This is a genomic window from Glycocaulis sp., assembly GCF_051859565.1.
In the GTDB taxonomy this organism is placed as follows: Bacteria; Pseudomonadota; Alphaproteobacteria; order Caulobacterales; family Maricaulaceae; genus Glycocaulis.
The window spans coordinates 110,978-222,766 of record NZ_JBHYFK010000001.1; the positions used below are offsets into that span (position 1 = coordinate 110,978).

At 63.4% G+C, this 111,789-nt stretch carries 103 protein-coding genes, 1 tRNA gene and 1 pseudogene (2 of these 105 only partly in view); 51 read left to right on the top strand and 54 right to left on the bottom strand.

The window, feature by feature from the left end; translation table 11 throughout:
- Positions 1-2,571, bottom strand: partial view of a TonB-dependent receptor gene (locus tag ACTIGC_RS00565; protein ID WP_439632557.1) — the 5' portion only. It extends 228 nt beyond the left edge of the window; only the first 2,571 of its 2,799 coding nucleotides appear in the window; its start codon is at positions 2,569-2,571; its stop codon lies beyond the left edge, outside the window.
- Between the two features lie 246 nt (positions 2,572-2,817).
- Between ACTIGC_RS00565 and ACTIGC_RS00570 the strand changes: the two genes are divergently transcribed.
- Positions 2,818-2,891: transfer RNA gene (locus ACTIGC_RS00570), tRNA-Arg, on the top strand.
- A gap of 134 nt (positions 2,892-3,025) precedes the next feature.
- On the top strand, positions 3,026-3,445 hold the full coding sequence (locus tag ACTIGC_RS00575; RefSeq protein WP_439632558.1) for a response regulator: 420 nt from the start codon (positions 3,026-3,028) through the stop codon (positions 3,443-3,445).
- A gap of 5 nt (positions 3,446-3,450) precedes the next feature.
- Here ACTIGC_RS00575 and ACTIGC_RS00580 read toward each other — a convergent pair whose 3' ends face one another.
- A complete protein-coding gene (locus ACTIGC_RS00580) occupies positions 3,451-4,008 on the bottom strand; it encodes a GAF domain-containing protein (protein ID WP_439632559.1) in 558 nt (185 codons plus the stop codon).
- Between the two features lie 159 nt (positions 4,009-4,167).
- Between ACTIGC_RS00580 and ACTIGC_RS00585 the strand changes: the two genes are divergently transcribed.
- Complete coding sequence (locus tag ACTIGC_RS00585) at positions 4,168-4,965, top strand: SDR family oxidoreductase (protein WP_439632560.1); 798 nt, start codon at positions 4,168-4,170, stop codon at positions 4,963-4,965.
- 6 nt (positions 4,966-4,971) lie between these two features.
- Here the strand turns inward: ACTIGC_RS00585 and ACTIGC_RS00590 are convergent, their stop codons facing one another.
- Entirely contained in the window at positions 4,972-5,658 is a 687-nt protein-coding gene (locus tag ACTIGC_RS00590) for a response regulator transcription factor (RefSeq protein WP_127565075.1), read from the bottom strand.
- A gap of 115 nt (positions 5,659-5,773) precedes the next feature.
- Here ACTIGC_RS00590 and ACTIGC_RS00595 point away from each other — a divergent pair, with 115 nt between their 5' ends.
- On the top strand, positions 5,774-6,289 hold the full coding sequence (locus ACTIGC_RS00595; protein WP_439632561.1) for a L,D-transpeptidase family protein: 516 nt from the start codon (positions 5,774-5,776) through the stop codon (positions 6,287-6,289).
- On the opposite strand, the gene hslU is transcribed toward ACTIGC_RS00595, so the two are convergent.
- The 5 genes from hslU to ACTIGC_RS00620 form a co-directional block, all read right to left on the bottom strand.
- Positions 6,286-7,587 carry an ATP-dependent protease ATPase subunit HslU gene (hslU, locus tag ACTIGC_RS00600; RefSeq protein ID WP_439632562.1) on the bottom strand — a complete coding sequence of 434 codons (1,302 nt, stop codon included), beginning with the start codon at positions 7,585-7,587 and terminating at the stop codon, positions 6,286-6,288. The two genes, ACTIGC_RS00595 and hslU, sit on opposite strands and share 4 nt — an antisense overlap.
- An 88-nt stretch (positions 7,588-7,675) precedes the next feature.
- A complete protein-coding gene (gene queG / locus ACTIGC_RS00605; protein WP_439632924.1) occupies positions 7,676-8,794 on the bottom strand; it encodes a tRNA epoxyqueuosine(34) reductase QueG in 1,119 nt (372 codons plus the stop codon).
- Positions 8,794-9,357 (bottom strand): Smr/MutS family protein, encoded by a 564-nt coding sequence (locus tag ACTIGC_RS00610; RefSeq protein WP_439632563.1) that lies wholly within the window; start codon positions 9,355-9,357, stop codon positions 8,794-8,796. The genes queG and ACTIGC_RS00610 overlap by 1 nt, the downstream gene beginning before the upstream one ends.
- 6 nt (positions 9,358-9,363) lie before the next feature.
- Positions 9,364-10,488 (bottom strand): murein transglycosylase A, encoded by a 1,125-nt coding sequence (gene mltA, locus ACTIGC_RS00615; protein ID WP_439632564.1) that lies wholly within the window; start codon positions 10,486-10,488, stop codon positions 9,364-9,366.
- Between the two features lie 49 nt (positions 10,489-10,537).
- Positions 10,538-11,263: a Tim44/TimA family putative adaptor protein gene (locus ACTIGC_RS00620; RefSeq protein WP_439632565.1), complete on the bottom strand. Its 726-nt coding sequence runs from the start codon at positions 11,261-11,263 to the stop codon at positions 10,538-10,540.
- Positions 11,264-11,473: 210 nt separating this feature from the next.
- Here ACTIGC_RS00620 and secB point away from each other — a divergent pair, with 210 nt between their 5' ends.
- Entirely contained in the window at positions 11,474-11,974 is a 501-nt protein-coding gene (gene secB / locus ACTIGC_RS00625) for a protein-export chaperone SecB (RefSeq protein WP_439632566.1), read from the top strand.
- Positions 11,975-11,979: 5 nt separating this feature from the next.
- On the opposite strand, the gene dnaQ is transcribed toward secB, so the two are convergent.
- Genes dnaQ through ACTIGC_RS00650 form a run of 5 tightly spaced genes read right to left on the bottom strand, consistent with a single transcriptional unit; the run spans position 11,980 to position 15,536 of the window.
- Positions 11,980-12,666: a DNA polymerase III subunit epsilon gene (gene dnaQ / locus ACTIGC_RS00630; protein WP_439632567.1), complete on the bottom strand. Its 687-nt coding sequence runs from the start codon at positions 12,664-12,666 to the stop codon at positions 11,980-11,982.
- Positions 12,663-13,271 carry a dephospho-CoA kinase gene (gene coaE / locus ACTIGC_RS00635; RefSeq protein ID WP_439632568.1) on the bottom strand — a complete coding sequence of 203 codons (609 nt, stop codon included), beginning with the start codon at positions 13,269-13,271 and terminating at the stop codon, positions 12,663-12,665. The genes dnaQ and coaE overlap by 4 nt, the downstream gene beginning before the upstream one ends.
- The gene (gene aroE / locus ACTIGC_RS00640) at positions 13,268-14,089 is read right to left on the bottom strand and encodes a shikimate dehydrogenase (protein WP_439632569.1); all 822 of its coding nucleotides are present in this window, start codon (positions 14,087-14,089) and stop codon (positions 13,268-13,270) included. Before aroE ends, coaE begins: the two co-directional genes overlap by 4 nt.
- Before the next feature lie 5 nt (positions 14,090-14,094).
- On the bottom strand, positions 14,095-14,682 hold the full coding sequence (locus ACTIGC_RS00645) for a Maf family protein (protein WP_439632570.1): 588 nt from the start codon (positions 14,680-14,682) through the stop codon (positions 14,095-14,097).
- On the bottom strand, positions 14,679-15,536 hold the full coding sequence (locus ACTIGC_RS00650; RefSeq protein ID WP_439632571.1) for a pyruvate, water dikinase regulatory protein: 858 nt from the start codon (positions 15,534-15,536) through the stop codon (positions 14,679-14,681). Before ACTIGC_RS00650 ends, ACTIGC_RS00645 begins: the two co-directional genes overlap by 4 nt.
- A gap of 539 nt (positions 15,537-16,075) precedes the next feature.
- Between ACTIGC_RS00650 and hemE the strand changes: the two genes are divergently transcribed.
- From hemE to ACTIGC_RS00675, 5 genes are all read left to right on the top strand, one after another.
- Positions 16,076-17,101, top strand: coding sequence for a uroporphyrinogen decarboxylase (gene hemE / locus ACTIGC_RS00655; RefSeq protein ID WP_439632572.1), 1,026 nt, complete (start codon positions 16,076-16,078; stop codon positions 17,099-17,101).
- A 32-nt stretch (positions 17,102-17,133) separates the two neighbouring features.
- The gene (gene hemH / locus ACTIGC_RS00660; protein ID WP_439632573.1) at positions 17,134-18,198 is read left to right on the top strand and encodes a ferrochelatase; all 1,065 of its coding nucleotides are present in this window, start codon (positions 17,134-17,136) and stop codon (positions 18,196-18,198) included.
- Positions 18,198-18,644, top strand: a complete 447-nt coding sequence (gene hemJ, locus ACTIGC_RS00665) for a protoporphyrinogen oxidase HemJ (protein WP_439632574.1) — start codon at positions 18,198-18,200, stop codon at positions 18,642-18,644. The genes hemH and hemJ overlap by 1 nt, the downstream gene beginning before the upstream one ends.
- A 344-nt stretch (positions 18,645-18,988) precedes the next feature.
- The gene (rho, locus tag ACTIGC_RS00670; protein WP_127565091.1) at positions 18,989-20,245 is read left to right on the top strand and encodes a transcription termination factor Rho; all 1,257 of its coding nucleotides are present in this window, start codon (positions 18,989-18,991) and stop codon (positions 20,243-20,245) included.
- 155 nt (positions 20,246-20,400) lie between these two features.
- Positions 20,401-21,030, top strand: coding sequence for a glutathione S-transferase family protein (locus ACTIGC_RS00675; protein WP_439632575.1), 630 nt, complete (start codon positions 20,401-20,403; stop codon positions 21,028-21,030).
- A 114-nt stretch (positions 21,031-21,144) separates the two neighbouring features.
- Here ACTIGC_RS00675 and ACTIGC_RS00680 read toward each other — a convergent pair whose 3' ends face one another.
- Positions 21,145-21,825, bottom strand: a complete 681-nt coding sequence (locus ACTIGC_RS00680; protein WP_439632576.1) for a dienelactone hydrolase family protein — start codon at positions 21,823-21,825, stop codon at positions 21,145-21,147.
- A gap of 83 nt (positions 21,826-21,908) precedes the next feature.
- Between ACTIGC_RS00680 and ACTIGC_RS00685 the strand changes: the two genes are divergently transcribed.
- From ACTIGC_RS00685 to ACTIGC_RS00710, 6 genes are all read left to right on the top strand, one after another.
- Positions 21,909-22,148: a DUF6489 family protein gene (locus tag ACTIGC_RS00685; RefSeq protein WP_439632577.1), complete on the top strand. Its 240-nt coding sequence runs from the start codon at positions 21,909-21,911 to the stop codon at positions 22,146-22,148.
- Positions 22,149-22,158: 10 nt separating this feature from the next.
- Complete coding sequence (mnmE, locus tag ACTIGC_RS00690; protein ID WP_439632578.1) at positions 22,159-23,484, top strand: tRNA uridine-5-carboxymethylaminomethyl(34) synthesis GTPase MnmE; 1,326 nt, start codon at positions 22,159-22,161, stop codon at positions 23,482-23,484.
- Between the two features lie 76 nt (positions 23,485-23,560).
- Positions 23,561-25,459 (top strand): tRNA uridine-5-carboxymethylaminomethyl(34) synthesis enzyme MnmG, encoded by a 1,899-nt coding sequence (gene mnmG, locus ACTIGC_RS00695; protein WP_439632579.1) that lies wholly within the window; start codon positions 23,561-23,563, stop codon positions 25,457-25,459.
- Positions 25,459-26,112 (top strand): 16S rRNA (guanine(527)-N(7))-methyltransferase RsmG, encoded by a 654-nt coding sequence (rsmG, locus tag ACTIGC_RS00700; RefSeq protein ID WP_439632580.1) that lies wholly within the window; start codon positions 25,459-25,461, stop codon positions 26,110-26,112. The genes mnmG and rsmG overlap by 1 nt, the downstream gene beginning before the upstream one ends.
- On the top strand, positions 26,102-26,953 hold the full coding sequence (locus ACTIGC_RS00705; RefSeq protein WP_439632581.1) for a ParA family protein: 852 nt from the start codon (positions 26,102-26,104) through the stop codon (positions 26,951-26,953). Before rsmG ends, ACTIGC_RS00705 begins: the two co-directional genes overlap by 11 nt.
- The gene (locus tag ACTIGC_RS00710; RefSeq protein ID WP_439632582.1) at positions 26,950-27,855 is read left to right on the top strand and encodes a ParB/RepB/Spo0J family partition protein; all 906 of its coding nucleotides are present in this window, start codon (positions 26,950-26,952) and stop codon (positions 27,853-27,855) included. Before ACTIGC_RS00705 ends, ACTIGC_RS00710 begins: the two co-directional genes overlap by 4 nt.
- A 65-nt stretch (positions 27,856-27,920) precedes the next feature.
- Here ACTIGC_RS00710 and holA read toward each other — a convergent pair whose 3' ends face one another.
- Genes holA through ACTIGC_RS00725 form a run of 3 tightly spaced genes read right to left on the bottom strand, consistent with a single transcriptional unit; the run spans position 27,921 to position 30,012 of the window.
- The gene (gene holA / locus ACTIGC_RS00715) at positions 27,921-28,898 is read right to left on the bottom strand and encodes a DNA polymerase III subunit delta (protein WP_439632583.1); all 978 of its coding nucleotides are present in this window, start codon (positions 28,896-28,898) and stop codon (positions 27,921-27,923) included.
- 50 nt (positions 28,899-28,948) lie between these two features.
- Positions 28,949-29,491 (bottom strand): hypothetical protein, encoded by a 543-nt coding sequence (locus ACTIGC_RS00720; RefSeq protein ID WP_439632584.1) that lies wholly within the window; start codon positions 29,489-29,491, stop codon positions 28,949-28,951.
- A 35-nt stretch (positions 29,492-29,526) separates the two neighbouring features.
- Positions 29,527-30,012, bottom strand: coding sequence for a DUF3576 domain-containing protein (locus ACTIGC_RS00725; protein WP_439632585.1), 486 nt, complete (start codon positions 30,010-30,012; stop codon positions 29,527-29,529).
- Between the two features lie 316 nt (positions 30,013-30,328).
- Between ACTIGC_RS00725 and ACTIGC_RS00730 the strand changes: the two genes are divergently transcribed.
- Both ACTIGC_RS00730 and ACTIGC_RS00735 read left to right on the top strand, forming a co-directional pair.
- A complete protein-coding gene (locus tag ACTIGC_RS00730) occupies positions 30,329-31,567 on the top strand; it encodes a hypothetical protein (RefSeq protein WP_439632586.1) in 1,239 nt (412 codons plus the stop codon).
- 95 nt (positions 31,568-31,662) lie between these two features.
- Positions 31,663-32,229 (top strand): NtrZ family periplasmic regulatory protein, encoded by a 567-nt coding sequence (locus ACTIGC_RS00735; protein ID WP_439632587.1) that lies wholly within the window; start codon positions 31,663-31,665, stop codon positions 32,227-32,229.
- 2 nt (positions 32,230-32,231) lie between these two features.
- On the opposite strand, the gene ACTIGC_RS00740 is transcribed toward ACTIGC_RS00735, so the two are convergent.
- Entirely contained in the window at positions 32,232-32,987 is a 756-nt protein-coding gene (locus tag ACTIGC_RS00740) for an alpha/beta fold hydrolase (RefSeq protein WP_439632588.1), read from the bottom strand.
- Positions 32,988-33,100: 113 nt separating this feature from the next.
- Here ACTIGC_RS00740 and ACTIGC_RS00745 point away from each other — a divergent pair, with 113 nt between their 5' ends.
- The 9 genes from ACTIGC_RS00745 (at position 33,101) to ACTIGC_RS00785 (ending at position 43,754) form a co-directional block, all read left to right on the top strand.
- Positions 33,101-34,258: a glycosyltransferase family 4 protein gene (locus ACTIGC_RS00745; protein ID WP_439632589.1), complete on the top strand. Its 1,158-nt coding sequence runs from the start codon at positions 33,101-33,103 to the stop codon at positions 34,256-34,258.
- The gene (locus tag ACTIGC_RS00750) at positions 34,255-35,241 is read left to right on the top strand and encodes a glycosyltransferase family 9 protein (protein ID WP_439632590.1); all 987 of its coding nucleotides are present in this window, start codon (positions 34,255-34,257) and stop codon (positions 35,239-35,241) included. Before ACTIGC_RS00745 ends, ACTIGC_RS00750 begins: the two co-directional genes overlap by 4 nt.
- A 145-nt stretch (positions 35,242-35,386) precedes the next feature.
- A complete protein-coding gene (gene infC / locus ACTIGC_RS00755; protein ID WP_439632925.1) occupies positions 35,387-35,926 on the top strand; it encodes a translation initiation factor IF-3 in 540 nt (179 codons plus the stop codon).
- 143 nt (positions 35,927-36,069) lie between these two features.
- Positions 36,070-37,839 (top strand): hypothetical protein, encoded by a 1,770-nt coding sequence (locus ACTIGC_RS00760; RefSeq protein WP_439632591.1) that lies wholly within the window; start codon positions 36,070-36,072, stop codon positions 37,837-37,839.
- Between the two features lie 156 nt (positions 37,840-37,995).
- Positions 37,996-38,199 (top strand): 50S ribosomal protein L35, encoded by a 204-nt coding sequence (rpmI, locus tag ACTIGC_RS00765; RefSeq protein ID WP_127565111.1) that lies wholly within the window; start codon positions 37,996-37,998, stop codon positions 38,197-38,199.
- A 44-nt stretch (positions 38,200-38,243) separates the two neighbouring features.
- Entirely contained in the window at positions 38,244-38,603 is a 360-nt protein-coding gene (gene rplT, locus ACTIGC_RS00770) for a 50S ribosomal protein L20 (protein WP_127565112.1), read from the top strand.
- 159 nt (positions 38,604-38,762) lie between these two features.
- The gene (gene pheS, locus ACTIGC_RS00775) at positions 38,763-39,845 is read left to right on the top strand and encodes a phenylalanine--tRNA ligase subunit alpha (protein ID WP_439632592.1); all 1,083 of its coding nucleotides are present in this window, start codon (positions 38,763-38,765) and stop codon (positions 39,843-39,845) included.
- Positions 39,846-39,857: 12 nt separating this feature from the next.
- Positions 39,858-42,416, top strand: a complete 2,559-nt coding sequence (locus ACTIGC_RS00780; RefSeq protein ID WP_439632593.1) for a phenylalanine--tRNA ligase subunit beta — start codon at positions 39,858-39,860, stop codon at positions 42,414-42,416.
- The gene (locus ACTIGC_RS00785; RefSeq protein WP_439632594.1) at positions 42,417-43,754 is read left to right on the top strand and encodes an MFS transporter; all 1,338 of its coding nucleotides are present in this window, start codon (positions 42,417-42,419) and stop codon (positions 43,752-43,754) included.
- Here ACTIGC_RS00785 and ACTIGC_RS00790 read toward each other — a convergent pair.
- On the bottom strand, positions 43,751-44,398 hold the full coding sequence (locus ACTIGC_RS00790) for a DUF1134 domain-containing protein (protein WP_439632926.1): 648 nt from the start codon (positions 44,396-44,398) through the stop codon (positions 43,751-43,753). The two genes, ACTIGC_RS00785 and ACTIGC_RS00790, sit on opposite strands and share 4 nt — an antisense overlap.
- A 155-nt stretch (positions 44,399-44,553) precedes the next feature.
- The gene (locus ACTIGC_RS00795; protein ID WP_439632595.1) at positions 44,554-45,015 is read right to left on the bottom strand and encodes a BLUF domain-containing protein; all 462 of its coding nucleotides are present in this window, start codon (positions 45,013-45,015) and stop codon (positions 44,554-44,556) included.
- Positions 45,016-45,174: 159 nt separating this feature from the next.
- On the opposite strand from ACTIGC_RS00795, the gene lepA reads away from it, so the two are divergent.
- Positions 45,175-46,983, top strand: a complete 1,809-nt coding sequence (gene lepA / locus ACTIGC_RS00800; RefSeq protein WP_439632596.1) for a translation elongation factor 4 — start codon at positions 45,175-45,177, stop codon at positions 46,981-46,983.
- Here the strand turns inward: lepA and ACTIGC_RS00805 are convergent.
- The 7 genes from ACTIGC_RS00805 to ACTIGC_RS00835 all read right to left on the bottom strand — a co-directional run bounded on the left by ACTIGC_RS00805 (position 46,980) and on the right by ACTIGC_RS00835 (position 55,875).
- Complete coding sequence (locus tag ACTIGC_RS00805; protein ID WP_439632597.1) at positions 46,980-47,396, bottom strand: very short patch repair endonuclease; 417 nt, start codon at positions 47,394-47,396, stop codon at positions 46,980-46,982. The two genes, lepA and ACTIGC_RS00805, sit on opposite strands and share 4 nt — an antisense overlap.
- The gene (locus tag ACTIGC_RS00810; RefSeq protein ID WP_439632598.1) at positions 47,389-48,252 is read right to left on the bottom strand and encodes a NaeI family type II restriction endonuclease; all 864 of its coding nucleotides are present in this window, start codon (positions 48,250-48,252) and stop codon (positions 47,389-47,391) included. Before ACTIGC_RS00810 ends, ACTIGC_RS00805 begins: the two co-directional genes overlap by 8 nt.
- Before the next feature lie 55 nt (positions 48,253-48,307).
- On the bottom strand, positions 48,308-49,270 hold the full coding sequence (locus ACTIGC_RS00815) for a DNA cytosine methyltransferase (protein ID WP_439632599.1): 963 nt from the start codon (positions 49,268-49,270) through the stop codon (positions 48,308-48,310).
- Positions 49,271-49,443: 173 nt separating this feature from the next.
- Positions 49,444-50,118 carry a copper chaperone PCu(A)C gene (locus tag ACTIGC_RS00820; protein WP_439632600.1) on the bottom strand — a complete coding sequence of 225 codons (675 nt, stop codon included), beginning with the start codon at positions 50,116-50,118 and terminating at the stop codon, positions 49,444-49,446.
- Between the two features lie 187 nt (positions 50,119-50,305).
- A complete protein-coding gene (trpS, locus tag ACTIGC_RS00825) occupies positions 50,306-51,343 on the bottom strand; it encodes a tryptophan--tRNA ligase (protein ID WP_439632601.1) in 1,038 nt (345 codons plus the stop codon).
- Between the two features lie 103 nt (positions 51,344-51,446).
- On the bottom strand, positions 51,447-53,048 hold the full coding sequence (murJ, locus tag ACTIGC_RS00830; RefSeq protein ID WP_439632602.1) for a murein biosynthesis integral membrane protein MurJ: 1,602 nt from the start codon (positions 53,046-53,048) through the stop codon (positions 51,447-51,449).
- 4 nt (positions 53,049-53,052) lie between these two features.
- Complete coding sequence (locus tag ACTIGC_RS00835; RefSeq protein ID WP_439632603.1) at positions 53,053-55,875, bottom strand: [protein-PII] uridylyltransferase; 2,823 nt, start codon at positions 55,873-55,875, stop codon at positions 53,053-53,055.
- Positions 55,876-56,031: 156 nt separating this feature from the next.
- Here ACTIGC_RS00835 and ACTIGC_RS00840 point away from each other — a divergent pair, with 156 nt between their 5' ends.
- Positions 56,032-57,744 carry a heparinase II/III domain-containing protein gene (locus ACTIGC_RS00840; RefSeq protein WP_439632604.1) on the top strand — a complete coding sequence of 571 codons (1,713 nt, stop codon included), beginning with the start codon at positions 56,032-56,034 and terminating at the stop codon, positions 57,742-57,744.
- Here the strand turns inward: ACTIGC_RS00840 and ACTIGC_RS00845 are convergent.
- The 3 genes from ACTIGC_RS00845 to mutS are packed head-to-tail and all read right to left on the bottom strand — an operon-like array spanning position 57,741 to position 62,365.
- Positions 57,741-58,826, bottom strand: a complete 1,086-nt coding sequence (locus ACTIGC_RS00845) for a DUF2855 family protein (protein WP_439632605.1) — start codon at positions 58,824-58,826, stop codon at positions 57,741-57,743. The two genes, ACTIGC_RS00840 and ACTIGC_RS00845, sit on opposite strands and share 4 nt — an antisense overlap.
- A gap of 29 nt (positions 58,827-58,855) precedes the next feature.
- Entirely contained in the window at positions 58,856-59,611 is a 756-nt protein-coding gene (gene ppk2 / locus ACTIGC_RS00850) for a polyphosphate kinase 2 (protein WP_439632606.1), read from the bottom strand.
- A gap of 60 nt (positions 59,612-59,671) precedes the next feature.
- The gene (gene mutS / locus ACTIGC_RS00855; RefSeq protein WP_439632607.1) at positions 59,672-62,365 is read right to left on the bottom strand and encodes a DNA mismatch repair protein MutS; all 2,694 of its coding nucleotides are present in this window, start codon (positions 62,363-62,365) and stop codon (positions 59,672-59,674) included.
- Between the two features lie 148 nt (positions 62,366-62,513).
- Between mutS and ACTIGC_RS00860 the strand changes: the two genes are divergently transcribed.
- Positions 62,514-64,796 (top strand): NADP-dependent malic enzyme, encoded by a 2,283-nt coding sequence (locus tag ACTIGC_RS00860; protein ID WP_439632608.1) that lies wholly within the window; start codon positions 62,514-62,516, stop codon positions 64,794-64,796.
- Positions 64,797-64,805: 9 nt separating this feature from the next.
- Here the strand turns inward: ACTIGC_RS00860 and ACTIGC_RS00865 are convergent, their stop codons facing one another.
- The 4 genes from ACTIGC_RS00865 to ACTIGC_RS00880 form a co-directional block, all read right to left on the bottom strand.
- Complete coding sequence (locus tag ACTIGC_RS00865; RefSeq protein WP_439632609.1) at positions 64,806-66,236, bottom strand: AmpG family muropeptide MFS transporter; 1,431 nt, start codon at positions 66,234-66,236, stop codon at positions 64,806-64,808.
- A gap of 26 nt (positions 66,237-66,262) precedes the next feature.
- Positions 66,263-68,164: an ATP-binding protein gene (locus tag ACTIGC_RS00870; RefSeq protein ID WP_439632610.1), complete on the bottom strand. Its 1,902-nt coding sequence runs from the start codon at positions 68,162-68,164 to the stop codon at positions 66,263-66,265.
- Positions 68,165-68,188: 24 nt separating this feature from the next.
- Entirely contained in the window at positions 68,189-69,754 is a 1,566-nt protein-coding gene (locus ACTIGC_RS00875) for a YifB family Mg chelatase-like AAA ATPase (protein WP_439632611.1), read from the bottom strand.
- 164 nt (positions 69,755-69,918) lie between these two features.
- Positions 69,919-70,308: a YraN family protein gene (locus ACTIGC_RS00880; RefSeq protein ID WP_127565130.1), complete on the bottom strand. Its 390-nt coding sequence runs from the start codon at positions 70,306-70,308 to the stop codon at positions 69,919-69,921.
- A 123-nt stretch (positions 70,309-70,431) separates the two neighbouring features.
- On the opposite strand from ACTIGC_RS00880, the gene ACTIGC_RS00885 reads away from it, so the two are divergent.
- A complete protein-coding gene (locus ACTIGC_RS00885) occupies positions 70,432-71,802 on the top strand; it encodes a penicillin-binding protein activator (protein ID WP_439632612.1) in 1,371 nt (456 codons plus the stop codon).
- 19 nt (positions 71,803-71,821) lie between these two features.
- Here ACTIGC_RS00885 and hemW read toward each other — a convergent pair whose 3' ends face one another.
- Both hemW and rdgB read right to left on the bottom strand, forming a co-directional pair.
- Positions 71,822-72,967: a radical SAM family heme chaperone HemW gene (hemW, locus tag ACTIGC_RS00890; RefSeq protein WP_439632613.1), complete on the bottom strand. Its 1,146-nt coding sequence runs from the start codon at positions 72,965-72,967 to the stop codon at positions 71,822-71,824.
- Positions 72,964-73,587, bottom strand: coding sequence for an RdgB/HAM1 family non-canonical purine NTP pyrophosphatase (rdgB, locus tag ACTIGC_RS00895; RefSeq protein WP_439632614.1), 624 nt, complete (start codon positions 73,585-73,587; stop codon positions 72,964-72,966). Before rdgB ends, hemW begins: the two co-directional genes overlap by 4 nt.
- A gap of 413 nt (positions 73,588-74,000) precedes the next feature.
- Between rdgB and ACTIGC_RS00900 the strand changes: the two genes are divergently transcribed.
- Together ACTIGC_RS00900 and ACTIGC_RS00905 are read left to right on the top strand one after the other, a co-directional pair.
- Positions 74,001-74,552: a DUF2975 domain-containing protein gene (locus ACTIGC_RS00900; protein WP_439632615.1), complete on the top strand. Its 552-nt coding sequence runs from the start codon at positions 74,001-74,003 to the stop codon at positions 74,550-74,552.
- Positions 74,553-74,564: 12 nt separating this feature from the next.
- Positions 74,565-74,801 (top strand): helix-turn-helix domain-containing protein, encoded by a 237-nt coding sequence (locus ACTIGC_RS00905; protein ID WP_439632616.1) that lies wholly within the window; start codon positions 74,565-74,567, stop codon positions 74,799-74,801.
- Positions 74,802-75,026: 225 nt separating this feature from the next.
- Here ACTIGC_RS00905 and ACTIGC_RS00910 read toward each other — a convergent pair whose 3' ends face one another.
- A complete protein-coding gene (locus ACTIGC_RS00910) occupies positions 75,027-75,797 on the bottom strand; it encodes a LolA family protein (protein WP_439632617.1) in 771 nt (256 codons plus the stop codon).
- Between the two features lie 169 nt (positions 75,798-75,966).
- On the opposite strand from ACTIGC_RS00910, the gene ACTIGC_RS00915 reads away from it, so the two are divergent.
- The 6 genes from ACTIGC_RS00915 (at position 75,967) to ACTIGC_RS00940 (ending at position 80,410) form a co-directional block, all read left to right on the top strand.
- Entirely contained in the window at positions 75,967-76,545 is a 579-nt protein-coding gene (locus tag ACTIGC_RS00915; protein WP_439632618.1) for a DUF2244 domain-containing protein, read from the top strand.
- Between the two features lie 23 nt (positions 76,546-76,568).
- Positions 76,569-77,438, top strand: a complete 870-nt coding sequence (locus ACTIGC_RS00920; protein WP_439632619.1) for a methylated-DNA--[protein]-cysteine S-methyltransferase — start codon at positions 76,569-76,571, stop codon at positions 77,436-77,438.
- Between the two features lie 10 nt (positions 77,439-77,448).
- Complete coding sequence (locus ACTIGC_RS00925) at positions 77,449-78,075, top strand: hypothetical protein (protein ID WP_439632620.1); 627 nt, start codon at positions 77,449-77,451, stop codon at positions 78,073-78,075.
- 35 nt (positions 78,076-78,110) lie between these two features.
- Positions 78,111-78,575, top strand: coding sequence for a VOC family protein (locus ACTIGC_RS00930; RefSeq protein WP_439632621.1), 465 nt, complete (start codon positions 78,111-78,113; stop codon positions 78,573-78,575).
- A 43-nt stretch (positions 78,576-78,618) separates the two neighbouring features.
- Positions 78,619-80,007 (top strand): alpha/beta fold hydrolase, encoded by a 1,389-nt coding sequence (locus ACTIGC_RS00935; RefSeq protein WP_439632622.1) that lies wholly within the window; start codon positions 78,619-78,621, stop codon positions 80,005-80,007.
- An 85-nt stretch (positions 80,008-80,092) separates the two neighbouring features.
- Positions 80,093-80,410 carry a hypothetical protein gene (locus ACTIGC_RS00940; protein WP_439632623.1) on the top strand — a complete coding sequence of 106 codons (318 nt, stop codon included), beginning with the start codon at positions 80,093-80,095 and terminating at the stop codon, positions 80,408-80,410.
- Between the two features lie 26 nt (positions 80,411-80,436).
- Here ACTIGC_RS00940 and ACTIGC_RS00945 read toward each other — a convergent pair whose 3' ends face one another.
- Together ACTIGC_RS00945 and rph are read right to left on the bottom strand one after the other, a co-directional pair.
- Positions 80,437-81,627: a hydroxymethylglutaryl-CoA reductase gene (locus tag ACTIGC_RS00945; protein ID WP_439632624.1), complete on the bottom strand. Its 1,191-nt coding sequence runs from the start codon at positions 81,625-81,627 to the stop codon at positions 80,437-80,439.
- A 47-nt stretch (positions 81,628-81,674) separates the two neighbouring features.
- On the bottom strand, positions 81,675-82,397 hold the full coding sequence (gene rph / locus ACTIGC_RS00950) for a ribonuclease PH (RefSeq protein WP_439632625.1): 723 nt from the start codon (positions 82,395-82,397) through the stop codon (positions 81,675-81,677).
- Between the two features lie 134 nt (positions 82,398-82,531).
- On the opposite strand from rph, the gene hrcA reads away from it, so the two are divergent.
- Positions 82,532-83,602 carry a heat-inducible transcriptional repressor HrcA gene (gene hrcA / locus ACTIGC_RS00955; protein WP_439632626.1) on the top strand — a complete coding sequence of 357 codons (1,071 nt, stop codon included), beginning with the start codon at positions 82,532-82,534 and terminating at the stop codon, positions 83,600-83,602.
- 57 nt (positions 83,603-83,659) lie between these two features.
- The gene (gene grpE / locus ACTIGC_RS00960; protein ID WP_439632627.1) at positions 83,660-84,322 is read left to right on the top strand and encodes a nucleotide exchange factor GrpE; all 663 of its coding nucleotides are present in this window, start codon (positions 83,660-83,662) and stop codon (positions 84,320-84,322) included.
- Positions 84,323-84,390: 68 nt separating this feature from the next.
- Here the strand turns inward: grpE and ACTIGC_RS00965 are convergent, their stop codons facing one another.
- The 4 genes from ACTIGC_RS00965 to ACTIGC_RS00980 form a co-directional block, all read right to left on the bottom strand.
- Positions 84,391-84,756, bottom strand: coding sequence for a glycine zipper domain-containing protein (locus ACTIGC_RS00965; protein WP_439632628.1), 366 nt, complete (start codon positions 84,754-84,756; stop codon positions 84,391-84,393).
- A 178-nt stretch (positions 84,757-84,934) separates the two neighbouring features.
- Entirely contained in the window at positions 84,935-85,288 is a 354-nt protein-coding gene (locus ACTIGC_RS00970; RefSeq protein WP_439632629.1) for a YMGG-like glycine zipper-containing protein, read from the bottom strand.
- A gap of 126 nt (positions 85,289-85,414) precedes the next feature.
- Positions 85,415-86,032 (bottom strand): alpha-ketoglutarate-dependent dioxygenase AlkB, encoded by a 618-nt coding sequence (locus ACTIGC_RS00975; RefSeq protein WP_439632630.1) that lies wholly within the window; start codon positions 86,030-86,032, stop codon positions 85,415-85,417.
- A gap of 1 nt (position 86,033) precedes the next feature.
- The gene (locus ACTIGC_RS00980; protein WP_439632631.1) at positions 86,034-86,720 is read right to left on the bottom strand and encodes a carboxypeptidase-like regulatory domain-containing protein; all 687 of its coding nucleotides are present in this window, start codon (positions 86,718-86,720) and stop codon (positions 86,034-86,036) included.
- Between the two features lie 330 nt (positions 86,721-87,050).
- Here ACTIGC_RS00980 and dnaK point away from each other — a divergent pair, with 330 nt between their 5' ends.
- The 3 genes from dnaK to dapB all read left to right on the top strand — a co-directional run bounded on the left by dnaK (position 87,051) and on the right by dapB (position 91,140).
- Positions 87,051-88,967, top strand: coding sequence for a molecular chaperone DnaK (dnaK, locus tag ACTIGC_RS00985; RefSeq protein WP_439632632.1), 1,917 nt, complete (start codon positions 87,051-87,053; stop codon positions 88,965-88,967).
- An 88-nt stretch (positions 88,968-89,055) separates the two neighbouring features.
- Entirely contained in the window at positions 89,056-90,237 is a 1,182-nt protein-coding gene (gene dnaJ, locus ACTIGC_RS00990) for a molecular chaperone DnaJ (RefSeq protein WP_439632633.1), read from the top strand.
- A gap of 72 nt (positions 90,238-90,309) precedes the next feature.
- Positions 90,310-91,140, top strand: coding sequence for a 4-hydroxy-tetrahydrodipicolinate reductase (gene dapB / locus ACTIGC_RS00995; protein ID WP_439632634.1), 831 nt, complete (start codon positions 90,310-90,312; stop codon positions 91,138-91,140).
- Positions 91,141-91,142: 2 nt separating this feature from the next.
- Here dapB and polA read toward each other — a convergent pair whose 3' ends face one another.
- Positions 91,143-93,917, bottom strand: a complete 2,775-nt coding sequence (gene polA / locus ACTIGC_RS01000) for a DNA polymerase I (RefSeq protein ID WP_439632635.1) — start codon at positions 93,915-93,917, stop codon at positions 91,143-91,145.
- 147 nt (positions 93,918-94,064) lie between these two features.
- On the opposite strand from polA, the gene ACTIGC_RS01005 reads away from it, so the two are divergent.
- From ACTIGC_RS01005 to gyrB, 3 genes are all read left to right on the top strand, one after another.
- On the top strand, positions 94,065-95,915 hold the full coding sequence (locus tag ACTIGC_RS01005; RefSeq protein ID WP_439632636.1) for a hypothetical protein: 1,851 nt from the start codon (positions 94,065-94,067) through the stop codon (positions 95,913-95,915).
- 63 nt (positions 95,916-95,978) lie between these two features.
- Positions 95,979-96,605, top strand: a complete 627-nt coding sequence (locus ACTIGC_RS01010) for a LysE family translocator (RefSeq protein ID WP_439632637.1) — start codon at positions 95,979-95,981, stop codon at positions 96,603-96,605.
- A 9-nt stretch (positions 96,606-96,614) separates the two neighbouring features.
- Entirely contained in the window at positions 96,615-99,035 is a 2,421-nt protein-coding gene (gene gyrB, locus ACTIGC_RS01015; protein ID WP_439632638.1) for a DNA topoisomerase (ATP-hydrolyzing) subunit B, read from the top strand.
- Between the two features lie 126 nt (positions 99,036-99,161).
- On the opposite strand, the pseudogene ACTIGC_RS01020 reads toward gyrB, so the two are convergent.
- The 5 genes and pseudogenes from ACTIGC_RS01020 to ACTIGC_RS01040 form a co-directional block, all read right to left on the bottom strand.
- Positions 99,162-99,465, bottom strand: a pseudogene (locus ACTIGC_RS01020) (GIY-YIG nuclease family protein).
- 86 nt (positions 99,466-99,551) lie between these two features.
- On the bottom strand, positions 99,552-101,258 hold the full coding sequence (locus ACTIGC_RS01025) for a SulP family inorganic anion transporter (RefSeq protein WP_439632639.1): 1,707 nt from the start codon (positions 101,256-101,258) through the stop codon (positions 99,552-99,554).
- Positions 101,259-101,270: 12 nt separating this feature from the next.
- Positions 101,271-101,702 carry a TIGR01244 family sulfur transferase gene (locus ACTIGC_RS01030; RefSeq protein WP_439632640.1) on the bottom strand — a complete coding sequence of 144 codons (432 nt, stop codon included), beginning with the start codon at positions 101,700-101,702 and terminating at the stop codon, positions 101,271-101,273.
- Positions 101,703-101,861: 159 nt separating this feature from the next.
- Positions 101,862-102,734 carry an MBL fold metallo-hydrolase gene (locus ACTIGC_RS01035; RefSeq protein WP_439632641.1) on the bottom strand — a complete coding sequence of 291 codons (873 nt, stop codon included), beginning with the start codon at positions 102,732-102,734 and terminating at the stop codon, positions 101,862-101,864.
- The gene (locus ACTIGC_RS01040) at positions 102,731-103,075 is read right to left on the bottom strand and encodes a metalloregulator ArsR/SmtB family transcription factor (protein WP_439632642.1); all 345 of its coding nucleotides are present in this window, start codon (positions 103,073-103,075) and stop codon (positions 102,731-102,733) included. The genes ACTIGC_RS01035 and ACTIGC_RS01040 overlap by 4 nt, the downstream gene beginning before the upstream one ends.
- A gap of 141 nt (positions 103,076-103,216) precedes the next feature.
- Between ACTIGC_RS01040 and ACTIGC_RS01045 the strand changes: the two genes are divergently transcribed.
- The 3 genes from ACTIGC_RS01045 to ACTIGC_RS01055 all read left to right on the top strand — a co-directional run bounded on the left by ACTIGC_RS01045 (position 103,217) and on the right by ACTIGC_RS01055 (position 105,018).
- Positions 103,217-103,654: a YeeE/YedE family protein gene (locus ACTIGC_RS01045; RefSeq protein WP_439632643.1), complete on the top strand. Its 438-nt coding sequence runs from the start codon at positions 103,217-103,219 to the stop codon at positions 103,652-103,654.
- Positions 103,655-103,664: 10 nt separating this feature from the next.
- Positions 103,665-104,078 (top strand): DUF6691 family protein, encoded by a 414-nt coding sequence (locus ACTIGC_RS01050; protein WP_127565165.1) that lies wholly within the window; start codon positions 103,665-103,667, stop codon positions 104,076-104,078.
- Positions 104,079-104,157: 79 nt separating this feature from the next.
- Positions 104,158-105,018, top strand: coding sequence for a DUF1295 domain-containing protein (locus tag ACTIGC_RS01055; RefSeq protein ID WP_439632644.1), 861 nt, complete (start codon positions 104,158-104,160; stop codon positions 105,016-105,018).
- Between the two features lie 10 nt (positions 105,019-105,028).
- On the opposite strand, the gene ACTIGC_RS01060 is transcribed toward ACTIGC_RS01055, so the two are convergent.
- The 5 genes from ACTIGC_RS01060 to ACTIGC_RS01080 all read right to left on the bottom strand — a co-directional run bounded on the left by ACTIGC_RS01060 (position 105,029) and on the right by ACTIGC_RS01080 (position 110,973).
- Entirely contained in the window at positions 105,029-105,247 is a 219-nt protein-coding gene (locus ACTIGC_RS01060) for a hypothetical protein (protein WP_439632645.1), read from the bottom strand.
- 73 nt (positions 105,248-105,320) lie between these two features.
- On the bottom strand, positions 105,321-106,121 hold the full coding sequence (locus ACTIGC_RS01065) for a hypothetical protein (protein WP_439632646.1): 801 nt from the start codon (positions 106,119-106,121) through the stop codon (positions 105,321-105,323).
- A gap of 55 nt (positions 106,122-106,176) precedes the next feature.
- Positions 106,177-109,290, bottom strand: coding sequence for an efflux RND transporter permease subunit (locus tag ACTIGC_RS01070; protein ID WP_439632647.1), 3,114 nt, complete (start codon positions 109,288-109,290; stop codon positions 106,177-106,179).
- Positions 109,291-109,315: 25 nt separating this feature from the next.
- Positions 109,316-110,410: an efflux RND transporter periplasmic adaptor subunit gene (locus ACTIGC_RS01075; RefSeq protein ID WP_439632648.1), complete on the bottom strand. Its 1,095-nt coding sequence runs from the start codon at positions 110,408-110,410 to the stop codon at positions 109,316-109,318.
- On the bottom strand, positions 110,407-110,973 hold the full coding sequence (locus tag ACTIGC_RS01080; RefSeq protein ID WP_439632649.1) for a TetR/AcrR family transcriptional regulator: 567 nt from the start codon (positions 110,971-110,973) through the stop codon (positions 110,407-110,409). The genes ACTIGC_RS01075 and ACTIGC_RS01080 overlap by 4 nt, the downstream gene beginning before the upstream one ends.
- A 310-nt stretch (positions 110,974-111,283) precedes the next feature.
- On the opposite strand from ACTIGC_RS01080, the gene ACTIGC_RS01085 reads away from it, so the two are divergent.
- Positions 111,284-111,789, top strand: the 5' end (the start) of a protein-coding gene (locus tag ACTIGC_RS01085; protein WP_439632650.1) for a hypothetical protein. The gene runs 640 nt beyond the window's last position; only the first 506 of its 1,146 coding nucleotides appear in the window; it begins with the start codon at positions 111,284-111,286; the stop codon falls past the right edge of the window.

Here is a 111,789-nt window from a genome sequence, read left to right on the forward strand (position 1 = left end):
ATAATCTGAGCGGTCATTGTAGGAGAGGCGGGCACTGAACCGGTCGGCCTCGTAGAAGAGGGCAACGTTATAGGCATAGTCTGACTGGCCCTGCAGCGGCACCACGGAGCGGCCCGCAATGGTGCGGCCCAGCTCCATCTCGGAGTCCGTCCAGGTGTAATTCGCGAACACACCGAAATTGCTCATCATGCCGGGCAGGAAATCGAAAGTCTGCTGCCAGGTCAGCTCAACGCCGCGGATGAAACCGCCAGGCGCATTTTCCGGACGGGTGAAGTTTGCCGGATCGCCCTCGAACGTGCCTGATGAGCGCAAGGTGTACTCATAGTCCTCCAGGTCCTTGTAGAACGCGTTGAGCGCGATCAGGCCGAGCGGACGCAGATAGTATTCAAGGCCTGCATCGAAATTGTTGGCGATAGTCGGACGCAGGTCCGGATTGCCAAGGCTTACCGTGCGGGTGCCCGGACCGTCATTGGCGCTGATCCGCGGGACAATATCATCATAGTCCGGACGCGAGATCGCGCGGGTCAGGGCAAGGCGGCCCACCAGATTCTCGTTGAACTCGTGGCGCACAGTCAGGTTCGGGAACCAGTTGGTATAGGACTGGCTGGCCGATACTGGTGTTGCGGTCTGGGTGGTGGTGGAGAAGCGGTTGCCCGTGCCGTCAAACTCGGTGTGCTCCACGCGCAGACCCGCGATGACGGTGGTGTTGGCCATTTCCACACGGGTCATGCCATAGCCGGCATAGATGCTTTCCTCGCCCGTATAATCGCCTTGCAGGGAGGCCGGGCGCAGGAGACGCGCCGGATCATTGCGCAGGGCCGGACGCACGGAATTGAAATAGGCATCCACGAGGCGCGGATCAAACTTGACGCCAAGATTATAGTTGAAGTTCAGCGACGGCTCGGTGCCCAGGAGATCGGACATCGGCACACCCGGTCCGTAAAGACCGGCCTGCGCGGCGGCGGCGCGGTAGCGCTCGTCGTCGAACGAGACATCACGGTTGCGGTAGGCGCCACCGAAACGGTGCGTGGCGCTACGGCCAAAGAGCGAACCGGCAAACTGCGCATTGGCGCGGAAGGCCCATTCCTCCTGCCGCGTATCTGCCCCGCGCTCGTCAAGGCGCTGGAAGTTGTAGGCACCAAGATTGAGGTGCTCTGCGGTCTGGAAGATCGTGATCGCAGGCTGGTCGGGATTGGAATAGTCGTAGGAAACCGTCGGGCGCAGCGTGGAGCGGAACTGCAGCTGGTTACGCTGCGGATAGCTCTGTTCAGACAGCGCCCATGACAGGGTGTAGTCCAGCTCGACACCGCCAAAATCATGCTCGCCGCCAGCGGCCAGCGTGGTGATGGTGTTTTCAACCGTGCGGTGACGCAGCTCTTTCTCAAAGCGGGTGTTGGCCCAGGTCGCGGTGTTGTCGGTCGCAGTGACAATCGAACCGGCATCGTAGGTCAGCAGGAAGAGATTGCGGTATTCATCGTCGCGGAAGCGCGAATGCGAACCACGCACGAAAAAGCGCGTGGCGTCGTCCGGGCGATACTCCAGCGAGCCGGTGAACGCGGTGCGGGTGCGTTCGGTGTCGTAATCCTTGAACTGGTTCTCGGTCACGACCCAGGTGTCGACCCCGCCGACATTCTCCAGTTCCCACTCGCTCTCGATATTGTCGACCTGACGGTCGGTGCGCGAATAGCTGGCGGAGAGAAGCGCGCCGAACTGGCCGTTCGCGCCGAACACGTTGGAGATGACGAGCGAGGAGCGGTAATCATTCGTGCCGCCAAACTCGTTATAGCTCGCACCGCCAGACGCATTGATACGCAGGCGCGGCGTGTCAAACGGCGAACGGGTGACAAGGTTCACCGCACCGGCGATAGAGTCCGCATCCTGATCAGGGAGAAGAGTCTTGAATACCTCGATAGTGTTCACGACGTCAGACGGGATGGTGTCGAGATCAATCGCGCGGGTGGAACCGTCCGGCGAGGGCAGGTTGGTGCCGTCAACGCTGACGGCGGTAAACTCGCTCGGCGCGCCGCGCAGATTGATATAGCGGCCTTCGCCCTGGTCGCGCGCGATACCAAAGCCTGGCACGCGCTGCAGCGCTTCGGCGATATTGGCATCCGGGAAGCGGCCAATAGCGTCCGACGACACGATACTGGTCGTGCCGTCAGCAGTGCGTTGCTGGTTGAGCGCGCGGGCCGTGCCGTCGAGGATAGAGCCGGTAATGACAATACGGTCCACCCCGTCGGCATCAGCGGCCAGCGTGAGGGTGATGGTATTGGCTTCACTGGCCGATATGTTCACACCGCGCACGCCGGTCGGCAGACCAAGATAATCTACCTCAAGCCGGGCCTCACCGGCAGGAAGGGACGGGAAGGTAAACTCGCCCTGACGTCCGGTAGAGGTGGTCAGGCCCAGCTCCGGCACGCTGACGCGGGCGCCCGGAAGGCTGTTGCCGCGCTCGTCCACCACGCGGCCGGTCAGCTGGTGTTGTGCAAGCGCCTCGGCGCCAAAAGCGCTCACGCCAAGAGCGAGCACGAGGCCCGATACGCCCAGAAGGCGTTGATTGCGGATGGTCATCGGTGAAGTCCCCCTGAAAAACAACCAGAAACCGTCTTGCGCGCGCGCAAGCCGGGTCTTGCTCGTTAGACCCGGGATTGGTGACAGACAGATCACGCCGGGTTGAAGCATTGGTGATGTTTTGATGACGGGACCGTCACCAGTGCGCGTCGGTTTGATGACAGGTGCTGCTGGCGTCAGTGAGCTGTCCGCCACCGCCAGGCCAGCATGACAGCGCTGCGGGCTTTGGCTATTGTCCGCTCCAGTGTCCCCGTAGCTCAGCAGGATAGAGCATCAGATTCCTAATCTGGGGGCCACAGGTTCGAATCCTGTCGGGGACACCGTTGCAGCCTTGCTGCCCGGACAAGCAATAGAATGCCCTACCGATTTCGCGCTGCAGCACGCAATTAAAGATTGCCCGCGCGCGCCTTCCACCCCTAGGCTCCGATCATAGAGCTTGCAGGGCGGATCACGCATGGGCGACACCACGCAACCGGCACGGATACTTCTGATCGAGGACGACGACACCGAAGCAGAACTGTTTGCCGGCATGCTCGTGCGCAAATCACCTGAGTGCACGGTTTCCCGCGCCGCCAGCGGCCGTGCGGCACTTGCGCAGCTGGCCTCAAGCCCGCTGCCTGACTGCGTGGTTCTCGATTTGCGCCTGCCAGGCGAAGATGGAATCTGGATACTCGAACGCCTGCTGGAATCGCCCGAGTGGCGCGCCATACCGGTGATCGTGTTTTCAGGCGATGTTTCACGCCTTGGACCGGCTTCCAGCCAGTATCCCAATGTTGCCTCGAGTGTACGCAAGCCCCATAGCGTCGAAGAGTATGAAGCCGCCTTGCTGATCGTGTGTGCTATTGTCGGCGCTACAGTGTCAGCTGCGGCCTGACGGCTTCAGGCCCGCTTCTGGACGGACGCTTCGGCGGGCAAATGGGTGTCCTGGCTGGAAAGCCGGCGCCGCAATTCCCTGAGCTCCAGCCGTTCGCGATGCGCATCAATGGCGTGCATCACAGCATCCGCCATGTGTCCAAGCAGGCGGATATTGCTTTCGCTCAACGACCGCGGCCGGGTGTCCAGCACACAAAGCGTGCCGACGGCATACCCATTGCCTTCAATAAGGGGCGCGCCGGCGTAAAAGCGCACATGGGGAGCGCCAGACACCAGCGGATTTCGGGCAAAGCGCGGATCGCGCACCGTGTCCGGGACCACCAGGGGTTCATAACCCTTGATGGTGTGGCTGCAGAACGAGATCGAGCGGGCGGTCTCACGCACATTAACGCCGAACGCGGACTTGAACCATTGGCGGTCGGCATCAACCAGAGCCACCAGCGCAATCGGCATATCGAGCGCAAGCGCCGCCGTTCGCGTCAGGCAGTCAAACGCCGGATGCGGTGCGGTGTCGAGTATGGCGCAGGCGCGAAGCGCTGCGAGACGCTGGAGCTCAAGAGACAATGTATAAATCCACTGAATCGATTCAGTGAACAACACTATAGATAGAGTGTTGCACAACCGTAAAGGCCCGGCATTGGCAGGGCGCGTTCACGTCAGGCTTCAATGATTGCCAACCAGCGCGCACCGTCTAGTCTGGCCAGAGATCAGGGTTAGGAGAGTATGAACATGGATCTGCGCGGCAAAGTCGCCATTGTGACCGGCGGGGCAAGCGGCATAGGGCTCGCCGTCGCAGAGGCCTTGCATGCAAAGGGGGCAATGATCGCTATTGCTGACCTGAATGCCGGTGCGGCGGCGGAGGCGGGCAAGTCACTCGCCGGGTTCGGCGAGGCGGTCGATGTTGGCGATGAGGCCGCTCTGGTGCGCTTCATCAACAAGGTCGAGCGTACGCTGGGTCCGGTGGACATCTATGTGTCCAATGCAGGTCTTGGCGTCACGGACGGGCCGGGCTGGGGCGCAGGCGATGCGCCCAATGCCGCCTGGGATCTCTGCTGGCAGGTCAATGTGATGGGCAGCGTGTTTGCAGCCCGTCACCTCGCCCGCAAAATCGCCGCTCGGGGCGGCCATTTCGTCATCACAGCGTCAGCCGCGGGCCTGCTGGCCCAGATCGGCGATGCGCCCTATTCGGCCACCAAGGCTGCGGCCGTATCCTTTGCCGAATGCCTGGCCATCACCCATGGTGACGAAGGCATGAACGTCCATTGCCTGTGCCCGGAAGGGGTGAACACGCCGCTGGTGCAGGGCATTGAAGGCGGCGCGCAGGGGCTGGGCGGCTATCTGGAAGCTGACGAGGTCGCGCAAATTCTGCTCAAGGCTATGGAAGACAAGCGCTTCCTCGTCATGACCCACGCCAATACGCCCGGCTATGTCGCCACCAAAGGGCAGGACCGCGACCGCTGGGTTGGCGGCATGCGCAAGCTGCGCCGCATGCTGGTGGAAAAGCTCGGCCGTCCGATGTGATGTGGCTCAGGCCTGCAGGCGGTAACCGCCTGTATCGGTGACCAGCAGGCGCGTCTTGCCCGGATCCGGCTCGATCTTTTGGCGCAGGCGGTAAATATGCGTTTCCAGCGTGTGGGTGTTGGCCTCGCGGTGATAGCCCCACACCCGGTCCAGCAATTCCTCGCGGGCAACAGGCTGGCCGCCCGCCCGGTAGAGATATTTCAATATGCTGGTTTCCTTTTCCGTCAGGCGGATACGCTTGCCATCCTGATTGACCAGCTGCTTCATGCCCGGCGTGAAGACATAAGGCCCGATATTGAGCACAGCATCTTCAGAAGATTCATAGCGCCGGAGCTGGGTGCGTACCCGCTCCAGCAGGACCCGGAAGGCGATCGGCTTGGCCAGAAAGTCGCTGGCGCCAGATTGCAGCCCCTTCACATGGTCTTCATCGCCTGACTGAGCGGTCAGAAGGATGATCGGGACGCTCTCGCCTTCCTCACGCAAGGCCGCGCAGGCATCGCGCCCGTCCATGTCCGGCAGGCCGACATCGAAAATGACGATATCAGGATTGTCCTCCCGCACACGCTCCATGCCTTGGCTGGCATTGACCGCTGTAATGACGGCAAACCCGTCCTCCAGGGCAAACTGTTCGGCCAGCGCCTCACGCAGATCGGTATCGTCATCGATAATGAGAACGGTCTTTTCACCGGCCATGGCGGGCCAAGCCTCCCTGATAGGCGTTCCCCGTAAACATAGGGCGCGTTGCGCCTGACCGCCAACTGCCTCAAGCCGCTTGCGGGCGGCGGCGGCATGACGGCAGTCTGGCGATATGAAAATGACCGCTCACAGTAATGGGATCCTGCTGGCCGGCGGCCAGCGCTTTCGATGCGCTCTGGGCCGCTCCGGCATTGTTCCCGCAGATGCCAAGCGCGAGGGGGATGGGGCAAGCCCGGCCGGTATATGGCCTGTCCGCCGTGCCCTCTGGCGCGCAGACAGGCTGGAAAAACCGCTAACCGCCCTGCCCCTGCAGATGATCACGAGCGATGATGGCTGGTGCGATGCGCCCGGCGATCCGGCCTATAACCGGCCGGTCCGCATGCCCTGGCCGTCCAGCCACGAGGTGATGACGCGCGAAGACGGGCTTTATGATGTCGTTGTGGTGCTCGGCCATAATGACAATCCGCCCGTGCCGGGGCTGGGCTCGGCCATCTTCCTGCATTGCGCCAGCGAGGACTACAAGCCCACCGAAGGCTGTATCGCGATTGCCCGCGTTGAGCTGGTGGCGCTCCTCAAGGACATGAGCACGGCCAGCACGCTGGAGATCAGCCTGGCCGCCTCGCCCTAGAGAATAAATTTCGACAGATCGGCGTTGGAAGCCAGCGCCTTGACCCGCTCATGCACATAGGCGGCATCAATCACCAGCGTCTCGCCAGAGCGGTCTGAGGCGGTATAGCTGATCTCCTCCACCAGCCGCTCCAGTATCGTGTGCAGGCGGCGCGCGCCGATATTCTCAACGCTGGCATTCACCTCGGCTGCATAATCGGCAATCGCCTCGATCGCGCTGTCATCAAGGCTGAGATCAAACCCTTCGGTCGCCATCAGGGCCACATATTGCGTGACGAGGCTCGCCTCCGGCTCGGTCAAAATGGCGCGGAAATCCTCGCGGGTCAGCGCTTTGAGCTCGACACGGATCGGCAGGCGGCCCTGCAGCTCGGGCAGAAGATCGCTCGGCTTGGTGACGTGGAAGGCGCCTGAGGCAATGAAAAGCACATGGTCGGTCTTCACCGGGCCGTACTTGGTAGCCACGGTCGCCCCCTCGATGAGGGGCAAAAGATCGCGCTGCACGCCTTCGCGTGACACGTCGGCCCCGCGCGCCTCTGCGCGGGCGGCAATCTTGTCGACCTCGTCGAGAAAGACGATGCCGTCATTTTCTGCGAGCCGCACCGCCTCGGCCTGAATCTGGCTGTCATCAAGCAAGCGGTCGGCCTCTTCCTGCAGCAGAGGTTCATAAGCCTCGCGAACCGTCGTGCGGATCGTCTTGCGGCGGCGGCCCATGCCTTTGCCCAGCATGTCACCGAGATTGATCATGCCGACGCCGCCCATGCCCGGCAGGTCCAGCCCTTGCAGCGGGTTGGCATCGTCCAGGAGCTCTATCTCGATCTCCTTGTCATCCAGCTCGCCTGCATGCAGCTTGCGGCGGAAGCTATCGCGCGTCGTGGTGCTCGCCCCCGGCCCCACCAGCGCGTCCAGAACACGTTTTTCTGCCGCTTCCTGCGCGCGTGGACGCACCTCTTCGCGGCGGCGCTCGCGCACCAGCGAGATCGCAATCTCGACCAGATCACGCACGATGGAGTCCACATCCCGCCCGACATAGCCAACTTCGGTAAACTTGGTGGCTTCCACTTTCAGGAAGGGCGCGCCTGCCAGCTTGGCCAGGCGCCGGGAAATCTCGGTCTTGCCGACACCAGTAGGGCCGATCATCAGAATGTTCTTCGGCGTTATCTCGGCCCGCAGGGACTCATCAACGCGCTTCCTGCGCCAGCGATTGCGCAGCGCAATGGCCACCGCCTTCTTGGCGTCATGCTGACCGATAATGTGGCGGTCCAGTTCGGAGACAATTTCGCGCGGCGACAATTCGGTCATGCACAGCCCTTGAAAAGTGTTTTGAGATCAGACAACCGCGCTCATGTAGGCAGTGGCACGCACATGGGAAACCCTTGCATCAGAACCGCTAGCAGGGACCAGTGTTCCACTCTGCGGAAACATCGCTATCGGTCTCGCCGGCAAGCCGCACCTCACGCTCTGCCTGAAAGCGTGCCTGGTCCAGCCGGGACAGCGCCCAGACAGCCGCCCCGCGCACCAGAGCGTTTGCATCATCCAGCCGCTCCAGCACCGCCTCCAGCGCGTCCGGGCCGGTATCATTGCCCAGCGCAATCAGCACATTGCGCACAAACCGGTCCCGGCCGATGCGCTTGACCGGAGAGGCAGTAAAGAGCGCACGGAAACCCGCATCATCGAGGCGTGAAAGCGCGCCCAGCAAGGGCGCTTCCAGCTCGGCGCGAGCGTGAAAGGCGGTCTCTTCGGTGCGCGCGGCGAACTTGTTCCACGGACACACGGCGAGGCAGTCATCACAGCCATAGATGCGATTGCCCATGGCGGCCCGGAATTCGCGCGGTATGGGGCCTTTATGCTCGATGGTGAGGTAGGAGATGCAGCGGCGCGCATCGAGCCTGTAGGGGCCAGGAAACGCGTCTGTGGGGCAGATGTCGAGGCAGGCCCGGCACGATCCGCAATGATCGGTTTCGGGCGCGTCAGGAACCAGCTCCGCCTCGGTCAGCATCACGCCCAGAAACAGCCAGCTGCCCCAGTCCCGGCTGACCAGATTGGTATGCTTGCCCTGCCAGCCCAGCCCGGAGCGCGCCGCCAGCGGCTTTTCCATCAGGGGCGCGGTATCGACAAAAACCTTCACGCCCTCACCCGTCTCGCCATGGAAGGCGCGCGCCATCTGTTTCAGGCGTTTTTTGAGAAGATCGTGATAGTCCCGGTTGCGCGCATAGACCGAAATGACAGCGCGGTCCGTGTGCGCAAGATCATCCAGCGGATTGTGCTCCGGCCCGTAATTGAGCCCCACCACGACAGCCGAGCGGGCCTCTGCCCACATGGCCGTCGGGTGGACGCGCCGGTCCAGCGTCTCTTCCATCCAGCCCATACTGCCATGATGCCCCGCCTCGACGAAGGCGCGCAGCCGCTCGCCTGCCTCCCAGGGCGCATCGGCGCGGGTTATGCGCACGGCGTCAAACCCGGCTTCTCGCGCCAGCGCGCGCGCTCTGTCGGAAAGCTCAGCCTTCATCATGCCCGCAGCATGACATAAAAGGCGCCGGAGCCGCCATGACGGGCATGGGCGGGCGCATAGCCGCTGACCAGAACGGCAAAGTCCGGCTCGGCGAGCCATAAGGGCAGACTGCGGCGCAAGACCCCCGGCAGGGAGGGTGCATCCGGCGTCCAGGGCTCAAACCGGCGGGAATCCTCCGCCCGCCCGGCAGCCCCCTTGCCGGTGATGACGAGGATGGTTTGATGGCCTTTCATGGCCGCGCGGGACAGAAAAGCCAGCAACATCTGGCGGGCATGGTCGGCCGTCTCGCCATGCAGATCAATGCGCGCATCAATCTCCACGCGCCCGCGGCGCACCTTGCGCTCGGCGCCGCGCTCTACCGGCGCGCTTCTCGGTACAGTCCCGGCGTTGAGCGCGGCAGGCGCAGTGCCGCTCCGGCCTCTGAGCAGGGCAGCAAACACTTCCTCATTCACAGGCGGCTGAACGCGCATTCCGCCTGCGGGCAGCGGCCGGGCCGTGCGCGACACCTTGCGCCAGAGGGCACGTTCTTCCGGTGTCAGGGTGCGCTTCGGCCCGCTCATGGCCTGTCACGATACCCGGCGCAACCGGGCCGCCAGCGCGTGAGGGAGCAGCAAGTGCCAGCGCGCAAAACTGTTCTGGCGCCCGGCGGTCTGTCCGGCCTCGTCACCCCAGCCGAAGAAGAGATCGCCGCGCACCGGGCCAGTAATGGCCCCGCCCGCATCCTGGGCGATGACAAGCCCGTTCCAACGGCCCTGTCCTGATACTTCGCCATCGATGAATACCGGCACGCCCCAGGCATGGAAGGCCGGATCGACTGCCAGGCTCGCCATTGGCGTCAACGGCACGCCCTGCGACCCCATCGGGCCGGTATTGGGATCGGCAATCTCCTGCAGATCAAAGAACACATAGCGCGGGTTTTCATTGAAGAGCGGCGTCCACGCCGCCGGACCATTACGCACCAGCCAGCTTTCAATGTGGTGCTTGGACGCCTGTCCCGGCGGCAGCTCGCCCCGGTCCAGAAGCAGCCGGCCTATAGACACGTAAGGATGGCCATTATGGGCTGCGAAGGCAGCACGGCGCTGGCTGCCATCATCAAACACCAGACGGCCAGAACCCTGAATCTGCATGAAGAACACGTCGATCGGGCGGCCCCAGGCCAGCGGCACGCCGATATTCATCGCCTCGATCTCGGCGCGCGGGCGCGCCTCGTCCGCGCCGCTGAACCGATCCGCATCGAGGCCAGCGATGAGCTGGGACATATCCCCGCGCGGGGAAAGCCCCGGACGCGCGCGGATCGCCATGGAAAACTCGTTATCGGGATAATAGCGCGCCTGCACCATGGGCTCATAATAGCCGGTCAGCCGCCCCTCACCACCCAGAGCCACCGGCGTAAAGCGCGCTTCAAAGAAGCTGCGGGCCATCTGGGCCGTTGCGCCGCGCGCGATCAGGGTAAGCGCCTCGCCGCACACCGCATGCCAGTCGCCGGCCCGGCCCGCATAGGGCGCGCGCTCGTTGAGCGGCCGGTCGGCCGGACGGCGCTGGATAGCCTCGCAGCTCTGCCCGAAAGAGCGCAAGGCCGCACTGACATCATGCCGGGCCCAGCCTTCAAGCGCGCCAAACCCGGAAAGCGGGCGCAGATCGAGTGACGATACGGCAGGGGGTTGCGGTGTAGCGGACGGCGTGTCCGGCACACTAGCGCAGGCAGAAAGGATTAGCGCAAGGCAGAGCGCGGCTAGGGTGCTAGGCCGGGCGCACGGCAGAAAGCCGCCAGTTCGGGTTGTCGCTCGTGACATCGCGCTCAAAGCTCCAGATCTCCGCTACCGGGTGCAGCGCCGCGATATCGCCCGACACCACGCTGCCATCGCTGGCGCGCGTTTCGTGGGCAATCTCGGCGACGAATCGCACCTTGATCTTGGCCTTTGGCCCGTTAAGGGAAGCTTCCTGCAGGCGCGTTTCCTTGATGCGGTCGATCTCGGTGGTCAGGGTTTCGCCTTTCGCAGCCCGCGCCTCAATGGCATCGCGGTAAGCGCTCATCACGCGCGGAGCCAGCAAAGGCTCCAGCGCTTCCACGTCTCCGCGCGCAAACGCGCCGGCAATCATCCCATAAGCGGCACGCGCGCCCTGGATGAACACCGCTGCATCAAAACCGGTATCAGCCTGCGCAATGGCCTCGAGGCCATCATAGGCAGCTTCATCGACATCAACGGCGCTGAATGCAGTTTGCGGGCGCCCGGATGGGTCCTGCACGCTGGCTGTTTCGCGGGCCGGCGCAGCCGCCTCACGCGCTACGGCCTTCTCGGCCTCTTCGCGCGCATGCTCTTCCGGGGAGCGCCCCACAGGACGGCCAAGCGCCATGTAAAGGCGTATGCCGATGAACACGGCCAAGCCTGCAAAAAAGAGTATCTGCAACAATTCCACGCGCATGCACCTCTTGGCCGCCCGGCTTTCGGGCGGGTTGATGGCCATCCCTGCCTACTCATATAGGCCGTCAGCCGCCTCAGGTCAGCCCGTACAATGCAGGCTGCGCTTTGGCATGGCGGCCCGGAACACCGGCTTGCCCGCTATCGCGCGCCATGCTACCCGCCCAGACCTTGCACAGGAAGCGGGCGCATTCCAGCCCTGCTGCCGGCCTTCAATGCCAAGGCTGGAAAACGTCCACAGGAGCTTGCACCGATCATGGCTGATACCCCCAATACACCTGACCAGAACGCAAACCCGGCCGCCGGGCCGAGCGTAAGAATACTGGGGCAGTATGTGAAGGATCTCTCCTTTGAGAATCCCGGCGCGCCCGACACGCTGCGCGGTAGCGCCTCCCAGCCCAATATCGATCTGGGCATTGATGTGCGCGTGCGCGCGCTGGATGCGGAGAGTTTCGAGGTCGAGCTGCTTCTCTCGGCCAAGGCGCAGCGCGACAACGCCACCCTGTTTGTCTGCGAGCTGAGCTATGCAGGCCTGTTCCAGATCCGCGGCATGGACGAGCAGGCGCGCGAAGCCTTCCTGTTGGTCGAGGCGCCTCGCCTGACCTTCCCCTTCGCCCGCGAAATCGTGGCCAGCGCGACGCAAAACGGCGGCTTCCCGCCGCTCATGCTCGAGCCTGTCGATTTTGCCAGCCTCTACCGCCAGCAGCTCGCCCAGCGCGCACAAGGCGGCTCCAACCCGCCGGCAGGCAACGCCTGATCAGGCTAGACGCCGAACCTCTTCCAGACGCGTGCCTCTCCCATCTCGGCCACAAAAGCCGCGTGGAGGGCACGCTCTTCGGGCGTGCTTGAAAGCTGTAACGGGGCCGGGCGCGGCGGGCGGGGCGCATAGCGCACCGTCCGGTCCGTGCCCTCCAGCCCGGCAAAGTCCAGCGCGCGCGTGCGCCCGCCATTAAGCTCCAGATACACTTCTGCCAGCAGATAGGCATCGATAAGCGCGCCGTGCTTGGTGCGGCTTTCCAGTGAAATATCAAATCGTTTGCACAAGGCGTCGAGATTGGCCGGCGAGCCGGGAAAGCGCTCGCGCGCCATCGCCGCCGTGTCCTTGAACCGGCTGTCGGGATAAGGGTCCAGGCCTGCGCGCGTCAGCTCCATATTGATGAAGCCGCGGTCAAAGGGCGCATTGTGCGCCACCATCACCGCATCCCCGACAAAGGCGATGAAATCCTTTGCCACCTCTTCAAACCGGGGCTTGTCGCGCAGCATTTCGCGCGTATAGCCGGTAATCGCCGTTACCTCGGCAGGGATATCGCGGTCCGGATTGATGAGCGCGTGGAACTCGCGTCCCGTCGGGATCATGTTGAACACTTCCACACAGCCAAGCTCGGTGACCCGGTCGCCTTCGAGCGGGTAGAGGCCAGTGGTTTCGGTATCGAATATGATCTCTCTCATGGGCGCGGATTTTGCGGGCGTTCGCGCAAGGCATCCAGAACCGCGCGCACCTGGAGGCGGGCTTCATCCACACCTTTTGACGTGTCGATAACGAAATCGGCCCGCTCGCGCTTGTGCGCATCGGGTGTCTGGCGAGCCAGGATCATGTCGAGCTTGTCTGCATGCATGCCGTCACGGGCCAGCACCCGCGTCCGTTGCAACTCTTCCGGAGCGGACACCACGACGATCACATCGACATGCCCCTCCATGCCGGTCTCGAACAGGAGAGGTATATCGAACAGAACGCACCAGGCCCCGTCCTTGCGCGCCTGCTGCAGAAAGCCCGCGCGCCGCGCCGCCACCAGCGGATGCACGATGGCCTCAAGACGGGCGAAATCCTGTGGCTTGTCTTTCAGATGGACGCTGAGCGCATCGCGGTCCACGCGCCCAGCTGTAATCACATCGGGAAACACGGTACCGACCGGCTCAACCGCCTCACCGCCCGGCGCATACATCGCCGCCACCGCCGCATCGGCGTCAAAGACCGGCACGCCTTCAGCGGCGAACAGGGAGGCCGTGGTGCTTTTGCCCATACCGATGGAGCCGGTGAGGCCAATCGTGATCATGCCCTCTCCTCCAGCGCGGCTTCCAGCAAGGCCCTGACCTGCGTACCGGCAGGCGCAGGCTGGCCGAAGAACGCCTCAAAGGCCGGGCGGGCCTGGCCGATCAGCATGGAAAGCCCGTCGGCCGTGCGCAGGCCAAGCGCCCGGGCCTGTTTCAGCAGAGGCGTCTCGAGCGGCGCGTACACCATGTCAAAGACAGCGGCGCCGGGCGGCAATGCATCCAGCGGCACGCAGAGCTCCGGTTGTCCCTTCATGCCAAGTGAGGTGGCGTTGATGACAAGGCGGGCGCCCTCTAGCGCAGCCGCCGCTTCGTCCAGCCCGTGGATCCGGGCCGCGCAGCCCATGGAACGGACCAGTTCGCCTGCCCTGTCCCGGCTGCGATTGATGATCCGCACTGGCGCGCCCGACGCATTAAGCACATGAAGCGCCGCACGGGCCGCGCCGCCAGCCCCGATAAGGACAGCCGGGCCCACACCGGCCTGCCAGCCGCTTTCTGCCAGCGCTGCTTTCACCCCCACAATATCGGTATTGTCCGCCACAATGCCGTCTGGAGTGAAAAGAAGAAGGTTTGCCGCGCCGCAGGCGCGCGCGCCCTCGCTCGCCTCGTCGGCCAGTGCCAGAGCGGCCTGCTTGTGCGGCAAGGTAACATTGATCCCGCGATAACCCCCATCGCGCAGGCGCGATATGGTGGCGGCAAACGCGTCTGGCTGCACGCCGATACGGTCATAGCTGCCGGCAAGCCCCGCATCGGTCAGCCAGGCCTGCATCATCAGCGGCGAAAGCGAGTGATCGACCGGCCAGCCTGCGACACCGGCTTTCATGACAATCAACCCTCCAGCACGCTGTGCTGGCGCAGCACATCCAGCAGCGGCAGGAGCGGCAGGCCCAGAACCGAGAAGAAATCGCCTTCTACCCCCTCAAACAGCTGCGCGCCCAGCCCTTCATAGGCATAACCGCCGACGCCAGCTGTCAGGATAGACCCGGCATCGCGCATATAGCGGTCGAGAAAGCTGTCCGAGACATTGCGGACATGCATCTCGCACCGGCTTTGATGCTGCCACACAATCTGGCCATCACAGGCCAGTACCAGCCCGCCAACCAGCGCATGCGTCCTGCCGCGCAGCATTATCAGGCGCGCACGGGCCTCTGCCTCATCCCGCGACTTGTCATAGGCGCGGCCTTCAAATTCCAGCACCTGATCGGCGCCGAGTACCAGCTTTCCCGCCTGCCGGGGCGAAACCGCCAGGGCTTTCTGCCGGGCAAGCTCTAGTGCCAGTTCAGCGGGCGTGCCGGCAAAGCCTGCTTTCACGGCGCCCTCATCAATATCCGCCGGATCAATCGTGAAAGGCACGCAGGCCTTATCCAGAATCGCGCGGCGCGACGCCGAACCGGACGCCAGAACAAGCGCGGTCATAGCTTGCCTCCCGTCATCTTGCCCCGGTGTTCGGTGAGAAGATTGATGATCTTGGCTGCCGTTTCCTCGATGGAGCGCCGTGTGACATCGATGGACGGCACGTTGTGGCGGGCAAACAGGCGCTTGGCAAAAATAAGCTCATCCTTCACCGCGCCTTCATCGACATATTCGGTCGAGCGGTCCTCATTCAGATTCAGGAGCCGGTTGCGGCGTATCTGGACTATGCGTTCAGGCGTCGCGTAAAGCCCTACAATGACAGGTTTTTTATGTGAAAACAGATCGGGGGGAAGCGGCGCTTCGGGCACAAGCGGAATATTGGCCGCGCGCACGCCGCGATTGCCCAGATAGATGGAGGTCGGGGTTTTCGACGTCCGGCTGATCCCCAGAAGGATTACATCTGCGCTCGCCAGATCATCGCCCTGCCCGTCATCATGGGCCATGCAGTAATTCATCGCCTCGATACGCCGGTAATAATCGGCATCGAGCGTTCGCTGGGCTCCGGCACGGCCCGTCATCGGCGCGCCCAGGTAGGCCGAGAGCGTTGTCTCTATCGGGTCCAGCAGGGCAATGGCGGGAATGGACAGCTCCGCACAACGCGTTTCAAGAGCCTCCCGGAGCTCCTGATTGACGACCGTGTACATGACCACGCCCGGGAAAGCTTCGACATGCTCCAGCGCACGCGTCATCTGGCGTGGTGAGCGTACAAGCGCAAACAGGTGTTCGATCGGCTGGCCACGGTCAAACTGCGCGGCGGAGGCACGCATGGCGCTCATCAGCGTTTCGCCCGTGGAATCAGAGATCATATGGACATGAAAATAGATCTTTATGTCCGGTGCGCGTTGGGAAGTGGGCATGATATCCTTCTTGAAGACCGCGTGATCTGAGCGCTGGCGGGCTGCAGCTCAAGCGTTAGCCCGTTCTGCCCCGCCTGTGAACAAGCTGTCAGCAAACATGTCAGCCTGTCCCCGCTCACCCCGCTGGTGGCAAGATCACAGGCGAAGTGGCCATCGTCACCCACATCCCATCCCCGGTCATCCACCGGACAGCCCGTTCCGGGAAATGGCAAATCATGCGCTGTCGACGAAGGGCGCAAAGGCTCATTGGCCGCACCACACTATCCCCGGCACCCTCACGCATTAATGTTTTGTTAAAAAAGATGAATTTTGAGTTAATATCCAAATCAACAGCCGCGGCAGAGCGGCTGGTGCGGCACATTTGCCCACAGGGTGTGAAATACGCGGATAACAGGGTAAGGAACCTGCGTTTTCCACGATGCTGACAGGCCTACGACTCATCTCCTTCCAAATTTTCTTTTTCATTTGAGAAAGAAGAGTGTGGAGGAAAGCATACCCGAGGCCCGTCAGCTGCCAGTGATATCAGAGGGTAACGGCCGATGACCGAACGCGCGCTTTTGAAGGTTCTTGCCGGAGAGAGCTTGAAGACTCCTCCGGTATGGCTGATGCGTCAGGCCGGGCGTTACCTGCCTGAATACCGCGCGGTGCGTGCCCAGCAGCCCGATTTCATTGCCTTCTGCCTGAACCCTCAGGCCGCAGCCGAAGTCACCCTGCAGCCGATCCGCCGATACGGGTTTGATGCCTCCATCGTGTTTGCCGACATTTTGCTGATCCCCCATGCGATGGGCCAGAAAGTGTGGTTCGAGAAGGGTGAGGGTCCAAGGCTGGCGGCGATGTCGCTCGATACGCTTTCAGCACTTCGCCCGGATGGGGCAGCGCAGAAGCTTTCCGCGGTCTGTGAGACTTTGCGCCTCGTACGCGCTGGCCTGCCGGACAGCTGCACGCTGATCGGCTTTGCTGGCGCGCCCTGGACGGTGGCGACCTACATGATCGAGGGCGGTGGATCGAAAGACCGCTGGAAGGCCCGCACCGCCGCCTGGAGCGAACCGGAAACGTTTGACCGGCTGCTGGCCAATCTGGCTGATGCGACCGCCGACTATTTGATCGCGCAGGCAAAAGCCGGCGCAGACGTGCTGAAAATCTTTGAAAGCTGGGCTGAAGGCCTGCCTGCGCCCTTGTTCAACCGTGTCGTCATCGCGCCCACACGGCGCATAGTCGAGCGTGTGCGGGCAGCGGGCATCACCGCCCCCATTATCGGTTTTCCCAAAGGCGCGGGGCCGCACTATGTCCGCTACGCCGAAGAGACCGGGATTGATGCCATCGCCACCGATCACGGCCTTGATACCGACTGGGCCGTGGCCAATCTGCCGCGCTCCATGCCGGTTCAGGGTCAGCTCGATCCTGCCGTGTTGAAAGCAGGCGGGGCCGCGCTGAAATCGGAGGTCAGCCGTCTGCTCGACGCATGGGGGGGGCGGCCCTATGTCTTCAATCTCGGACACGGGATCAATCCTGATGTGCCGCCTGAACATGTGAGCGAGCTGCTGGCCCATATACGCGGGCGCTAGCACGCGCCTTAAGACAAGCCGGAGTAGACTCTATGGGCCGTAAAATCGCTGTTGTGCTGTTCAATCTGGGCGGGCCGGACGGGCAGGCAAGCGTAAAGCCCTTTCTGCGCAACCTGTTCAATGATCCGGCCATCATCTATGCGCCCTGGCCCGTCCGCCCCCTGCTGGCCTGGCTGATTTCCACAACGCGTGGACCCAAGGCTGCCAAGGAATACGCCAAGATGGGCGGCGGCTCTCCCATAGTGCCGGAGACCGAAAAACAGGCGGCAGCCCTCACCTCCGCTCTGCAGGCTGCTCTGCCCGGCGACGAGATCCGCTGCTTCCTGGCCATGCGCTACTGGCATCCTTTCACTCATGAAGCGGCCGAGGCGGTAAAGGCCTGGGGCGCGGATGAAGTGGTGCTTTTGCCGCTCTATCCGCAGTTTTCGACCACCACGACGGCCAGCTCGCTCAAGGCCTGGCGCGATGCGGGCGGCGGGGAAGCGCGCACGATCTGCTGCTTCCCGCGCGAGGCCGACTTCATAGCCGCCCATGCAGGCCTGATCCGCGACGCTTGGCAGAAGGCCGGAAAGCCAGACAATGTACGCGTGCTGCATTCCGCCCATGGCCTGCCAGAGATCACCATCCAGCGCGGGGATCCCTATCAGTGGCAGGTGGAGGAGACGGTGAAGGTGGTAACCGCGCTTCTGCCGGAGCTGAGCGATCATATCACCTGCTTCCAGTCGAAAGTCGGCCCATTGAAATGGATCGGGCCTTCAACTGAAGACATGGTGGAAGAGGGGGCGAAAGAGGGAAAACACATCATCCTGTCGCCCATTGCCTTTGTGTCCGAGCATATCGAGACGCTTGTGGAGCTGGATGAGGAATATGCCGAGCTGGCGCACGAACACGGCGCGGCTGGCTACACCCGCGTGCCAGCGCTGGGTGTAACACCAGACTTCATCAAGGCGCTGGCCGGGCTGGTCGTGGATGCGCTCGAGGGCTCGGCCGGGCTGAAGCCGCCATCGGGTACGCCCATATGCCCGGCTGAATTTGGCCGCTGCCCGTGCCGCGAAGCAGGTTATAAGGGCGTGGCAAGCCAGCCAGAGGCCGCCTGATGGATTTTCTCCTGCCCTATTATGATGTGCTCAAAGCCCTGCACATCGTGTCGGTGATCTTCTGGATGGCCGGCATGCTCTACCTGCCACGCCTGTTTGTGTATCACCACACCGCCACGCCAGGCGGGGAGCTGGAAACCGCTCTCCTCAAGCAGGAGAAAAACCTCAATCGCATCATCATGGGCCCGGCGCTTATCGCGGTCTGGCTCTTTGCCATATTGATGATTGCGGCAAACCCCGCCCTGTTCAGCCAGGGCTGGTTTCACGGCAAGCTGGCGCTGGTGATCGCGCTGTCCGGCGTACACGGGTTTTATGCGGCCAGCGCGAAGCGCTTTGCCAAAGGCGAACGCCCGCGCAGCGAGAAGTTCTGGCGGATGCTCAATGAAGTACCGGCGGTGGCGGCGATTATCATTGTATTACTGGCAGTGCTGAAGCCTTTCGCTTGACGGCTGCGGGCGCTTGTGTCACGCCTAAGCCATAACCGCCCGCCTGCGGACGGCTTCCCCCTTTATCGTGCTGTCCTTGGCGTATAGCTTTGCGGTCTGGCACGCTCTCGAAACACAGTCTTGCCCGCCTGCAGCCCGTGAGGGCCGCGTTCGCGGGACCGGAACCAGCAGCTTGTGCCAGGCATTAGCCCTAAAGCGCATGTCTGCTCGCGCAAAGGCCGATCCCGGTCAGGCATTTCACCTTCCCGTCCGCTTCTCAAAAAGACCTCCCCATGACCGATCAGAACGACACGCCCGAAACCGATCTCGACGAGATTGCGACGCCCACCCCCGACGGTCGGCGCATGTCCTTGCAGGAGCTGAAGGAAAAGTCTCCGGCAGACCTTCTCCAGCTTGCCGAGAGCCTTGATATCGAAAATGCCGCCTCGCTGCGCAAGCAGGGCATGATGTTCGCGATCCTCAAGGCACTGGCCGAGGAAGGTGTGGAGATTCATGGCGGCGGTACGCTGGAAGTGCTGCAGGACGGGTTTGGTTTCCTGCGCTCACCGGAGGCCAATTATCTTGCCGGGCCGGATGACATCTATGTTTCGCCCAACCAGATCCGCAAGTTTGGCCTGCGCAATGGCGACACGGTGGACGGCGAGATTCGCGCCCCGCGCGATGGCGAGCGCTATTTCGCACTGCTCAAAGTCAACGCGATCAATTTCCAGCCCACCGATCAGGCCAAGCACAAGGTCCATTTCGACAATCTGACCCCGCTCTATCCCGAGAGCCGGTTCATCATGGAAAACCCGGACCCGACCAAGAAAGACCGTACGGGCCGGGTGATCGACATTGTGGCCCCGCTCGGCAAGGGCCAGCGCGCCCTTATCGTCGCCCCGCCGCGCACTGGTAAGACGATGGTCCTGCAGAATATCGCGCACGCCATCGAGACCAATCATCCCGAATGCTACCTCATGGTGCTGCTCATCGATGAGCGCCCGGAGGAAGTGACCGACATGCAGCGCACGGTGAAGGGCGAGGTTATCGCCTCCACCTTCGATGAGCCGGCGACGCGTCACGTCCAGGTCGCCGAAATGGTGATCGAGAAGGCCAAACGCCTCGTCGAGCATGGCCGCGATGTGGTGATCCTGCTGGATTCCATCACGCGCCTTGGCCGCGCCTACAACACCGTGGTGCCGAGCTCCGGCAAGGTGCTGACCGGCGGTGTCGATGCCAACGCCCTGCAACGCCCGAAACGCTTCTTCGGTGCCGCCCGCAATATCGAGGAAGGCGGCTCGCTGACCATCATCGCCACCGCGCTGATCGATACCGGCAGCCGCATGGACGAGGTGATCTTCGAGGAGTTCAAGGGCACGGGTAACTCCGAGATCGTCCTTGACCGCAAAGTCGCCGACAAGCGCGTCTTCCCGGCCATCGACATCCTCAAGTCTGGCACCCGGAAAGAAGAGCTCCTGGTCGACAAGAAGAATCTCGCCAAGACCTATGTGCTGCGCCGCATCCTCAACCCGATGGGTCCGCAGGACGCGATCGACTTCCTGCTCGGCAAGCTCAAAGAGACCAAGACCAATGACGAGTTCTTCGATTCGATGAACACCTGATACCTGGTCTTCCCTCGCATCCGCCCGGTCAGTTCCGCGCACTAGCGCGGGTGGCCGGCCGGCCTTGCGGGCCTGCGGCCCGTGACGCGAAAGTCTGTGCTTTCCAGCGGTGTAAAAGGCGCTAGTCTCCCGCAATTCTGTTGCGGGAGACTTCCATGAGCCACGACGCAAATCTGATCCTGTTCCACGCCCCCATGACCCGGTCTATCCGCGCCCGCTGGGCGATGGAGGAGATGGGGCTGGATTACCGGCTGGAGCGCGTGGCCTTTGACCGCGGCAATGTGGGCGGGGATGAATACCGCAAGATCCACCCCTTGCAGAAAATCCCGGCCCTGAAAGACGGCGACGCGGTGATTCTGGAATCGGTGGCGATCGTCGAATATCTGATCAATCGCTACGGCCCGACACCGCTGCGCGTGGATCCGTCCGAGGCTGATTATCCGCGCTATCTCGAATGGCTGCACTATGCGGAGGGCTCGATGGGGATGCCGGTCAGCCTCCTGCTCGCCCACACCACCCTCCTGCCTGAAGCCCAGCGCAATGAGGGCATCGCCAAATGGGCCAAGCGGGAGGTGGACAAGCATCTTGAGCTGATCGCCGCGCGCGGCCTTGAGGGCCGCGACTGGCTGGCGGCGGACCGCTTCACCGCGGCCGACATTTCGGTCGGTTACCTGTTGTATTTGCTGAAGATCATCCGTCAGCTGAAAGACGCCCCTGCGCCGGTGCTGGCCTATTGGGAGCGTATGACGGCGATGGAAAGCTGGCAGAAGGCAAGCGCGGAATAGGGAATCTCTGCGTGAAACCCCGGACGCGAAGCGATCCGGGGCCTTGTGCCAGTTCGGCCTGAGGTCCCGGCTCTGCGCTACGCTTGGCCGGGAGTTCAGGGGGCCTCAAGCCCCCTACCCCAGATGCTTTTCAAAGAAGGCCATCGTCCGGTTATTCGCCGTTTCGGCATCCTCGCCGTGATAATGCGCCCCGCCAACACGGGCAAAGGCATGGTCACGCTCCGGATAAAGATGCACCTCCACCTTCGGGTTGGCTTTCAGCCCGTCCAGGATCGCTTTTTGTGCCTCGGGCGGAACGAACTGGTCTTTCCCGGCAATGTGCAATAGCAGCGGACTGGTGATCTTGCCGCTTTCGCCCAGCCGGTCCTGTATCCCGACCCCGTAATAGCCAACGCTCGCATCGCAATCCGTGCGGCAGGCGGTGAGGTAAGCGAGCAGCCCGCCAAGGCAGAAACCAACAGCGCCAACCTTCTCCGCGCCTTCTCCGCGCGCATGGGCGATGGTGGCAGCTATGTCTTCGACGCCCTTGTCGGGATCGAACTTACCAAACAGTTCAAAAGCCTGTTTCCACTCGGCGTCCGTCTTGTCAGTCAGCTCGATACCCGGCTCGATCCGCCAGAACAGGTCCGGGCAGATGGCGCGGTAGCCGCTGGCGGCGAGATCATCGCAGATATCACGCATCACCTGATTGATGCCGAATATCTCCTGGATGACGATGATGGCCGGGCCTTTTCCGCGCGCATAAGCGGAAAAGCTGCCGTCGGCGGTCTTGATGGTAAGCGTTTCGGCGGACATGACGTCTCCTTTGGCATCTGGCGCGGCGCGGCTTATGGTCAGGGGACCAAGCGCGATCCCTTAGGAACCAAGACGAGGCAGGCATGAAGGTCAATATCGAAATCGACTGCACCCCGGCCGAGGCGCGTGCCTTTTTTGGCCTGCCGGACGTGACCCCGCTCAACGAGCAGCTGGTCGGCGAGATGAGCAAGCGCATGGGCGCCAATATCGAGGCGCTGGAGCCCGATGCGCTGATGCGCAACTGGATGACGATGGGCGGAGAATGGCAAAAACAGTTCATGTCGCTGATGAACCAGGCCGCTGGCGGCAAGTCTGGAAGCTAGACGCGCCGCCATGACCGACACGATTTTCGCTCTGGCCAGCGGTTCGGGCCGCGCCGGCGTCGCGATTGTGCGCGTCTCCGGCCCGGACGCAGGACCGGCGCTCGCGGCGTTGGCAGGCAGTTTGCCAGAACCACGCCGCGCCGCGCTGAGATCACTGAAAGCCCGCGATGGCGCGCTGATCGATCGCGCCCTGCTGCTCTGGTTTCCCGCGCCGCGAAGCTTTACCGGCGAGGACGTCGCCGAGTTTCACATTCACGGCGGACCCGCCGTTATCGAGGCGTTGTCTGAGGCGCTTATGGCCGAGGGCCTGCGCCCGGCCGAACCGGGCGAGTTTTCCCGGCGCGCCTTTGCCCACGGGCAGATGGATTTGACCGAAGCTGAAGGCCTCGCCGATCTGATCGATGCGGAAACGCAAACCCAGCGCCAGCAGGCACTGGCGCAGATGGGCGGCGCTCTGGGTTCGCTCTATGGGCAGTGGCGCGACGCGCTGATCGACACGCTCGCCGCCATTGAGGGCGAGATCGACTTTCCCGATGAGGATGACGTGCCTGAGGGCCTGTCGGAACGCGCCGGACCGCCGCTGGAGGCGCTGTGCGCGAGCATGCGCGCCCATCTGGCCGATAATCATCGCGGCGAGCGCGTACGCGACGGCTTCACCATTGCGGTGATCGGTGCGCCGAATGCCGGAAAGTCCAGCCTTATCAATTATATGGCGCAGCGCGATGCGGCGATTGTCAGTGATATTCCCGGCACGACGCGCGATATTATCGAGGTGCGCCTGATCCGGGCCGGTTTCGTCGTCTACATGGCCGATACAGCCGGTTTGCGTGAAGCATCGGACACGATTGAGGCTGAAGGCGTGCGCCGGGCGCTCGCCCGCGCGGAAAGCGCCGATATGCGCTGCCTGATGATTGATGTTTCACGTGAAACGCCGGATGAGGCCACTTTCGCCATGCTGCGTCCGGGCGATGTGGCGCTGCTGAACAAGACCGATCTGGCGAGCGTAGATGCCCCGGTGCCAGAGGGCGTTACGGCCTTCGCGGTGTCAGTAAAGACCGCGTCCGGTCTGGACGCCTTCAATGCCTGGCTGGATGATGAGCTGGTGGCAAGGCTGGGCGGCGCCGAGGCTGCGCCTTTGTCGCGTGCGCGCCACCGCCAGCTGGTCGAGCGGGCTCTGGCTTCGCTGGAAGAGGCATTGTCGCTTCTGTCCTCCCGCCCGGAGCTTGCAGGGGCTGAAGTGAACCGGGCGATCCGCGCGCTGGGAGAGCTGACCGGGGCGGTCGATATTGAGGATGTGCTGGACCGCGTGTTCAGCCAGTTCTGCATCGGCAAATAGGCCGGTAACTCGACTTGGCGGCGCCGATCATGTAAGGACGCGCTCCCCGGCGGGCTGGGCCGGACAAAAGAAAGCCATGACCAGAGATTTGCTCAAGCCGGCCGAGGCCGCGCAACGCCAATGGGATGTGATCGTGATCGGCGGCGGCCATGCGGGCTGCGAGGCCGCGAGCGCGGCTGCGCGCCTGGGCGCGGCCACACTGCTCCTCACCCACAAGGCCGCGACCATTGGCGAGATGAGCTGCAATCCGGCGATTGGCGGGCTCGGCAAGGGTCATCTGGTGCGCGAAGTGGATGCGCTGGACGGGCTGATGGGCCGTGTCGCCGATGCGTCCGGCATCCAGTTCCGTATGCTGAACGCCTCCAAGGGCCCGGCTGTGCGCGGCCCCCGCACCCAGTCTGATCGCAAGCTCTATCGCGAGGCCATGCAGGCCGCTCTGGCTGAACAGGTGAACTTGGCGATTACAGAGGCCGCTGCCGAGGATCTGATTGTCGAGGACGGGCGCTGTGCGGGCGTGGTGGACGGTGAAGGCCGCCATTACCGTTCTGGCGCGGTCGTTCTGACAACTGGAACCTTCCTCAAAGGCGTGATCCATCGCGGCGATGAGCGTATCCCGGCGGGCCGCGTTGGCGACGCGCCCTCTATCGGCCTGTCAGACCGGCTCTACGGGCTGGGCGTCTCCATGGGGCGGCTGAAAACCGGAACCCCGGCGCGCCTTGATGGCTCCACGATTGACTGGGCCGGGCTCGACATGCAGCCCGCCGACGATGTGCCAACGCCCTTCTCTTTCCTGAATGACCGGATCAGCGTGCCGCAGATCGCCTGCGGCATCACACGTACGACCGTTCAGACTCACAAGATCATTGAAGAGAATCTGGGGCATTCCGCCGTCTATGGCGGTAAAATCGCGGGGCGCGGCCCGCGCTACTGCCCGTCCATCGAGGACAAGGTGGTGCGCTTCGCTGACCGGACCAGCCACCAGATATTCCTGGAGCCGGAAGGGCTGGATGACGACACTGTCTATCCAAACGGCATCTCCACTTCCCTGCCCGACCATATCCAGGACGCCTTCCTGCAGACCATTCCCGGTCTGGAGCGGGTGAAAGTGCGCCGCTATGGCTATGCGATCGAGTATGATTATGTCGATCCGCGTGAGCTGGACGCCACGCTTGGCGTGAAGCGCCTGCCGGGCCTGTGGCTTGCCGGTCAGATCAATGGCACGACCGGCTACGAAGAAGCGGCCGCGCAAGGCCTGATGGCGGGCTTCAATGCGGCGCTGGCCTGCGCGGGCAACCCGGCTTTCGTGCTCGACCGTTCACAAGCCTATATCGGCGTGATGATCGATGATCTCATCACGCGCGGCGTCACCGAGCCTTATCGCATGTTCACCTCGCGCGCCGAATACCGGCTCAGCCTGCGCGCCGACAATGCCGATCAGCGCCTGACACCGTTGGCGATCAGTCTCGGCGCGACGAGTGTTTCACGTGAAACATCGTTCTCGACCCGCGCCGAAGGGCTGTCCGAAGCCCGCGCCCTTCTTGAGCGCCTGAACCTGACGCCAACCGATGCAACGAAGGCGGGCCTGTCAATCAATCAGGACGGCAAGCGGCGCTCTGCCATGGAGCTGGCCGCCCACCCCCAAGTGGGCTGGGACGCGATCTGCAAGATTTGGCCGGAGATCGCCGCACTGGACGCGCCCATAGCCACGCAGATGCAGAACGAGGCGGTCTATCACGGCTATCTCGACCGGCAGGAGGCCGATGTGATGGCCTTCCGCCGGGATGAAGGTGTGCGAATTCCGGCGAGCTTCGACTATCGGAGCGTGGGCGGGCTTTCTCACGAGGTGCGCGAGAAGCTGGAGCGCGCCCGCCCTGCCACGCTGGGTCAGGCAGGCCGGGTGGAAGGTGTGACGCCGGGCGCATTGACGGCGCTCCTCGCCAGCGTGAAGCGGCTGGACCGCCGCCGGGCGGTCTGATGAATCACGAACGGACGTACGGCGCCGAAGCCTTTCAGGCCGACACAGGTGTTTCACGTGAAACACTGGAGCGTTTCGTCATCTGGCGGCGCCTACTGTCGGAGTGGTCTGCGCACACCAATCTGGTTGGCCGCGCGACACTGGATGATTTCTGGTTCCGGCACGCGCTGGACAGTTGGCAGTTGCTTGATCTCGCGCCGGCGGGTGCAAACCGCTGGGCGGACATTGGAGCCGGCGCGGGTTTTCCCGGCCTGGCCATCGCGTTCGGGCTCGCAGACCGGGCGGTGCCAAATGCCAGGGTGACGCTCATCGAATCCATCGGGAAAAAGGCCGCTTTCCTGCGTGCCGTGCTAGCCGAGACACGCCTGACATCGCACGTCGAGGTGTTGGCAGAACGTGTCGAGGCGCTGGATGGCCTGCCGCCTTTCGACGTTGTGACGGCCCGCGCGGTCGCGCCGTTGGAGAAACTGCTGGGTCTTATGGCACCGTTTGTGGAAAACGGCGCAATTGCGCTGATTCCCAAGGGTGCGCGCCATGCAGAGGAATTGACCGCGGCGCGTAAAAGCTGGAACTTCGAGGCGAGCCTTCATCCAAGTATTACCAGCGATGAAGCCGCCATCATCCGCATTGAAAGGCTGACCCGTGTCCGTTGATCCCCGTTCCGATACAGCGCCGCGCGCTGGTGCGCCCAAAGTCATCGCTATCGCCAACCAGAAGGGCGGTGTCGGCAAGACCACGACGGCGATCAATCTGGCAACCGCCCTGGCGGCTATCGGCAAGCGAGTGATCGTGCTGGATCTCGATCCGCAGGGTAATGCCTCCACGGGTCTTGGCGTGCCGCGCACCGAGCGCAAGGCCACCAGCTATGATGTGCTGGTCAATGAGCGGCCGATCGAGGAAGCGCTGGTGGATACGGCCGTACCGGGTCTTGGTATTATCCCGTCCGATGTGGATCTCTCTGGCGCCGAGCTGGAATTGTCGGCTGCACCGCGCCGCTCCTACCGGCTGCGCCATGCCGTGGACAAGTTCCGCCGCTTTCTGGCGTCGCGCGGTGCCCATTGCGACTACATCCTCATTGACTGCCCGCCCTCGCTGAACCTGCTGACCGTCAATGCGATGACAGCAGCCGATTCCGTGCTGGTGCCGCTGCAATGTGAGTTCTTTGCGCTGGAAGGGCTTTCACAGCTTATGCGAACGGTCGATCTGGTTCGGGGCAATCTCAACAAGAATCTGGAGATTCAAGGGGTTGTGCTGACCATGTATGACCGCCGGAACAATCTGTCGTCCCAGGTCGCTGCCGATGTGCGTGCGCATTTTGGCGACCGTGTCTATGAGACGGTCATACCGCGCAATGTCCGCGTCTCCGAGGCGCCGTCCTTCGGCAAGCCGGTTCTGCTCTACGATCTCGCCTGCCCGGGATCGCAAGCCTATGTCCGCCTCGCCCGCGAGCTGGTCCGCCAGGAGCGCAAGCCCGCTGAAGCGGTGCTGGCATGAGCGCGCAGGAACGCCCGCGCGGCCTCGGCCGTGGCCTCTCCGCCCTTCTGGGTGAAGGTGAAGATGCCGACAATATGCGCGCGGATGAAAACCAGTCCGGGCAGAGTGCCGGGGCCGGGCCGCGAGCGCTTGCGCTTGATCTGATCGAGGCAAACCCGGATCAGCCCCGCAAGAGGTTTTCAGAAGACGAGCTCGCCTCCCTGTCGGCCTCGATTGCCGAGCGCGGCGTGCTCCAGCCCATTCTGGTGCGCCCGGCGCCCGGTAAGACCGGGCACTACCAGATCGTGGCGGGTGAACGGCGCTGGCGCGCGGCCCAGCGCGCCCGCCTGCACGAGATTCCAGCTGTTATTCGCGAGTTTACCGACCGTGAAACGCTGGAAATCGCCATTGTTGAGAATGTCCAGCGCCAGGATCTTAATGCAGTGGAGGAAGCCCGCGGCTACCGCCATCTGATCGAGGCATTTGGTCATACCCAGGAAGATGTGGCCCGCGCCGTCGGCAAATCACGCGCCCATATCGCCAACACGCTGCGTCTGCTCGCTTTGCCCGCGCCCGTCCTCGATCATCTGGAGGCTGGCCGCCTGTCAGCGGGCCATGCCCGCGCCATTGCCACGGCGGGTGATCCGTCTGCCCTGGCAGAAAAAATCATTGCCGATGGCCTGTCCGTGCGCGGCGCAGAGGCTCTGGCACGAAAAGAACAGGCCCCGGAGCGCAAGGCACGCGGCGGCGGGCTGGAAAAAGCGCAGAAAGACGCTGACACCCGCGCTCTGGAGGCTGATCTCGCCGAGCGCCTGGGGCTCGATGTGGAAATTTTCCATCGCGGCGAGGCTGGTGAGATACGCGTGCGCTATTCCACGCTGGAACAGCTCGACGATTTGTGCCGCAGGCTGTCCTCGCGCTAGCGCGGCTCCTGATTTTGTCGCCTTTTCGAACCGCGAAACCGGTTCCCACTTTCGCTGAAAAGGCTCTAGCGGCTTCTTGCCGGAGAGGCGGCGCGGGCGAGCCTCAGCAGGGTTTCACCTGCCAGCGCCTCGGCCGGAGAGCCTGATCGCTTGATCGCCCGCTCGGTCTCAAACGCAATATCGCGCGCACGTGCAATGCGTTGCCGGCTCCAGGCGCGCGCGGCGGCCTGAAAGCGCTGCGCAGGCGGGCCAAAGCGCGGCGCGCCGGACCGCGCCAGAGCCGCTTGGTCCCCGCCCAGCTGGTGATAACGCTCTATCTGGTCGATCTTGCGCTGCAGGGCACGCACGATGGCAACAGGGCTGGTGCCTGATTCCAGTGCGCGCTGATATTGCAGGTCGGCCTCGCCGAGCTCGCCGCACAGCGCTGCATCGACAATCTTGTCGAGCGCCGCGTCCGCGCTCTCCGTGGAGATGGCCGCCAGATCCTCCAGCGTTACCTCCCCGCCATCAAAGCCCTTGTAAAGTAACAGTTTTTCTATCTCGGAGCGGGCCAGCTCCCGATTGCCCTCCAGAATGCCGGCGAGTGTCTGACGCGCATCGCTGGAAAGCGACAGCCCGGCGGCACGAAAGCTCTCCTCGGCAAGCGCAACGAGATCGCGCGCATTGTCTTCATAACAGGCAATCGCGGCGGACTTCTTGCCGTCTTCGGCGGCCTTGCGCAGCTTTGATGCCTTGGTCAGATTTCCCGCTTCGACGATCAGCCGGCCTTCGGCTGCCATGTCCCCGGCCTCGAAATCGCTGATCCAGCGGGCGACCGATGCGTTGTCGGCAGACAGGCGGACCCGGACGAGGCGTTCACCGCCCATCAGTGACATGGCCGCCATCGCGTCCGCGAGCGCAGCGGCGTCGGCCTTGATGTCCTCATCACTCAGGCGTGTAACGTTGAACGGATCGTCCACATCGCCTGTTATGGCGAGGGCCAGAGCCTGCGCGCGCTCCCTTACCAGCCCGGAATCGGGCCCGAAAATCAGAAAGACACGCATGTCAGGTGGCGGAGATTTCAAAAGCCGGTCAACAGATCCGCCAGACGGCTTCACCACGGCTCATCGCCCTCCTCGGGCTCGTCGGTAAAGTCCGGTACGGCCTCGGGGCGTGTGCGGGCAGACCCTCTCTGGTGAAGCGTGGCAAGGATGTCGCGGACAATCGCGTCTGCAACGGCGTCGGCCGCGCGCCGCTCGGCATTGGTACGTGCGGCTATGAGGGCGTAGGGTTCCCGCGGCGTTTCAAAGACGACCCGCTCGGTCACTCTGCCTCTGACAGGGGTCGCGCCGGAAAGCTGGTAATTTGCACGTATATTCAGCGCGACGCGGGTTGCCTGCCCGTCCGTGGACCGGCCCAGCGGCTGCTGCGCGGTTCTAAGCCGGATCGAGAGCGTTCCGGCCTCTCCTCGTGAGACACCAACCCGTTCAAGAAGCGCCGTCTCGGTCAGATAGGACAAGCGCTCATCGCCGGACACGCTCACAGTGACATTGTCGAGCACTTCCGCAGCCCGGCCACCGTAAAGTGGCTGGAAGCCGCAAGCGGACAATAGCAGGCAAAAGCCAGCGATTAGAGCTGAAACCGGAAGTTTACGCATCGCCTGTCCGTCCTTGCGCACCCCCGCTGGCGGGGTCAGGAGCCGGGAAGTTGGGAAATCCGCATCTGGCGCGCCCGGGTCAGGATCGCGTTCTCCACCTGGATGCGCGTGCCCTGGTCGACGACAACGTCCGTCCAGTCGCCCGTAGACGGGTCGCGGGCCTGACGGAAGAGCTGGACGCTCAGCGCGTCGGCGCGAAGACGGCTGTCGAGCACGTAAACGGTCGCCTTGAAACGCTCTTCGGGCGCTTCCGGGTTTGCGTACCAGTCGGTGATGATGACGCCGCCAAACGGGTCGATCTGCTCAAGCGGCATGAAAGACAGCGTGTCCAGGGAGGCGCGCCATAGAAAGGCGTTCACGCCAATGCCCGCGTCCGGCGCGGTAGCGCGCGGACCGCTGCCGAGCAAACCGCCGAAAAATCCGCGATTTTCGCGTTCAGTGCTCGACCGAGATGCGCAGCCGGCCACCATGCTGGCTACGGCGACAACACTCAGAACCGTTACAAGCGGCCGTGAGAGCATGGGGCAAACCTCCAGGGAAATAGACAATGCTTGTTCGGGCGCATCCCGCCAGCCGCCACAAAAGACCAGAGCGGAGACAAGCGCAACCCGTCTCCTGCTTCTATAGCATGCGTTCACTGCGTGGCCAGAGCGATCATCCGGCCCGCCATGCGTTCCGTGAGCCCGCCAATACCGTTGCACTCTTGTGACAGTTCGCCGGGCAAGCCCGCTTCACACAGCCCGCGCAGCTTGACCGCCGCGCCAACCCTCCCGCATCCTGCCACAGCGCGTCCGGGGGAAAGCGGGGGCGCCACGGCGAGGCCGCGAGAGAAGAGCCATGATACCAGCGCTTGGCGCTCATGTTCGGGCCTTCACATTTCTCGCGGCCGCGCCTTTTTCAGCCCTCGGACTGTTTGCCTCTCCGGCGCTCGCGCAGGAGCGCACCCCTTGGTTTGACAGTGATATCGAGCTGAGCGCGGACATCGCGCTCGCTCCGGGCGCCACCGATGCTGCGCGCTCAGGGCCTTATGGCGAAATCCGTCTCGATTACACGGCCGAACGTATTCAGGAGAATATGACCAGGATCGGATTTGCCGCCGGCCTGGTCTTGCGCCGCGATTCCGGCCGGGCCGGTCTGGCGCAGGCTGTCGGTGATTGCCCCCCCGGCCTGGCCGACTGTTTCGACGCAGGCGGGCTGGCGCCTGCGGGTGCGTTCACCGGCTTTGCGGCCGCTGCCGGTATAGACAGTGACGACCCCACGATCGCTTTGGAAACCGCGTTTATGTACTGGCGCGGCGGACTGGTGGAAGTTCGCGCCGGTTACGGCCCCGGCGCTGCCGCTCTCGAAAGCGAGGCTCTGCCGGGCGCTTTCTGGCTCATGCGCGCGGATGCAGGCCGGGTTGATCCCTCGGGCCGCAATCTGGCCTCCACCGCGAACACGCTGTCGGGCCATGCGCCCAAGCTGCTGGTGAGAAGTGTGCGGCTGGCGGGCTTTCGGGCTGCGGCCTCCTTCGCGCCTGATGGTGATGTGTGCGGCGCAAGCTTTTGCCGCCCGGAAAGCCAGCCGGGCGTTCTGGCAGCGGCCAGCGTCCGTGATATTGCCGAGTTCGGCCTGTCTTTCGATCACCGCTTTGCCGCTTCGGGTGTGCGCTGGACGGCCGGTATCGGCCTGTCGCAAGGGCGCTCAGCCGGGCCTGACAGCGCGTTCTTCGATGATCCCTGGGCCGTATCGGCCCGCCTGACACGTACTGAGGGGCCGTGGAGCGCAGGCGTGAGCACCCTTCTGAGCAATGATGGCGTGTCGGGGGCCCGCTACAGCGCGCACGCCGCAAGCCTTGCCTATGAAAGCGGCGACTGGCTGTTCAGTGTGGAAATGGCGCAGGCGCGCTCTGGCCTCGTTCACGCCTACAGTCAGACCCTGCTCGCTGGCGCCTCGCGCTATTACGATTCCGGTCTGGTGCTCGGCCTGGGTGTTGCGCACACGCGGTCCGGGCAGGCGGAAACGTCCGGCCCGGCACGAATGACCCGGGTGCGGGAGGGCGCGCGCCTCTTCATCGAAGCAGGGTTGCGCTTTTGACACGCTTTGCGCGAATTCGCATTTGATACCGGGCAACCCTGTTGGGTTTGCCGCGTTGCTGGCTTATATCAAATGTCAGAGTACTGGAGAAAGCCATGCGCTTGCGCCTGTCAGCCCTGTCGGCCTTGCCGGTCGTGATGGCCCTTGCCATTGCGCCGTCGGCGTTTGCGCAGGATTCTGACGCCCGCGACGGGTTCAATCTGCGCGGCACGGCCTTTTCCGACCTCACCTCGCTTGAGCGCCTTCAGGACCTTGCCGAACAGGCCGAGGCTGAGCAGGCACGCGCCGCCCGTGAGCAAGAGGTACGCCGTGAGGCTGCCCTCCTGTCGGTACCGGACCGCCCCACCGGGTCTGCTACGGCCTGGCAGCAACGCTTCACCATGGCGCCGGCGGGCACGATGGCATCGGTCTGGGGTGAACAGGCTGAACAATTCCGCTTTTCTGCCGGTGAGCGCTGGGGCATTTCGCTTGGCATTTCCCAGCGTATGCGTGGTCAGGCCTTTGAGCTGCAGGATGTGAGCGCGGGCGCGTTTTACTCCCTGACCGACCGTGTGCGCATTGGCGGTGAATTCCGCTTCACCTCGCCTGAAGAAGACGTGTTTGGCGAAGAGGCTGACCGCCGCACGCCGCAGCTGCGCTTTGAATCGGCTTTCCGCTTCTAGTTTTAGCCAATGCTTTCAACGGCCCGGCACAGCGCTTCAACGCTGCTGACAAGCTTTTCCAGATCGGCAGGTGTGGACAGGCGGTGATCACCGCTTTTGCTGACATGCACCGAGACGTCGCCTGATGTCAGCTTGCCCGCAAGCGCCATGGCGTGTTGCCAGGGCACGTCAATATCGGCCATGCCCTGCAATATGCGTACAGGGCCCTCAAAGCCGATCTCTGTGTCCATCAGCAGCCATTGGCGCGCCTCTTCGATCAGGCCGCGCGTGATGATGAGCGGATCGCCATATTCCGATGGCTGCGCCCACTCGCCCTGGGTCAGGATCGCGGCGCGGACCTCGTCAGGAAACCCCTCCCACATCAGCTTTTCGGTAAAGTCAGGTGCCGGCGCGATCAGCACCAGCCCCGCCACCCGCTCTGGCCGCGCCAGCGCCGCCAGCAGGGCGGTCCACGCGCCCATGGACGAGCCGACCAGTATCTGCGGCCCTTCGGTTAGCGCATCTATCACCTGAAGCGCGTCCTCGCGCCACAGCCCGACGCGCGCCGCGCGCCAGTCGCCCTCTGACTGGCCATGGGCAAAATAGTCGAAGCGCACGAAGGCGCGGCCCTCGCGCTGCGCCCAGGCGTCCAGGGCAAGGGCCTTCGTCCCTTCCATGTCAGAGCGCAGCCCGCCCAGCCAGACAATGCCCGGCCCCTTGCCGGTGCGGCGTGCATAGGCGAGCCGGGATCCGTCAGCGCGGTGAAGAAATTCTGGCATCAGGGAGCCTTTGCGTGTGAGCTGGCGTTTGCGCCTTACCGCGCCCATCTTTATGAGCCACGCTGGATGGTTCAACCGTCCTGCCGCATATTCACCGGGAAAACGCCCTGCCCATGAAAATTCTCCAGCTGATACCGGAACTGGATGCCGGCGGCGCCGAGCGCACCACGATCGACGTGGCGCAGGCGATTGCCGCCTCTGGCGGTGAAGCGCTGGTGGCGAGCCTTGGCGGGCGGCTGGAAGGGGAGCTGGCGGCAGTAGGGGGAGAGCTGATCCGCCTCGACATGAAGAGCAAGAACCCGCTGACCATCGTGGCCAATTCGCGCCGCCTGACGGATATCGTTCGCGAGCGCGGGGTGGACATTATCCATGCCCGTTCGCGTGTGCCCGCCTGGAGCGGTCTGGAAGCAGCCCGCCGGACCGGCATCGCGTTCGTGACCACCTATCACGGCACCTACAATGCCCGTTCGGGCCTGAAACGCTTCTATAACTCGGTGATGGCGCGCGGCGATGCCGTAATCGCCAATTCGCACTTCATTGCAGACCATGTGCGCGCAGAGCACGGCGCGGTGCTGGCCCGTAAACGAAAAGACCTGTCACATTTGCACGTCATTCCACGCGGGGTGGATTTTTCAAGGCTCGACCCGGCCCGGACAGATCCGCTTCAGGTCGAGGGTCTGCGCGCTGTCTGGCTGGAGGGGCGCCAGGCGCCGGTCATCCTCCTGCCTGGACGCCTGACCGGATGGAAAGGCCAGATGCTGGCGGTGGATGCGGTAGCTCTGCTCGCCAGCCGCATGTCCGGTCCGCCCCCCGTTCTGGTGTGCGCGGGCGATGCGCAGGGACGGGACAATTATGTGGAGCAATTGCGCGGGCGCGCGGCAGAGTCCGGCGTCGCGCTGGTCCTTCCTGGCCACCTCTCCGACATGGCCACCGCCTACATGGCGGCCGACATCGTCATTACCCCTTCAACCGACCCGGAAGCCTTCGGGCGCACGCTGGCAGAGGCGATGGCGATGGAGCGGCCCGTGATCGCGGCTGCCCATGGCGGCGCGCTGGAAATCCTTGCTGACAGCGCAACCGGCTGGCTTTTTGCGCCCGGCAGCGCCGCCGAACTGGCCGCCCGGATCAAAATGGTGCTTGAACTTGATACGGCCGAGAAAAAAATGCGCGGGCATTTGGCGCGCCAACGTGTTATCGCCCATTATTCGCGCGAGGCGCTGCAGGGTTCCACCTTGCGGGTATATCGGGAACTTCTAGACTATCGCCCATGATTGAGCACGAGCCGCCCAAGGAACAGGTACTGGTCGTCCATGAAGGCGATCTGCGCGCTACCGTGCGCATGATGGCGGCTGCGCGCCTGATCCGGGAGCATCACCGCAAGGCGCGCATCACGTTTCTCACCACGCCCGAATATGAAGGCCTGGTGAAGTATTGCCCTTATTTCAACGCTGTCGAGACCACGCTTCGCGAGACGGCTAAGAAAGGCTTTATCGAGCGCGTAAAGCTCGCCCGCGCCTCGAAGTTCGATTTTGTCTATGATCTGTGCGCGTCGGACGCCGCCCGCAAGCTGAAGGGCGCGATGCGCCTGTCGCGCGGCCAGTGGATCGACAGCGCGCCAGACCCCAAATCACCCGACCACCCGTCAGAGCAGATTGCGGACCTGCTTGGCCGCGCAGGCATTGGCCGGACCGGGCACCGTCTGGGCGAGGCACCGCCCCCCATGCTGGACTGGGTCGATTTCGTCGCCAAGCGCTCACGCACGCTCGAGCCTGCCTATTTCGGCCTGCAGGACCGTTACGCTCTCTTTGCGCCTGCCGGCGATGAGTTCCAGCCCGCCTTCCGCTGGCCTAAGGAGCGCTGGGCCTCTCTGGCGCACGCGCTGAAGGAACAGGGCGTTGAGCCGGTGATCGTGGGCGGCCCGTCAGCGCGCGAGATTGGCCGCTATATCGCGCATGTCACGCCGGGTGCGCGCGACCTCACGGGCCGGGCCAATCTGGTTCAGCTTGCCGGTCTGGGCCGCAAGGCCAGCTTTTCTTTTGGCGAAGATGTGGATCTTTTGCATCTTCTCGTGGCCGCCGGTTCGCCCGCTGTGATGTTCCACCCCGGCGCGGAGGCACCCCACATGGCCTCTCCGCGGGGTCCGGAAAGCGTAATTCTCATGCACGCTCCGACACTTGCGCAGATTTCGGTAGCAGAAGCCGTGCAGTCCATGCGCGTTGCCGGTGGTTTTGCCCGTAGCCCCGAAGCGGCCTGAAAGTCTTGATTTTACCAGCCATCTCACGATATGCGCATGCATCGGAAACGCTGCGCCGCGCGTTGACGCCACTGAAGAGTTTTGACTGCCGGGAGCGGGAGCATGGTTTGGCTCCCCGGTCTGGCGCTGTAACAGGAGAAGACGCATAGCCCGACGCCCCCACGCCGCGCCGCCTGCCAAAAAGGATGGGCCGCGCATCAATGGAGAAATCCGCGTTCCGCGGGTGCTCCTGATTGACGAGAATGGCGAGAAGCAAGGTGAGATGCCGATCGAAGCCGCGCTCGATGCTGCGGCCGAGGCCGGACTCGACCTTATCGAAGTGTCACCGACCGCCAACCCGCCTGTCTGCAAGCTCGCTGATTTCGGCAAGCTGAAATATGCTGAGCAGAAGAAGAAGGCGGAAGCCCGCAAGAAGCAGAAGACGCAGGACATCAAAGAGATAAAGATGCGTCCCAATATCGACACGCACGATTACGAGGTGAAAACCAAATCGATGCGGCGCTTCTTCGAGGATGGCGACAAGGTGAAGATCACCCTGCGCTTCCGGGGCCGCGAGATGGCGCACCAGGATCGCGGCATGGTCATTTTTGACCGCGTGAAGGCTGATTTCGGCGATATCGCGAAAGTGGAGTTCGAGCCCAAGCTCGAAGGCCGCCAGATGATCATGGTGATGGCACCGCGCTAGCCGGGTCGTCAGCCTGACAAATGATGAAAGCCGGTATTGCACGCGTGATACCGGCTTTTTTGCGTCTAGGCAGCGCAGACCGTTTGCGCCTAGTCTCCGGCGCGAGACGGGTGCCGATGGTATCCAGACAAAGGGGGTTTTCCATGAAACATCTTGTATCCTTGGGTGCCTTGGCGGCGCTCGCCGCGGTTCCGGCCGCCTGGTCACAGACACCGGCAGCCGCCAGCGAAGGGCGCCATGGTGCGGTGACGCTCTCGGCTGGCTTTCCCGACGATCCGCGCACCTTTGCCGTTCAGGCTGGCGGGGCCATGCGCGCTTCGCGTCTGGGTAGTTCGGACTGTGTGGGCTTCATCACCGAAGATCCCACCTTCGTTCTGACCTATGAGGATGCAGGCGATGTGTTCGATCTCATGATATCGGCCGCGTCCGAGGCCGATACGGCTCTGGCGGTCCGTACGCCTGGCGGGGAGGTTCTGTGCGACGATGATGGCGGCGCCAGCGGTTTCAATCCCGGCGTCACGGTAGAAAGCCCGGCAAGCGGCCGCTACGAGATCTGGCTGGCCACTTTCTCCGCCGGAATCGGCTACCCCGAAGCGGCCCTCCACATCTCCGAACTGGCCTATTCCGATGCCAACCCGTTTGCCCGCACGGTGAACGCAGACGCCCCGGCCGGAACCACACTCTCGTTGAGGGCCGGCTTCCGCAACGATCCGGCAAGCATCGAAATTGCGCAAGGCGGCGATGTCCGCCTCGGCCCGCTCGGCACACGCTGCGTCGGTTTCGGATCGGAGGCGCCCAGCGCCCGCCTGACCTACCGGGCTGGCCGCTACCAGCTCTATATCTCCACCGAAAGTGACCGGGACGGCACTATCGCCGTGCTGGCCCCTGATGGCAGCTGGCATTGCGACGATGACAGCGCAGGCAATCTCGATCCGGGCGTCACCTTCTCCGAGCCGCAATCAGGTGATTATCTGATCTGGGCCGGCACGTTCAGCCAGATCGGTGGGCAGACCGCGACCTTGCATGTGTCGGAGATTGGTTATGCGGGAGTGGACAACTCCGTCGATGTCGCGGCGCGCCCGCTCCACGGCCAGACCCGTCTGCGCAGCGGATTCTCGCCCAACCCGTTCTCTGCCGATGTGCAGGCAGGCGGCCCGGTCGATTCAACGCTGGCGCTGGCCGGCCACACCACGGTTGAGGGCTATTGCTATGGCCAGGTGACCCGTGCGCCGTCCTTCCGCCTGACATGGAGCGGCCAGGACGGCCCGCTTTATATCTCCACGGACAGCGACACCGACACCCTGCTTCTGGTCAATGCGCCTGACGGCGGCTGGTGGTGCGATGATGACAGCGCTGGCAACCTCAATGCGGGCCTGGTGATCGATAATGCCCCGGCCGGGGTCTACGACATCTATGTCGGGTCGTTTGACACCGAACCGGCGCCTTCGCGCCTTTTCATCTCGCAGACGGGGTTTGGCCCGGAGGCGATCTCCATGCGCGCTGACCCGTCGCTGGAGCCGCGTTTTGGTGCCTTCACGCTGGACCCGGCCAGCAGCTCTGTGCCCTACGAGCAGGAGCTTGAAGCAGGTGGCCCGCTGCGCGCCTATCAGGCCGGCTTCACCTCGACCGATTTCTGCGTCGGCCATGTCAGCCGGGAGCCGAGCCTTGTCATCAACTGGGCGCCGGATGAGGCTACGGCATTTGCTGTCTATCTTGATGCCGAGCGCGACACCACGATCGCCGTACAACTGCCCGACGGCAGCTGGCGCTGTGATGATGACGGCTCGGTCGGTCTGAACGCCGGTCTCAGCCTGAACGGCGCGCCCGGCCTGTACCGCATTTATGCGGGCACGTACGGGTCTGAGCCGGCCCCGGCCCGCCTGCACATCACCACAGGTGAATTGCCGCGCTGATTGTGTAGCCGGAAGGCGCGAGACGCTTGCGTTTCGCGCCTTCTTGCGTATAACCACGCGCTCTTTAGTCCGGTCAGTCAGGCCCACGACATGCCTGCTGGCCGTTTGCCGGCTCGCCGCGCCTTGAGTGCCCGGCACCCATATCAGGAGACCGAAATGTCGAAGATGAAGACCAAGAGCGGCGCCAAGAAGCGCTTCAAGGTGACCGGGACCGGCAAAGTGCTGGCTGCCCAGTCCGGCAAACGTCACGGCATGATCAAGCGGACGCCCAAGCAGATCCGCCAGAAGCGCGGCACCGACACTCTGGCGGCGCCTGACGCGAAGATCGTGAAGCAACACTACCTGCCCTACAGCCGCTAACGCGCTGGCCGGTACGTATATCCAACGTTTGAAGGACTGATATCATGGCTCGCGTTTCCTCAGGACCCGCTACCCACGCCCGTCACCGCAAGGTGATCAAGGCCGCCAAAGGCTATTATGGCCGCCGCAAGAACACGTTCCGCGCCGCCAATCAGGCAGTGGAGAAGGCCGGCCAGTACGCTTACCGCGACCGCCGCGTCAAGAAGCGTAATTTCCGTTCGCTCTGGATCCAGCGCATCAACGCCGCTGCCCGTCTGAACGACCTCACCTATGCCACGTTTATGAACGGGCTCAAGAAGGCCGGTATCGAGCTCGACCGCAAGGTGCTCTCCGATATCGCCATTCGTGAGCCCGAAGCCTTTACCGCCCTGGCTGACCAGGCGCGTTCGGCTCTCAAGGCGTAAGTGGCAGGTCCGGGCTGGTAACCAGCCCCTTTACGGATCACAAAAGCCCGCCTGCGAGCTCCGCAGGCGGGCTTTTTGCTGTTCGCCCCACACCAGAGTTTGAACCAGACGGCGAAAACGGCTCTAACCGGCCCTTCTGACACGAGACGGAATATGGCGATGACGACGAATGATGATCTGGGGGCGCTCGAGGCGCGCTACATGGCCGCGATTCACGCGGCCGGCGACATGCCAGCGCTGGAAGAGGTGCGTGTGGCCGCGCTCGGCAAGAAGGGCGATGTCAGCCTGAAAATGCGCGATCTGGGCTCCATGAGCCCGGAGGAGCGCAAGGTCTTCGGCCCGGCGCTCAACGGCCTGAAAGACCGTCTGACCAGCGCCATTGAGGCGAAGAAATCCGCGCTGGAAGCCGATGCGCTGAACGCGGCTTTGGCTTCAGAGCGCGTCGATATCACCCTGCCTGCCGCGCGTGCGCCCAAGGGCTCGCTGCACCCGGTGAGCCAGGTGATGGAAGAGCTGGCGGTCATCTTCGCAGATATGGGCTTTGCCGTCGCCGAAGGCCCGGACGTGGAGGATGATTTTCATAACTTCACCGCGCTGAACTTCCCGGCGGACCACCCTGCGCGCGACACCCACGACACCTTCTTCATGGAGAAGGGTGAGGACGGGACAGCAAAGCTCCTGCGCACACACACCTCGCCGGTGCAGATCCGCACGTTGATGAATAGCGAGCCGCCGGTGCGCATTATCGCGCCGGGCCGGGTCTATCGCTGTGACTGGGACCAGACGCATACGCCCATGTTCCATCAGGTCGAGGGCCTTGTGATCGACAAGGATACCCATATGGGTCACCTCAAAGGGTGCCTGATCGACTTCATCGCGGCCTTTTTCGAGACCGATGAGGTGGAGGTGCGCTTCCGCCCCCACCACTTCCCCTTCACCGAGCCGAGCGCGGAGATGGATGTGCGCTATGAGCGCGTGGGCGATGCGGTAAAGGTCGGCTCCGGCGATAAATGGCTGGAAATCCTCGGCTGCGGCATGGTCCATCCCAACGTCATCAAGGCGTGCGGGCTGGACCCGGATGTCTATCAGGGCTTCGCCTTCGGCATGGGCGTCGACCGGCTCGCCATGCTGAAATACGGGATGAGCGATCTGCGCCCCTTCTTCGAGCCGGACCCGCGCTGGCTTTCCCATTACGGATTCTCGCCGCTATTGCAGGCGAACCTCGCGACCGGACTGAGCTAGGAGACAAGACCGATGAAATTCACCCTCTCCTGGCTCAAGGAACATCTTGAGACCGATAAATCGCTGACCGACATCGCCGATGCGATGACGATGGCGGGTCTCGAGATAGAGCATATCGACAATCCGGCCGACAGGCTGGCTGCGTTCACGGTCGCCCATGTGAAGGACGCGGTGCCGCACCCCGATGCGGACAAGCTGCGCGTCTGCACGGTGGAAACGGTCGATGGCGTCAAGCAGATCGTCTGCGGCGCGCCCAATGCCCGCGCAGGCATGACGGCCATCTATGCGCCGCTGGGCGCGTATATTCCCGGCCTCGACTTCGCGCTCGATGCCAAGCCGCGCAAGATCCGGGGCGTGGAAAGCCATGGCATGCTCTGCTCCACCAAGGAGCTGGAAGCGGGCGAAGACCATGACGGCATCGCCGACCTCAAAGGCGACTGGCCCGTTGGCACCCCGGCTGCCGAGGCCTTGGGCTTCAATGATCCCGTCATCGATTTTGAAGTCACCCCGAACCGGCCTGACTGGCTGGGCGTGCACGGCATTGCGCGTGATCTTGCCGCTGCCGGTGTCGGCACGTTCAAGGACGCCGAAATTGCGCCGGTGAAGGGCTCATTCCCCTGCCCGGTCACAATCGAGACTGCCTGGCCGGAAGCCTGCCCCGTCTTTGCGGGCCGGGTGGTCAAGGGCGTCAAGAATGGTCCGTCCCCGGAATGGCTGCAAAAGCGCCTTAAAAGCATTGGCCTGCGGCCTATCAATACGCTCGTCGATATCACCAATCTGATCTCGGTGGAGCGCGCCCGTCCGCTGCATGTCTATGATCTCTCAAGGATTGGAACGACCATTCGTGCGGTTCGCGGATCTGCAACGCAGCATCTTGAATCGACGTCTGCGTTACACGTCACAGCAGATGGAGATGTGCAAGCGGAGGGGATCACCCGTCTCAAGGAACGTCTGGCTCGTGCACGACCGTCATCGAGTGATAAGTCTGAGGCAGAAATAATTGACCGTTATCATGAGTTCGCGCGTCTCAATCGTGGCTTCGTGCCCCTTCACGACCCACACGTGGTTTATCCCTCGGAAAATCAATGCGTAATTGAGGACGAACACCGAGTTCTCGGCCTTGGTGGCATTATGGGCGGCGAGTATTCCGGCTGCTCCGGCACTACCACGGACGTTTTCATTGAGAGCGCCTGGTTTGAGCCGTCCATCATCCGCACGACCGGTCGTGAGACGGGTATTGTCTCGGATGCGCGCTATCGCTTCGAGCGCGGCGTGGATACCGGTTCGGTCCTCCCCGGTCTGGAGCTTGCCACCCGCCTGATCCTTGATCTGTGCGGCGGCGAGGCGTCGGACGTCTATGTCGCTGGCGAAGTGCCTGCCGATCCGGCTTCGATTGCCTTCGATCCGGTGCGCGTGGGCCGCCTCACCGGGCTCGATATCTCCCATGACCGCATCGCCAATATCCTGACCGCTCTGGGCTTTGGCGTGGACCGGACAGGGCCGGTCTGGACGGTTGCTGTACCGAGCTGGCGGCGAGACTGTACGCAAGGCGCGGACCTGATCGAGGAAGTCGCCCGCATCGAGGGCTATGACCGCCTGCCCGCCACCAGCCTGAAGCGTCCTGCCGGGCGGTTTGAAGCGCCTGCAACGCCGATGCAGAACCGGGTGCGGGCCGCGCGCCGGGCTGCGGCCAACAGAGGCTATCAGGAGGCCGTTACCTGGTCTTTCTGCCGCGAGGATCAGGCCGCGCTCTTTGGCGGACACGGGGCAGGGCTGAAGCTTGCCAACCCGATCTCGTCAGAGCTCGACGTGATGCGTCCGAGCGCACTGGTGCATCTCCTGCTGTCCTTGCAAAAAAGCCTCGACAAGGGGCTGGCCGATCCGCGCTTCTTTGAAGCGGGGCCGATCTATCTGGATGACAGCCCCATCGGACAACGAACGGTCGTTTCAGTGGTGCGCGCCGCCAGTGCGGGCCGTGACTGGAAGGGCGCTGCCCAGCCGGACGTGTTTGACGCCAAGGCCGATGCGCTTGCCATTCTTGAAGCGGCAGGCGCGCCGGTTGCCAATCTTCAGGCAGCACCCGAGGCGCGCTCCTGGTGGCATCCCGGCCGGTCGGGCGTCTTACGTCTGGGCCCGAAAAATATCCTCGCGGAGTTCGGCGAGATCCATCCCGGCGTCCTCAAAACCCTCGGCGTGGAGGGGCGGGTGCTGGCCGCTGAAGTCTTCCTTGATGCCATCCCGGCCTCGAAAGCCAAGGGGCTGAAATCGCGCCCTGCCTTGCAGGTTTCCGATCTGATGGCCGTGCGGCGCGACTTTGCGTTCCTCACGCCGGACAGCGTGCCTGCAGGCGATCTTCTGCGGGCGCTTGCCGGGGCTGACAAGCAGCTTGTCTCGGACGTGGCGCTCTTTGACCGCTATGCGGGCAAGGGCGTGCCGGAGGGCCATGTCTCGCTGGCGGTGGAGGTTACCCTCCAGCCCGCAGACAAGACCCTCACCGATGCCGAGATCGATGCGGTGTCAAAGCGCATCATCGCAGCCGCCGAGAAGCAGGGCGCAAAGCTGAGAGGCTGATTGGACAAGGCAAAGGCCATCGCCGACAGGCTTGCAAAGCCCGTCTACGCCCTCCTCCACGATGAGGATGAGGGCCGCATGTGCGCCGACATCCCCGATGAGGCCTGCGCCCATCAGCCGCGCAATTTTGTGCTGTCGGCGCTGGTCCTGTCGCTGACCAAGACCGGCGACCGTCTGATGGATCCCAAGATCGTGCTCGCCTGGATGGTGAGTGCGCTTGGGGCGCCTGCGCTGATCGTCGGCCTGCTGTCGCCGGTGCGTGAGGCCTTGGCGCTCCTGCCCCAGCTTTTCATTGCGCGCATCATCCGCCAGCGTCCGCGCCGCAAATTCTTCTGGTCGCTGGGCTCTGCCGGACAGGCTCTGGCACTCGTCCTGATGGCGCTGTGCGCCCTCACCCTGCAGGGCTGGCCGCTGGGCCTTGGCGTGCTGGCAACGCTCGCCCTCTTTGCCATCAGCCGGGGCGTATCCTCGGTTGCCTACAAGGATGTTCTGGGCAAGACCGTTTCAAAAGCCCGCCGCGGCGCGGTCGCCGGTTATGGCGCCAGCCTTGGCGGCATTGCTGCCAGCGCGCTTGGCGTGTGGCTGATGGTGATGGAGGCCAATGGCGGCGAACCGGGCCCACTCTTCTTTGCCGGCTTGCTCGTTACCGCCTCCGGCCTCTGGCTGCTCGCTGCCGCGCTCTATCTGCTGCTGGCCGAGGCGCCCGGCTCCACCGACGGCGGTGTGAACGCCCTTGATGCGGTAAGCCAGCAGTTGACACTGGTCTGGCGCGAGCCGGACTTGCGCAGTTTCCTGATCGTGCGCGCGCTGTTGATCTCCACCGCGCTTGCCACACCGTTCTATGTCGCGATCGCGCAAGGCCAGACCGGCGCAGACCTGTCCGGCCTTGGCGGCTTCCTGCTCGCTGGCGCACTGGCAAGCGCTGTCGGCGGGTGGGTGTGGGGCAAGGCGGCAGACGTCTCCAGCAGGCTCGTCATGGCCGCAGCCGGCGCGCTTGCAGCTCTGGCTGCCCTGGCGGTGTTGGCCAGCCTTCTCATGGGGGCGCCATGGGCGGACTCGGCCATTTTCTATGTGGGCATAGTCTTTGTGCTTTCGCTCGCTCATGAGGGGGTGCGCCTTGGCCGGTCCACCTATCTGGTGGACCTTGCCACGGAAGAAACCCGTGCCAGCTATACCGCTGTTTCCAATACGGTCATCGGGGCGCTGCTGCTCGTGATGGGCGCCATATCGGGCGCCGCTTTCAGCTTTGGCGCCGTATATGCCCTTGCCTTCCTCGGCGCCTGCAGCCTTGTGGCTGCAGGCATGGCAGCGAGGCTGAAACCGGTCTCCGGCGTCTAGAAGGGCAGGATATTGCGGCGGCGCGAATAGGCCAGATAGCCGACATTGGCACCTGCGCGGAAACCGACACCTGAACGGATCGGGGCCAGCGTGATGTAATCGGCCCGCTGATAGTTCACGCCCATCCCGGCCACGAAATACGCCGTGCCTTCAACGCCCGGGAAGCGCTGATAGATGCGGTCAGGATGGTCGAGATTGTAGACGAGGGTGAAGACCCGGCTGGCATTACCCCCGGCGTCGAAGCCCACCGATGGCCCCTGCCAGTAAACACGCTGGGTCCCGGTCTCACCGCGCAGCACCATGTCGCCCTGACCATAGCGCAGGCCAACTCCGACCGCGCCGGAAGCCTCTTCACCGATGATATAGCCGACCGGCTCGCCCAGATCAGAGAAGATCCGCTCCACCAGAACACCGGCCGCTTCAGCGGTAACGCCGAAGAAATCCGATACAGCCTCGACGATCTCGGTGCTGTTATAGGTTTCACGCTGGGTTTGTGGCTGGGATCCCTGTTCGCCCGCAGGCCGCTCGGCCTGGGCCTGGGCGTTACCCGCCGGCGCGGTCGCACAGGCACCCATTATGACGCCGAAAGCAGCCGCGATGGCGGCAAGCCGCGCATGACGGCTGGAAACACTGGAAAGGCGCATCGTGGCAATCTCCGAAAGACAGGCAGGACCAGAAGCGGCCCCGCCACCTGTCAGCCCCTCACTCATCCATGCTGCGCCTTGGTTAAGGCGCAATTAAGGACGTGAGGCGCTAACAGGCCTGAAGGGAGAATGCGCAGGCCTTCGTGTTCGTTCCGCTATTGCGCGGGCTGGATGTCGTCGCCTGCGGGCGGGCGGACATCGAAGGCCGACATGGTGTTGAAGCTGACCAGCAGCATGTGCAGATCGGTCGGAAGCTCTTCTGGCAGATAGGCCTTGAGTGCATCTGTGGTCAGCGCGAACGCGCCCGCGCCGTGACCGGCGCCGGTACGGGCATAGGCCATGGCCCAGCCGCCAAACACCCGTTCATCAGCCTCTGCGGACAGGACACGCACGACGCCGGTGTGGCGCCGGTCCTTGCAGATGGAGGTAAATATCCGCTCCACGCTATCTGCCGGTCCTTCGAGCAGCTGCATGAAGTTGAAACCGTTGAAAACCAGAAGTCCGGTAATGCCTTCGGCCGCATTGCGGGCACGGGCAGTCTCCAGAATGGCGTCGAGATCGGTCAACATCAGGTCCGGATGGGCCGTGCTGACATAAACCAGGCGAGAAAAGCTCATGAACATCCTCTCGGAGAGGCCCCCGCCTCACCTGTCACACCCGATCCCGGCCGCAGATAAGCCTGAAATCACGACGATTTAAAGACCCTTGTCAGGCTGGCGAGCACTTGCCGCGCAATGCGCTTGGCGCAAAGCCCTTGCAGTGCTACTTCCCCGCTCATGAGCACCAATCCCGCCAATATCCGCAATTTCTCCATCGTGGCCCATATTGACCACGGAAAGTCGACGCTCGCAGACCGTCTGATCCAGATGACGGGCGGCCTTACTGCGCGTGAGATGACCGAACAGGTCCTAGACAATATGGATATCGAGAAGGAGCGCGGCATCACCATCAAGGCGCAGACCGTGCGCCTGGACTACACCGCACGCAATGGCGAGAAATACGTCCTGAACCTCATCGATACGCCGGGCCATGTGGACTTCGCCTACGAGGTCTCGCGTTCGCTCTCGGCCTGCGAAGGCGCGCTGCTGGTGGTTGACGCGGCGCAAGGCGTGGAAGCCCAGACGCTCGCCAATGTCTATGCCGCGATCGAGGTCGATCTCGAGATCGTGCCGGTGCTCAACAAGATCGATCTGCCGGCCGCCGAACCTGACCGGGTGCGCGCCCAGATAGAGGACGTGATCGGCATTGATGCCTCAGAAGCGGTGGAAATTTCCGCCAAGACGGGCCTTGGCATTGATGAAGTGCTCGAAGCGATCGTGCATCGCCTGCCGCCGCCCAAAACCGGCGATCCGAACGCGCCGCTTAAAGCCCTGCTGGTGGACAGCTGGTATGATGCCTATCTGGGCGTCATCTGCCTGGTGCGCATCCATGAGGGCACGCTGAAAAAAGGTATGCGCGTACGCCTGATGGGTACGGGCGCGAACTATAACGTGGACGGGGTGGGCGTGTTCCGGCCCACCAAGGTGAATGTGGACTCGCTGGGTCCGGGCGAGATCGGTTTCCTCAACGCCTCGATCAAGCAGGTGCGCGATGCGCGCGTGGGTGACACGGTTACCGAGGAAAAGCGCCCCACCGCGAGCATGCTGCCGGGCTTCAAGCCCGCCATCCCGGTCGTGTTCTGCGGGCTTTTCCCGGTTGATGCCAACGACTTTGAAGATCTGCGTGATGCGGTGGAGCGCCTCGCGCTTAACGATGCCTCGTTCAGCTTCGAGATGGAGACCAGCGCCGCGCTCGGCTTCGGCTTCCGTTGCGGCTTCCTGGGGCTCTTGCACCTTGAAGTGATCCGCGAGCGGCTGGAGCGCGAGTACGATGTAGACCTCATCACCACCGCCCCGTCCGTGATCTACAAGATCGCGATGACGGACGGCTCGGTGATCGATCTTCATAATCCCGCCGATATGCCCGATCCGGTGCGGATCGACACGATTTCAGAGCCGTGGATCAAGGCCACCATTCTGGTGCCGGACGAGTATCTGGGTGGCGTCCTGAAGCTGTGTGAGGACCGTCGCGGCATCCAGCGCGAGCTCACCTATGCGGGCAGCCGGGCCATGCTGGTCTATGAGCTGCCGCTCAACGAGGTGGTGTTTGATTTCTACGACCGGCTCAAAAGCGTCACCAAAGGCTATGCCAGCTTCGATTACCAGTTCATCGAGCACCGCGAAGGCGATCTGGTAAAGATGTCGATCCTCGTCAATGAGGAGCCGGTCGACGCGCTCTCGATGATCGTCCACCGCGCCCGCGCCGAAATGCGCGGCCGGGGCATGTGCGAGAAGCTCAAAGAGCTGATCCCCCGGCACATGTTCAAAATCCCGATCCAGGCGGCCATCGGAGGCCGCGTGGTGGCGCGCGAGACCCTCTCCGCCCTGCGCAAGGACGTGACGGCGAAATGCTATGGCGGCGATGCAAGCCGCAAGCGCAAGCTTCTCGACAAGCAGAAAGCCGGCAAGAAGAAGATGCGCCAGTTCGGCCGGGTCGAAATCCCGCAGGAAGCCTTCATCGCGGCCCTCAAGATGGACGGGGATTAGGGGGAGAGGAAGCGCTTCAACTTGCCTTTGAGCGCTTCTGCATCTTTGGTTTCGCATTCCCAGATAATCAGGACGGACCAGCCTTGGCCTTCAAGCTCAGCTTGGTTCCGCTGGTCGCGGGCCACATTGCGCGAGAGCTTTTCGTTCCAATAGCCCAGATTGGATTTTGGTTTCCGGGCAATCTTGCAGGCCGGGTCCTCATGCTGGTGCCAGAAACACCCATGAACGAAGATGACCTTCCGCCGCGGGCCGAAGACCAGGTCCGGTTTGCCAGGCAGACCTTTCCGGTGAAGCCGGTAGCGGTAACCCATCCCGTGCACAAGTGACCGGACGACCCGCTCGGGTTTCATGCCCTTTGAGCGGATCGCCGCCATGTTACGGCTGCGGTGTTCCGGGGAGAGTTTATCAGTCATCGGGCCGGAAGCGGAACTTCTTGGCGTGCCGCGATTTCGACTGGATCGCTTTGAGCGCTTCTTGGGACCGGGGCCGGTATGGCATCACAAAATCCTTGCCGAGGCTCAACCCCAGCAACTTCAAGAGAGGGCCGTCTTGCGATCCATTGAGGACGATGACCCCGCGCGGATGAAGGTGGTCGCGGGCGCCTTGATTAGCTCTTATCCGTTTCATGTAGTCATGTTGCCGGGCCACTGCATGTATAGTGCTGCGATGGATTGGCTGGCCAGTGAATCGCTCAAATAGCCTCACGATGCGCTCTGTTCCGCCAGGTGGCTCAAAGATGTTCTGTGCCTCTGCCTCCGTGAGAGCTTCCCAGATATTCGGTGGAAACGGCTCATTCTCTGCGATCCAGAAAATGTTTTGTTTCCCGGAGGCGCTGACACTCAGCTTCCCGTCGCGGTTTGGCCTTGCGGTGAGATTGCCGGGTGACGCTTCAAGCAGTCCGATCCAGTAGCGCGCTGCTGTCTCACTTACCCGGCAGAGAAGGCATATGTGTCCAACGGCTTCCGGTGGAATCATCCAGTTATCCCGCATCGTGAATTTCACATCCACGTCATGCGGTCCGATCCGGAAATCGAGCTGACCTCGCGGAAAATCGAGAAAATAGCGCAATGCTGCCTCGACCTTTATGCCCAGCACCGCCTTCTCGTTCGGTTCAAGCTGGTCGAGGCGCAGCCTGCGTGTACGTGGCGCGTCTATAAGCTCATCAATAGCTTGGCGGAAAAGAAACGGGAGCTCCTTGCGGAAAGCCGTTTCGCCGCCACCGGCATCAAAAATTCGTTCGCGGACGTCAACCAGAGCGTTGCTCATCATGCTCCCCTAAGCCTTTGCCTAGGGATAAAGCTGGGCCAGTCTGGTTGACTGTGCGTTAAGCCACGGTCCTCACCTGATGCACTTGCCCCGGAGCCATGAGAGCATCAGCCAGCTTCGCAGAAACCGCCCGCGCCACCGGTGGCGGGAAGGCGTTACCAACTTGTCTGTAAGCCGCTGTCTTGCGCCCGGAAAATTGCCACTCGTCAGGGAAGCCCTGAATCCGTGCGACCATACGCACGGTGAGACGAGGCATGCCGACAAAGTCAGCTTCAGGTGCTTCTTCGGCGATGGACTTTCCATTTACACCGAGTGTTGCCCAGGCATTGCGCGCGCGTGTCGGACCCAAATCAGGCCCGCCGTGCTTTTTTGATCCGCCGACAATCGTAGGGGCGATCTCGCTTGCACGTTCCCGCCAGGCCTTTGCGCCCCGCCAGCCATTCGCGGCCATGAGATCAAACAGCGTATCACCGACCGTTGGCGGGTTTAGAGCATCAGGCGCCGGCCATGCAAAACCGTCCTTGAACGCGTGCTTTACAGCCACGATGATGACGCGCGGCCGCAGTTGCGGGACGCCGAAATCAGAGGCATTCAAAAGCCGCCAGTCGCACCAATAGCCGAGCTTTTGAAGCTGCTGTTTGAGGTCGGCGCGGTAATCTTCAAACACGGCGCCAAGAAACCCCCTTACATTCTCGATCATTACGGCTCCCGGGCGCGTCTCGTCGATAATATCAAGGGCCGCCGGAAACAAATTGCGTTCGTCCAGAGCGCCTAGCTGCTTGCCTGCAATGGAGAAAGGCGGGCAAGGAAGCCCGCCTGCTACGAGGTCCACACCCTTATAGACAGACACGTCAAACTGGCGGATGTCGCCCTCAAAAACCTTCCAGTCCGGCCGGTTAAGCCGCAATGTGGCGCATGCGTCAGCGTCAATTTCCGCTACGCACTCATGGCCAAAACCGGACTGTTCCAAGCCAAGGGCCTGCCCTCCGGCCCCCGCGCACAACTCAAGCGAAGACAGCATGTTCTTAGGTGGCTTGTACAAAACTTGGCACTCCCGGCAGGACTCACGAGACTAAGCTGATTTACCGCCCCGCCAACAGAACATTATGTGAACAAAAGCCGCTTGTCACGCTTCTCAACACAAAAAACGCCGCCGGATGATCTCCGGCGGCGTTCTGCGTTCAGCTGGCGTGTCTACTCGCCTGCGTCTTCTTCCGGTGCGGGCTCGTGATAATCGCCGCCATGATGCGCGTCTTCGGATGCAGCGTCATGGTCCATGCCGGCATGCGGATCAGCGGGGGCGGCATCGGCTTCCGGCGCGACTGCGCTCAGGGGCAGGCGCACCGTGCTGCTGGCGCCGCTGGCAAATTCCAGCGTGACTTCAACTTCGCCATCAAGAGAGGCGGTATCGACGCCGAAAATCATCAGATGATCGCCGCCCGGAGCAAGGGCGACCATTTCGCCTGCCGGCAGGTCAATGGCCTCCACCTGACGCATGCGCATCACCTCGCCATCATCCTCCATCGTGTGGAGCTCCACGCGCGATGCGATGGGCGAGCTGGCGCCGACCAGCTGGTCGTCCTCTGCGCCTGCGCGCAAGGTCACATAGCCTGCGGTCACGTCGCGTCCGCCGGGCGGGGTGCGCACCCAGCCGGAGAGGAGCTCCGGTGCAACGGCGTCCGGCGCGGCGGCCAGCTCATCGCTGTCCGGGCCCGCTTCCTGCAGGGTGGGAGCGGCTTCAGGCGCAACTTCGTTGCTCGCCGGTGTTGCGGGCTCGCCGCAGGCCGCCAGGATGAGGGCGCTTGCCGACACAATGCCGGTCAGGAGATGGGGCGTGGACAGTCTGGCAAGGGGGGCGGGGGATGTCATGGGCGCTCCGTTCAGGAAAAAGGCCGGATGCGGAGCGGTTATCGGCTAGCGGCGCGGCACGGGCACTGCCGCGCGGGAGGGCATGTGAATGCTCCGCAACAGATCACGTCCCCCCGGCTGACAAGAAGTGGCCCGTGCCGGTCCGGTAAGCAAGCCCTGCAGGAAAATTTCGTAAGCCTCGCGGCGATCAGCCGCGCCAGTAACCCACCAGATCACGCGCTTCTGCGATCACCGGCTCGGCCACCGCGCGTGCCTTCTCGGCGCCGGCGGCAAGGATACGGTCAATTTCCGCGCGGTCAGACAGAAGGCGCGCATAGGTGTCTGAAATGGGGCTGAGGAACTCCACCGCCACTTCGGCGAGGCGTGGCTTGAACACGCCAAAGCCTTGTCCGCCAAACGCGTCCAGCACGGCCTGGCTCGATGTGCCGGTCAGCGCCGCATAGATACCGACAAGATTTTTCGCTTCCGGGCGCCCCTCCAGCTCCTTGGTGCTGGCGGGCAGGGCTTCCGGATCGGTCTTGGCCTTCTTGATCTTGCGGGCGATCGTGTCGGCATCGTCAGCCAGATTGATGCGGGAATTGTCGCTGGGGTCGGATTTCGACATTTTTGCCGTGCCGTCTTTCAGCGACATGATGCGCGCGCCATCAGGCATGATGACAGGTTCGGGCAGCGGAAATACCGCCTCGCCCTTGCCAAAATCGCGGTTGAAGCGCGCGGCAATATCGCGCGATAGCTCGAGATGCTGCTTCTGGTCCTCACCCACCGGCACATGGGTTGCCTTGTAGACGAGGATGTCAGCCGCCTGCAGGACCGGATAGGTGAACAGGCCGACGCTCGCGCGCTCGGCATCCTTGCCCGCCTTGTCCTTGAACTGGGTCATGCGCTCCAGCCAGCCAAGGCGGGCGACGCAGTTGAAAATCCAGGCGAGCTCTGCGTGTTCACGCACAGACGACTGGGCAAAGACCGCGCTGCGCGACGGGTCCACGCCTACGGCGAGATAGGCGGCTGCCACATTGCGCACGGCATCGGGCAGGGCAGAAGGATCGTGCGGCATGGTCATGGCGTGCATGTCCACCACGCAGTAGAAACACGGCACACCGCGCTCCTGCAGCGCCACCCAGTTTTTCAGCGCCCCCAGATAATTGCCAAGATGCAGCGCGCCGGTCGGCTGCATGCCGGACAGGATACGCTCAGGGCCTTTGTAATCGGTCGGGGTGTCGCTCATGGATCAGGTGCTCGGATGTAAGGAGGCGAAGGACCGCAGGGAAATCTGCAGAAGGCGCCGGTTTAGCGGCGCTGACGGTCAGGCTCAAGGCGCAGGCGCGGCGTTAATCGCGGCTATCGCCAGCAGGCAGGGATTTGCCGGAACGCTGTGGCTTTAGCGCCTCGGCAAATTCCGAGGGTCTGACAGCGCCAAGGGCAAGGCAGGCAATGGCGAAGAGGCCTGCGCCCGCGCCTGCCACCACAACAAGGCTGATCAGCGTGTGCAGGCTTGCGCCGAGCATGGGCGTCATGCCCGCTACAGCAGGTGGCAGTGCGCGTGCCAGAACCCATACGGCGCCCGCCATGATGATCGAGGCCAGCAGAAGGCGCGGCGCGGTACGCACCAGCCGGGCATCAATCACAAGAAGACCTCTGGCGCGCAGGGTTATGGCCAGCAGGCCTGCATTCACCCATCCGGCGAGGCTGGAGGCAATGGCAAGCCCGACAAAGCCCAGCCCGCCAAAGAACAGCGTCATCGCAAACACGAAATTTACCGCTACGGCTGCCAGCGCGAAACGCATCGGGGTTTTCGTGTCTTCACGGGCGAAAAAGCCCGGCGCCAATACCTTCACCAGCACAAAGGCAGGCAGGCCCAGCCCGGCGATTGCCAGCGCGATGGCGGTATTGGTGGTGTCCAGCGTGGTGAACTGGCCGCGCTGGTAGAGCCCCGCTGTGATCAGCTCCGGAATGGCGATGAAGGCAAAGGACGCTGGAAGGGTGAGCGCCAGCGCGATCTCGATTGAGCGGTTCATGGCAAAATGCCCGCCCTTCTCGTCGCCGGAGCGCACTCGGCGGGTAAGGTTTGGCAACAGGGCGATGCCCATCGCGATCCCGATCATCCCCAGAGGCAGCTGGTATAGCCGCTCGGCATAGTTCAGCCAGGAGCGCGCGCCTTCTTCCAGCGTGGCGATGGACGAGGTGACAACCACGTTTACCTGCATCGCGCTGGCCGCCAGCGCGCCGGGAACGCCCAGCGCAATGAGGCGCTTCACGCGCGGGGTCAGCTTTGGCGGCAGGAGACGCAAGTGCAGCTTTGCCCGCACGGCAGCCGTCCACAGGAGCGCCACCTGCAGGACGCCGGACGCCGTTACCGACAGGGCCAGCCAGATGACCAGCTCTTCTGGCGGACCAAGATCAAACAGGAGCACGCCAATCATCGCGATATTGAGCAGGACCGGCGCACCGGCTGCTGCGGCAAACCGGCCATTACTGTTCAGACCGCCCGAAATCAGCGCCGTCACCACCATGGCCAGCAGATAGGGCATCATGATCTGCAAGAGCAGGACGGCCAGTGTCATGCCGTCCGGATCGCCTATCCGGCCGGGAAAGAAGATATAGGCGAGCCAGGGCGCAAAGATCTGAAACGCGATGACCAGTGCGGTGGTGAAGGTGGCCATGAAGGACAGGGCCTCGGAGGCGAAACGGTCGGCCTCTGCCCGGTCCTTGTCCTCCAGCTCGCGCGCATAAAGCGGCACGAATGCCGCGTTGAACGCACCCTCGGCCAGCACACGGCGGAAGGTGTTGGGAATGGTCATGGCCTGAAAGAAGGTATCGGCAATCGGCCCCGCACCCAGCCGCGCAGCGGTGAGAATCTCGCGCGCCAGCCCGGCGATGCGGCTCAGCAGGGTGAGGATGCTGATAACCCCAAGATTACGCAGCAGCCGCATCGTGTCAGCGTCCTGCGCTTGCTTCGGCGCGCAGGCGCGACGGCGCCCCGCTGGCGCCTGCCTCGCCGGAACCAAGCACGGTCATCAGCGCACTGGCGAGCGCCTTTTCCTTTTCAGGATCACTTATCTTGCGTCCCTGCTCCGTCACATAGAAGACGTCGACCGCCCGTTCGCCATACCCGTCAATGCGGGCGGCCTGTATGGAACAGCCCAGATCGGTTATCGCGCGGGCCAGATCGTGCAGCAGGCCCGGCCGGTCGCGCCCCGATGCCTCGATGACCAGCGCGCCGTCAGCCGCCTGACCTTCCAGCTTCACATAAGGGCTGACGGTGAAGGCCGCCTCGCGCCGGGCCACGCGCCGGGCCGGAATCAATATCTCGCCGCCCAGACCGCCCCGTGCGGCCTTTTCCACGCTCGCCCGCAGCCGGTCGAGCGCGGACAGGTCTGACCAGCCATAAGGCTTGCCGCCCTGTTCCTGCACGTAAAACACGTCAAACGCCGCGCCCCATGTGGTGGTGGCAACCTGCGCGCCGACCACATTGGCACCGGCGAGCGCCAGCGCGCCGGCAATGTCGGCAAACAGCCCGTCCCGGTCCGGCGCCAGTATCAGCACCTCGGCGGCGGAGCGTCGCCGGTCCACCCGCACCCCGCAGGCCACCTCGCCTCCCCGGCTTTCAGCTGCGCGTACAAAAGCGGCGTGGCGCAGCCGGTCGCTTTCGGCGAAGGACAGCCAGTAGCTGTCATCCAGGCTGGCGATCCAGCGCCGGCCGAATTCCGGATCAATCCGCTCCATCTCCTTGCGGAACAGGGTGCGCGCACGGTCCGCGCGCCCATGCAGCCGGGCGCGGGCCTCTTCCTCGTCCGCGCGCTCACCGCCTGCCAGCACGGCGGCTGTGGCCTCGTAGAGATCGCGGATCAGCTGGGCTTTCCAGCCATTCCACACGCCGGGGCCAACGGCCCGTATATCCACCACGGTCAGCACGGTCAGAAGGCGCAGACGCTCCATATTCGCCACGCGTCCGGCGAAATCGAGCACGGTGCGCGGATCGGAGAGGTCGCGGCGCTGCGCGGCATCGCTCATTTCCAGGTGATTGGCGATCAGCCAGGCAACAAGCTCTGTTTCGGCTTCCTCGATGCCCAGCCGTTCACACGCGCTGCGCGCGCGCTCCGCCCCTTCAATGCACTGATCGCCATTGCCCTTGCCGGTATCGTGCAGCAGCACGGCCAGATGCAAGGCACGGCGGTGGGTGATCTCAGGGAAAATTCGGGTCGCCAGCGGGTGATCGGCCACCAGCTTGCCCTGCTCGATCTCGCGAAGGAGGCCCAGCGCATTGAGCGTATGCTCGTCCACCGTGAAGCGGTGATACATGTTGAACTGTGTACGCGCGACAATATCGCCGAACTCGGGGATATAGGCGCCCAGAAGGCCCGCCTCGGTCATCGCCCGCAAGGTGATGCGCGGATCGTCCGACTCCAGCAATATCGCAAAGAAGCTGCGCGCGGCGCGCTCATCGCGGCGCAAGCCGTCATCCACCAGCCGCAGTGAACGCGAAACCAGCGCCACCGCGTCCGGGTGCAGATCGAGATGGCGCGCAGCCGCCAGCTCGAACAGGGTCAGCATCAGAACCGGGTCTTCCTCCACCCGCGACGGGTCAGCAAAAGCAAGCCTGCCCGAACGCACCACAAAACCGGCTTCTTCAAGGGCGTTATCACCCTTCTGGATACCATCGGCAGGCATGAAGCGGCCAATGCCTGAGGGCGGGTCTTTCAGCTCATCGGCTTCCAGCTTGGCGCAGACCAGGCGGGTCAGCGCGCCGACATCAATGGCGCGCTTGAAATAGTCGCGCATGAAGTCTTCGACGCCCAGCGTATCCTCGCTGTCGGCATAGCCCATCAGCGCGGAAATCTCCGGCTGGGTATCGAAGGTCAGCCGGTCATCCTTGCGGCCATTCAGCGTATGCAGGTGGAAGCGCACCGCCCAGTAGAAGTCTTCGGCGCGCAGATAGCGCTCCACGTCCTGAACGGTGAGAAGACCGCTCGCCACCCAGCGCTCCATCGCGTCATTGCCGTAGAGCACCTGCGCCAGCCAGCGCAGGGTCTGCAGATCGCGCAAGGCGCCCTTTCCGTCCTTGATATTGGGCTCGACCGCATAGCGGCTATCGCCCTGCCGGTCGACGCGCGTATCGCGCTCGGAGAGCTTGGCCGCGATAAAGGGCGTGATGGATTCGCGGGTGCGGTGAGCGCGGTCAAATTTCAGGCGCAGCGTGCTCACCAGCCGCTCATCGCCCGACACCCAGCGCAAATCGAGAAGCGCGGTGCGCTCCGAAACGTCGTCGCCAGCCAGTGCCAGTGCCTCGTCCACGGTACGGATCGCGCCGCCGCCAATGTTGAGGCCACAATCCCACAGCACGTAGAGCATGCGCTCCACAATGGCCTCTGCCCCTTCGCGCGGCGGTGTGCCGGTGAGGAAGAGCAGATCAATATCTGATTGCGGGGCGAGCTCGCCCGCTCCCCAGCCGCCCAGCGCACATACCGCAAGCCCGGGCGCGGTGGCGCCCGCCTCGTCAAAATCGGTGGCGACGGAATCAAACAGGGCGCGGATGGCGGCATTCATCACACCGGACAGGGCGCGCGCTGCCTCCAGCCCGCCGCCCTTGCCGGCGAGCTTGCTGGCGGCATGAGCGCGACCGGCGGCAATAAACTTTTTGAGCCTGCCAATACCGGCCTGACGCGATGCCGCCGGCTCCCAGCCCTCGCGGGTGGCAGCGGCCAGCTCTGCGCGCAGGCGCAGGCCATCAAGCGAAGCGGGAAGGGCAGATAGACGCATGGGGAGCGTCTTACGCTTTTCGAGCGCATCCGTCAGCCATCGATTTGTGTGAGGTGTTTCAAAAGACAAGCTGTATCACACCCTCGCATTGCGGCAGACTGGGGCGCAATCTGCGGCTAGCGGGTTTGCCCATCGGTGTGCGGGGAGATGGCGGGGATGTGCAGACACTTCATACTGGCTGGCATCCTGCTTGTGGCCGCGGGCTGCAGTGCGCCCTCCCAGGAGCCTGCTCCCCCGTCCTTGCAGGCCGATATAGCGTTTCCGGCCCATCCCGGAGACCAGCCCGGCGCGCCCGCGCTTGATCCGGCGGCCCTCATGATTTCCTCCAACAGGGCAGCGCGCGAACGCGCCATGGACCGCGTATTCCAGCCGCGCAGTGACTTGCCGGAATGGGAATATGCGCTCCCCCTCGACTGGAGCGCCGATCCGTTTGGTGATCTCAACTGGCAGTTTCAACTGCATGCCTGGCGCATGCTGAACCCGCTGGCGGACCAGTATGCGCGTCAGCACGATCAGGCATATTTTGACCGGGCGGTTGACATCGCGCGCGACTGGAAAGCCTCGCACACAGACCGTTCGGCCCCTTTGAGCTGGCAGGACATGGCGACGGGATTGCGGGCCTCCATGCTGGCCTATCTGATCCGCGAAGCGCGCGCCGGACGGGCCGCGATCGGTGAAGATGGCTGGAGTGATCTTCTCCAGCTGGCGCGCGCCCACGGGGAGATACTGACCCGGCCGGGCTTCATCCCCGACGATAATCACGGCATTTTCGCCGCGCACGGCCTGATGGCCCTTTGTCAGACCATTGGCGAAATGCCCGAATGTGCATCAGGTCAGCCCCTTGCCGTGCGGCGCATGGAAGAGCTGTTCGCGGGCCAGTTTCTTGAAGACGGCGTCCATGCCGAGCACTCGCCAGACTATCACTGGTTCGCGATGACGGTGTTTGAACGCGCTGCCTCGACCGGCTGGTATGCGCAAACCCGCTTTGACGCCGGGCTGGCCCGTGCCCGTGCGGCCGCACCCTTCCTGCTGCATGCAGACGGACGCCAGCCGGGCCTTGGCGATAGCGAGCGCACACTGCGCGAGAGCGATCATGCGCGCCTGCCCGCAACGCCTGACACCTGTCTGGATGAGGATGGCGATAACTGCGTCCTGCTGCGCCATTTCGATCAGGCAGGCTATGTCATTGCCCGCTCGGTGCGCGGCGCGCGCGATCCGCATTCCCTGTTCTTCACCTGTGGCTGGCACTCCACCATCCATAAACACCCTGATGAGCTGAGCTTTGAATGGTGGGCGTTTGACGGGCTGATCCTCGCCGATAGCGGCAAGTACGGTTACACGCCTGATGATACCCGCGCCTTTGTGCTCTCCCGGGCGGCGCACAACACGGTCAGCTTTGGTGGCCGTGAACCCCATCAGCCCGATGGTGGCGGGCCCTTTCCGGGCGCCTGTACGGGCGAACCCCGGCAGGAAGACGGAGCCATTATCCTGTCAGGCGCCTACGATCCGCCCGGCCCGGCGGCCCGCCATGCCCGCGAGATATATTACCGCCCCGGTGAAAGCCTTGTGGTCAGCGACCGTGTGGAGCATCGCGGCGGCTTCAGCCAGTGGTTCCACTTCGCGCCGGGCATCGACGTGTCACAGACCGGCCGGGCTGGTGAGCTGCGCGCAGACCTCGGGGCCTCCCGTCCCTCCCTCGGCATCCATACCGATCCTGCCTGCAGCACGCGCCTGCATCATGGCAGCCGCCAGCCCATGCAGGGCTGGATGAGCACCGGATACGGCGAGATGACGGCGCGCTATACGCTGGAAGTCGTCTGCCCGGCCGGCGTGGCCGGGGCCGAAGCGCGCTTCGAGGTGGTCCGCTAGCGCGCGCCCGTCTCGACAATCAGCGCTTCACTGGCTGGCACCTCGCCGCGCACCAGCGCCTGATAGGCGTCCAGCGCCGCGTCCGCGCCCTCAAGGCTGCGCCACGCCAGTAGATTGTCTGCCGCCGCAACAAAGCTGGACCAGGCCTCGCCCTGCCGCTTCGCAAACCCGTCCGGTCCCCATTCGGCAATCCGGTCACGGGCATGGTCGGGAGCAAAGAAGAACACAGGCCGGGGGCCCGGCAGGCCTTGCGCCGGCGTGCTGTCATCCCAATGGGCGCCGCCGACGCGGATATTGGCGTTCAGATTCTCGCCAAAACGGGTGTGCAGCGCGCGGTTCACCTCGGCCGAACCGGCAAAATCGACAATCAGCCGGGCGGGTTCCGGGTCCATCTGCCCGACATCCTCATAGGCGATGACGTCGTCATAGAGCCCGCTGCTCTTCACGAAAGCCGCGTTACGCGCCGAGGTCAGTCCTTCAATGCGCAAGGTTTCCGGCTGGTTGCGCTTTAACAGGAAGGCTAGCGCCAGCGCTGTCTTGCTGGACGCGCTGGTCAGCACAATGCGTTGCGCTCCTGAGAAGCCGGTATCGCGCAAATACGCATCGATGAGGAAGGAGGTGAGGAACAAGGGCTGCAGCACCATCTGCGCCGCCTCGCGCGCCGGGTCATATCCCGAAGCTGCCGCGCAGCGCTCATAGCGGTTATAGACGGGCGGCAGCTCGGCGCGGTGGGGTGCTGCATCGAAGAAGCTGTCGGGCCGGATCTTGCCCGGCGTGACGATGAGCTCACTGGCGGCGGGCAGATAGCCATAGACGCGCTCGCCCGTTTTCAGCCCATCGCAGCGGCTCTCGCTCACCTGTGCAAAGCCCCAGACCGGCAGGCGGCCGCGCCCGTCTGCGCCGGGAAAGAAGCGCCAATAGCCCATTGCCTCCCCGAACGCTGCATAGGTGATATTGTTGGCCGTCAGGGCAAAGCGGTCCACGGCTAGGCGCGCCTCGCCCGCCTGCAAGGGGCGCGGCCCGGCTTCAGCGATGCTGACATTCGCGATGTCGCTGCGATCAATGCTCAGTGCCCAGCTCATGGCCCGACTCCCCTTGTGTTATCGCATACTCAGTGATGCAGAAACGCTTCCGGCCGGTCATCTGGCGACCAGCGGCGCAGAATAGCCGGATCCGGCTCGCCGTAATCGACCGGCAGATCCGGGCAGGGCGCGCTCTGCAGGATATCGCGCATGATGGCCAGGCGTGCCGCGCGCTTGCTGTCGGCATTTACCACGCGCCAGGGCACAGGATCGCCCGTAGCCGCCAGCATGATATTGCGCGCTTTTGAATACTCGTCGAATTTTTCCAGCGCCACGGAATCCACCGGCGAGACCTTCCAGGTTTTAAGCGGATTGGTCCGGCGGTCTTCGAGCCTTTGCGCCTGCTCCTCGCGCGAGATGTCGAGATAGTATTTCAGGAGGATCAGACCATCCTGGGTCAGCATGCGCTCGAATGGACCGGCATCGCCAAGAAAGGTCCGATACTCCGCGTCGGTGCAGAAACCCATGACCGGCTCTACTCCGGCGCGGTTATACCAGGAGCGGTTGAATAGCACCGTTTCTCCACCGGCCGGCAGCAGGGCCGCCCAACGCTGGAAATACCAGCTGGTCCGGTCCCGTTCCGTGGGCTTGCCCAGTGCCACCACGCGGGTGTGACGCGGAGAGCGGTGCTTCACGATGCGCCGGATCGTACCATCCTTCCCGGCGGCGTCGCGGCCTTCCAGGATCACCAGAAGCCGCCCTTCGGTAGAAATCAGACGGCGCTGCAGGACCACCAGGCCGATCTGCAGGCGCTTCAGCTCTTTCTTGTAGGTTTTCTTGTCCATGCCACACAGAGTGGGCCTGCGTGCGGTCTCTTGTCGAGGTCTGCACGCTCTTGGGGGTGCCTAGTTGTCGCTGGCGAGGGTCTTCAGCGCATAGAGCGCGTCCAGCGCTTCGCGCGGGGTGAGTGCATCAGGATCAATGGATTTAAGCCGTTCGAGCGCTTTGGACGGTTTCGGCGCGGCCTGTACTGGCTGGGCTGAAAAAAGCGGCAGTTCGGCCAGCGCCGCCGCCGGACTGCCGTCCGACTCCAGCTTGGCCAGGATGGATTGCGCCCGGCGCACAGCCATGTCCGGCAGACCGGCGCGCTTGGCCACCTCCACCCCGTACGAACGGTCGGCAGGACCACTGCCCACCTCATGCAGGAAGACCAGCTCGCCTTTCCATTCGCGCGCTTTGAGCGACACATTGCCCGTGCCCTCCAGCTCGTCGGCGAGGCGCGTCAGCTCGTGGTAGTGCGTGGCAAAGAGCGCGCGGCAGCGATTGACGGCGTGGAGATGTTCCACCGTGGCCCAGGCAATCGACAACCCGTCCCATGTCGAGGTGCCGCGCCCGATCTCGTCAAGTATGACCAGACTTTTCGGGGTGGCTTGATTGAGTATGGCCGCGGTCTCGATCATTTCCGCCATGAATGTGGAACGTCCGCGCGCCAGATCATCGGCTGCGCCGACGCGCGAAAAGAGGCGGTCCACCAGTCCCAGCCTGACCGTTCGTGCGGGAACGAACAGGCCCGCTTGCGCCATGATGACGATAATCGCGCACTGGCGCAGGAAGGTGGATTTACCGGCCATGTTCGGCCCGGTCACCAGAAGCAGGCGGCTGGCCGCCTTCCCCTCTGCATCGAGCTGGCAGTCATTGGGCGTAAAGCGCGCCTCGCCGCTCCGGGTCAGGGCCTGTTCCACCACCGGATGGCGGCCCGCCTCGATAAAGAGGTCCGCGCCATCCGTCAGTTCAGGCCTGCAAGCCCCCGTCTCGACGGCCCAGTGCGCCGCCGCCGCCCACACATCCAGCGCGGCCAGCGCCTCGCCTGCCGCGCGAATAGCGCCGGCAAGACCTTCCACCTGGGCGCAGAAGCGCGCGAAAATCTCCAGCTCCAGCGCGATGGCGCGCGAGGCGGCGGAGGCGATCTTCGATTCCAGCTCGCCAAGCTCGGTGGTCGAGAACCGCACCGCATTGGCCATGGTCTGGCGGTGGATGAAGGGCTCCACCCCCATCATCGCCTCGCCATGGCGGGCGCTGACCTCGATGAAATAGCCCAACACATTATTGTGCTTCACTTTCAGGCCGGAAATGCCGGTCTGGTCGGCATAGGTCTTCTGCAGGCCCGCCACCACGCGGCGCGACTGGTCTTTCAGGGTGCGCAGCTCATCCAGCGCCGGGTCCCATTCGTGCGCCACGAACCCGCCATCGCGCGTCAGCAGAGGCGGCTCCTCCACCAGCGCGCGGGCCAGCTCATCAACGAGGTTTGCCAGCTCGGGCCGGGCTGCCAGCGACAGCGCGTCCAGCGCGCCCTGAATGGCTACTGGCAAGGCGTCATGGCCGAGGCGGGCAAAGGCCGCATTGATGCGCTCGCCCTCTTTCAGCGCGCGGGCCAGCGCCAGCAGATCGCGTGGCCCCCCGCGCTCCAGACACAGGCGCGACAGGGCGCGGGCCGGGTCGCCCGCACTTTTCAGGCTGTCGCGCAAGGAGTCGCGCAGGCCGGCCTGCTCGTGCAGGAAGCCCACCGCATCAAGGCGCGCCTCGATCTCGGCCCGGTGGGCAGACGGGCGTGAGAGCTGCTCTGCCAGCAGGCGCGCGCCCGGCGCGGTAACGGTGCGGTCTATCGCGTCCAGCAGCGAGCCCTTGCGCTGGCCCTGAAGGGTACGGTCGATCTCAAGGCTTGCCCGCGCCGCCGGATCGATGGCGAGCCACCCTCCGGCCTCAAAATGGCGCGGCGGCGCCAGCTTGGGCGCAGCGCCAGCCTGCGACAGCTCCAGATAATCGAGAAGACAGCCCAGCGCGCCGAGTTCCGTGCGGGAGAAATCACCAAACCCGTCAAGGCTCAGCGTGCCGAAATGCGCATTCAGACGCCGCTCAGCAGAGCCGGCCTCGAACTTCGCCTTTGGCCGCGCCGTGATCGTGGTGCCGGGCAGGATGGGCGCCAGCGCGCGGGCATCATCATCCAGCACCAGCAATTCTGCCGGCTGAAGCGCGGCCAGCTCGGCCTCCACATCGCCCGGCTCGAGCCGTATGGACCCGAAACTGCCATCGGAAATATCGGCAAAGGCGAGCGCCATATCTCCGGCTGATCCGCGCGCCAGCGCCGCCAGCCGGTTGGACTTGCGCGCATCGAGAAGATCATCCTCGCTTAACGTCCCCGGCGTGACGATGCGGGTAATCGCCCGCTCCACCACCGATTTCGATCCGCGTTTCTTGGCTTCTGCGGGGTCTTCCACCTGCTCGCCAATCGCGACCTTGAAGCCTGCCCGGATCAGGCGGGAGAGATAGATTTGCGCGTTGTGGACCGGCACCCCGCACATGGCGATCGGCTCGCCCTGATGTTCCCCGCGCTTGGTCAGCGTGATGTCGAGTGCGGCGGCGGCCCGCACCGCATCGTCAAAGAATAGCTCGTAGAAATCGCCCATGCGGTAGAAAAGCAGCGCCTCTGCAGGCACTTGCGCGCGAAGGCTGAGGAATTGCATCATCATCGGCGTCGCCCCTTCCGCGCTGGGAAAGGTGCGTGTCGCGATGTCGGATGGGGCGCTGGCGTCCGGGCTCATGGCGGCAAATTAACTTTCCGTCCCCGCCCCGCAAGGGGAGAGACCAGAGGCACGCGTTTTTGCGCTGGCTAAACAGGCTTTCGTTTTCGGCAGCGGAGCGTCTAGGCTTGGGCAAAGCCCGCAACCTGACCCGGATGACAGACGCCCCATGACAGACCGTAAACCGCGCGTGGACGATGAAGAAGCCCTGGCCTTTCACAAGCTCGCCCCGGCGGGAAAGATCGCCCTGCGCGCGACCAAGCCCATGGCCACCCAGCGCGATCTGTCGCTGGCCTACTCACCGGGCGTCGCTGCGCCGGTAAAGGCGATCCACGCCAATCCGGATGCGGTCTATGACTATACCTCCAAGGGTAATTTTGTCGCCGTCATCTCCAACGGCACGGCCATTCTGGGCCTAGGTGATCTTGGCCCTGCCGCCTCCAAGCCGGTTATGGAGGGCAAGGCGGTGCTGTTCAAGCGCTTTGCCGATATCGATGCCATCGATATCGAGGTGGAGGAAAATGACCCGGAAGCCTTCATCGAATGCGTGCGCCGCTTCGGCAATACGTTCGGCGGGATCAATCTGGAAGACATCAAGGGGCCGGACTGCTTCATCATCGAGGAGCGCCTGCGCGAGCTGCTCGACATCCCCGTCTTCCATGACGACCAGCACGGCACGGCCATCATTTCCGCCGCTGGCATCATCAATGCCTGCGAGCTGTCGGGCCGGGATCTGAAGGATCTCAAGGTCGTCGTGAACGGCGCGGGCGCAGCCGGTATCGCCGTGCTGGAGCTGATCAAGTCCATGGGCGTGGCCCATGACAATGCGATCCTGTGTGACACCAAGGGCGTCATCTACAAGGGCCGTACCGACGGCATGAACCAGTGGAAATCGGCCCATGCCGCCGAGACGGACCGGCGCACGCTGGAAGAGGCGCTCGACGGGGCGGACTGCTTTATCGGCCTCTCGGTCAAAGGCGCGGTGAACAAGGCGATGATCAAGTCGATGGCGGCCGATCCGATCATCTTCGCCATGGCCAACCCTGATCCGGAGATTACGCCCGAAGAGGTGCGCGAAGCGCGTTCAGACGCGATCATGGCAACCGGGCGTTCTGATTATCCCAATCAGGTCAATAACGTACTGGGGTTTCCTTACATCTTCCGCGGGGCGCTGGATGTCCGCGCCCGCACCATCAATGAAGAGATGAAAGTGGCCGCCGCCCGCGCTCTGGCCGAGCTGGCGCGCGAGGATGTGCCAGACGAGGTGGCCGCCGCCTATCACGGATCACGCCCCAGCTTCGGCAGGGATTACATCATCCCCGCCCCGTTTGATCCGCGCCTGATCAGCCATGTCCCCCCTTACGTGGCACAGGCCGCGATGGCTTCCGGTGTTGCCCGCCGCCCCATTGCTGACATGGAAGCCTACAAGGCGACCCTCGCCCAGCGCCTCGACCCGACCGCGGCGATTTTGCAGGCCCTGCACGAGGAGGTGCGCTCAGCCGACCGCAAGACGATTGTCTTTGCCGAAGGCGAGGAGCCGACCGTCATCCGCGCCGCCCATGCTTTCCAGACGCAAGGGCTCGGCAAGGCGGTGCTGGTCGGCCGCGAGGAAACCACCAAAGCCAATATGCGTCTTGTCGGCGTGCCTGAAGGCTCCATCGAGATCGTCAATGCGCGCCTGTCCGATCATAATGCGGTCTATGCCGACTGGCTGTTCAAGCGCCTGCAAAGGCGCGGCTATCTCAAACGCGACGTCCAGCGCATGGTCAATAATGACCGCAACGTGTTTGCCGCCTGCATGGTGGCGCTGGGTGACGCGCACGGCCTCGTCACCGGCACCACGCGCAATTACGCCCAGGCCCTGGCTGACGTGCAGATGGCGCTGGACCCCAAGCCCGGCGAGCGGGTGATGGGCATGTCTCTGGTGCTGTCACGCGGGCGCACGCTCTTCATCGCCGACACCAATGTCACCGAGTTTCCGAGCGCGCAGGCCATGGCCGACATGGCGTGCGAGGCGGCTTCTGCGGCGCGCCGCTTCGGGGTGGAGCCGCGTGTGGCGCTGCTCTCCTACTCCACTTTTGGCAATCCGGCCGGCGAACGCTCGGAGAAAATTCAGGAGGCCGTCCGCCTGCTCGACGCACGCAATCCCGATTTTGAATACGAGGGCGAGATGAATGCCGATGTGGCGCTCGACCCCGATCATACGCGGCTCTACCCGTTCTCGCGCCTGACGGGTCCGGCCAATGTGCTCATCATGCCGGCCATCCATTCGGCCTCCATCTCCACCAAGCTCTTGCGCGCCGCAGGCGGAGCAACGGTGCTGGGCCCGATGCTGGTGGGTCTGGAAAAACCGGTGCAGATCGCGCGCCTCGGCGCGGGCGTGGCCGACATCCTCACGCTTGCGGCGCTCGCCGCGCATGACCTCTCGGCGGAGCGCAGCGAAACTGGCTGATCGTCTAGCCTAGCTGATCTGGGGCTTGTGGGCGGCGACCTCGCGCGCAGCCCGCCAGCGCATCACGATCCAGACCAGCAATACCGCTGGCGCGCCGATAAGCGCGGTGGTGGTGAAGAAATTGGCATAGCCAAGACCATCCACCATGATGCCGGAAAACCCGCCAAAGAGCTTGCCCGGCAGGGCGTAGAACGAGCTGAAGAGCGCATATTGCGTCGCAGAGAAGGCCCGGTTGGTCAGGCTCGACATATAGGCAATGAGCGCTGTACCCGCCCAGCCACCAGCCACGTTTTCCGCTGTAATGGCCAGCGTCAGATAGAGGATTGAGGGGTTCTTCTCCTGCGGCCACGGGGTCATCTCGATGCCATTGACCAGGGTGATCTCGCCCGTCGGCTGGACAAGTGCCAGCCAGGTGAAAGCCAGCGCCGAGACCGCGCTGATGATCGCGCCCACCATCAGCACCGGATAGACACCCCAGCGCGTGGCGGCGACACCCGCCAGCATGGCGCCGGCCAGCATGGCAAATACGCCGTAAACCTTTGATACAGCGCCGATTTCAGACAGGGTGTAGCCCATATCCACATAGAAGGGATAGGCCATGAAGCCGAGCACGAAATCATTGAGCCGGTAGGCGCCAATCAGGGTGAGGATCAAAAGCGCGATCCAGCGATAGCGCACGATGAAATCGACAAACGGCGCAACCACCGCCGAATAGAGCCAGGCAGCGGCCTCACCCAGCGGATTGCCCTTCACCGCGCCTTCGATGGCCTCCGTCCCGCCGCCCAGCGCTTTGGGGCGCGCAGGCTCGGGCGCGAGGAACACGCCCGCCACGCCAATCAGCATGAGCGCGGCCAGTACGGTGTAGGCAAAGGAGAAGCCGCCAAAATCGGCCATCACCAGCGCGCCTGCGCCGGCGGCAATCATGCCAAAGCGGTAGCCCCACTGATAAATCGCCACCAGCAGCGCCTGATACTCGTCCTCGGCGACGTCGATACGCCAGGCATCGAGCGCAATGTCCTGAGTCGCCGAGCCGAAGGCGATCATCACCGTGGCGAGCGCAATGACGAAAAGCCCTGTGGAGGGCGTCGCGGTTGATGCGAGCAGAATGGCGCCGATGACAATGATTTGTGCGAGCAATATCCAGGAGCGCCGCCGGCCAAGCAGCCGGTCGAGCAATGGCAATGGCAGCCGGTCCACCAATGGCGACCACATGAACTTGAACGTATAGGCCATGCCTGCCCAGGCAAAAAAGCCGATCTCGGTGCGCGACACGCCCTCCAGCCGCAGCCAGGCTGACAGCGTGGAGAAGACCAGCAGGATGGGAAGCCCTGCCGAAAACCCCAAAAGCAGCATGACGGCCGAACGCCGCCAGCCCAGCGCAATGACCGAGCCCAGAAGGCTGCGGCGCTCGCCTCGGCGCTCGGCACTGATATCGGTCATGAAAAGCTCGCTCCGGCGAACGTGACTTAGGCGCTCAGCCTTGCGCGGTTTTGCCCGCCGCACAAGCCGGAGAGGACGGCGGCCAACTCATCGGGGTCCACCGGCTTGGCAAGAAAGGCGTCCATGCCGGCAGCCAGGCAGGCATCGCGATCCGCCTCGGTAGCGTTGGCAGTCAGCGCCACCAGCGGCACAGCGCCCGGCTCGCCGGGAAGGGCGCGTATCTGCGCCGCGGCATCGCGCCCGTCCAGCTCCGGCATACGCAGGTCCAGCAGTGCCGCGTCATATCCGCCCTGAGAGGCTTCCAGTACGGCTTCACGCCCTGTCCCGGCCATCACGATGCTGGCGCCCAGCCGTGACAGCAAAGTGCGCGCGATAAGGGCGTTGACGGGATCATCCTCGGCCAGGAGGATACGGTAACCGGCCAGCACGGGCCCGCTGACGCCAGTCGTCTCGCGCTTCTCGTCGCCCGAACTCCTGCCCAGCGCGAATCGGGCCAGAGAGCTGGCCCGCACCGGCGCCACAAGCCAGCCATCAATGCCTGCCGGGCGGTCCTTGCCGGTATAGCGAGCCTTGGTGCGCGGGCGGGCAAGCGCCAGTATCCGGCCCGTGCAGCCGCTTGCCGCAAGGGCAGACGCGTCTTCGGTCCAGCTGTCATCAAGGATGATGATGTCGGGCCGCACCGCTTGCGCGCGCGCCACCAGCTGGCCCTGACTGCTACAGTTTTCGGCCCAGGCTCCGAGTGTTTCGGCATGCAGGACGAGTGCATCTGATTCGATTCCACACGGTGTGGCGATGAGGATGCGGCGCCCTGCCAGCGGGCGATGGACGGGCGCGCGCTGAAGCACCTCAGGCTTGAAGGTGAACCAGAACAGCGCGCCTTCGCCCGGTTGCGACCGGACGCCGACCTCGCCATCCATCGCTTCGGCCAGCCGCTTGACCATGGCAAGGCCCAGCCCCGCGCCGGGCGCGCTGTTGTCGCGTTCGGCGGCGCCGCGCTCGAACTGTTCAAACAGGCGGGCCTGATCGGCCGGGTTGATGCCGGGTCCGGTATCGCGCACGGACAGGCGCAAATTCTGGTCTTCCGCTTCCAGCGTCACCAGCACCCCGCCATCGCGCGTGAACTTCACCGCATTGCCGGCCAGATTATAGAGAATCTGCTTTAGCCGAGCCGGATCAGCCCTGATCTGCGCCGGCACGCCCGGCCCCTGCGCGTGAGCCAGCGCCAGACCCTTTTCGGCAGCCTTCTCCGACAGGAGTTCGCACACCTCTTCCACCAGCCTGGACGGGTCGACGGGTTCAGGGCGCAGGTCAAGCTTGCCTGCTTCCAGCCGGGATAGATCGAGAATATCGTCGATCAGCTTCAACGCGTGACTGGCGCTGGCTTTCAGCGCGGCGACATAAGCAGCCTGATCAGGCTTCAGCCCGGTATCCTCCAGCAGGCGGGCCGTGCCCAGCGCGCCCGACAGAGGCGTGCGCAGCTCATGGGTAACGGCGGCAAAGAACACGCCCTTGCCCCGCGCGGCCTCGCTCTCGCGCTGCACGAGGCTGCGCTGTTCGGTGACATCGCGCCCAACGGCAATGATGGAGCCGTCGGTCGTCAGGGTTTCCGACCATTCGATCCAGACCGGTCCGGCGCGCGTGCGCATGGCTACATCATAGCGCCGCTGCGAGCTGCTCTCGCCAAAGGCCGGCGCTACCGCGAACCAGCGCCCGGTCCAGTCTTCGCGCTGGCCACCGAATGCCCGCAGGAAGGCACCGTTCACATCGCTCAGGCGCCCGTCGCGGTCACGTACGATCACCAGCTCGCCCATTGCGTCGAAAATGCTGCGCAGCGGCATCTGCGCGGCCCCGCCATACGCCGTTTCATCAGCGGCGGCTGGCTCGTGCGGTATCCCGGCAGAAAGGGGAAGAGGCGTGGTATGGGTCATGATACGACGCTAATGCCGGTCAGGTTAACGAAGCGTCGAATGCCGGAGTGATTTTTCGCTTCCCTCTGGCGCTACCGGCCAGACCGGCGGCGTGCCCGATGAACGGGTATGGCGCCTGGCGCTCAGGGCCTCCGCGATATGGATACGCCGCACCCCGTCCACGCCGTCCAGATCGGCGATGGTGCGAGCGGTACGCAGGACACGGTGATAGCTGCGCGCGGTCAGCCCCATGGCCTCCGCGGCGCGGGACAATAGCTCGCGGCCAGCAGCATCTGGCTCGGCTATCCGGTCCAGCGGCTCGCCGGACAGCCGGGCATTGAGCCCGCCGCGCTCCTCCTGCAGGCCGCGGGCATGTGCCACGCGCGCCGCGATCTCGGCGGTGCCCTCCTGCGCGGGCGGCAGCGCAAGGTCTGCCGGTGTGACCGGGGGCACCTCGATCTGCAGGTCGATACGATCCATCATCGGGCCGGAAATGCGTGCCTGATAGCTTTCCGCGCAATTTTTGCCGCGCGCGCAGGCGCGCCCGTCTGCCCCCGCCCAGCCGCAGCGGCACGGATTCATTGCCGCAACCAGCTGGAAACGCGCCGGAAACGTGATCCGGGCATTGGCGCGGGCCACCGCAATTTCGCCGGTCTCCAACGGCTGGCGCAGGGAATCGAGCACTTGCGGGTGGAACTCCGGCAGCTCATCAAGAAACAGCACGCCATTATGGGCCAGCGAGGCTTCACCAGGCCGCACCCGCGTGCCCCCGCCCACCATCGCCGCCATGGACGCGGAGTGGTGGGGCGCACGGAAGGGCCGTGTGCGGCTGAGCTCTCCGCGCTGCAACAGTCCGGCGACCGACTGCACGGTGGAGATTTCCAGCAGCTCCCTTGCCGAGAGCGGAGGCAACAGGCCGGGCGCCCGCTCTGCCAGCATGGACTTGCCGGAACCCGGCGGGCCGATAAACAAAATATTGTGGCCACCGGCCATGGCGATCTCGAGCGCGCGCTTGGCGGTTTCCTGCCCGCGCACATCACTCATGTCCCGGAAGCGCGGCCCCTCGACCAGATCACCCGGCTGCGGCCGCACCAGCGCCTGCCCGCCCTTGAAATGATTGATCAGCTGGATGAGCGATGCCGGGGCCAGGATGGCGAGATCCCCGCCCGCCCAGGCCGCTTCCGGCCCGCTATCCTTCGCACAGATAAAGCCTGTTTCCTGCTCCACGGCGAGCATGGCCGCCGGCAGGGCGCCCGGCGCAGGCGAGATCGAACCGTCAAGGCCGAGCTCCCCCATGGCCAGATACTCCGAGCCTGCCTCCGGCGGCAGGACGCCCATGGCGATCAGAATGCCAATGGCGATGGGCAGGTCGAAATGGGCGCCTTCCTTAGGCCGGTCCGCTGGGGCCAGATTGACAATCAGGCGCTGGCCGGGAAGGGAGAGACCAATTGCCGCAAACGCCGCGCGTACCCGCTCACGGCTCTCCGCTACGGCTTTGTCGGCCAGCCCGACCACGCTGAAAGCCGGTGTGCCGCCTGCAATCTGGACCTGAACATCAACCAGGCGTGCGTCAGCGCCTTCAAAGGAGGCGGAATGGGTATAAGCGCTCATCATCACCTCCAGAAAATGCGTTCACTGAACAAATTAAATTTCGTCCACGCGCCTTTACCATTTATCCACAGGAGCCATGAACAGACCTGTATAAAACCAGAACAAGAAAAGAACAAAAATGCCGCGAACGTCAAGACGTCACATTAACTTTTTGCCAAACCCTTCTAAATTAGCTCGTTTTCCGCCCCGGAATCCGCGCTGAGCACGCCGGAAAGGCGTAAAGGCCAGCGTCCGGGCGACACGCATATCAGGTCAAAACGGGTGGCCATCCGGTGCAGCGATGTCCGGCGCGCGCGCCACAGCGCCGCAGCCCGCATCAGCCGGGCCTGCTGGCGAGGATGGAAGGCTTCGCGGGCGGCCGGTTCACTGGCGCGCCACTTCACCTCGATGAACGCCAGCACGCGCCCCTTGCGCGCTATGATGTCGATCTCGCCAAGCGGGGTTTTCACGCGCCGTCCGACGATCCGCCAGCCTGTCAGGATCAGCATGGCCACGGCCAGCCACTCCCCGCGCCGTCCGCGCCGCTCTGCCCGTTGACGTGCGCGTGTCTTCATCGGGCGCGTCCGCCCGCCGGAATAGTCAGGTCCGCAGTTGCCCCTGACCGATCACGCCGGTAGCTTTGGCGCGGAGCGCATCGGGGCGCAGTGCCGGTCGCGGCGGTGATAAGGACAGGATTCATGACGCAAGCAGTGTTGCCCACCTGTGCGCTGGCGCCAATAGCCCGGCTTTCGCGCGTGGCGTTTATGGTAGCGGGTGCGGCCCTGCTCCTGTCGGCTTGCGGCGCGACCACTGGCACACCGGGACCGTCGGTCCAGCAGGGCACGGCATCGCCTGTCGTCGGCGCACCGCCCGAGCCGGCTGTGCTGGGTGTCGAGATGAGCCCGGAGCGGCTCGCCTTCACCCCGCCCCATCTGGAAGGCACTGATCTGGTGCGTGTGGGGGTGTTGCTGCCCTTCTCCGGCTCGGCGGGCGCGCTGCGCTCGGAGGCGGGGCATTTGCTGCGCGGGGCGGAACTGGCCCTCTTTGAGCGCGGCATCGGGAACGTGGTTCTGCTGCCCAAGGATACCGAAGGCACGGCGCGCGGCGCCGAGGCCGCGGCTGAGGCAGCCATTGCGGATGGCGCCGATCTGATTATCGGCCCGCTTCTGGCCGCTGAAGTGCGCGCCGTATCCGGGCCTGCCCGCCGGGCCAATGTGCCCGTGATCTCTTTCTCCACCGATACCGGTGTCGCCGGGGGGGGAGTATACCTGCTCAGCTTCCCGCCCGAGGAAGAAGTGCGCCGCGTGGTCTCCTACACGGCCTCGCTTGGCGCCAGCCGTTTTGCGATTGTTGCGCCGGCCACGCCTTACGGCCAGCTGGTCAGCGAAGCCTATCGCCGGGCCGCATCCGATGTGGGCGGGACGGTGACGGCCGAGGAGGTCTATTCGGGCGGTGTGGATTCCATGAGCCAGGCGGCGCGGCGCCTCGCGCGGGCCGGCATTGGCCGGCTGGAGGTGGGCCGGGCCCTCGCCATGACGGGCGAGGACTGGCGTCCCACCGATAGCGGCGCTTTCCAGGTGGTCATGCTCCCGGCGGGCGGTGATGATCTGCGCATGCTCGCGCCGTCCATGCTGTTTGCCGACATTGACCCCCTGCTGGTGAAGTTTGTCGGCACCGGCCTGTGGCGTAATCCCGATACGGCGCGCGAGCCCGCGCTGGCCAATGGCTGGTTTGCCGGTCCGGACGCCGAAATGCGCGCCCGGTTTGAGGCCGCCTATCAGAATGCGTTTGGCGAGGCCCCGTCGCGCCTTGCCGGCCTTGGCTATGATGCTGCATCCCTTGCGGCCCTGATGGCGGCCAATATGGGCCGTATCGACCGCTCGGTCATTGAAGATCCAAACGGGTTTCTGGGCGTGGACGGCCTGTTCCGCATGCGCGCTGACGGCACGGTTGAACGCGGCCTTGCCCTCTACACCATTCGCAATGGGCGTTTTGAGGTGCTTGACCCGGCGCCGGAACGCTTTGGCTCTGATGGCATGGCCATTGATGTGGAGCCGGGCGAATCCTGATCAGGCGACTGGCTCCTGTTCACGGCGCCAGCATGTTGGCCACCCGGTCGGCATAGAGCCGTCCTTGCCTGGTCAGGCGTATACCTGACCCGTCCATGACAATGAGCCCGTCAGCCAGCAGGGACGCCGCGGCCTCTTCATCGATATCGTGCCCGGTCAGGGCCCTCAGATGTGCCCGGTCCAGCCCTTCCGCGATGCGCAGACCCATCAACACGCGCTCCTGCGCTTCTTCCAGCGCGCTCAGGTGCTGCAGCCCAGCAAGGGGCCGCAGGCTGTCGGCGATATAGTCTGCGGGACGCAGGGGCGCTGCGTGGGCTATGCGTCCGCCTCCCGCGTGTGAGCCGATGCGGCCATGCGCGCCGGGGCCGATGCCGATCCAGTCCCCGCCCGTCCAGTAGAGCCGGTTATGGCGCGAGCGGTGGTCCGGCCCCCGTGCATGGTTGGAGATTTCATAGGCTTCAAGTCCGGCGGCGCGGGTCAATCCTTGTGTCAGTTCGAACATGTCCGCGGCGAGGTCCTCGGGCGGCGGCACCAGCGTGCCGCGCTGCAGCTGGCGGGCAAACGCCGTACCGTCCTCAATGGTAAGCTGGTAGGCCGATAAATGATCGACGCCGAGCGCCAGCACGGCGGATAGCTCACCCTCCCAGTCAGCAAGGCTCTGGCCATGACGGGCATAGATGAGGTCTGCCGATACGCGCGCCACCAGAGATCGCGCGATCTCGAGCGCATCGAGGCCTGCGCGCGCATCATGATCGCGGCCCAATCGCGCCAGAGCGGCATCATCCAGCGATTGTAAGCCGACCGACAGCCGGTTGATCCCGGCAGCCACAATATCGGCAAGCCGCGCGCGCTCTGCCGGATTGGCCTCCAGACCCAGCTCGGCCTCCGCCTCCAGCCCCCATAGGGCCTCTGCCGTTTCCAGCACGCGGGCGATATCGCCCGCCTCCATCAGGGAGGGCGTGCCGCCGCCAAAATGTATGCTGGCGAGCGTGCGCGGCCCCGTCACCGCGCGCCAGCGGGCCATGTCGGCGATCAGCGCATCGGCAAGTGCCGCGCTATCGGCGCCTTTGGCCTTGTAGACATTGAAATCGCAATACGGGCAGATGCGCGCGCAGTACGGCCAGTGGATATAAAGCCCGAGAGGGGCGGGCGCGAGGGTGCTCACGTGCCGAACACCGTGTCTGTCAGCTTCCTGAAAGCGGCGGCGCGGTGGCTCAGCGCCTTCTTCTCCGCCGTGCCCATCTCGGCAAAGGTGCGGGTTTCCCCTCTGGCCACAAACACCGGATCATAGCCAAAACCCTGATCTCCGCGCGGCGGCCAGACAAGATCACCTTTCACCTCGCCCTCGAAGACCAGCTCGGCCCCGTCCGGGTGGACCAGCGCCAGCACACAGACAAAGCGCGCGGAGCGGTCCGTGCTGCCAGAGGCGGCGAGTTTTGCCTCCACCGTCTCCATGGCGAGGCGGAAATCCTTCTCCGGTCCCGCCCAGCGGGCGGAATAAACGCCCGGCTCACCACCGAGCGCACTCACTTCCAGACCGGAATCATCGGCCAGCGCGACGGCTCCGGACGCCTTCGCGGCGGCCCGCGCCTTCAAAAGCGCATTGCCGGAAAAAGTTTTTTCAGTCTCTTCCGGCTCCTCCAGACCCATCTCGCCTGCGCCTTTGACACGGATGGAAAAGGGTGCGACGAGATCAGCTATCTCCTTGATCTTGCCTGCATTATGGCTTGCGAGCACCCACAGCGGAGCCTCCCGGAAAAGGCGGATTTTGGTTGCTACATCCATTTGTGCATATCGCCTTTCGGAAAATTCATATCGTTTTTCGATGTTTTTTTGTTGCAAAGCGATGAGAGCCTTGCTAGATGTGTTTTCGAGGCAAGGGGAACAACCCCGCTGCCTCACGGCAAAAGCCCCGGCGGAACACATGACCGGAGCAAAGGCCGAAGGTTGATCGATAACACTGGACCTCAAAGGAGACAAAGATGGTCAGGCTCGAAAACAACACCCGCCGCGTTCCGTTTGCGGCTATCATCAATGTGGTTCTGGTCGCTGCGGTAGTAGCGGGCATGGCTGCGGCGCTGTCACCGATTGTCGCGTAAGGCGGCGCCGTGAGGCAGCATGACGCCACCGGGTGCGTCTGACCTCTTCCCCCTTGGAGGCAGCAACGCGCCCGGTGTGACGTCACAGAAGGGGCAGGGATGCGTGCGCTAAGTCCGGGATTTCTGACATCCCTTCTGAAAATTTTTCTCGATGTGGCGATTATAGTGCTGTGGGGCCTTCTGGTCCTGGCCAGCCTCGTCACCCTCTCACTCATGGTTTTCGGGGTATTCAGCGTTACGGGCATGGGCCCGGACCTGCCCGAAAGCTTCGTACGCTTCCTCCAGCTTGATTTCGTCATCGCGCTGCCGCTCGGCGTGGCCGCGATCATCGCAATTTTGTTCATTACCGACCGGCTGCGCCGTATCGTCGTCACGCTTATCCAGGGCGACCCTTTTGTGCCGGAGAATGCCGGCCATCTGCGCGCTATCGCGATTGCCATCGCGATTTACCAGATCATCCGATATGGCGCGCACGGCATTATCGCGCTCATCTTCACCGTGTTTGGCCGCCCGGTGGAAAGCGGTGTGTCCATCCAGCCCCAGTTCGGCCTGAATATCGGCGCCTGGATCGCCGTCATTGCCCTTCTCGTCCTGGCAGAAGTGTTCCGTGAGGGAACGCGCCTGCGCGACGAGCAGAAGCTGACGATTTAGGGGGCGCGATACATGGCAATCCGCGTCACCCTCGACCGTATGCTGCTCGAACGGCGCATGTCGCTGACAGAGCTGTGCGACCGTGTCGGCATCACCATGGCCAATCTCTCCATCCTGAAGACCGGCAAGGCCAAGGCTGTGCGCTTTTCCACGCTGGAGGCGCTGTGCCGCGAGCTCGGCTGCCAGCCCGGCGACCTCTTGCAGTTCACCGACGAACCCGGCGATGAGGATGATGACGGGACGGAGTAGGGTTTTCAGACCGTGCTGAACTCCCGGCCAAGCGAAGCGCAGAGCCGGGACCTTGGGCAGGATAATCCTGAAAGAGGCCCCGGATACGCCTCCGGCGTTCCGGGGTTTCAGTGACTATACTCTTGAAATCCCGGAGGCCCGGAGGGCCATCCGGGACCGGGTGCAGGAAAATCCCCTCAAGAAGCAGGCCCCGGATCGCTGCGCGTCCGGGGTTTCAGACGTCCCCTACCGCCGCCCTCTCCGCCGTGACGAGAACATGTCGTCATCCAGCACGAACAGGCGCGGATCGGCGCGCTGACCAAGGCGGACCTCATCGAGCGTCACCTGCGTGAGCGAGCCCATCCCGTCGACCGCATACCAGCCCAGAAGCGCCACTTCGCCTGCAGGCGCGGCCGGGTCATCGTCGCCAAAGGCGAGCGTAACGCGGCCCTCGGCCTCGCCTTGCGGATCTTCCAGCGTCACATAGAGCTGATTGTCATAGCGCCCGACCTCCACAATCGCGCCGGAGGATTCCAGCTCCGAAGCCGGTGCGAGCAGCCAGCGCAGGGGCGTGGAGCGGATCGGCGCACGGTCAACCGTTTCCAGCGCGCTATCGGCGATGGCGACAGTGGAGCCATCAGCCACGATCAGCAGCGGCGAGGGCGCATCATAGGCAAAGCGGACCCGTCCGGGGCGCGACAGGGCAAGATCGCCATCACTGACGGAGCCATCAGGGTTCACCTGCCGGAAACGCGCCTGCAGGGTCTCAACGGCGGCAAAGATTTCCAGCGCGCGGGCGCGCTCCACCGCTTCACCTCGCCCGGCTTGTTCGACAGCCTCAGCCGGCGGCAGGGTTTCAACCTCCTGCGCCTCTTGCGCTTCCTGCACAATGACAAGGCCGGTATCGGCGCTCACATCGAACGCGGCGTTATTGGCGTCCGCCGTGCTCCAGCCGGTGGACAGCGCTGCAAGGGCGGTGGCAAGCGTGGTCAGCATTTTCAGGTCCCTTTCCTTCATGCCGGGGACAATGACTATGACCCTATGGCTAAAGGCAAATTGCGGCCCATGAAAGGCGTTTGCGTTCATCTGCGCGACAGCAATTCATAACGTGAAGAGCCTGGCAAAGTGTCATTCGCCGCACCCGCTGTCCTCGCCCGAAGCGCGCCTTTGCCCTATCTTGCGTGCCATGAAACGCCGCACGGCAATAGAGAACTGGCCGATCGAGGCCCATGGCCGTCCGCTGCGTCTGGACCATCTGGACGCGCGCGAGGACGTGCTTCTGGACGCCCATGTGCGGCCCAACCGTTCGCTCGGCGGTCCGGCATTCATCGCACTGATGGTGGCCATTGCCGTCATCAGCTTCACCGCAGGTCTGGCGTTTCTGCTGGCCGGGGCATGGCCGGTGCTGGGCTTTTTCGGGCTGGACGTGCTGATCGTCTGGCTGGCCTTCCGGCTGAACTATCGCGACGGGCGGCGTCTGGAGCGTATCCATATCACGCCAGATGCCATCCATGTCATGCGCCGCTGGCCCACGGGCTATGAGACACTCTACCGCCTGCCGTCGGCCTGGACACGGCTTGTCGTGGACCATGAGGACGATCCGGACGTGCAGCCGCGCCTCACCGCCATGGGCAAGCATGTGCTGGTCGGCTCAGTCCTCTCGCCGCGCGAACGGCGCGAGCTTGCGAGCGCGATTGGCGAAGCCTTGGATAAGGCGCGCACCAGCCCCGTGGCTCTGGCGCAAGAAACGGGTGGCGCGGCGTAAGCGCCAGCGGCACTCTTGGCCCCATGACAGATCTTGCCACCCCTTCAGAAACCCTGCCCGCCCTTGCCCTGCGCGCGAGCGATTATCCGCGCATCAACGCCGCGCTGGATTTCATCGCCGCCCATTGGGACGAGCAGCCTTCGCTGGAACGCATTGCGCAGGCTGCGGGGCTTTCCCCGCATCATTTCCAGCGCGTCTTCACACGCTGGACCGGGGCGAGCCCGAAACGCATGATCGCCGCCCTTACCCACGCCAGTGCCCGCCGCCTGATGCGTGAAGGCGCAAGCGTGCTGGAAGCCGCGCTGGAAACCGGCCTCTCCGGCCCGTCGCGCCTGCATGATGTCTTTATCGCCGAGGAGGCCGTCACGCCCGGCAATGCCCGCAGCGCTGGTATCGGACTGGAATTTGCCATCGGCCACGCGCCGACCCCCTTTGGCACTGGCGTGTTTCTTATCGCGCCGCGCGGCCTCTCTGCGCTCGCCTTTGCCGATGCGGGCCGCGAGGCCGAGGCAGAAGCCGATCTGAGATCGCGCTTTCCAGCGGCGGGCTTCACCCTCGATCACGCCGCCGCCGATCATTATGCGCAAGCGATATTTGGTGAAGGCGGCACACGGCCGGTCCCGCTCGTGCTCTACGGCACGCCCTGGCGGCGGCAGGTCTGGCGCGCCCTGCTGGCTATCCCGCCGGGCGAAACCACCTCTTACGGTGAGATCGCCCGCGATGTCTGCACCGCCAGGGCCAGCCGAGCGGTGGGCGCGGCGGTGGGCGCCAATCCGGTCAGCTGGCTAATCCCCTGTCACCGTGTACTCGCCAGCGATGGGCGGCTCAATGGCTACCATTGGGGGCTGGAGCGTAAGCGCGCCATGCTCGCCTACGAGGCCGCAACGCGCTAGATAGCGTGGCATGTATGATTTCTCGCTCCAGCTTCTCCTTGCCGTTTTTGCGGTCTTCATCCTCACGTGTCTGGGCTATGGCCTGCTGCGCTTGAGGGCGCTGCGTGCCGATGCGGCCGAGGAATATGCCGACCGCACCGCCACCAAGCCGGCAACCGTGCGCGGTGTCAGCGAGGCTGAGTTCACCCGCCTCTATGTGAACAGCTTTGCGCCGCGCTGGGCTTTCTATCTCGCTGCAGGGTGTCTGATCGCCATCGTGCTGAGCCCCGTCGCGCTGACCCTTATCCCGGCCATCTATGACCAGATCTGGCGGGCCACGGGCGCGCATGACTGGGCAGGCCGTGGCGGTTATGTCTTCATGTTCACGGTATTTTTCGGCGTTGTCGCCTTCGGCGCTCTGCCTGCCTTCGTGCTGGCCCGCCTGCACCATATCCGTGCGCCCGAACCTTTCACCCACGCGCTTGCCAGCGCGCGCGGCGAACCGATTCCGGAAGATACGGGCTGGCGCAGGCGGCCCAAATGGGCGCGCCGGGTACGGCCCGACACAGACGTGGACGCCGATGGCGGCAGCGATACCGGCCGCAAGGACTCCGCTGATGGCAGTGCAGGCGGTGGTGATGGCGGCGGCAGTGACTAACTCTCAGGCCTGACAGGCAGCAAGAGGAACTGGATATGCGATACCTCCACACCATGGTGCGCGTCAGCGATGTGGACGCGAGCCTGCGCTTTTACTGCGAGGGGCTGGGCCTCAGGGAAGTGCGCCGGATGGACAGCGAGAAGGGCCGCTTCACGCTGATTTTCCTGTGCTCGCCCGATGACATAGCCGCCGCAGGCGGGGTACCGGAGAGCGGTTCGCTGCCTGCGGGTCTGCCTTGCATCGAGCTTACCCATAACTGGGATCCGGAAACCTATTCAGGCGGGCGCAATTTCGGCCATCTCGCCTACCGGGTGAAGGATATCTACGCCCTGTGCGCGCGCCTGCAGGGTATGGGCTATACGATCAACCGCCCGCCGCGCGACGGCCACATGGCCTTTGTCCGTTCTCCCGATAATATTTCGGTCGAGCTGCTGCAGGAGGGTGAAAGCCTGCCCGCGAAAGAGCCCTGGGCCAGCATGGAAAACACCGGAAACTGGTAAGACCCAGCTCGCCCTTCGCCAACATTTTATCTGGACAGGATTCATGATTCGACCCTTCAGCCTGCCGTGGCTGGCAGTCCTTGGCCTTGCCGCTGCGTGTGCAGCCCAGCCCGCCACTCCGGCCTATGAGGGGTTTGCGCCCTGCGCGGATGCCGGTGACTATCCCGCGCTCGCTGACAGCCTGTGCCGGGTGGAGAGCGTGCCGCTGCACCCGCTGCACGAAGGCGATGAGAGCACGATAGAGCTCTTCGTCCGCCTCTTCCCCGAAAGGGATCTGCACGCGCGGCGCGGCGCAGTCTGGCTGATCGCGGGGGGACCGGGCGAGTCCGGTGCGTCCTTCTACCCCTTCCTTGATGAGTTCCGCACCGCCTTCCCCGGCTATGACCTTGTCATCCCGGATCATCGCGGGACGGGCTATTCTGCCAAGCTCTGCCCGGATCAGGAATCGCCGCAAAGCGCCGATGGTATCGCGCTCGCCGGGGAGGAGTGGGGTCCGTGCATTGGCCAGATGTTTGCCGATCCCGGCCGCGTTCACGGCTTCACCATCACCAATGCCGCCCATGACCTGTCATCCCTGATCGGCCGCCACAGGGAGCCGGGCGAGGTCCTCGTCTATGCGGTGTCCTACGGAACCCAGCTTGCCTTGCGGATGATGCAGGCCGCCCCGGTGGCGCTCGACGGGCTGGTGCTGGACGGCCTTGTTCCCGCCGAAGGTGCGGCTGGCGCTGATCTTTCCCGGCGGACGGCGATTGTCGATGCGGTGGGCCGTGATCAGCTGACAGATGACGAATTGGCGGCCTATGCCCGGGTCCTGCACGAAGACTCCGCATCGGCCAGCTGGGCCGGGAGTGTGCCGGGCGGTGATCTGCGCCGCTTCATGGGCGCTTTGCTGAACTTCCCGACGCTGCGGGAGCGCATTCCGGCGCTGATCGACACGCTGGGGCGCGGCGAGACCGGGCTTCTGGACAACACGGCCGCAGAACTGGAAGGGCTGCTGGCAACGCTGAACGCCTATCCCCAGTCGCCGCCATCCTTGCCGCTGGTCATGCTGATAAGCGGTTCGGAGAACAATGAGCGCCGGGACCTGACCGCTGACACGGTGGCGGCAGAGGCGGCAGATGCCCTGTTTACCAGCCCGCTTCCCGGCCTGCTGGTCGGCATACCCGCGCCGTTATATGAGCGCGACGCATACTTTGGCGGCGGGCCAGCCAGCCTGCCGCGCACCCTCATCATCCACGGCACGCATGACCCAAATACGCCGTATGAGGGCGCCCGCGCGCACGCTGGCATGCTGGCGCAGGCCGGTGAGGTAAGCTTCACCACCGTCGAGGGTGCGGCCCATTTCCTGCCCTTCGTTGCGCCCTCCTGCTTTGTCCAGGCGGTTTCGGCTTTCGTGGCAGGAGAACAGGCGCCGGACACATGCCGTCCCTGACAGGGCGTGGGTAAGATTTTATCCACAATCCCTTGACTTTGGTTAATGTTCCGCTTATGTTCTAGATATGAACAGGAGCGGTGCCATGAGCTATGCATCGAAATTGAAAGCAAGCGGCGGCGGTTATGTCCGCAATGCGGGCAAGCGCTGGCGTTATGAGGATGAGCGTGAACTGCGCGATCTGGCCCGGCGCGGCGTGCCGCTGCAGCGCATTTCGCTAAAGCTCGGCCGGCCCGAAGGCGCGATCCGCGCCAAGGCGTCTGCCCTGCATCTTGATCTGGTGGAAGCACCCGAGAGTGTCCCTGTTGCCAGACCAGCGCTGAAGCCTCGCCGGCTGCAGGCGGGCCCGGCGAACATCGCCCCCTTCGCCCGCGAGGCGCGCCAGCTGGAACTCTTCAACTGATCGGCTGATCTGTACCCCGCACCAGGTCAGCGATTGCGGCCGAGCCGGTCGTGGCTCTCCACCCAGTCCCCCGCCACGACCGCGCTCGCCAGCGATATTTCGCCCGCCAGCACGGTAGCCGCACATATCTCGATAAAGCGCCCGACCTTGCCCTTGCCCCGGCAGCCCAGAATATCCAGGCACTCGCCTTGTGTGGGCAGCTGCGTGCCCCCGCCAAATGTCGCGACGATCAGGGCAGGAAGCGTGATCGACCAGTAATAGGTCTCGCCATCATCCTCCAGCCGCACAAAGGTCATGGCGGTATGGGACTCGGCGATATTGGCCGCATCCTGCCCGCAGGCGATGAAGAGCGCGGCCAGGCCATTGGCGGCATGCATGCCGTTATTGGCGCTGCCCGCCATCACCGAGCCGGCAAAGGAGTTGAGCCGGGCGCGGAAAAGATCGGCTGCGGCCACGCCCGCCCGCTCTCGCAATACCCGGTCCGGGATGCGCGCCTCCGCTATCACCCGCGCCCCGCGCGAATGCAGAACGTTGAGCTGGGAGTGCTTCTTGTCGGTATCCATCGCGCCCGAAAGAGTATAGCGCGCGCCGCCCGGATAGTTGGCCGCTATCCATTCGCACGCCGCCAGCGTGGCCTTTCCGCTCATATTCTGCCCGGCCGCGTCGCCTGTCTCATAGTTGAAGCGCAAATGGAGCATCGGGCCCACCGAGTAGCGCTCGATATGGGAGAGTTTGGCCACTGACGATGTAGATTCTGCGGCAGTGCGGATGCCGTCCAGATTCCCGTCCACCCATTTCGCGAACGATCGTGCACCGCGCGCATCGCTGAAGTGAAAAACGGGCGCGCGTTGCATGAAGCGCTCATGGATGGTGGTCTTCACCCCACCCGCTTCGGTCAGGATACGCATGCCCCGGTTATAGCTGGCAACCAGCGTTCCCTCGGTTGTCGCCAGCGGCACATAGACGTCTTCGCTCACGTGCTCGCCATTGATACGCAAGGGTCCGGCCAGACCGATGGGCACCTGGGCCACGCCGATGAAATTTTCGATATTCCCGGCAGTCACACCGGGGTCGAAGGAGAATGACCCGACATGCTCCAGCGGCAGGCCCGTACGCTCGGTCAGAAACGCCCTTCGCATACGCGCCGCATCATGCGTATGATCGTTCGTTTTATCGCGAGGCACCGGCGCGCGGGTATCATTGCGGCGGTCAGTCATGGCGTCTCTCCCTGTCTGCCCTGCGCCTCGCCTGCCCGCATTTCTGTCTAGCGGCGCGTCTGCAGGGCGGCGGTCTGAAGCGTTGCCAGTTCGCCAATGCCCTTGCGCGCCAGTGCAAAGAGCGCGTCGAACTCTTCGGGCTTCATGGGATCAGTTTCAGCCGTTGCCTGTATTTCGACAACCCCGCCATTGGCGGTCAGCACGAAATTGGCGTCCGCGTCCGCCGTGCTGTCTTCCTCATACTCAAGGTCGAGGCGTGCTTCGCCCTTGATGATGCCCGCGGAGACCGCAGCGACTTGCCCGGTAATGGGGTCGGTTTTTAAAAGGCCTTCCTCCATCAGATAGAGGCAGGCCGATTTCAGGGCGATCCATGCGCCGGTAATGGCCGCCGTGCGCGTGCCGCCATCGGCCTGCAGCACGTCGCAATCGACGATGATCTGGCGTTCGCCGAGCGCTTTGAGATCGACAACCGCCCGCAAGGAGCGTCCGATCAGGCGCTGGATTTCCTGCGTGCGGCCCGAAGGCTTGCCACTGGTCACTTCGCGGCGCGTGCGTTGATGGGTGGCGCGCGGCAGCATGGCGTATTCAGCCGTCACCCAGCCCTGTCCCCGTCCGCGCAGCCAGGGCGGTGTGGTCTCCTCCACGCTCGCCGCGCAAAGAACGCGCGTATTGCCAAACACAGCCAGGCAGGAGCCTTCCGCGTAGGGCGCGGCGCCCAGCTCGAAATGGACCACGCGCAGGGCGTCGGCGGGGCGGTTATCAGGGCGCATAGTGTCTCTCCGGATTGATCTCTTCTGCCGACCTAGCCCGAATGCCGCCGGGATGAAAGCGGGTCGGGCCGGTCGCGGGCATGAACCACGAGGCCATTGCAGCGCGCACGTGGCTCGCTTAACTGATTGTCATCATGACAGAGCCAATTTCGCCCCTTTCCTCATCGCTGGCCGAACTGGATGCGCGTTCGCGTGATATTTTCCGCGAGCTGGTCGAGGCGTATCTTGCTACCGGCGAGCCTGTGGGTTCACGCACCCTTTCAAAGCGCTCCGCGCTGAACCTCTCGCCCGCCTCCATTCGCAACACGATGGCTGATCTGGCTGGTGCAGGGCTTCTGTCCGCGCCGCACACGTCTGCCGGGCGCATGCCGACCCACGCAGGGCTGCGCCTGTTTGTGGATGGCCTGTTGCAGATTGGCGAGATCGCAGAGGAGGAGCGCCGCGAGATCGATGCCCGCGTCGGCTCGGCGGGTAAGCGCCCCGAGGACGTGCTGGCGGAGGCCTCCTCCCTCCTGTCCGGTCTGGCCGGCGGGGCGGGCCTGGTGGCCTCGCAAAAGCAGGATGTGCCGCTGCGCCATGTGGAATTTGTGCCGCTCTCGCCTGTCGAGATACTTGCCGTGCTGGTCTCGGAATCCGGTTCCGTTGAGAACCGGCTGATGACGGCGCCTGCCGGCTTGCCGCCTGCCGCTCTGGTGGAGGCCGGCAATTACCTGTCCTCCCGGCTCAGGGGCCGCACGCTGGCCGAGGCCCTGAAGGCTATCCAGAGCGAGATCGCCGAAAAGCGCGCCCAGCTGGACGAGACCGCCGCCAGCCTTGTTGAGGCGGGGCTTGCCGACTGGAGCGGGTCGGAGAACCGTTCGCTGATTGTGCGCGGTCAGGCAAAGCTGCTGGAATCGGTCGAGGCCAGCGAGGATCTGGAACGCATCCGCCTGTTGTTTGATGATATTGAGCGCAAGGAAGATCTTCTGGCCCTGCTGGATGAAGCGCGCGGCGCGCAAGGCGTGCGCCTCTTCATCGGTTCGGAGAACCCGCTCTTTTCGCTCTCCGGCTCCAGCGTGATCGTTGCGCCCTACCGCAATCGCGACCAGCGCATTCTGGGCGCGCTCGGGGTCATTGGTCCGACCCGCCTGAACTATGCGCGCGTGATCCCGCTGGTTGATTATACAGCTCAGCTTGTGGGGCGCCTCCTCGACGGGCGCAGCTAGTCTCCCTATGTGTCGGGCAACCCGATACCTCTCAGAACTGACGACAGGACGTATTTCATGAGTGATGACAGCAAGAACGCCCCGGCCGAAGACGCCGCCGACATTCGGCCTGAGGAGGGTGTGGAGATGGCTGCAGAGGCGGGCGAACAGTCAGACGAAGACGGGCTGGACGCTCTGCACGCACAGGTAAACGATTTGCGCGACCGGCTTCTGCGCGCTGTGGCGGATGCGGATAATACCCGCAAGCGTGCCGCCCGCGAGGTAAAGGAAACCCGCGAATACGCCGTCACAGGCTTTGCGCGCGACATGCTCGATATCGCTGACAATCTGGAGCGCGCTCTGGGGCTTCTTGGCGAGGACGTACGTGCCAGCCTGCCGGATAATTTCAAGCCGCTGGTTGAAGGCGTGGAGATGACCCAGCGCCGCCTGATGAGCACGCTGGAGCGTCATGGCGTGAAACGTGTGGCACCCGAACCAGGCGATCCGCTCGATCCGAACCTGCATCAGGCCGCCGCGCAGATACCGGCTGACCAGCCCAAAGGCCGCATCGCCCACATCATGCAGCCCGGCTATGTGATTGGCGAACGGACCTTGCGCGCCGCGATGGTGGTGGTATCGGCCGGTCCGGCAGAAGGCGCGGCGCCTGCCGGTGCCAAACCGGCGTCAGAGCAGCAAACACCCGGTCACAAGCCCGGAAGCGGGCTCGACGTCGAGGCCTAGCTGGCGATGACATCAAAAAGGGCGGCTCCTAGGAGCCGCCCTTTTCATTTCCGGTCCGGTCCGGCCGTTTAACGGCGCGGCGCGCGCGTGCGCGGTTCACCATTCTGCCAGTACGTATTGCCGGTCTGGAGATCGGTATACCAGTACCGGCCCGTATGCTGGTCATAGTTCAGCGCGGAATGGCGTCCGCTGTTCGGATTGTGCTGGCATCCGCCCTGCTGGTTACAGGCAATAGCTGCGCCAACAGCTGCGCCACCAACCGCGCCGATGGCGGCGCCGGTGGCCGGGCTGCCGACCTGATTACCGATTACGGCGCCGCCAACACCACCCACAGCAGCGCCCGCGGCGCCGCCGCGAACAGCAGGTGTCGTGGCACAGGCAGTGGCCAGCAGCGGCACACTCAATACCGTGGCAATAAGAATTTTGCGGTTCATGACATTACTCTCCCATAGATCGCTTCTGGAAAACTAACCGCCCGAAGGGCCATGCGGTTCCGCAGATTCGTGACCCGTGCTGTTTATACAGGCATGAAAAAACCCCGGCGGTGTGTGCCGGGGCTCTCTCATTGGCCGATCCGCAAGGGGTCAGCGGATCACGCTGCCAGCAGGGGAACTAGCCGCGATATTCGCCGTTCTGCCAGTAGGTTACGCCGGTACGCTGGTCGACATAGTAATACCGGCCGGCACGCTGGTCGTAATAAAGCTGGGAATGGTTCTGATTATTCTGGTTCCAGCGGCAGCCGCCATCTTCACGGCAGCCTGCATAGGCACCGACCGCACCGCCGACCACAGCGCCGATAATGGCACCCTGGCGCGCGTCGCCGCTGCCGGTATTGTTACCGATAACCGCGCCGGCAAGGCCGCCGGCCGCAGCGCCGCCAGCTGCGTGGGTCATCGTGTTGTTGGCCGTGCAGCCAGCCAGGATAATGGCGGGCGCAGCCATGGCAAGGATTACAAGCTTCCGCATGGGATGCCTCCATTGTTTGCCGGCGGCTCGAACCCTCATGGTGCCGCCTTCTGACACTAAATCAGGCGAAAGCTATACGCGCGATGAACGAAGCCAGTTCCCCATCGCGATAATTTCCCTGTCCGGTCATCGTACCCGTCTGAGAGTGAGGTTGATCCGCCCCGGGCGGAAGGGCGCGGGCAATAGCGTGGACGTGCCGGGATATATCCGGTCTACGCCATGGAAAAAACGCCGCGAGGCGCCGCCGAGCACGACAACATCGCCAGACGACAGGACCAGCGAACGGCTGGGACTGTTGCGCAATGGCCCGCCCAGCCGGAAGCGCGCCCGGTCGCCTAGACTCACAGACACGACAGGCGCATCGCGCGCGTCCTCATCTGCGTCCACATGCAGACCAAGGCGTGAATCGGGTCCGTAAACGTTTATCAGGCAGGCCTGCGGTGGCTGGTGCCAGCCCGACACCGCTGCCCACAGTTCCAGAAGCGCTGGCGGCATGGCCGGCCAGGGCGCGCCGGTGACGGGATGCTCAGGTTCATAACGATAGCCCGTCTGGTCCGCCACCCAGCCCAGAGGGCCAAAATTGCTCATCTGCACGCTTAAGGGTTTGCCGGTGCGCGGCATTGAGGGGGTGAAAAGCGGGGCGGCCTGCAGGCTTTCAACCACGCTTTGCACCAGCCCGCCCTGCTGCTGGCGGGAGAAATACCCAGGCAGGAGGCGGAAACCGGTCTCTCCAGCGGCGCCCAAGTCAGTGCCGGGATTGTCCAGGGCCGGCCTCCTGAAGTGTTCTCAACGCATCGGTGTGCCCGGCATACATATCATAGGCTTCATGCCTCTGCTCGCAGGCGAGAAAGAACGAGGACGGGAGTGTCGCGCTCAGGTGTTCGTGCAAAGCCTCCGCCGTGCCGGCGTCCAGCCAGCCGGGCGGGTTGCCGCGATCAAGACTGGAAATGTACGTCGCCAGCCGCATGGCGTGCCGCTGTTCGGGCCGCTGCGTGCAGTCGCGCGTCAGCGCTTCGAGCGCCACTTCCTCCCCATCAGCGGGGAAAACCATCACCACCACGCTGTACTCGGCCTGCGCGGGGCCGAGTCCGTTGATGAAACCGGCGCTAGCGTAGCCGGTTGCCCGGTCTGGCGTGGCGGCCTCAATCTGCGTGGAATCACGGAATACGCCGCCGACCGGCAGGGCGATGATCGTGCGTTTCTCGGTGCGGCCATCCAGCACAAAACGGCCATCAGGGCCGGTAATGACGGGCCGTACGTCTTCCAGACCTGAAAACCGCACCCGCGCGCCTTCGACCGGCTGCCCGGTTGCGGCATCGACCACCATGCCGTGCGCATCAGGAGCCAGAACGTGCTCGCGCTCGGTCAGGCAACCGGCCAGACAGAGGCTTGCTGCTGTCGTTGCCAAAAGCTTCGCTGTCACACCTGTCATCTCAGCCTCTGGCCTGTCTGCGTGAGGGACAGGTTACGCCCGTGGGGCGGCGGCGCAAGGCGTTGGCGTGAGGTATCGGGTGTCTCCCCGGCCAAACCGGACGGTGAATTCCTTTCAACTCAAACCGCACCTGGCCCTTGCGGCTGCGTCCCGGCCTCCCTAAATCGCCCCGTATCAAGAGGGGTTATTTCCTGACCGCCTCAAAGGGTTAAAGCAAGACCAGAGAAGAAACCTGCACGGGGGGCGGATGACCGGCGAGCCGCCGCAAACGCTTTTAAAGGTTTACGGACCGCGCACCCCGCCCTGCCAATAAGTGGAGAGAACAAGACTATGAGCAAAGTTATCGGTATCGACCTTGGCACCACCAATTCGTGTGTCGCGGTCATGGAGGGCGGCCAGGCCCGCGTCATCGAGAACACCGAAGGCATGCGTACCACCCCGTCGGTCGTGGCGTTCACGGAGGACGGCGAGCGCCTGATCGGTCAGCCCGCGCGCCGTCAGGCGGTGACGAACCCTGAACAGACCTTCTTTGCCATCAAGCGCCTGATTGGCCGCAACATGAACGACCCGACGGTCAAGAAGGACGCCGCCATGGTGCCCTACAAGATCGTTCCGGGCGATAATGGCGATGCCTGGGTTGAGGGGCGTGACAAGAAATACGCGCCGGCCGAAATCTCTGCCTTCATCCTGCAGAAGATGAAAGAGACCGCCGAGAGCTATCTTGGCGAAAAGGTGGAAAAGGCCGTCATCACGGTCCCGGCTTACTTCAACGACGCCCAGCGTCAGGCCACCAAGGATGCCGGTAAAATCGCCGGTCTTGAAGTGCTGCGTATCATCAACGAGCCGACAGCGGCCGCGCTGGCCTATGGCCTCGACAAGTCCGACCAGTCGAAAACCATTGCTGTCTACGACCTTGGCGGCGGCACGTTCGACATCTCCATCCTGGAGATCGGTGACGGTGTGTTCGAGGTGAAGGCCACCAATGGCGATACCTTCCTTGGCGGTGAAGATTTCGACATGCGCATTGTCGATTACCTTGCCGACGAGTTCAAAAAGGAAAACGGGATTGACCTGCGCAAGGACAAGCTCGCCCTGCAACGCCTGAAGGAAGAGGCTGAGAAAGCCAAGAAGGAGCTGTCCAGCGCGGCTTCCTACGAGGTCAACCTGCCCTTCATCACGGCGGACGCCTCCGGCCCGAAACACCTCAATCTGAAGCTTTCCCGCGCCAAGCTGGAAGCGCTGGTTGAAGATCTCATCAAGCGCACGATCGAGCCGTGCAAGGCGGCGCTGAAGGATTCCGGCCTCTCCACCGGCCAGATCGACGAGATCGTGCTGGTCGGCGGCATGACCCGCATGCCCAAAGTGCAGGAAGCCGTGAAAGCCTTCTTTGGCAAGGAGCCCCATCGCGGTGTGAACCCCGATGAAGTCGTCGCCATGGGCGCGGCCATCCAGGCCGGTGTGCTGCAGGGCGATGTGAAGGACGTGCTGCTGCTCGATGTCACCCCGCTTTCGCTGGGCATCGAGACGCTGGGCGGCGTGTTCACCCGCCTCATAGACCGCAACACCACCATCCCGACCAAGAAGAGCCAGACCTTCTCCACCGCGGACGACAATCAGACCGCTGTGACGATCCGCTGCTTCCAGGGCGAGCGGGAAATGGCCGCCGACAACAAGCTGCTCGGCCAGTTTGATCTGGTTGGCATTCCGCCCGCCCCGCGCGGCATGCCGCAGATCGAGGTGACGTTCGATATCGACGCCAACGGCATCGTGAACGTCTCCGCGAAGGATCAGGCAACCGGCAAGGAGCAGGCGATCCGCATCCAGGCCTCCGGCGGTCTTTCCGACGCTGACATCGAGAAAATGGTGAAAGACGCCGAAGCCAACGCGGAAGCCGACAAGCAGCGCCGCGCGCTGGCCGAGGCCCGCAATAATGCCGAGGCTCTGGTCCACCAGACCGAAAAGCAGCTTGAAGAGTTTGGCGACAAGGTATCGGCGGAGGACAAATCTTCCATCGAGACCGCCATTGCCGAGCTGAAAGAGGTCAAGGATGGCGAAGACGTGGAAGCCATCCAGCAGAAGACGCAAGCTGTCCTGCAGGCGGCCATGAAGCTGGGTGAGGCCATGTACGCCCAGCAGCAATCGGCTGGCGGTGATGATGGCGGCTCCGACAACACCCCGGACGGGGATGATGTGGTCGATGCCGAGTTCACCGAAGTGGACGGCGACGACAAGAAGAAGAGCGCCTGATAACGGCGCGCAGACGCTGACAGCCCCGGCTCCTTGATGCGGGCCGGGGCTTTTACCTGATACCAGCAAGCATTCAGACCGGCGGATCATGGCCAAGCGCGATTATTATGAAATCCTGGGTGTTGAACGCACCGCCGATGCAGGTGCGATCAAGAGCGCCTATCGCAAGCTCGCCATGCAATTCCACCCTGACCGCAATCCGGGTGATGCGGAAGCCGAAGCCAAGTTTAAGGAAGTTGGCGAGGCCTACGCCATCCTCTCGGACGCTGACAAGCGCGCCGCCTATGACCGTATGGGCCATGCCGCCTTTCAGAATGGCGGCAGCGGTGCAGGCGGCCCCTTCGGTCCGGGCGGGTTTGGCGGCGCAGCCGACTTTGCCGACATTTTCGAGCAGGTGTTCGGCGATGCGTTTGCCGGGCGTGGCGGCGGGCGCAGACGCGCCGGACCGGCGCGTGGCTCTGACCTGCGCTATGACATGGAAATCTCGCTGGAAGAGGCGTTCAACGGCAAGGATGCCAAGATACGCGTCCCCACCACCGTCTCCTGCGGCCATTGCGAGGGATCGGGCGCCGAACCCGGCTCCAAGATCATCACCTGCGAGACTTGTAACGGCGCGGGCCGCATCCGCCGCACCCAGGGCTTCTTCACCATGGAGCAGACCTGCCCCACCTGTGGCGGGCGCGGCCAGTACGTCGAAACGCCCTGCCGGGAATGTGACGGCGTAGGCCGGGTGCGCAAGAATCGCGAGCTGCAGGTGCAGGTGCCGCCGGGCGTCGAGGATGGCATGCGTATCCGTCTTGCCGGCGAAGGCGAGGCGGGCGGGCGCGGCGGACCGCCGGGCGATCTCTACATCTTCATTTCGGTGAAGCCACACGACATTTTCGAGCGCGACGGGCCCAATCTCTATTGCCGCGCGACCGTGCCCATGGTGACAGCGGCGCTGGGCGGCGAGATACAGGCCCCCACAATCGAGGGCGGGCGCGCTGAAATGCACATTCCCGCGGGCTCCCAGACCGGGCGGCGCATGCGCCTAAAAGGCAAGGGCATGGCGCGCCTCAAAGGCGGCGGCGCGCGCGGCGACATGTTTGTCGAACTGTTCGTCGAGACCCCGCAAAAGCTTTGCGAACGCCAGAAAGAGCTCTTGCGCGAGTTCTGTGAGCTTTCCGGCGATGGCTGCAATCCCGACAGCGACGGTTTCTTCAAGAAGGTCAAGCGCTTCTGGGATGATGTGCGCGGCGAGGATGAAGCGCGCCCCGGCGCCGGGCACTGACACCCGCGTTCACCCCCTGCTAACCGAATAGGCCTGCTATGACAGGCTTGATGGCGGGCGGGAGTGAAAGCAGTGACGATAGCACCGGGTAAGGTTCTCAAGATTGCGGTTTTGGGCGCGTCAGGACGGCTTGGCCGCCTGATCATGGCCGAAATCATGCGCCGCCCCGATATGGAGCTGGTGGCGGGCGTTGTGCGCCACGATTCGGTGATGCTGGGCGCGGATCTCGGCGAACTGGCGGAAACCTCCCTGGCCGGCATCGAAACCAGCGTCTCCATGCGCGATGCCGCAGACGCGGCCGATCTGGTGATCGATGTCTCTGCGCCGCAGGCTAGCGCCGCCTTTGCCCGCCAGATCACCGAGCGGGGCGGGCCGCCTTTCGTGTGCGGCGTTACAGGGCTTGGCGCTGACGACATGGCAGCGCTGGAAGCAGCGGCGCAGTCAGTGCCGGTGCTCTACGCCCGTAATTTCTCTCTTGGAGCCGCGGTCATGCGATGGCTGACGGCTGAAGCCGCCCGCCTTATGCCTGCAGAGCAGTTCGATCTGGAGATCGTCGAGACGCACCACCGCCGCAAGGTGGATGCGCCGTCAGGCACCGCGCTCGCCATTGGCGAGGCGGCCGCACAAGCACGCGGACTGGAGCTTGGGACGCAGGCGATTTTCGACCGTCCGCGTCAGGGCGCCGCCCGCCCTGTCGGCGCGATAGGCTTCTCTGCCATCCGCGGCGGCGGCGCGATTGGCGAGCATTCCGCCCTGTTTCTGGGCGCGTTCGAGGAGCTGGAGATCCGCCACCGCGCCAATGACCGCTTCATCTTCGCACGCGGCGCACTGGAAGCGGGCAAATGGCTAACTGGCCAGAAGCCGGGTTTTTACGGCATCGAGGATGTGCTGGGGTTGAACTGACCCTAATGCGCCTGCCCCCAGGTGAGGGCGGCCTTGGCCTCTACCACCAGCGGGACGGAGAGGTGAACAGCAGGCAGGGCCGCCTTGCCCATCACGTCCTGCACCAGCGGGATCAGCGCGCCGGCCTCGCCTTCAGGGCATTCAAACACCAGCTCGTCATGCACCTGAAGGAGCATGCGCGCTTTCAGGCCCGCCTCTTCAATAGCCGCGTCCATGCGCGCCATGGCACGCCGGATGATGTCAGCCGCTGAGCCCTGAATGGGCGCGTTGATGGCCTGACGCTCGGCGAACTGGCGCATTTGCGGGTTCTTGTCGCGAATGCCGGGGAAGTGGCAGCGCCGCCCGAACACGGTCTCGATATAGCCCTTCTCGCGCGCGGTTTCCTTCATCGCTTCCATATAGGCGGCGATGCCGGGAAACTTCTCGAAATAGGCCTCGATATAGGCTTTCGCCTCATCGCGCTTGATGCCGAGATTATTGGCGAGGCCGAAGGCGGAAATCCCGTAAATGATGCCGAAATTGATGGCTTTCGCCTTGCGGCGGGTCATCGGGTCCATCTGGTCGAGCGGCACGCCGAACATTTCGGACGCCGTCATGGCGTGAATGTCATGGCCCGCCTTGAAGGCATCTTTCAAAGCGTCGACCCCGGCAATATGGGCCAACAGCCTGAGCTCGATCTGGGAATAGTCGGCAGCGACCAGCACATGGCCCTTCTCGGCGACGAAGGCTTCGCGGATCAGGCGGCCTTCCTCGGTACGGATCGGAATGTTCTGCAAATTGGGGTCAGAACTCGACAGCCGCCCGGTCGTCGTCGCGGCCAGTGAGAAGCTGGTATGCACTCGGCCCGTATGCGGATTGATCGCGGCTTTGAGGGCGTCGGAATAGGTCGATTTCAGCTTGGCAAACTGCCGCCAGGTCAGCAGCGCGCGCGGCAGGGCATGACCCTCATTGGCGAGCTCTTCGAGCACGCTGGCATCAGTGGACCAGGCGCCGGTCTTGGTCTTCTTGCCGCCTGGCAGGCCCATATCACCAAAGATGATATCGCCGATCTGCTTGGGACTGCCGAGATTGAAGCGCGTGCCTGCGGCTTCAAACGCTTCTTCCTCGGCCTCAGCCATGCGCTGGGCAAATTCCGAAGACAGCCTTGAGAGCTGGGCGACATCGACCTTGATGCCATTGAGCTCCATGCGTGCCAGCACGGCGGGCATGGGGCGCTCCAGCGTCTCGTAGACGGTCGCCAGCCCCTTGCCCGCCAGGCCGGGCTTTAAAAGCTCGTAGAGGCGCAGCGTGATGTCGGCGTCCTCGGCGGCGTATTCGGTCGCGCGCTTAAGATCGATTTCGCCGAAAGATTTCTGGTTTTTGCCTGTGCCCGCCACCTCCTTGAAGGCGACCGGCTTGTGGCCGAGATACAGCTCGGAGAGCTCGTCCATGCCGTGCCCGTGCAGGCCCGCCTCCTGCACATAGGAGATCAGCATGGTGTCATCGACCGGGGCCATATTGATGCCCTGACGTGCCAGCACCGCCAGATCATACTTGATGTTCTGGCCGACTTTCAGGACCGCCTTGTCTTCCAGCAGTGGTTTGAGAAGCCCGATGGCCTGCGCCATCTCGATCTGCTCAGGCCGCCCCCCGCCATCGGCAAGGTCCCCGCCTAAGTGAGCCAGCGGGATATAGCAGGCTTCGCCCGGCTTCACCGCGATGGAAATGCCCACCAGCCCTGCCGCCGTCGCGGACAGGGCATCGGTCTCGGTATCAACCGCGATCACGCGCATGCGCTTGGCCCTGGCGATCCAGTCCTTTAGCGCCTCGACCGTCTGCACGCAGGCATAGCCGGAACGGTCCACGGGCGCGGTGGCATCGCCAGTCTCGTCGGCAGGCCCGGCCCCCAGCGCCTCCTCGACACGCCGTGTGATGGTGCGGAACTCCATGGAGCGCAGGAATGCGATCAGCTTTTCGCCGTCCGGGTCCGCCGCGCCGAAATCCTCCAGCGGATCAGGCGTTTCGATGTCGTCTTTCAGCGTAACCAGCAGCTTGGAGATGCGCGCATTCTCCGCATTCTCGATCAGCTTGGTGCGCCGTGCGGGCTGCTTGATCTCCTCTGCCCTTGCGAGAAGGGTTTCAAGATCGCCATAGGTGTTGATGAGCTCAGCCGCCGTCTTGATGCCGATGCCCGGCACGCCCGGCACATTGTCCACGCTGTCGCCAGCAAGCGCCTGCACGTCGATCACGCGCTCCGGGCCAACGCCGAACTTCTCGCGCACTTCGGCCTCGCGAATCCGGCGCACTTTCATCGGGTCCAGCAGCGTCACCTGCCCGTTGACCAGCTGCATCAGATCCTTGTCGGAGGAGGCGATGGTGACGCGCGCGCCTTTCTCGGCGGCCTGGCGGGCATAGGTGGCGATCAGATCATCGGCCTCGAACCCGTCCATCTCGATGCAGGGCAGGTCGAACGCCTTGGTGGCGTCGCGGATGATGGCGAACTGGGGCCGCAAATCCTCAGGCGGTTCGGGCCGGTGGGCCTTGTATTCAGGATAAAGATCATTGCGGAAGGTCTTGGCCGAATGATCGAAAATCACGGCCAGATGCGTCGGCTGGTCCTCGCCCTTCAAATCCTCCAGGAGCTTCCACAGCATGTTGCAAAAGCCCTGCACCGCGCCGACCGGCGTGCCGTCAGAGCGCGTGAGCGGCGGCAGGGCGTGATAGGCGCGGAAGATATAGCCCGACCCGTCGACCAGATAGACATGGGAGTCCTTGGTAACCGGGCGTGTCGTGGCCATGAGATGCGTCCTTGGGAAGCGGGCGAGGGAATACCGTGCCGCAAACTAGGCCCGCTTCGGTTCAGGGGCAATCAGGCGGGGTGTGAGCGATCCACCATTGAGAGAATCGTGTCAGCTTCTGAGATATCTTTGAATAGGTGACCGGGCATGGACGATTTTGAACGGCAAAGACTAAAAGATGTTGCGCGCGAAACCTGGTGGCGTTCGTGGGAAGAAGAAGACTTTAGCTGGGATGCCTTGGGTGCCTTGGTCGGTGGGCAGCCTAGATGGCCGTGGAATGGTGTGTACGTGGAGGAAGATGGTCTTATCGCCTATGAGGGCAATCAATCCAAGAATGCTCGCCGCGCCACGGTACAAGATTACTGGGCTACAAACTTCGAGACGATGAAAATAAGAGAAAAAAACGACCTTATAGAATCTCGCATTATTATAAAAATAGATAATAAATATAAGCATTTTTTAAATGTTAAAGGTTTCCGCCCAAACAAATCGAGTGATGTGTATAAATTATATAAAAGCGAATTGCAAATTCGAGAAAAATTGTCTTTTGCTAATTCTCGTGCTGTAAAAAATAATAAACATGTTGGGTTCGATGGCCGAATACAGTTAGTTGGGGCGACATCGAGCTTCCTTCATGTACTTTCTCATGCGCCATTTATTAATGCGATAAATTCAGAGATAAGTTATTTAATTTTTAATGATGCAGATTCAGTCGATCTGGGTTTCCTAAATTGCATTATTAATATAATACATAGTGCATCAACAACTAGTTCCGGCATTAGAATTTCAAGTAGCTATTTAATGGAAGATTTAAGAATTTTATCTGCAACAGAAAGCTTGAATCTCAATTTATCAAATTCCAAAATTTTTAAAATGATAGATATACAAAACTGCAATGGATGTGAGATAATTGTTCACAATTCTGAGTTTTATAGAGATTTTTGGGTCGTGAGATCTCGTTTTTCTTCTAAATTTCATTTAACTAGCAGCCGGGTGCATGGACACGTTTTTATGGAGGAGGCGCACGCTTTAGGTAAAATCGACATGTCATACTCGAAATTTTTTAGTTCATTTCAAATGGAAGGTGCGAAGGTTGAAGGAGATATAGTTGCAAGAGGGACGGAATTCGGAGGTGATTTTAGTGTTGGCCCCGCTCGTCAGATAAACGGCGACAGCGCAACGTCTAAGTTCAATGGTAGAATTGATTTCAGCGATGCGAAATTTAATTCCAGAGCCGGCTTCGATGACGCATTTTTCCCAGAAGAGAAAAGCTGCCGTGGTGGATTCAGGCGCGTTCAATTCAAATCTAACGTTTCTTGGTCGAAAGACGCCCTGCACGCCGTTTCGATTTTCGCCTCCGCCAGAATTGAAGGGACACTTAGCCTTCCTTGGTTGAACGAACTTAGCGAGCGAAAGCTTCTCCGTGAGAAGACACTACGGGAGGCGCAGAGAAACGGGGAAGACGCAATCCAAGCGGTAATCGAAGGGGCGCAAACCTTGAAGAAGGCATTGCTTCAGCAAGGCGATTTCCTGCGGGCGCAGCTCTATCACAAGCTTGAACTTCAAGCGAAGGCCGTGAGCAACGGCACCCCATGTGGTGAGCGGCTGGCGGGCCGCGCTTACGGCGCGCTAAGCGATTGGGGCCTGTCCTGGCACCTTCCGCTATTGTGGCTGATCGCAGGAGGCATTCTCTTCGCCGGCATCTACAACTGGCTTATTCTGCTTGCTCTGGGCAACCAGTTTGGCCCCGTAACGTTCGGCTTCGACCTGCCCGTACATTCCGCGATTGCGGCAGGTATCGAGCTGTCCATGAGCAACGCGCTGGGGCCTATCAAGTACTTGATCGGTAATGACGGCCCGCCTGCCTTGAGCTCCGCTGAAATACCCTTTGCGGCCCGGTTTTGGTTGGGCCTGCTGTCCATTCTCCAGCAGATCGGTTCGCTCGCCCTTTTGTTTCTGTCAGCGCTTGCCCTGCGCCGCCGATTCCAGATCGGGTAGTGTCGCCGCCGCCACTGCCCCGCGCGCTTTGCGATGCCGTGCGGCGGCGCTAATCCACACGCCATGACCCTTGCCTCGCTGGCCGCCTTTGGCGGCGCGCTTTTCATCCTGTTCTTCACGCCGGGGCCGGGCAATGCCGCCATGGTCGCGCGCACGATTGATGCGGGGCCGGTGCATGGCTGGCTTTATGGCAGCGGCATCATTACCGGCGACATTGTCTGGCTGACGGTGGCGGTGACGGGGCTGGCCGCGCTGGCAGAGCGGGCAGGGCCCTATGTCTGGATCGGCAAGGCGATTGGCGTGGCGATCCTGTTATGGATGGCGTGGGGCAGTCTGCGCTCCGGCCTGTGGCCAAAACCGCCCGTGTCCGTCACCTCCGGCCTGAAGCGCAGTGCGGGCTATGGCGCGACCTATCTGGCAGGCGTCGCCATGCCGCTGACCAACCCCAAGGCGATCCTCTTCTATCTGGCCTTCCTGCCTGCTTTCTTTGATCTTTCCACCGTGCGCATGGGCGATTATGCGGTGATGGTGACGATGATGCTGGCACTCTACGCGCTGACCACAGCGGTCCATGTGACGCTGGCAGAGCGGGCGCGCGGCTGGCTGGTGGCGAATGGTGTGAAATCGCGCGCTGACCTTGCCACGGCTTTTGTCATGGCAAGCGTGGCGGTATGGCTCGCTATCAGCTAGAAAAAACCCATGAGCGAGAACACGAATCAGGAATATGGCGCGGACAGCATCAAGGTCCTCAAAGGGCTTGATGCCGTACGCAAACGTCCGGGCATGTATATCGGGGATACCGATGACGGTTCGGGCCTGCACCACATGGTCTATGAGGTGGTCGACAACGCCATTGACGAGGCGCTGGCGGGCCACTGCACGGAGGTGCGCGTAACGCTGCATGCGGACGGTTCGGCGAGCGTTTCCGATGACGGGCGCGGCGTGCCGACCGCCATCCATGAGGGCGAGGGCGTTTCCGCCGCTCAGGTCATCATGACCCAGCTCCATGCTGGCGGTAAGTTCGACCAGAATTCCTATAAAGTGTCCGGCGGTCTGCACGGCGTTGGCGTGTCTGTGGTGAACGCACTGTCCGAATGGCTGGATCTCACCATCTGGCGTGATGGCAAGACGCACCATATGCGCTTCATCCATGGCGAGCCAAAGGATGGCGAGGATCTCAAAGTCATCGGCGAGGCGCCCTTGCGCGCCAATGGCAAGCCGTTGACCGGCACCGAGGTGCGCTTCCTTCCTTCAGACAAGACCTTCTCCGAGATCGTGTTCGAGCGCGCGCGCCTGCATCACCGCTTAAGGGAGCTCGCCTTCCTCAATTCGGGTGTGCGCATTGTCCTGCGCGATGAGCGCGAGGCGGAAGCCTTTGAGGAAGTGCTGCAATATGATGGCGGGGTGGCCGCCTTCGTGAAGCATCTCGACCGCGCCAAATCCCCGATCTTCCCCGAACCGATCGTGATTCTGGGTGATCGCGATGGCGTGACGGTAGAGGCCGCGCTGCAGTGGAATGACAGCTATCACGAGAACATGCTGTGCTTCACCAACAACATCCCCCAGAGGGATGGCGGCACACACCTTGCTGGTTTCCGCGGCGCGCTGACGCGCATCATCAATAATTACGCGGCAAGCTCCGGCCTGGCCTCCAAGGCCAAGGTCGCCATTACCGGCGATGATGCGCGCGAGGGTCTGACCTGCGTGCTCTCGGTGAAGGTGCCGGACCCGAAATTCTCCTCGCAGACCAAGGACAAGCTGGTCAGCTCCGAAGTGCGCCCGGCCGTTGAGGGCGCGGTGTTTGAGCAGCTTTCTGAATGGTTTGAGGAACACCCGGCCGAGGCCAAGGGCATTGTCTCGAAAATCATCGAGGCCGCCGCCGCCCGCGAAGCGGCGCGCAAGGCGCGTGAGCTGACCCGGCGCAAGAGCGCGCTCGACATCACCTCCCTGCCCGGCAAGCTGGCGGACTGTCAGGAGAAGGACCCGGCCAAGTCGGAACTCTTCATCGTCGAGGGTGATTCCGCTGGCGGCTCAGCCAAACAGGGCCGTAACCGTGAGAATCAGGCCGTGCTGCCGCTGCGCGGTAAAATCCTCAATGTGGAGCGCGCGCGTTTTGACAAGATGCTCTCCTCTGACCAGGTCGGCACGCTGATTACCGCCCTTGGCACCGGCATCGGCCGCGACCAGATCGACTATAACAAGCTGCGCTACCACAAGGTCGTCATCATGACGGACGCCGACGTGGACGGCGCGCATATCCGCACGCTCCTGCTCACCTTCTTCTACCGGCAGATGCCGGAGCTGATCGAGCGCGGCCATCTCTATATCGCCCAGCCGCCGCTCTACAAGGTCACGCGCGGGCGCTCCGAGCGCTACATGACCGATCAGGCCGAGATGGACGCCTCCCTCATCGAGGAAGGCTCGGCCGAAGCCACGCTGCGCCTTGGCACGGGCGAGACGGTGACGGGCACAGACCTTGCCGAACGGGTGAAATCGGCGCGGGGCGTGGTGCTGGCTACCGCCCGCCTGACCGCGCGCGCGCCGGCCTTCGCGCTGGAGGCCGCGGCCCTTGAAGGGGCGCTGAGCCCGGAGGTAACGACCGAACTCGCCGAGAAGGTCGCCGTGCGCCTCAACCGCGCCGCAGACGAGGGCGAGGATGGCTGGATGGGGCTGGTGCCGCCTGAAGGCGGTCTGGTGCTCAAACGCGAAGTGCGCGGCGTGACCGAGGCCGTGGTGCTCGACGATACGATCCTGGCCAGCCCCGATGCGCGCCGCCTGTCAGAGCGCGCTGCCGCCATTGCCGAGGACTATGCCGGTCCGCTTCTCTTTACCCGCAAGGGCGAGGAGACGGTGATCCATGGCGCCTGGCAGCTTATGGACACGGTGATCCGCGCCGGGGCCAAGGGCATGAAAATCCAGCGCTATAAGGGTCTGGGCGAGATGAATCCCGGCCAGCTCTGGGAAACCACGCTCGATCCCGATGCGCGCTCTCTCCTGCGGGTTTCCGTGAAGGAAGCCGATACGGCGGACGATCTCTTCGCCAAGCTGATGGGCGATGTGGTGGAACCACGCCGCGAGTTCATCCAGGAATTCGCCCTCGAAGCCGAGGTGGATGCTTAGGCCATCTTCTCTCGTCACCCCCGCGCAGGCGGGGGTCCAGAGATCATGAGGCTCAGGCAGTTGCCAGTGGCTCTGGGTTCCCGCCTGCGCGGGAACGACGAAGTTGGAAGGTAACGGCTGACCCGGTTAGTAGGTCAGGGTCTCGAACAGATCATTCCAGCGTGGATTGGCTTCTTCAATCAGCCGCAGCTTCCAAGCCCGGTTCCACTTCTTGATCTGCTTTTTCGCGAAGTATTGCTGCGTCCATGGTCGCGTGGTGCTCAAACCACACGAGGCGAAGCACGTTGTACTTGCCGGCAAAGCGCGAGCCATGTCCTTCGCGATGCTCCCAGATACGCCGGACGAGATCGCTGGTGACGCCGCAATAGAGCGTTCCGTTGCGATCGCTCGCCATAAGATAGACGCATGGTTGAAAGGGGCGGTCACGCATAGAGGCAGGATGGGTATTTCTCGCCAGCCTGTCACCCTTTCCCTCTCGTCACCCCCGCCTGCGCGGGAACGACGAAATTGTGGAACCTAGCCCCCCAGCTCCATGAACGCCTCGTACTGGCTCAGATAAACCTTGCCGGTGAGGTGATTGAGGAAGCCGGAGCGTTTGAGCCGGTCCATGACCGGGCCCTTGACCTCGGAGAGATGGAAGGAGAGCCCGCCCTCCTTCAGGCGCTGGTTGATGACCTCAAGGCTTTCCAGCGCGCTGGCATCAATCGCGTTCACCGCCGGGCACATCAGCACGAAATGCTTGGCTTCGGGCTGTGCGGCGACCAGCTCCAGCACGCGGTCTTCCAGATAGCGGGCATTGGGAAAATAGAGGCTTTCATCCACGCGCAGCGTTATCAGCCTTGGCGATAGCGTGACGGCGTGGCGGTCCACATTGCGGAAATGCTCGGTGCCTGGAACCAGGCCGACAATGGCCGTATGCGGGCGGCTGGTCTTGTAGAGATGCAGGCCGATGGAGAGCACCACGCCGGTGAGAATGCCCGCCTCCACACCCACCAGCAGCGTGGCGAGTATGGTGCCGGTCATGGCCGCGCCATCGCTCTTGGAATAGCGCCAGGTGCGCCGGATGATCGGGAAGTCAGCCAGCGAGAGTACCGCCACGATGATCGTGGCCGCCAGCACGGCCACGGGCAGATCGGCGAGCCATGGCGTCAGGAAGAGACTGGCAAGGCCAATGCCGATAGCGGTAAACGCGCCGGCAGCGGGTGTCGCCGCCCCGGCATCGAAATTGACCACTGAGCGGGCAAATCCGCCGGTGACCGGAAAGCCGCCGGAGAAACCGGCGCCGATATTGGCGGCGCCAAGCCCGATCAACTCCTGATCAGGATCAATGCGCTGGCGGCGCTTGGCGGCCAGCGTCTGCGCGACGGAAACCGATTCCACGAAACCCACCGCCGACAGGAGCAGCGCCGGGCCAATGAGGGCGGAGATCAGCGCCGGATCGACAGACGGCAGGGTGAAGGGCGGCAGCCCGGCCGGAATATCACCCACTGTCGCCACCCCGCGCGCGGAGAGATCGAAAATCTTCACCGCCGCGATGGAGGCCGCGACCGCCAGCAGCGGCGCGGCGCGCCCGATCAGGTTGGCATAGAATTTCGGCAGGCCCAGCCGCCAGAGCAGATCGGCTGCGCCTTTCCTCGCCCACGCGAGGAACGCAAGGGCGGGAATGGCAACGGCGAGCGTCCACAGATTGGCCTCGCCAATGGTCGTGACGAGGCTGGCCACTATCTCGACGCCGGTATGCCCGCCGGCTTGCGTCCCCAGAACATGGCGCATCTGCCCGGCGGCGATCAGAAGCCCCGCCGCCGTGATGAAGCCGGAAATGACCGGGTGGGAGAGGAAATTGGCGATAAAGCCCAGCCGGAACAGGCCCATCGCCACCAGGATCACGCCGGAGAGCACGGCGAGGGTAAGCGCGGCGGTGATATAGCCCATGGAGCCTTCATCGGCGACGCGGCCCACGGCCACCGCCGTCATCAGCGAGATCACCGCCACCGGCCCGACGGCCAGCGTCCGGCCCGTCCCGAAGATCGCGTAGAGCACAAGCGGCGCCATGGAGGCGTAAAGCCCGGTCTCGGGCGGTAGCCCCGCCAGCATCGCATAGGCCAGCGATTGCGGGATCAGCATGATGGTCACGATCACCGCCGCCATCAGGTCGCTGACAAGCGTTTCGCGCCGGTATTCCCGGCCCCATTCCAGAATGGGCAGATAGCGGGAGAGCTTCACCTCCGCCGGTCCTTACGCGTTGTCGCCATGGCGCGCGGCAAGCGCCGGAGCCAGCGGGGCAAGATCATAGCCAGCGCGCGCGCCCGCCTCGATGAGGCTCGCCGGTTCACTCTTGCGCGCCTGCGAGAGCGCCCACAGGCAGGTCGAACGCGTGCCGGACCGGCAATAGGCCATCACCTTGCCATCCGCGCCCTCAAGCGCATCTGCAAAGGCGGAGATGGCACTTTCAGGGAACTGTCCGCCGGAGACGGGAATGTGGTGGAAGGCTATGCCCGCCTCTTTCGCTGCCGCCTGCAGCTCGGACAGAGGCGGCTGGCCCGGCTCCTCACCATCAGGCCGGTTGCAGATCACATCGGTGAAGCCTTGTCCGGCCAGATCACGGATGTCGTCTGCGCTCAGCTGGCCTGCAACCGAAACCGTGGGCGTGAGGGTTTTATGGGGCATGGGAGTGTCCTTGGAAGGGGTGAGCGGTGCGGAGAGGTGGTTTCTCCCCCCGTTTACGGGGGGAGTGGTCCGAAGGACCGAGGGGGGGTGAAAAGAAAAGTTTCCCCCCTCCGTCAGCTGCGCTGACACCTCCCCCGTAAACGGGGGAGGAAAAGACGCCTAAAGCGCATCCACCGGGATTTTCAGATAGGTCGTGCCGTTATCCTCCGCTGGCGGCATGTGCCCGGCGCGCATATTCACCTGCACGCTCGGCAGGATCAGGGTGGGCATGGCCAGCGTCGCGTCGCGCTCGTTGCGCATCTTCACGAATTCTTCCTCTGAAACACCCTCGTGAACATGGATGTTGGCGCGCTTCTGTTCGCCCACGCTGGTCTCCCATTCAAACGTGTCGCGCCCCGGTGCCTTGTAGTCATGGCACAGGAACATGCGTGTCTCGTCAGGGAGCGCATAGATCTTCTGGATCGAGCGGTAAAGCGTACCGGCATGGCCGCCGGGGAAGTCACAGCGCGCCGTGCCATAGTCCGGCATGAACAGCGTGTCGCCGACAAAGGCCGCGTCCCCGATGACATAGGTCATGCAGGCGGGTGTATGGCCGGGCGTGTGTATGGCCTGCACATCAATTCCGCCCAGCTTGAATGTGTCGCCATCCTCGACCAGCCGGTCGAACTGGGAACCATCGCGCTGGAATTCGGTGCCCGCATTGAAGATCTTGCCGAACACGTCCTGCACGGTGCGGATATAGGAGCCGATGGCGAGGGTCCCGCCCACCTTCTCTTTCAGATAGGGGGCAGCGGAGAGATGATCGGCATGGACATGGGTTTCCAAAAGCCACTCCACTTCAAAGCCCTGTTCCTTCACATAGGCGATGATGGCATCGGCGCTGTCGCGCGAGGTGCGCCCGGATTTCGGATCATAATCGAGCACCGAGTCGACAATCGCCGCCTTCTTGGTGGCCGGGTCGGAGACGACATAGCTGACCGTGTTGGTCGGCTCGTCGAAAAAGGCTTTCACGTCAGGAATAGCGGTCATCATACAGTTTCCTTCTGCGGGGTTTGGGCCGCATCGCCTGCCGGTGCGAACGCGTCACACAGGGCGCGCATCACGGCGAGGATGCGGGGGTCTTTGAGGGAATAGAATATCTGTTTGGACTGACGGCGCGTGGAGACAATGCCTTCCGCTCGCAGCCGCGCCAGATCACGCGATAGATTGGGCTGGGCAACGCCGGTACGCGCCTCGATCTCGGATACGGAGAGCTCGCCATCGGCCAGCTCGCACGTCACCAGCAGCCGGTTGGGGTGGGAGAGCAGCTTTAACAGCCCTGCCACTTCATCGGCGCGGGCGCGCACCATCTCCAGATCAAGACCTGCCTGCATGCCTGGCTCCCTATCCATGCCCCTGTCGGAGAAAAATATCACGCCGGGGCTTGCCTTGTCATCACATATATATCATTTTTGATAAATGACAAGTGTGGGGTGGTGACATCTCGCCGCCCCAATAAAAGGACGACAGGGAAAATGGACGCACCTACCGCCTTCACGCCCCTTTCCGCACTCGCGGGCGGGGTTCTGATCGGGCTGTCAGCGGTGATGCTGATGGCGCTCAATGGCCGCATCGCCGGTATCGCAGGCATAGTCGGCGGGCTGCTCGGCCCGGCACCGTTCAATGGCCTGGACCGTTTCTGGCGGCTGGCATTCGTCGCGGGCCTTGTTGCCGCGCCTGCCCTCTGGTTTGCGGCGACGGGGACTATGCCGGAAGTGGCCGTCACCGATAGCTGGCCGCTTCTGATTGTCGCCGGGCTGATCGTGGGCGTGGGCACGCAGATCGGTTCGGGCTGCACGTCTGGCCACGGCGTATGCGGGCTGGCCCGGCTGTCACCGCGTTCTGCCGTGGCGACCGGCGTCTTCATGGCCGCGGCGCTGCTCACCGTCTTTGTCACCAGACATCTTGTATAGGATCAGACCGATGAAAGCTGTTCTTTCTGCCCTGGGTGCCGGTCTTGTTTTCGGGCTGGGCCTTATCGTCTCTGGCATGGTCAATCCGGCCAAGGTGCTGAACTTTCTGGATATTGCAGGCCAGTGGGATCCCAGCCTTGCCTTCGTGATGGCGGGCGCCGCCGGTACCGTCTTTATCGGCTACCGCTTCGTCCTCAAACGTCCGGCCCCGCTCTTTGCCGAGCGCTTCAACGTCCCGACGGCGACGAAGCTGGATGCCCGCCTTATCGGCGGCGCAGCCATGTTCGGCGTAGGCTGGGGGTTGGTGGGCTTCTGCCCCGGACCGGCTTTGACCGCTCTCGGCACGGGCGCGCTGCCAGCACTGCTGTTTACTGCGGCCATGCTGGCGGGCATGGCAGGCTGGCGCTGGCTGGTACGCGATTAATTACTAGCCCCCTCTCGCCCTTCCTCGCGGCGCACGCTAGGTTTCCTTTTGAAAGCCAGCTGTGCCCGCGAGGACGCCCATGCCTCTAGCCATTATCCTGATCGTCAATTTTCTGGTGATTGCCGCCGTGTTCGCGGGGTTGTGGCTGTGGAGCCGCAAAATCAAGGACCCCAGCTTTGTCGATGCTTTCTGGGCATTCGGCATGGTCATACTGGCGCTGACGACCTTCATCATGGCCGGTGATGGCTGGCTGGAGCGCAAGCTGGTGCTGGCAGGCCTGACCATCGCCTGGGGCATGCGCCTCGGCCTGCACCTCTTCCATCGCTGGGGCCGCGAAGGGCCGGACCGGCGCTATAAGGCCCTCATTGGCCGGCTGCAGGACAAGCGTGGCTGGGATTATGACAAGGCGACGGGCCTGGCTGTCTTCGGTCCGCAGGCCATATTGCTGTTCGTTGTCTGCCTGCCTGTGCAGCTCGGCCAGATCAGCGCCGTGCCGGTGGGATTTGGCATTGTCGCCCTTCTGGGCTTTGCGCTGGCGGTCTTTGGCATCGCCTATGAGGCCATTGCCGACTGGCAGCTTTCGGTCTTCAAGGAAAACCCCGCCAACAAGGGCAAGGTCATGGATCAGGGCCTGTGGGCCTGGTCGCGCCATCCCAATTATTTTGGCGAGATGTGCGCCTGGTGGGGTATCTGGCTGATTGCGGCCGAAACCGCTCTTGGCTTCTGGTCCTTCATTGGCCCGGCCTTCCTGACCTTCACCCTCCTGCGCTGGTCAGGCGTGCCGCTGCTGGAGAAGGGCATGAAGACCTCGCGTCCGGGCTATGCGGACTATGCCACGCGCACCAGCGCCGTCTTCCCCTGGCCGCCAAAGGCGCGCGCCAGCGATGAGCCGGTGATCGACGATGAGGATGACACGACTGAATATGACAGCGCGGTCTGAAGGTCTGGCGTCAGTGCCCCTGGCGCCTGCTTTCGCCGCTCTCATCGCTTAAGTCCGGCGCGCGTATGGCCAGCGCCGCGGCGATGATTTCCGTGCCTGCGCGCATGTCTTCGACCGTTTCCGCGTCCGGTATTACTGTCCGGGCCATGTGATCGCGCAGCTCTACCGGGCATACCGCCCAGCCGGCGCAGATGATGATGGCTGCGATCAGACCGAAAACAATGCGCATGGTTGCCTCCCCAGACCCCATTCACGGGAAGGCTAACATTACTTCGCCGTAATGTTGAAGGGGAAAATTGCGATCAGGCCGCGTGCCGCCCTTGCGTGTCCAGCAGTCTGGACCCGGTGCTCTGGCGTTCCAGCCCCTCCACCGCCTTTAGCAGCAGTTTCAGGCTTTCCTGCAGACCGTTGGTGATAAGAGCCGCAGACGCATCATTGCGCGTCAGGGCCAGCTCCAGCCGGTCGGCATCGGGCAGGCGGGCGGTGGCAAGGTCTATCCGCTCGGCGGCTCCTTCAACCCGGCCGGCCGCTTCGGAAATGCCCGATTCCATGCGCCGGGCCAGACCATCAAGGTCAGCGCGGAACGTATCCAGCGTGCTACCGAGATCCATGCCGTGAAGGCTTGATGCGATCTCGCGCATATCGGCGCGGAAGGCGGCCAGTTCCTCTTGCAGTGAGGCGCTCATGGCGGTCTCAGGCCCGGCTGCGGGAGCGGCGGACAGATCAGACCCGCCCAGATCGCCAGCGGCTGCGGGAATATATTCTTCTGTCTCGGGATCGACCGGGATTTCCACCAGTACGGCCTGTCCGCGCGAATCGGCGGGGCTCGAACCGAACAGGGTCACTTCCAGCTCGGCCCGCACTTTTTCCATCTCGGCCATTCTCTGCGAGCCGGAGACGAGCATCCAGCGCAGCGGGCCCGTGCGCGCCGCACGCGTCGAGCGGGCGTCAAACCGGGTAAGGTAAAGCCGGACAAAACTGTCTATGTGCTCGGCCAGAGCCTCGTCCTGACGCGTGTCGCGATTGACCGGCAGCGTGAACCGCAGGGCATAGGCGTGCTCCCCTGAAAGGGGCTCGAGACGATCGCGGCTGGTAATCAGCATGGCGGGAATCCTTCCGGCTTCCCTGCCATCTCGCGCTGATTGCGTTTATGACACGTTAACCTTTCAGCGCGGGCGCTGGTTTTGGTGCGCGTATGCCGAAGAACAGGGCGTAGAGCACCGGCGCAGCCACCAGGGTGAGAACCGTGGCAAAGGCCAGCCCGCCAATGATCGTGACCGCCATGCCCTGGAAGAACGCGTCGGCAACCAGCGGCATCATGCCCAGTATGGTCGTCGCCGAAGCCAGGAAAACCGGGCGCAGGCGGCTTACCGAGCCTTCGCGCACCGCGTCGAACGGTTCATCACCGTTGGCGATGCGCTGATCAAGCTCGTCCACCAGCACGATGGCGTTCTTGATCAGCATGCCAGAGAGCGACAGAAAGCCCAGTAATGCCGTGAAGGAGAAGGCGATATTGGTAATCAGCAACCCGGCCGTGACCCCGCAAATGCTCATCGGCACGATGGCCCAGATGATGAGCGGCTGGCGCACCTTCTGGAACAGGAGGAAGCTGACGACCAGCATGACGATGAGGCTCAGCGGGAGCACCTGACCCAGCGACTCGTTCGCCTCCTGATTGGCTTCGATCTCCCCGCCCCATTCCACCGAATAGCCGCGCGGCAGATCGATCGAATTGATCACGCCGGAAAAGCGCGAAAAGGCTGAGGCGGCCGTCTCGCCTTCGGGCGGATTGGCCTGCACTGTCAGCGTACGTACCCGGTCGCGCCGCCGGATCAGTGTGTCGCGCGCCACCAGCTCGAAGCGCTCCACTGCCTGCGTGATCGGCACATAGCTATTCTGGGACGGACTCCAGATCAGCCGGTCCTCAAGGGCGGACGGATTCTCCCGCTCGGTTAGCGGCGCGCGCGCAATGATCGGGATCAGAAGATCGCCTTCGCGGTAGAGGCCCACCCGGGTGCCTTCCGTGGCAAATTGCAGGGCTTCGCCGATATCCTCACGTGTGACGCCGGTCGCGCGGGCACGGTCGGTGGAAATGACAGGCTCCAGCATCAGTTCGCGGTTGCGCCAGGTATGACGCACATCGGCGAGCGTGCCGGTGTCGTTCAGGCCCGCCACGGCCTGTTCGCCCAGCGCCCGCAATACTTCGGCATCAGGACCGGAGAAGCGCGCTTCCAGACGGGCACCTGCGGGGGGACCGAACACGATGCGCTCGCCGCGCACATCTGCCTCGGGCAGTGTCTCGCGCACATGATTGACGATGCGTTCCGACAGGGCAGGTATCACGTCGGTGGAATGCGCGCGCACCACCAGCTGGCCATAGGCGGTATTGGGCTGTTCGGAAGAATAGGTGAGCATGAAGCGCGTGCCGCCGCGCCCCACGAAGGTGGTCACGCCGTCGGTTTCCGGCTGGACAAGCGCAAATCCGGCGGCCTCGCGCACGGCCCGGTCGGTTGCAAGAATGTCCGTGCCCTGAGGAAGTTCAATATTGATGTAGAATAGCGGGGTATCGGAGTCCGGGAAGAAGGCGGCCCGTACGAAGCCGAAACCCCAGAAGCTGGCCAATGTGATGGTGACAAGCGCCATCAGCGTCAGCCAGCGGCGGCGCAGCGCCCCGGTGAGGATGGCCCGGTAGGCCGAATAGGTCCGCCCGCCATAGGGGTTGGGCTTGGATCCGCGTTCGGACTTGAACAGCGAATAGGCGATCATCGGCGACACTGTGATGGCCAGAAGCCAGGACAGTCCCAGTGATATGCCGATCACGGCGAACATGGAGAACATGAACTCGCCGGTGGAGTCCTGTGACAGGCCCATGCCCGAAAACGCCATGATGCCGATAATGGTCGCGCCCAGCAGCGGGAATTGCGTGGTCTTCACCGCCCGCTCCGCGGCGATCTGGCGGCGTACGCCGCGCTGCACGTCAATCTGCATGCTCTCGGTAACGACGATCGCATTGTCGACCAGCATGCCCATGGCGATGATGAGCGCACCCAGCGAGATGCGCTGCATGGTGATGTCGAACACCGACATGAAGAACAGCGTACCAAGCACGGTCAGGAGCAGGGTGGCCCCCACGGTCACCCCGGCGCGCCACCCCATGAACACGCACAGCATCACGATCACGATGCCCAGCGACATGGCGAGATTGACCAGAAAGCCGCCAATGGCCTCATTGACCACCACGTGCTGTTCGTAGATCGGGCTGAGCTCGACGCCGACGGGAAGGTCCGCCTCTAGCTGGCGCAGGCGCTCCTCCACCCGGTGGCCAACATCGACAATATTGGCGTCCGGCAGGGCGGCAATGCCCAGCGTGAATACCCGCTCGCCATTATGATAGGCGTAGAAGCTTTCCCGCTCGAGGGGTTCACGCCTTACGGTAGCAATGTCGGACAGGCGCAATACGCCGCCAGCCGCGCGCGGATTGATCAGGATGTTTTCCAGCGCCTGAACCCCGTCAACCCGCTGGGGTACCGTCACGCGCAAGAGACGGTCGCCTGCGGGCGTCTCGCCAGCCTGTACCACGGCGTTTTCGTTGCTCACTGCCTGCAGGACCGCGTCAAAGGGCAGGCCCAGCCGGGCAAGCTGTTCCTGCGCGATCTCTATATAGATCCGCTCGTCGGGAAGGCCTGCGACCTCAACCCGCGACACACCCCGCACCACCAGCAGCTCGCGGCGCAGATTGCGCGCCATGTCGCGCCACTCCCGGTCCGAATAGCCCGGAGCCGTTACCGCGTAGAGAATGCCGTATACGTCGGCGAAATCGTCAATCACTTGTGGATCAGCCACACCTGGCGGCAGGCCGGCCGAGGCGTCACGCACCCGCTTTCTCAACTCGTCCCAGACCTGTGGCAGCTGATGGCCCAGAATGTCATCACGGATCGAGACCTGAATCTCCGACATGCCCGGCATGGACTTTGACGTGACGCGGTCCAGCTGGCCCATCTGCTGGATGGCCGCTTCGAGAAGCTCGGTCACCTCGGCCTCCACCTCTTCGGCGGTGGCGCCGGGATAGGCGGTGAAGATGATGGCTTCCTTGATGGTGAAGTCAGGGTCTTCCAGCTGGCCGACCGTGTTGAAGCCCCACAGCCCGCCCAGCAGGCAGGCCAGGATGATCAGCCAGCTGATGACAGGTTTTTCAATGGAAATGCGCGCCAGATTGAAGGCATCATCGGTGCGCGCGGGCTCGGCCGGCGCCTGCTGGGAAGTGTCCGTCATGATAACAGTCCTGCCGGTTTATAGACTAGCGGGCAGCGCCGTTGGCGGCCATCGCACCTGAAGCGGCCATGGGCCGTACGCGCATGCCTTCGCGCAGCGCATTGACGCCGGCGGTCACGATCTGTTCGCCTGCCTGAACGCCTTCCAGCACCAGCGCACTATTACCCTCCACGCCGCGCGTGCGCACCGGCCGGGCGCTGACCTCGCTGGTGTCCGGATCGAACACCCAGACCTGAAAACCGCCTTCTGGCAGAGCCGCCAGCGCGGTTACCGGAATGCGCACCGCATCGCCACCAGGCAGGGATTCCTGATCGAGTTGAACACGCACATTCACCGTCATGCCGGGCAATATGTTGCCGGGCAGATTTTCGGGCAGCGCGAACATCACCTTGTAGGTCTGGGATGCGGCGTCAGGCTCCGCGATAAGCTCACGGAATTCCAGAGGAAATTCGCGGTCGGCCATAAACGGGAAACGGGCCGAGATCGCGTAGCTGTCCGGCCGCTCAAGCGTCGCGATCAGGCTTTCGGGCACGGCGATCGCAACGCGCAGCTCCGACAGGTCCTGCAGGCGAGCCACCGGCTGGCCGGCGTTCAGCGTGGTGAAATTATCAACCAGCCTGCGGCTCATAAGCCCAGTAAACGGGGCTTCAATAGTGGCGTAGGAGAGGTTCTGACGCATCGTATCAAGCGCCACCGAGCGCAGTTCGAACGCGGTGCGGGCATCTTCCAGCGCTGCGTCGGAGGCGATGCCGCGCTCATGCAGTGTCTGCTGGCGGTCAAGATTCGTGCGTGCCTGCTGCAGCTGGACTCGCGCCTCGCGCAAGGCTCGCTCGTAATCCTGGTCTTCCAGCCTGGCGATCAGCGTGCCTTCTTGCACCATCTGGCCTTCGGGAATGGCAAATTCGGCCAGCCGGCCAGAGACCTGAAAGGCCAGATCCACACTATAGCGGGCCTCGACACGGCCGACGAACTCCCGCCGGGCAAGGCCGGTGGGCGCCGCAACCGTCTCGATGCGCGCGGTGCGCAGCGTTTCTTCAGGGGTGGCCGCGACATCAGAGCACGCCGCCAGCAGGGCAGCGGAAACCAGCGCGGCAGCGGGGAGGAGGTAGCGCGTCATCATGACTTGGGCTCCGAAATGAGATCGACCAGCCGGGCCTCTACGCGGGCCCGTTCATCAGGGGAAAGAAAGTCCATGCCGAGCAGATCGGCAAAATGCAGCCCATCCACCGCCAGGAAGACGATGCGGGCAAGGTCGGGATCGGCAGCGTTGGCAAGCAGATCATCGCGCATCTGTGTCATCAGCCCGCGTACCGGGTCCAGCAATTCAGGATGCTCGGCAGCGGCGGCCAGCAGGCCCATCATGAATTTCTGGCTGTGGGGCTCTTTCTCGCAGGCCGTGCGGATCAGTGCCGAAAGCTCGGACTGCCCCTGCTCGCGCGCATCCTTGCGGGCCATTTCCACATCGCAGTGCACGGCATCGACGATGCGCGCCACCATGCCCTTGATGAGGTCCAGCTTGGATGGGAAGTTGTACAGTACGCCGCCCTTGGAAAACCCGCTTTCGCGTACCACCGCGTCAATGGTCAGCCGGCCTGCCCCTTCGCGTTCCACCACGCGCTCGGCGGCGTCAAGAATGACGTCGCGGGCAGAGGCACGGGCTTCCTTGGCGGCAGTTTTCGGCATGATGTGTACTCACAAGGCCTGACGGCGGGGTCCGTCCAGACGGTATGCTGCAGTGCAACGAGGCCGGGGGAGCTAATTGTGCAGCGCATCTATACCGTCTGGACGGTTTTGACGAAATAGCGCGTTCAACACGGCCGTTCAAGAGGTGGCGATGAAAATTTGTTCCTGGCGCCGGGCAGGTCATGAAATGTGACGGTTCGATGAAGATTCAGCGCCGAAGGCCGCCCGGCAGGCGCTTTTCTTTGCACTGATGAACGAAACGGGATAAGGGGCGCCCTGAACAGGTTCGGTCCAGCAAAGGCTCTGTTGCATGGATATGGTCATTCTCGGCGTGCCGCTTCTCGCGCTCGCCGGATTCCTGTTTGCCTCCTATGCGATTGTCGCCAATGACGTCATCCAGACGCTGGGGACCTTCCTGTCTTCGAATGCCAAGCGCCCCTGGCTGCTGCTCTGGGCGTTTGCCTCCTCCATCATTGTGGCCGTGATGATCTATGGCTGGTTCGCCTATGACGGCGATATTGCCTTCGGCCGCCTCAACCGCATTCCCTATCCGGAGCTGGGAATTCAGTGGTGGCATGTGCTGCCGCCTCTGGTCCTGCTCGTGCTGACGCGTTTTGGCATCCCGGTTTCGACAACATTCCTTGTGCTGACGATTTTTACGCTTACCGGCGGCGCCTCGACCGAAGGCGTGCTGGGTTCCATGCTGCTGAAAAGCTTTGCTGGCTATGTCGTCGCTTTCGCGGCAGGTGCGGTGGTATTTCTCGTGGTGGCCCGCTTTTTTGAGCGCTGGGTCGCACGCACGCGCGGCCAGCCCAT

Bases quoted from the DNA above. Each gene is read 5' to 3' on its own strand.
- holA (WP_439632583.1), bottom strand. From the start codon at position 28,898: ATGCGTGTCTTTCTGATTTTCGGGCCCGATTCCGGGCTGGTAAGGGAG.
- mnmG (WP_439632579.1), top strand. From the start codon at position 23,561: ATGACCAGAGATTTGCTCAAGCCGGCCGAGGCCGCGCAACGCCAATGG.
- mnmE (WP_439632578.1), top strand. From the start codon at position 22,159: ATGACCGACACGATTTTCGCTCTGGCCAGCGGTTCGGGCCGCGCCGGC.
- hslU (WP_439632562.1), bottom strand. From the start codon at position 7,587: ATGACCGAATTGTCGCCGCGCGAAATTGTCTCCGAACTGGACCGCCAC.
- ACTIGC_RS01005 (WP_439632636.1), top strand. From the start codon at position 94,065: ATGGACGATTTTGAACGGCAAAGACTAAAAGATGTTGCGCGCGAAACC.
- ACTIGC_RS00945 (WP_439632624.1), bottom strand. From the start codon at position 81,627: ATGACTGACCGCCGCAATGATACCCGCGCGCCGGTGCCTCGCGATAAA.
- ACTIGC_RS00590 (WP_127565075.1), bottom strand. From the start codon at position 5,658: ATGGCCGGTGAAAAGACCGTTCTCATTATCGATGACGATACCGATCTG.
- ACTIGC_RS00885 (WP_439632612.1), top strand. From the start codon at position 70,432: ATGACGCAAGCAGTGTTGCCCACCTGTGCGCTGGCGCCAATAGCCCGG.
- ACTIGC_RS00980 (WP_439632631.1), bottom strand. From the start codon at position 86,720: ATGACAGGTGTGACAGCGAAGCTTTTGGCAACGACAGCAGCAAGCCTC.
- ACTIGC_RS00920 (WP_439632619.1), top strand. From the start codon at position 76,569: ATGACAGATCTTGCCACCCCTTCAGAAACCCTGCCCGCCCTTGCCCTG.
- gyrB (WP_439632638.1), top strand. From the start codon at position 96,615: ATGAGCGAGAACACGAATCAGGAATATGGCGCGGACAGCATCAAGGTC.
- pheS (WP_439632592.1), top strand. From the start codon at position 38,763: ATGACGACGAATGATGATCTGGGGGCGCTCGAGGCGCGCTACATGGCC.
- ACTIGC_RS00685 (WP_439632577.1), top strand. From the start codon at position 21,909: ATGAAGGTCAATATCGAAATCGACTGCACCCCGGCCGAGGCGCGTGCC.
- ACTIGC_RS00650 (WP_439632571.1), bottom strand. From the start codon at position 15,536: ATGCCCACTTCCCAACGCGCACCGGACATAAAGATCTATTTTCATGTC.
- ACTIGC_RS00710 (WP_439632582.1), top strand. From the start codon at position 26,950: ATGAGCGCGCAGGAACGCCCGCGCGGCCTCGGCCGTGGCCTCTCCGCC.
- ACTIGC_RS00675 (WP_439632575.1), top strand. From the start codon at position 20,401: ATGAGCCACGACGCAAATCTGATCCTGTTCCACGCCCCCATGACCCGG.
- ACTIGC_RS00835 (WP_439632603.1), bottom strand. From the start codon at position 55,875: ATGCGTCTATCTGCCCTTCCCGCTTCGCTTGATGGCCTGCGCCTGCGC.
- hemJ (WP_439632574.1), top strand. From the start codon at position 18,198: ATGGATTTTCTCCTGCCCTATTATGATGTGCTCAAAGCCCTGCACATC.
- ACTIGC_RS01070 (WP_439632647.1), bottom strand. From the start codon at position 109,290: ATGACGGACACTTCCCAGCAGGCGCCGGCCGAGCCCGCGCGCACCGAT.
- rplT (WP_127565112.1), top strand. From the start codon at position 38,244: ATGGCTCGCGTTTCCTCAGGACCCGCTACCCACGCCCGTCACCGCAAG.
- ACTIGC_RS00585 (WP_439632560.1), top strand. From the start codon at position 4,168: ATGAACATGGATCTGCGCGGCAAAGTCGCCATTGTGACCGGCGGGGCA.
- ACTIGC_RS01065 (WP_439632646.1), bottom strand. From the start codon at position 106,121: ATGCTGATTACCAGCCGCGATCGTCTCGAGCCCCTTTCAGGGGAGCAC.
- ACTIGC_RS00680 (WP_439632576.1), bottom strand. From the start codon at position 21,825: ATGTCCGCCGAAACGCTTACCATCAAGACCGCCGACGGCAGCTTTTCC.
- ACTIGC_RS00725 (WP_439632585.1), bottom strand. From the start codon at position 30,012: ATGCTCTCACGGCCGCTTGTAACGGTTCTGAGTGTTGTCGCCGTAGCC.
- ACTIGC_RS00735 (WP_439632587.1), top strand. From the start codon at position 31,663: ATGCGCTTGCGCCTGTCAGCCCTGTCGGCCTTGCCGGTCGTGATGGCC.
- ACTIGC_RS01035 (WP_439632641.1), bottom strand. From the start codon at position 102,734: ATGATGACCGCTATTCCTGACGTGAAAGCCTTTTTCGACGAGCCGACC.
- ACTIGC_RS00845 (WP_439632605.1), bottom strand. From the start codon at position 58,826: ATGAGCTGGGCACTGAGCATTGATCGCAGCGACATCGCGAATGTCAGC.
- coaE (WP_439632568.1), bottom strand. From the start codon at position 13,271: ATGATCACGATTGGCCTCACCGGCTCCATCGGTATGGGCAAAAGCACC.
- ACTIGC_RS00910 (WP_439632617.1), bottom strand. From the start codon at position 75,797: ATGAAGGAAAGGGACCTGAAAATGCTGACCACGCTTGCCACCGCCCTT.
- ACTIGC_RS01010 (WP_439632637.1), top strand. From the start codon at position 95,979: ATGACCCTTGCCTCGCTGGCCGCCTTTGGCGGCGCGCTTTTCATCCTG.
- secB (WP_439632566.1), top strand. From the start codon at position 11,474: ATGGCTGATACCCCCAATACACCTGACCAGAACGCAAACCCGGCCGCC.
- ACTIGC_RS00575 (WP_439632558.1), top strand. From the start codon at position 3,026: ATGGGCGACACCACGCAACCGGCACGGATACTTCTGATCGAGGACGAC.
- dnaQ (WP_439632567.1), bottom strand. From the start codon at position 12,666: ATGAGAGAGATCATATTCGATACCGAAACCACTGGCCTCTACCCGCTC.
- ACTIGC_RS00595 (WP_439632561.1), top strand. From the start codon at position 5,774: ATGAAAATGACCGCTCACAGTAATGGGATCCTGCTGGCCGGCGGCCAG.
- ACTIGC_RS00740 (WP_439632588.1), bottom strand. From the start codon at position 32,987: ATGCCAGAATTTCTTCACCGCGCTGACGGATCCCGGCTCGCCTATGCA.
- ACTIGC_RS00805 (WP_439632597.1), bottom strand. From the start codon at position 47,396: ATGACTGATAAACTCTCCCCGGAACACCGCAGCCGTAACATGGCGGCG.
- rho (WP_127565091.1), top strand. From the start codon at position 18,989: ATGTCCTTGCAGGAGCTGAAGGAAAAGTCTCCGGCAGACCTTCTCCAG.
- ACTIGC_RS00970 (WP_439632629.1), bottom strand. From the start codon at position 85,288: ATGCGGAAGCTTGTAATCCTTGCCATGGCTGCGCCCGCCATTATCCTG.
- ACTIGC_RS00905 (WP_439632616.1), top strand. From the start codon at position 74,565: ATGGCAATCCGCGTCACCCTCGACCGTATGCTGCTCGAACGGCGCATG.
- ppk2 (WP_439632606.1), bottom strand. From the start codon at position 59,611: ATGGACAAGAAAACCTACAAGAAAGAGCTGAAGCGCCTGCAGATCGGC.
- rph (WP_439632625.1), bottom strand. From the start codon at position 82,397: ATGCGCCCTGATAACCGCCCCGCCGACGCCCTGCGCGTGGTCCATTTC.
- ACTIGC_RS00810 (WP_439632598.1), bottom strand. From the start codon at position 48,252: ATGATGAGCAACGCTCTGGTTGACGTCCGCGAACGAATTTTTGATGCC.
- ACTIGC_RS00840 (WP_439632604.1), top strand. From the start codon at position 56,032: ATGTGCAGACACTTCATACTGGCTGGCATCCTGCTTGTGGCCGCGGGC.
- ACTIGC_RS01050 (WP_127565165.1), top strand. From the start codon at position 103,665: ATGAAAGCTGTTCTTTCTGCCCTGGGTGCCGGTCTTGTTTTCGGGCTG.
- lepA (WP_439632596.1), top strand. From the start codon at position 45,175: ATGAGCACCAATCCCGCCAATATCCGCAATTTCTCCATCGTGGCCCAT.
- ACTIGC_RS00720 (WP_439632584.1), bottom strand. From the start codon at position 29,491: ATGCGTAAACTTCCGGTTTCAGCTCTAATCGCTGGCTTTTGCCTGCTA.
- ACTIGC_RS00610 (WP_439632563.1), bottom strand. From the start codon at position 9,357: ATGAGCGGGCCGAAGCGCACCCTGACACCGGAAGAACGTGCCCTCTGG.
- ACTIGC_RS00815 (WP_439632599.1), bottom strand. From the start codon at position 49,270: ATGCTGTCTTCGCTTGAGTTGTGCGCGGGGGCCGGAGGGCAGGCCCTT.
- ACTIGC_RS01080 (WP_439632649.1), bottom strand. From the start codon at position 110,973: ATGCCGAAAACTGCCGCCAAGGAAGCCCGTGCCTCTGCCCGCGACGTC.
- polA (WP_439632635.1), bottom strand. From the start codon at position 93,917: ATGGCCACGACACGCCCGGTTACCAAGGACTCCCATGTCTATCTGGTC.
- ACTIGC_RS00790 (WP_439632926.1), bottom strand. From the start codon at position 44,398: ATGCGCCTTTCCAGTGTTTCCAGCCGTCATGCGCGGCTTGCCGCCATC.
- trpS (WP_439632601.1), bottom strand. From the start codon at position 51,343: ATGAGCGACACCCCGACCGATTACAAAGGCCCTGAGCGTATCCTGTCC.
- ACTIGC_RS00880 (WP_127565130.1), bottom strand. From the start codon at position 70,308: ATGAAGACACGCGCACGTCAACGGGCAGAGCGGCGCGGACGGCGCGGG.
- hemE (WP_439632572.1), top strand. From the start codon at position 16,076: ATGACCGAACGCGCGCTTTTGAAGGTTCTTGCCGGAGAGAGCTTGAAG.
- ACTIGC_RS00750 (WP_439632590.1), top strand. From the start codon at position 34,255: ATGATTGAGCACGAGCCGCCCAAGGAACAGGTACTGGTCGTCCATGAA.
- dnaK (WP_439632632.1), top strand. From the start codon at position 87,051: ATGAGCAAAGTTATCGGTATCGACCTTGGCACCACCAATTCGTGTGTC.
- ACTIGC_RS00935 (WP_439632622.1), top strand. From the start codon at position 78,619: ATGATTCGACCCTTCAGCCTGCCGTGGCTGGCAGTCCTTGGCCTTGCC.
- ACTIGC_RS00795 (WP_439632595.1), bottom strand. From the start codon at position 45,015: ATGAGCTTTTCTCGCCTGGTTTATGTCAGCACGGCCCATCCGGACCTG.
- ACTIGC_RS01040 (WP_439632642.1), bottom strand. From the start codon at position 103,075: ATGCAGGCAGGTCTTGATCTGGAGATGGTGCGCGCCCGCGCCGATGAA.
- hrcA (WP_439632626.1), top strand. From the start codon at position 82,532: ATGACAGAGCCAATTTCGCCCCTTTCCTCATCGCTGGCCGAACTGGAT.
- ACTIGC_RS01045 (WP_439632643.1), top strand. From the start codon at position 103,217: ATGGACGCACCTACCGCCTTCACGCCCCTTTCCGCACTCGCGGGCGGG.
- ACTIGC_RS00940 (WP_439632623.1), top strand. From the start codon at position 80,093: ATGAGCTATGCATCGAAATTGAAAGCAAGCGGCGGCGGTTATGTCCGC.
- rsmG (WP_439632580.1), top strand. From the start codon at position 25,459: ATGAATCACGAACGGACGTACGGCGCCGAAGCCTTTCAGGCCGACACA.
- ACTIGC_RS00900 (WP_439632615.1), top strand. From the start codon at position 74,001: ATGCGTGCGCTAAGTCCGGGATTTCTGACATCCCTTCTGAAAATTTTT.
- ACTIGC_RS01060 (WP_439632645.1), bottom strand. From the start codon at position 105,247: ATGCGCATTGTTTTCGGTCTGATCGCAGCCATCATCATCTGCGCCGGC.
- ACTIGC_RS00865 (WP_439632609.1), bottom strand. From the start codon at position 66,236: ATGACCGATATCAGTGCCGAGCGCCGAGGCGAGCGCCGCAGCCTTCTG.
- ACTIGC_RS00915 (WP_439632618.1), top strand. From the start codon at position 75,967: ATGAAACGCCGCACGGCAATAGAGAACTGGCCGATCGAGGCCCATGGC.
- ACTIGC_RS00780 (WP_439632593.1), top strand. From the start codon at position 39,858: ATGAAATTCACCCTCTCCTGGCTCAAGGAACATCTTGAGACCGATAAA.
- aroE (WP_439632569.1), bottom strand. From the start codon at position 14,089: ATGAAAGCCGGTGTCGCAGGCTGGCCGGTCGATCACTCGCTTTCGCCG.
- ACTIGC_RS00645 (WP_439632570.1), bottom strand. From the start codon at position 14,682: ATGACCGCGCTTGTTCTGGCGTCCGGTTCGGCGTCGCGCCGCGCGATT.
- ACTIGC_RS00730 (WP_439632586.1), top strand. From the start codon at position 30,329: ATGATACCAGCGCTTGGCGCTCATGTTCGGGCCTTCACATTTCTCGCG.
- ACTIGC_RS00820 (WP_439632600.1), bottom strand. From the start codon at position 50,118: ATGACATCCCCCGCCCCCCTTGCCAGACTGTCCACGCCCCATCTCCTG.
- murJ (WP_439632602.1), bottom strand. From the start codon at position 53,048: ATGCGGCTGCTGCGTAATCTTGGGGTTATCAGCATCCTCACCCTGCTG.
- ACTIGC_RS00925 (WP_439632620.1), top strand. From the start codon at position 77,449: ATGTATGATTTCTCGCTCCAGCTTCTCCTTGCCGTTTTTGCGGTCTTC.
- rpmI (WP_127565111.1), top strand. From the start codon at position 37,996: ATGTCGAAGATGAAGACCAAGAGCGGCGCCAAGAAGCGCTTCAAGGTG.
- mutS (WP_439632607.1), bottom strand. From the start codon at position 62,365: ATGAGCCCGGACGCCAGCGCCCCATCCGACATCGCGACACGCACCTTT.
- queG (WP_439632924.1), bottom strand. From the start codon at position 8,794: ATGAAGGCTGAGCTTTCCGACAGAGCGCGCGCGCTGGCGCGAGAAGCC.
- ACTIGC_RS01075 (WP_439632648.1), bottom strand. From the start codon at position 110,410: ATGATGACGCGCTACCTCCTCCCCGCTGCCGCGCTGGTTTCCGCTGCC.
- ACTIGC_RS01055 (WP_439632644.1), top strand. From the start codon at position 104,158: ATGCCTCTAGCCATTATCCTGATCGTCAATTTTCTGGTGATTGCCGCC.
- rdgB (WP_439632614.1), bottom strand. From the start codon at position 73,587: ATGGATGTAGCAACCAAAATCCGCCTTTTCCGGGAGGCTCCGCTGTGG.
- ACTIGC_RS00930 (WP_439632621.1), top strand. From the start codon at position 78,111: ATGCGATACCTCCACACCATGGTGCGCGTCAGCGATGTGGACGCGAGC.
- hemH (WP_439632573.1), top strand. From the start codon at position 17,134: ATGGGCCGTAAAATCGCTGTTGTGCTGTTCAATCTGGGCGGGCCGGAC.
- ACTIGC_RS00760 (WP_439632591.1), top strand. From the start codon at position 36,070: ATGAAACATCTTGTATCCTTGGGTGCCTTGGCGGCGCTCGCCGCGGTT.
- dnaJ (WP_439632633.1), top strand. From the start codon at position 89,056: ATGGCCAAGCGCGATTATTATGAAATCCTGGGTGTTGAACGCACCGCC.
- ACTIGC_RS00745 (WP_439632589.1), top strand. From the start codon at position 33,101: ATGAAAATTCTCCAGCTGATACCGGAACTGGATGCCGGCGGCGCCGAG.
- ACTIGC_RS00860 (WP_439632608.1), top strand. From the start codon at position 62,514: ATGACAGACCGTAAACCGCGCGTGGACGATGAAGAAGCCCTGGCCTTT.
- ACTIGC_RS00965 (WP_439632628.1), bottom strand. From the start codon at position 84,756: ATGAACCGCAAAATTCTTATTGCCACGGTATTGAGTGTGCCGCTGCTG.
- ACTIGC_RS00870 (WP_439632610.1), bottom strand. From the start codon at position 68,164: ATGACCCATACCACGCCTCTTCCCCTTTCTGCCGGGATACCGCACGAG.
- ACTIGC_RS00620 (WP_439632565.1), bottom strand. From the start codon at position 11,263: ATGGCCATCAACCCGCCCGAAAGCCGGGCGGCCAAGAGGTGCATGCGC.
- ACTIGC_RS01030 (WP_439632640.1), bottom strand. From the start codon at position 101,702: ATGCCCCATAAAACCCTCACGCCCACGGTTTCGGTTGCAGGCCAGCTG.
- grpE (WP_439632627.1), top strand. From the start codon at position 83,660: ATGAGTGATGACAGCAAGAACGCCCCGGCCGAAGACGCCGCCGACATT.
- ACTIGC_RS00875 (WP_439632611.1), bottom strand. From the start codon at position 69,754: ATGAGCGCTTATACCCATTCCGCCTCCTTTGAAGGCGCTGACGCACGC.